The organism is Arthrobacter sp. 49Tsu3.1M3 (genome assembly GCF_900168135.1).
GTDB lineage: Bacteria > Actinomycetota > Actinomycetes > Actinomycetales > Micrococcaceae > Arthrobacter.
The window spans coordinates 1-114641 of record NZ_FUZD01000009.1 but is presented as its reverse complement, the minus strand read 5'-3'; the positions used below and the strand labels follow the sequence as shown (position 1 = coordinate 114641).

Below are 114641 nucleotides of genomic sequence, written 5' to 3'. Positions count from 1 at the left end.
GGCCAGGGTGGTGCCCAGCAGGGCGCCGGTGGACGCGGCGGTGTAGTTGCCCAGGCCGGTGCCCTGCGTCAGCTGCAGGGCCCTGCCGGTGGAGTCCACCTCGGCGCCGATGCCCGTTGCCGTGATGGGCAGCGAGAACGCAGGCGCGGCCTGCGCGGTGCTGCCAGTAGTGCCCGTGCTGCCGGTAGTGCCGGTGGCGCCGGTACCAGCTTGGTTACGGTTGCCGAGGGTGCCGGCGTCGACGGCGGCCGTGAGGCTCGTGGTGACGGAGGTGGCCGACTGCCCGCCCGGTCCGCCTTGGCCAGTCCGCCCTGACGCGGCCTCGGCGGCAATGTCAGCGGCGTTGCGCAGGCGCAGCGCCTTGGTGCCGACCACACTGCTGACGTTGGGGACGGCCGCCGCCGTGGCCGCCTGGGCGGAGGTCAGCGGCTCGCCTCCGCCCTCGAACCCCTGGCCGCCGGCGGGGTTCACGGTCAGGACCGTGCCCACCGAGGCGTTCAGCTCGGCAACCTTGCCGGTGACAGCCTGGTTGGCCACGAGCATGGCCAGGGCAAGCCCAATGGCTACGGCCAGCACCGCCACCACAGCGGCGGTCCTGACCTTGTTTCGAAAGGCGTTGCCTACACTCCGGGCAAGAACGCTCACGGTGCTCCTAATTTTTCTTGGGTATCTCTGGGGGACCTCTTGCCGGACCCGATGCCCGGCGCTGGTCCCACAGTGGTACGGGCCGCTGTGCGAACCTCCCCGCAAAGCTATGTCTCCGCTGTGAAGCGCCTCGCCCCAGGCAAAGTCATTCGCAAGGTCCCAGCCGGCGCACCCCAGCCAAGATCACCGCCAGCGCATCACGGCCAACGCAAAAGCCCCGGCCCTCCCTTGCGGGAGAGCCGGGGCTCTATGCTCTGGCGCGGCCGGTGAACCGGGCGCTTAGAAGGGAACTACTGCTTGGTGATCGGGCCGAGGACCGGATCGTTCTCGTACGCCGTGTGGACGTTGTCCTTGGTGACGATGACCGGTTCCAGCAGGTAGGCGGGAACAACCTTGACCGTGTTGTTGTAGGACTTGTCGTCGTTGATCTCAGGCGTCTTGCCTGCCTGAATGTCGTTGACCATGACGATCGAGTGCTCAACGAGCGCGCGGGTGTCCTTGTTGATGGTGGAGTACTGCTCGCCCGCCATGATGGACTTGACCGACTCAACCTCGGAGTCCTGACCGGTGACAATCGGAAGCGGCTTGCCGGCAGCCTTGACGGAGGTCAGGATCGCGCGGGCCAGAGTGTCGTTCGGGGACAGTACGCCATCAAGCGGGGCGGTGCCGTAGGTTCCGGCGAGCAGGGTGTCCATGCGCTTCTGGGCGTTCTCTGCCTTCCAGCCCTGGGTCACAGCCTGCTCGAAGCTCGTCTGGCCGGAGAGGACCTTGAGGGTGCCGTCGTCGATCTTCGGCTTCAGGACGCTCATGGCGCCGTCGAAGAAGACCTTCGCGTTGGCGTCATCAGGGGAACCTGCGAAGAGCTCGATGTTGTACGGGCCTTCCGGCTTCTTGCCCTTCATGCCGTCCAGCAGCGCCTTGCCCTGGAGTTCACCGACCTTGAAGTTGTCGTAGGCCACGTAGTAGTCCACGTTCGGGGTGTTCAGCAGCAGACGGTCGTACGCGATGATCGTTGCGCCGGCGTCCTTGGCCTGCTGGAGCTGGGTGCCCAGCTGTGCACCGTCGATGGCGCCGACGATGATGACCTTGTCGCCCTTGGTAATCATGGCGCTGATCTGGTTCTGCTGCTCCGAGACGCCGCCGTTGGCGAACTGCACGTCCGGCTTGTAGCCGGCCTTGGTGAGGCCGTCGTTGAACAGCTGCTCGGCCAGGACCCAGTTTTCGGAGGTCTTCTGGGGGAGTGCGACGCCGATCGCGGAGCCCTTCGGGAATGCTTCGCCTCCAGTGGAGGAACCGCTGGTGGTTCCGGTGTCGGAACGGCCGCAGGCTGTCAGCGCCAGTGCCGCAATAGCAGCGATTGCTGCTGCCTTTCCTGCTTTACCAATCATTCGCATTGCTTGGTTCACTTTCTTTTGGTGGTGTGCGGAGAATCGTGGGGTTGGGAACCGTGGGAGGGGGTCAGATCCCCCTCGAGATGACCTCTTTGGTCTGGGTGGTCTCGTCGGCCTTGATCTCGCTGCTGCGGCCGAAGTTCTTCATCAGCATGCCGACGATCGATTTCTTGCCCTGGGTCTTGTTGTAGACGTCGAAGGCGACGGCGATCAGGAGAACGAGGCCCTTGATGATCTGGGTGAGGTCGGCGCCGACGCCAAGCAGCTGCAGGCCGTTGTTCAGGACGGCCATGACCAGACCGCCGATGATCGAGCCGATCACGGTGCCCACGCCGCCGGTGACGGCGGCGCCGCCGATGAAGACGGCCGCGATGGCGTCCAGTTCCCAGCCGACGCCGTCGAACGGTCCCGAAGCGGTGGAGCGGCCGACGAAGATCATGCCGGCGAGGCCGGCCAGGAAGGACATGTTCATCATGACCAGGAAGTTGACCTTCTTGGACTGGACCCCGGAGAGCTCCGCAGCGTGGCGGTTGCCGCCGACTGCGTAGATGTGGCGGCCGATGACGGTCTTGGAGGAGATGAAGCCGTAGACGATGATGAGGACGGCGAGGATCAGGCCCGGAACCGGGAAGGACGTGCCCGGCCGGCCGGTGGCGAAGAGGTACGTCGCGTAGAGGATGGCGCCGCAGACCAGCACCAGTTTCAGGACCATGACCCAGGTTTCAGGGACCTCGGCGCCGAGCTTCTTGGCGTTGCGGCGGGACCGGATCTCGCTGAAGATCACGAACGCGACGGCGAGCAGGCCGATCAGCATGGTGGGGTTGTTGTAGCCGGTCTTCGGGCCGAGCTCGGCCAGGTAGCCGGAGCCGATGTACTGGAAATCCGCCGGAACCGGGATGGTGTTCGACTTGCCGACGAACTGGTTGGCGCCGCGGAAGATCAGCATGCCGGACAGCGTCACGATGAACGCGGGAATGCCGACGTAGGCCACCCAGAATCCCTGCCAGGCCCCGATCAGGACGCCGAGCCCGAGCCCCATCAGGACGCCGATGTACCAAGGCAGGCCCCAGTCGCGGATGAAGAGTGACACGCAGACACCCACGAAGGCCGCGACGGAACCGACCGAGAGGTCGATGTGCCCGGCGATGATGACCAGCACCATGCCGATGGCGAGGATCAGGATGTAGGAGTTGCCGTTGAAGAGGTTGATGACGTTGCCCGATGTGAGCGTGCGGCCCTCCGTGAAAATCTCGAAGAACACGATCAGCGCAACCAGGGCGAAGATCATGCCGAATTGGCGGGTGTTGCCGCCAAAGAGCTTCTTGAGCGCGTTCATTGTTTCAGTCCTTGTTTCCGGAGTGTTCGGATTGTTCTGGTTTGTCCCAAAGGGTCAAGCGGTCTTGCGGGCGGACGTCATGAGTTTCATGAGGCTTTCCTGGCTGGCTTCGTCCTTGTTCAGGACGCCGGTGATGGCGCCTTCGAAAATCGTGTAGATCCGGTCCGAGAGGCCCAGCAGCTCGGGCAGCTCCGAGGAAATGACGATCACGGCCTTGCCCTCGTTGGCCAGCTTCTGGATGATGCCGTAGATCTCGTACTTGGCCCCGACATCGATCCCGCGGGTGGGCTCGTCCAGGATCAGCACGTCCGGGTCGGTGAACATCCATTTCGCCAGCACGACCTTCTGCTGGTTGCCGCCGGAGAGCTTTGCGACGCCTTCCTCCACGGAGGGCGTCTTGGTCCGCAGCGACTTCCGGTATTCCTCCGCGACGGCGTATTCCTTGTTGGCGTCCACCACGAAGTTCTTGCTGATCTTGCGCAGGTTTGCCGAGACCGTGGTGGCCTTGATGTCGTCCAGCAGGTTCAGGCCCAGGGACTTGCGGTCCTCGGTGACGTAGCCGAGCCCGGCGTCGATCGCCTGGCGGACGTTCTTGAGCTGCAGTTCCTTGCCGTCTTTGTAGACATGGCCCGAGATGAAGCGGCCGTACGAGCGCCCGAACACGGACCGGGCCAGTTCGGTGCGTCCGGCGCCCATCAGGCCCGCGAACCCGACGATCTCGCCGCGGCGGACGAAGAAGCTGGAGTTCTTGCAGACCAGGCGGTCCTGGATCTGCGGGTGCCCGACGTTCCAGTTCTTCACCTCGAAGAGGACATCGCCGATCTTCGGATCGTGGTCCGGGAACCGGGATTCCAGGGTCCGGCCCACCATGCCCTTGATGATGCGGTCCTCGTCGACGCCGTCGGCCTTGACGTTCAGGGTCTCGATCGACTTGCCGTCGCGGATGATCGTGATCTCATCGGCGATCTGTTCGATCTCGTTGAGCTTGTGCGAAATGATGATCGAGGTGATTCCGCGGCCCTTGAGGCCCAGCATAAGGTCCAGCAGGTGCTGGGAGTCGGACTCGTTCAGCGCCGCCGTGGGCTCGTCCAGGATCAGGAGCTTGACCGACTTGTTCAGGGCCTTGGCGATCTCGACCAGCTGCTGCTTGCCGACGCCGATCTCCTTGATGGGGGTCTCCGGGTCCTCGCGCAGCCCCACCCGTGCCAGCAGTTCGGTGGACCGGGTCCGGGCCTCGGCCCAGTCGATCACGCCGCGCTTGGTGGGCTCGTTGCCGAGGAAGATGTTCTCCATGATCGACAGCTCGGGGATGAGCGCGAGTTCCTGGTGGATGATCACGATGCCGGCGTGCTCGCTGGCCCGGATGTCCTTGAACTCCTGGACTTCGTTCTGGTAAACGATGTCCCCGGTGTACGTGCCGTAGGGGTATACGCCCGAGAGCACCTTCATCAGGGTCGATTTCCCGGCGCCGTTCTCACCGCAGATGGCGTGGATCTCGCCGGCCTTCACCCGCAGGCTCACATCGGCCAAAGCTTTAACGCCGGGGAATTCCTTGGTGATGGAGCGCATCTCGAGGATTAGCGGATCACTGTGCGTGTTGAGGGACGTCATCTGCCCTTACGCCTCCAATGCATGACTTCGTTGTCCGCCCCTGCAAACCGCAGGGCCGTCTGATGGAAAAGTAAACTGGATCACAGCCCTTGTCGTCAAGTCTTTAACGCAACAGGCACATAACGAAATGGTTAGTTTCGCCGGATCCCGGCGTGCTGGAAGACCAAAGCCGTGGCCCCGAGGGCCTCCGCCCGGTCGCCCAGGGAGGACATCGTGAGGGTGGTCGTCTCGCCAATGACCGGCACCGCGTGGCGGATCAGGCCACGCCGGATCGGGTCCAGCAGCAGCTGGCCAAGGCCCGCCAGCGGGCCGCCGACCACAATGACCTCGGGGTTGATCAGGTTCGCCACGTTGCCCAGCGCGCGCCCGACGGCGAGCCCGGCGTCGTCCACGACACGGAGCGTGGCGGAGTCCTTCTCCAGGGCCTTGCGAACGATGTCCCCGGGCGAGAGCGGCCGGTCCTCGCCGCGGCTCAGGAGCTCGATCATGGTGGTCGTGGAGGCGATGGTTTCCAGGCAGCCGCGGTTCCCGCAGCGGCAGATCAGCCCGTGCTCGTGGATGGTGGCATGGCCGATCTCACCGGTGATGCCGACGTTGCCGTAGTACGGGACGCCGTTGAGGATCAGCCCCGCGCCGATGCCCGAGCCTATCTTGAGGAACATCAGGTTGCTGATGCCGCTGTGCGGCCCCCAGGTGACCTCCGAGAGGGCGCCCAGGTTGGCGTCGTTGTCCACGAAGACGGGGAGTTCCAGCGCTTCCTCGAGGCGTCTGAGGATGTTGATGCCCACCCATTCGGGCAGGATCGCGCCTTGCGCCACGGTGCCGGTGCGGCGGTCGATCGGGCCGGGAATTCCGACGCCGGCACCCACCAGGGCGCTGCGTTCCACACCACTGTCCGTGAGCAGCCGGTCCAGCACGCCGACGGCGGCCTGGATGCCTTCCTCGGCGTGGTGGCCCAGGGGCAGCAGGACCGACTCTTCGGCGATCACGTGGTAACTCAGCGAGGCCAGCACGACGCGCAGGTGGCGCCGGCCGAAGTCGATCCCGACGGCGACGGCCCCGTTGCTGTTGAGCCGGACGTTCAGGGCGCGCCGCCCGGAACTGGTGATCGGTTCAGTCGAGGCGAGCCCGGCGTCCTGCATGATCTTGACGATGTTCGAGACCGTGGCTGTCGAAAGGCCGGTCTGGCGGGCCAGTTCCGCCTGGGTGGAAGGGCCCGCGAGGAGGCATTCGATGATCCGCTGCTGGTTCAAATGCCGGAGGGCGGACTGCGATCCGGGGTTCTTGGTTCGGCTCCTCGTTGAGCGCGTTGGTGAGGGCATGCTATGAAGCGTGACGCATTCGCGCCTTGTAGTCAAGAAGTTAACGCAACGATAACGGCCGCGCCGGTGGAATGCCGGGGGAAGGGCGGTCAGCACCCGCCGCCTACGCCGCAAGGACGTTCTGCCCCGCCGGCCTGCTGACCGGGTGGAATTGCACCACCCCCAGCGTTCCGGGCCGCGGCTACTCTGGGTCGGGAGAGGCCGACGCGACCCGCGGAGGCGCCGGAAACGTGAGGTGGTAATGGTGCTGCTGGCCCTGATGCAGGCGAACTCCGCCGTGCTGGACATCGAGGCGAACTGCGCCGCGGTGGAGGTTGCGGCGCGCAATGCGGCCGCCGCGGGCGCGCAGCTGCTGGTGACCCCGGAACTCTTCCCCGTGGGCTACGCGCCGCGGCGGCTGAAGGAGGCGTTCGATCCCGGCAGGTTGCCCGGGCTCCGGGAAGTCCTGGCCGGCATCGCGCGGCGCAACACCATCGCCCTGGTCTACAGCCTGCCCAGGGTGACGCCGGCCGGCGGGTGGCACATTTCCGCCACCCTGGTCGACGAGGCGGGCGACGAACTGCTCAGTTACGACAAGGTGCACCTGTTCGGCCCGGACGAGCGGGCGGCGTTTACGCCCGCCGCGGCCGCCCCCGGCGTCGTGGATTTCCACGGGCACAAAACGGCGCTGGCCATCTGCTACGACATCGAGTTTCCCGAGTCGGCGCGGGCGGCCGCCTTGCGCGGAGCGGACCTGCTGCTGGTGCCGACGGCACTCGCCGGCGGATTCGACGTCGTGCCGCAGGTGCTGATCCGGGCCCGCGCTCTGGAGAACCAGCTGACGGTCGCCTACGCCAATCACACCGGCTCGGAGGATGACTGCGACTTCCGCGGCGGCAGCATCGTCGCCGGCCCGGACGGGTCGGTCCTGGCCGCGGGCGGGGAGGGCCCCGAACTGTTGTTTGCCGAGCTGGGTGAGCCCGGACGCGCCGCGGCAGACGGCAGCGGGGACGCCGTGGACTACCTGCGCGACCGCCGCCCGGAGATCTACCGCTCCTGGGGAGTCTGACCGGCGGCGGGAGTCTGACCGGCGGCGTTCGCCTGTTCTGCGCTGGCCGGTGGGCCGGGCATCTCGGGGCCGTCCTGGTACTGCAGGGCAATCCAGAGTTCCGCGCGCGCCTGGGCCTGGTTGAGGTCAAGGCCCAGCAGCTCAGCGATGATCCCGATCTGCCGGCGGACGCTGTTTCGATGCAGTCCCGTGGCTTTTGCAGTGGCGTCCCAGCTTCCGTTTTCGCCCAGCCAGGCCCGCAGGATGCCGAGCAGGCTGTCGCGGCGTTCCGGTTCGAGGGCGAGCAGGGGCGCCAGCAGACGGCCCGCCAGCAAGGTGCCGGCGGCCGGTCCCAGCAGGCCGGCCACCGACCAGGTCACGTCGTCCGCCCGGACGCTCCGGCGGCTCGTGAGAACGCGGTTGCGCAATGAAGCGGCGTGCCGGTAAGCCTCCGGCAGGTTCGCGAAATCGGTGCCGCTGCCGATCACCAGGCGCCAGCCGAGCCGCTCCACTTCGGCGAGCACGGCGTCGTCGACCTTCAACCTGGTGATGGCGGCAAAGCCGTATTCGGTGAGCTCCACCAGTTTGGTGTCGAACAGCCGCCGCCACTCCAGCAGGGCCCGCACCGAAGCCTCGCCCGGGCGGCCCGCAGTCTTGGGGTTGTCCGGGGCGGCGTCAATCCGGACACCCTGCACGACCCGCAGCTGGCCGGACCGGGTGGAGGAGATGCTTTGGGCCAGCAGGTCCTTGAGCCCGTTGACATGCCGTGCGGATCCTGAGGCCACGCTCTCCGGGTGCAGCAGCAGCGCCGTGGCCAGCTGGCTCGGGGCCAGGGAGCCGCTGATGCGCTGGCGGACCAGCAGTTCCAGCAGCCCGACGGCGGTGGAGACAACGCTGTTCTGGGCCGGGGTCAGCGGGGCGTCCGTGCCGAGGATGAGCGCGCCGAGGTTGGCGTCCCGGGTGCTGCGCAGCGGATACCCGAAGACGAGGGACGAGCCCGCGGCGTCGAACGAGTCCATCTCCACCCGCGGGCCGCTGCCGGCGAGCAGCCTGGCCAGCAGCGGCTGCAGGTCGGCGGAGTCAACTCCCGGCACGGTGCCGGCCGCGGCGCCGGCGGCCCGCGGGCCGGGGGAGGGGCCTGAGCCGCGGGCGCGCACCCGCCCGTCGGCGCCGACCAGCACGGCCCACACCGGGACGCGCTGGACCAGGGCCGCGAGGAGTTCGTGCTCGGGGCGCGCGGACAAGACTGCGCGCATGAGCTGCCTGCTGGTGTCGGCCAGCTGGCGGAAGGTCGCGGCGTTGTCCGACTCGAGGAGCCGGGAGAATTCCAGTCCGAGCGCGGCGAACGGGAGGCTCTCCGGGATGGCGACCAGGGTCAGGTTGTGCTGCCGGCAGGCCCGCACCACGGCCTCGGGCACGGCGTCGAAATACGGTTCCAGGCCAAAGCCCAGGGCGCCCACGCGGGCCTGGACCAGGCGCTGCACATAGGCGTCCACCGCCTCCTCGCTGCCGCCCTCGCCCACGAACGGCAGGCCGGCCGTGAGCAGGAACTCGCCGTCCAGCAGGTAGGGGGTGGGGTCTTCCAGTTCGCTGGGCTCCACCCAGCGCAGGCGCTCCTGCCCGTTGCCGCCGTCGTGCACGACGCCCAAGGCCGGCAACTGGCCCAGGAACTGCGCCAGCGTGACGAAGCCGAGCCGCTCCGGGTCCTCAGCAGTCACGGCCGCGGCCCCCGTGCCGGCCGCCCGAACAACGGCGTCCGAGTGCATTAAGTCTCATGAGTGAAGACTACAGGTCATTTTGCACAACCTTGAGAGGTGGCTCACACGCCTAGGGTGGGTTCGGGAAACCGACCACTACTGAAGATAAGGACGTCAACGATGACTGTGCCAACTCTGATCGGCGAACGCCCGCCGGCGGAAGCCGGCCGTCCCGGGCTCACCGCCCAGCTCCTGCGCCGCAAGCCGATCGGACAGCTGGTCCGCGAGGCCGAGACCGGACACGGCGGCACGCGGCTGGTCCGCAGCTTCGGTGTCCTGCAGCTGACCATGATCAGCGTCGGCGCCACCCTGGGCACCGGCATCCTGGTCATCCTGGGCCAGTCTGTGCCGCTCGCCGGCCCGGCCATCTGGATCTCCTTCGCCATCGCCGGCTTCGCCGCCCTGCTCTCTGCCGTGTCCTATGCGGAGATGGCCGGCCTGGTCCCGGCCGCCGGCTCCAGCTACTCCTACACCTATGCCACCATGGGCGAGGGCATGGCCTGGATCTGCGGCTGGTGCCTGGTGCTCGAATACGCTGTCTCCGTGGCCGCCGTCGCGGTCGGCGCGGGCCAGTATGTGAACGAGGCCCTGGCGGTCTTCGGCCTGGAACTCCCGGACGCCGTCACGCAGCCGCCGGGAGCCGGCGGCGTGCTGAACATGCCCGCAATCGTGATTGTGGGCCTGGCCACGGTGCTCTTGGTCCGCGGCGCCAAGGAGAGCGCCTGGATCAACACGGCGATCGTCCTGGTCAAAGTCGGCATCCTGCTGTTCTTCTGCGCCGTGGCCTTCACCGCTTTCAACGGCGGGCACTTCGCGCCCCTCATGCCGATGGGCGCCGCCGGCGTCTCCGCCGCAGCCTCCCGGGTCTTTTTCTCCTACATCGGCTTCGACGCCGCCTCCACGGCCGGCGAGGAGGCCCGCAACCCCAAGCGCGACCTCCCGCGGGCCATCCTGCTCTCCATGCTGATCGTCACCAGCATCTATGTGCTCGTGGCCGTCGCCGCCATCGGCGCGCGCCCCTGGGGCTGGTTCGACGGCACCGAGGCGGCCCTCGTGAAGATCCTTGAGGAAATCACCGGCCAGCCATGGGTTGGCGTGGTGTTCGCCGTCGGCGCCGTGCTCGCCATCGCCAGCATCGTGCTGACCGTCCTGTACGGGCAGACCCGGATCCTGCTCTCGATGTCGCGCGACGGCCTGGTGCCCAAGGTCTTCGGCCGGATTTCGGCCCGGACCGGCACGCCGGCCGCCGGAACCCTGATCGTCGGCACCGCCGTCGCACTGACCGCCGGCCTGGTGCCGCTCGGTGCCCTCGCGGACGCGACCAGCATTGGCACCCTGTTCGCCTTCGCCCTGGTCAACGTGGCAGTCCTCTACCTGCGGCGGACCCGGCCCGAACTCACGCGCAGCTTCCGCGTCCCGCTCTTTCCGCTGACACCGATTCTCGGCGCCCTCATGTGCGCCTACCTGATGGCCAACCTTGGCGCCGAGACCTGGGCGGTGTTCGGTGCCTGGATGCTCGTTGGCTGTGCCGCCTACTTCGGCTACGGCCGGAAGAACTCCAGGGTGGCTGCCCTGAGCCACGAGGAATACCTGGATCTATCAAGCCGCCACCCCGACAACACCACCACACACCAGGAACTTAAGGCAGAGATCTCATGACCATCGCCACCGAACTTCCGGCCCCTCGGCCCGCTGCTGAACCGGGCGCGGCGCCCATCACCATGCTGAATCCGGACTTCCCGTTCAGCTACGACCACTACCTGGCCCACCCGGAGGGCCTGGGATCGGTGCCGCCCGAGCTTTACGGGACCGAGGTCGCCGTCGTCGGCGCCGGACTCTCAGGACTGGTGACCGCATATGAGCTCATGAAGCTGGGCCTGCGGCCCGTGGTCTACGAGGCCGACAGGATCGGCGGGCGGCTGCGGACCGCCAGTTTCCCGTCCGCGCCGGGGATCGTGGCGGACCTCGGCGGAATGCGGTTCCCGGAATCCGGCAAAGCCTTCTACCACTACGTGGACCTGCTCGGGCTGGACACCCGGGAGTTTCCCAATCCGCTGGCGCCGGCGACCTCCAGCACGGTGATCGAGCTCGCGGGCCAGAAATACTATGCCGAGACAGCGGCCGACCTGCCGCCCTTCTTCCGGGAGGTGGCGGATGCGTGGAAGGCTGCTGTGAACGACGGCGCCGCGTTCGCCGAGATGCAGGACGCCATCCGCGCCCGGGACACAGCCCGGATCAAGGAACTCTGGAATGCGCTCCTCCCGCAGCTGGACGAGCAGACGTTCTACGGCTTCATCGCCGGCAGCGACTCCTTCAAGGAAGCCGGATTCGCCCACCGCGAGGCCTTCGGGCAGGTGGGATTCGGCACCGGCGGCTGGGACACCGACTTCCCCAACTCGATCCTCGAAATCCTTCGCGTGGTCTACACCGACGCCGATGACCGGCACCGGCTCATCGACGGCGGCGCGCAGCGGCTCCCCGAGGCACTGTGGGAGCACACGCCGTCGGGCATGGCCCACTGGCCGGACGGCACCTCGCTGGCCTCGCTGCACTTAGGCGCCCCGCGCGGCGCCGTGGACCGCATCGCCCGCGACGGCAGCGGCGACTTCCGGATCCGGGAACGCTGGGGACGCGAATCCGCCTACCCGGCCGTGGTGACCACCTGCCAGTCGTGGCTGCTCTCGACCCGGATCCACACGGACGAGGCCCTGTTCCCCGCCGAACTGTGGACGGCGATCGAACGCTCGCACTACATGCAGTCCTCCAAGACCTTCGTCATGGTGGACCGGCCGTTCTGGAAGGACATCGACCCGGCCACCGGCCGTGAGGTCCTGTCCATGACGCTGACCGACCGGCTGAACCGTGCCACCTACCTGCTGGACAACGGCCCGGACCAGCCGGCCGTGATCCTGCTGTCCTACACCTGGAACGACGACGCGCTGAAGTGGCTCTCGCTCACCGCGGAGGAACGGGCGGAGCTCATGTTGCACTCGCTGCAGCAGATCTACCCCGGGGTGGACATCGCCAGCCATATCGTGGGCCAGCCGATCACCGTCTCCTGGGAGGCGGACCCCAACTTCATGGGCGCCTTCAAGGCCAATCTGCCGGGGCACTACCGCTACCAGCAGCGGCTCTTCACGCACTTCAAGCAGGACGGGCTGCCGGCCGAACAGCGCGGGATCTTCCTCGCCGGCGACGACGTCTCCTTCACCGCCGGCTGGGCCGAGGGGGCCGTCACCACCGGGCTCAACGCCGTCTGGGGCGTGGTCAACCACCTCGGCGGTTCCACCCCCGCCGGGAATCCCGGACCGGGCGAGCTGCTCTCCGAGCTCGGGCCGATCGCCCTGGACTGAGCGGCGCCGGCCCCGGCGCAGTATTCCTCAGGCGCTGTGAAGTTCGCGGTGCGCGCGTGCCAGTTCCTGGTAGTGGGCGGCGTTGTGCTGGACACCGGCGAACTCCTCGTCGCTGAGCTCGCGCCGGACCTTGGCTGGAACGCCGGCCACCAGCGAGCGGGGCGGGATGACGGTGCCCTCCAGCACCACGGCGCCGGCGGCGATGAGGGACCCGGCGCCGATCACGGCCCCGTTGAGGATGGTGGCGCTCATGCCGATCAGGCAGTCGTCCTCAACGGTGCAGCCGTGGACCACGGCGCTGTGGCCGACGCTGACCCGCGCCCCGACGGTGCAGGGGAAGCCGGGGTCGGCGTGCAGCACCACGTTGTCCTGCAGGTTGGTGCCGGCGCCGACGGTGATGGCGGCGGTATCGGCGCGGACGCTGACACCGTAGAAGGCGCTCGAGTTCTCGGCCAGGGTGGCGTTGCCGATCACGGACGCCGTGGGCGCGACGAAGGCGGAGTCATGGACGGCCGGAGTGGTACCGGCGAATGCGTAGAGGGGAGCCATGCCTCCAGCCTAGGACACGCCGCCGCCCCGTTGAGCGAGCAGTTGTGGTCGCTATGGGTGCGCGGTTTAACCACCACAAGGGACAGCTCAACGGGCAGGAAGGGTCAGGCGGGGGAGCGGAGCACCGTGAAGCCCGCCCCGCCCCGGCCGCCCTCGCGGCGCGGGTCGGGTGCTGGGAGTACGACGGCGATCGGCGCGCCCGGTTCCGCCACCCGCCCGAGTTCGCGGACGACGTCGTCCCACTGTTCCGGGGGCAGGCCAGCCAGGGCGTCCACCGCCCACACCGAGTCAAACGCTCCGTCGGCGAACGGCAGGGAAACCGGCCCCGCCACGGAGGCTTCCAGCCCGTGGGATCGGGCGACGTGGATGTTCTCCTCGGACTCGTCGACACCGGTGAAATGGATGCCGGACTGGACAAAGTGCAGCCCGTCGGCGCCCGGACCGCAATCCAGGCCCAGCACGCCGTGCCGGCCCTCGTTCTTCAACAGCGCCACAAATGATTCGAGCCGGTCCCTGCGGGAGGATTCCATAGCTCCAGTTAATGACCGCTTCTAGTTAAAGACAACCGTCCGGTTGCCGTCGAGCAGGACGCGGTGCTCGGCATGCCACTGCACGGCCTGGGCGAGGGTGCGGCCCTCCACGTCGCGGCCCATCTGGACGAACTGCTCCGCGGTGCGCCGGTGGTCCACGCGGATGACTTCCTGCTCGATGATGGGCCCTTCGTCCAGGGCCGCCGTGACGTAGTGCGCCGTGGCGCCGATGAGCTTCACGCCGCGGGCATGCGCCTGGTGGTAGGGCTTGGCACCCTTGAACGAGGGCAGGAACGAGTGGTGGATGTTGATGGCCTTGCCCGTCAGCTCGGTGCAGAGCTCGTCCGAGATGATCTGCATGTACCGGGCCAGGACGGTGAGCTCGATGTCGTGTTCCTTCATCAGGACCCGGAGGGCGTCCTCGGCCTGGACCTTGGTGTCCGGGGTGACCGGGATGTGGTGGAACGGGATGCCGTAGAACTCCGCCAAACCCTCGAGGTCGCGGTGGTTGGACACGATCGCCGGAATGTCGATCGGCAGGGTTCCGGAGCGCTGCAGGAACAGCAGGTCATTCAGGCAGTGGGCGGACGTGCTGGCCATCAGCAGGGTGCGGACCTTCCGGCCGGCCGGGTTGAGGCTCCACTGCATCCCGAAGGCCTGCGCCACAGGTTCCAGCGCCGCCTGCAGCTCCGCCTGGGACGCCGCCGTCGTCGCCTCCACCCGCATGAAGAAGGTGCCCGTGCCCTGGCTGCCGTACTGCTGGGAATCTGTAATATTGCAGCCCGCCACCAGGAGGGCGCCGGCGACGGCGTGCACGATGCCCGGCCGGTCAGGGCAGGAAAGAGTCAGGATGTAGGAGGCAGTCAGGTTCTCATCAGTCACGAGGAACAGCCTACCTGCGCTTCAAGGGCAGTTTTGAAAGGGTTTTGGTAGTGTTAACCCGTCGCAACTGGCGTTGGATGGCTAACCATCAGGGAGCGGCACTCACGAAGACCACGGATCGTACGCCTGGGCCGAGGGTCATGTCTTACCGGTCGGCAGCTCAACGCTGCCGCACCGTTGCTGGTGCCCGCACGGGGTGCCGGCCGCCGCTGTCGCGGCCCGCTGTCAAGGGGCCCGTAATCAAGGGGCGGTGCAACGGGCCAGCCGGTAGCCTGACCAATAGCCGTACCCGTTGCCAACCAGGAGTTCCTCGTGACTACTACCACCGCCACCTCAGCCGCCGTGAGCAACCAGCCGCTGGCCGAACTCGACCCTGAAATCGCCGCCGTCCTGGCCCAGGAACTTGGCCGCCAGCGCGGCACCCTGGAAATGATCGCTTCCGAGAACTTCGCCCCGCGCGCCGTGATGGAAGCCCAGGGCTCCGTCCTGACTAACAAGTACGCCGAGGGCTACCCGGGACGCCGCTACTACGGCGGGTGTGAATACGTCGACGTCGCCGAGCAGCTCGCGATCGACCGCGTCAAGGACCTCTTCGGCGCCGAATACGCCAACGTGCAGCCGCACTCCGGCGCGCAGGCCAACGCCGCCGCGCTCGCCGCCATGATCACCCCCGGCGACAAGATCCTGGGCCTGTCCCTGGCCCACGGCGGGCACCTCACCCACGGCATGAAGCTGAACTTCTCCGGAAAGCTCTACAACGTCGCCGCCTACCAGGTCGAGGAAGATGACTTCCGCATCGACATGGACAAGCTGCGCGAACAGGCCATCGCCGAAAAGCCCCAGGTCATCATCGCCGGCTGGTCCGCCTACCCGCGGCACCTCGATTTCGCGGCCTTCCGTTCGATCGCCGACGAGGTCGGCGCCCTGCTCTGGACCGACATGGCACACTTCGCCGGCCTCGTCGCCGCCGGACTGCACCCGAGCCCGGTCCCGCACTCCGACGTCGTGACCTCCACCGTGCACAAGACGCTGTCCGGTCCCCGCTCCGGCGTGATCCTGGCCAAGCAGGAGTGGGCCAAGAAGCTCAACTCCGCCGTGTTCCCCGGCCAGCAGGGCGGCCCGCTCATGCACGTGATCGCCGCGAAGGCCGTGGCCTTCAAGATCGCCGGCACCGAGGAATTCAAGGAACGCCAGGAACGCGTGCTCGAAGGCGCCAAGATCATCGCCGAACGTCTCGGCCAGGCCGACGTCGCCGGCGCGGGCGTCTCGGTCCTGACCGGCGGCACCGACGTGCACCTGGTCCTGGTGGACCTGCGTGACTGCGAGCTCAACGGGCAGGAAGCCGAGGACCGCCTCGCCGCGATCGACATCACCGTCAACCGCAACGCCGTGCCGTTCGACCCCCGCCCGCCGATGGTTACCTCCGGCCTGCGCATCGGCACACCGGCCCTGGCCACCCGCGGCTTCGGCGCCGAGGAATTCACCGAGGTGGCGGACATCATCGCCACGGCGCTGAAGTCCGGAGCTGCCACGGAGATCGAACCCCTGCAGGCCCGCGTGGACAAGCTCGCCGCCGATTTCCCGCTGTACCCGCAGCACGAGCAGTGGTAGGCCATGACTACTTCGCACACCGCAAAAACGGCTGAAACTGCACGGATCCTTGACGGCAAGGCTACCGCCGCCGCCATCAAGGCCGAGCTCACCGAGCGCGTGGCCGTGCTCAAGGCCCAGGGCATCACGCCCGGGCTGGGCACCATCCTGGTGGGCTCCGATCCCGGCAGCACCTGGTACGTCGGCGGCAAACACAAGGACTGCGCCGAGGTGGGCATTACCTCCATCCGCCGCGACCTGCCGGAAGAGACCAGCCAGGACGAACTCCTGGCCGTGGTCCGCGAGCTCAACGAGAACCCGGAATGCACCGGCTACATCGTCCAGCTGCCCCTGCCCAAACACATCGACCAGGACGTCATCCTGGAGGCCATGGATCCCGAGAAGGACGCCGACGGCCTGCACCCGATGAACCTGGGCCGGCTCGTGGCCAACGTCAGCGGACCCATGAAATCCCCGCTGCCGTGCACGCCCAAGGGCTGCGTGGAGCTGCTGACCCGGCACGGGATCGACCTGAACGGCAAGCGCGTCCTCGTGGTGGGCCGCGGCGTCACCATCGGCCGCCCCGTGGGTCTGCTGCTGACCCGCAAGGACGTCAATGCCACGGTCATCCTGGCCCACACCGGAACGGTGGACCTGCCGGTAGAACTGCGGCAGGCCGACGTCGTGATTGCCGCCGCCGGGCAGCCGCACATGATCAAGGCCGCGGACCTCAAGCCCGGGGCGATCGTGCTCGACGTCGGTGTCAGCCGGGTCGATGACGGCAGCGGCAAGGCAGTGGTCACCGGAGACGTGGACCCCGCCGCGGCCGATGTCGCCGCCTGGCTCTCGCCGAACCCCGGGGGAGTGGGGCCCATGACCCGCGCCATGCTGCTCGCCAACGTGGTGGAAACCGCGGAACGCCAATGGGCAGAGAAAAACCGCTGAGCAGAGGACACCGCCCGGGGCCCGCCTAAGGCTCCCGCGGTGGTTGGGCCGGCTTTCGGCGGGCCCAACCACCGCAGGATTCCGCGCGTTGTACCGCCTGCCGGCATAACGGAACGGATACGTCAGGAGTTTTTACGAAAAGACTCTTTCATAGTTTGCGGGGATCCACTACCGTAGTGCGGGTGTCCGAACTTGCCTCTAAAGAATCACGCGCGAGCAGCCCCTCCGACGCCGCTCTCCAGTACGTCATCACCGCCGAGAACCTGACCAAACGTTACGGCGACGTCACCGCCGTCGACGGCATCTCCTTCCGCGTTCCCGCAGGGGAAGCGTTCGGCCTGCTGGGCCCCAACGGCGCCGGCAAGTCCACCACGATGAAGATGATCGGCGGGGTCTCGCAGCGCACCTCCGGCAGCCTGAACATCATGGGCCTGGACCCCGAACAGCACGGGCCGGAGGTACGCGCCCACCTGGGCGTTGTGCCGCAGCAGGACAACCTGGACGAGGAACTGAAAGTCCGGGACAACCTGCTGGTCTACGGCCGCTATTTCGGCCTGCCCATGAGCTACCTCAAGCCCAAAGCCGACGAACTGCTGGAATTCGCCCAGCTCACCGACAAGGCCAACTCCAAGGTCGATGCCCTCTCCGGCGGCATGAAGCGGCGCCTGACAATCGCCCGCTCGCTCATCAATGAACCCCGGATCCTGCTGCTCGACGAACCAACGACGGGCCTTGACCCTCAGGCCCGGCATATCCTCTGGGACCGGCTGTTCCGGCTCAAGGAACAGGGCGTCACCCTGATCCTCACCACGCACTATATGGACGAAGCCGAGCAGCTGTGCGACCGGCTGATCGTGGTGGACAAGGGCAGGATCATGGCCGAGGGATCGCCGGCCAGCCTGATCCGCGAATACTCCACCCGGGAGGTCCTGGAACTGCGCTTTGGCTCGGAGCGCAACGCGAGCGTCGGCGCGGAGCTCGGCGGCATCGGCGAACGCGTGGAAACCCTGCCGGACCGGGTGCTCATCTACGCCCACGACGGCGAGGCCGCCCTGGAGCAGGTCACCGCCCGCGGCCTGCGTCCGGTCACCTCCCTGGTCCGCCGCTCCTCACTCGAAGACGTCTTCCTGCGCCTGACCGGCAGGAGCCTCGTTGACTAAGAAGGAACAGTTGACTAAGCCAGTTCAGGCAGCGGGCACGGCGGCGGGCGCCGCAGCGGCGGGGATGGCCCTGCGCGCGCACTCGCCGGAAGTCTCGGCCGCCCGTGCCCGCCGCTGGGGCGCGTTCTACTACGCCGAGCAGGTCCTGCGGGTCATGAAGGGCTACGGCTGGACCATCGTGATGTACGGCGTGGGACAGCCGGTGGCCTACCTGTTCGCGATGGGCGTTGGCCTGGCCACCCTGGTCGAGTCCAACGGCGCCGGCGTCTTCGGCGGGGTCAGCTACCTGACGTTCATCGCGCCGGCCCTGCTGATCTCGGCCGCCGTCATGACGGCCGCCAACGAGTTCACTTTCCCCGTGATGGACGGCTTCAAGTGGCGGCGCGTCTACTACGGCCCGCACGCCTCGCCGCTGACTCCCGAGCAGATCGCCGGCGGCCAGATCATCGCCGTGACGGTGCGCTTCCTGCTGCAGTCGGCCATTTACTTCGCCGTCGTCGCGCTCTTCGGCGCCGCGCCCGGCGCCTGGGGCTGGGTTTCGATCCTGATTGCCACGCTCGCCGGGCTGTCCTTCGGCCTGCCGCTCATGGCCTACGCGGCCACCATCCAGCACGACAAGGGCCAGTTCGCCATGGTCATGCGGTTCATCGTCATGCCCTTGTTCCTGTTCTCCGGCACGTTCTTCCCACTGGACACGCTCCCGCTCGCGGTCCGCTGGATTGGCTGGATCTCACCGATCTGGCACGGAACCGAGCTTGGCCGCGTGGTCAGCTACGGGTACGAGGAAGAGCCGTGGCTCACTGTCGTCCACGTCCTCTTCCTGCTGGGCCTGGCGGCTGCCGGCTGGATCCTGACCAAACGCCAGTTCGCCAAAAGGATGGCATCATGAGCGTCCTGACCGGAAGTTTCAACACGGGGGACCACAGCGTCACCGAAGCCGCGCGCCGCCGCCGCTTCGGGCCCATCTACTCCCGCAATGTCCGCGCCGTCGTCGCCCGCGGGCTCATGGCCACCAAGAGCAGCAACTGGATGGTCATGGTCTCCGGGTTCTTCGAACCCGTGCTGTACCTGATCTCCATGGGAGTGGGCCTGGGCGCCATTGTCGGGTCTGTCCAGGGCCCGGGCGGACAGGAAATCAGCTACGCCGCGTACATCGCGCCGGCGCTGCTGGCCGTGTCCGCCATGAACGGCGCCGTCTACGACTCCACGTGGAACGTCTTCTTCAAGATGAACTTCGCCAAGCTGTACCAGGGCATGCTCTACACCTCGCTGGGGCCGCTGGATGTCGCCATGGGCGAAATCTTCCTCGCCCTGCTGCGCGGGGCCATGTACGCCACCGGCTTCACAGCCGTCATGGGCCTGATGGGCCTCATCACCACGCCGTGGGCCATCCTGATGATCCCGGCCTCGGTGCTGATCGCCTTCGGCTTCGCGAGCTTCGGCATGGGGATCACGAGCTACATGAAGACATTCCAGCAAATGGACTGGATCAACTTCGTCATGCTTCCGATGTTCCTCTTCAGTGCCACGTTCTACCCGCTCAGCGTCTACCCGCAGTCCATCCAGTGGCTGATCCAGGCCATGCCGTTGTGGCACGGTGTGGAACTGCTGCGCCAGATCAGCGTGGGGGTCTTCACACCGGCCACCGCCGTGCACATCGGCTACTACCTCGTCATGATCGCCCTCGGCGTCCTGCTCACCACGAGCCGGCTGCGCAAACTGTTCCTCAAGTAGCCGTCCTTCCAAAAAGGAGAACCCATGATCGGAAAATGGCAGGCCCTCGTCATCGACTGCGAGGACCCTGACAAGCTCGCCAGCTTCTACCAGGAGCTGCTGGGTATGATCCGGGTGCAGGAGGACGAGGAATGGATTTCGATCGGCGATGCCGCCGACCGTCCCGCCGTCGCCTTCCAGCGGGTGGAACGGCTGGTCCGCCCGCAATGGCCCGACGCCGAGCACCCGCAGCAGATGCACGTGGACGTGCTCGTCGGGGACCTCGACGCCGCCGAAGCCGAGGTGCTCCGGCTCGGCGCCACCAGCCTCGACGCCGGTACGGAAACCTTCCGGGTCTACACGGACCCCAGCGGCCACCCGTTCTGCCTGGTCCTGACTTAAGTGCCAGTCCTCACCTAAAGTCTGGTCCTGACCTAAACGCCCGTCCGGACCTGGTCCTGACCCACCCCGGGCGCCGGGGCGGCGTTCGCCCGGGGTGGAAGCGCAACGGGCGGCCGGCCCCGTTTGCGATAATGGGCTCATGCAATCTCTGGGTAGCTCCTCGTCCACGTCCAACGACACCACGGCCCGCGGCCGGTTCTCCATGTTCCGCATCAGCGGGCCGGGGCTGCTGGTCTTCATCATCGCGTTCGTGGTGGCCGTGATTTTCGCGGCCAACCAGAACGACGTCGTGGGCTGGATCGTGGCGATCATCGCCGGCTTCTGGCTGGCGCTGGCCTCCTTCGTGGTGTTCAGCATCCAGAAGGCCGCCAAGAAGGCCGGGGCCAGGCTGAACGAGGCCCAGAACGCGTTCAATGCCGCAGCCGGGCGTCCGCCGGCGGCGGGCAGCGCTGACCACGGCGGTACCCGTGTGGTGAGCGAAAGCCGCGCAGCGGACAGCGTCCGCGACATGAAGCTGGACCATTCCTTCAAGATTGTCCAGGTCCAGGTCCGGGTGGTCGAGCAGGAGCGGGCCAAGGGCGAGGCTGCGGACCTCGACACGATCAGCCGTGCCCTGGAGACCATCGAGATCACCGCCACCAACGCGCGGGACATGATCAAATCCTCCGGCGGCGATGACGCTCCCGTCAGCGGAACCATCATCGACTAGAGTGGATCGGGTGAGCTCGGCATTGAAGAAGGACCACCTTCGCATCGCGTCAGTCAACGTCAACGGCCTTCGTGCCGCCTACAAGAAGGGCATGGCGGAATGGCTTGAGCCGCGCGAGGTGGACATCCTGTGCCTCCAGGAGGTCCGCGCGCCGGACGCGATCGTCGAGGAACTGCTCGGCGAGGGCTGGTACATTCTCCACGCAGAGGCCGAGGCCAAGGGGCGGGCCGGCGTTGCCATTGCATCCCGGGAAGAGCCCCTGGCCACCCGGGTGGGGATCGGCGATGACTTCTTCGCCACGGCCGGACGCTGGGTCGAAGCGGACTACATCGTGCGGGACGCGGACGGGCAGGCCTCACAGCTGACCGTCGCGAGCGCCTACGTGCACTCGGGCGAGGCCGGCACTCCCAAGCAGGACGACAAATTCCGGTTCCTCGACGTCATGGTCCAGCGGCTGCCCGAACTCGCCAAACACAGTGACCACGCGCTGGTGGTGGGCGACCTCAACGTCGGCCACACGGAGCTGGACATCAGGAACTGGAAGGGCAACGTCAAACGTGCCGGCTTCCTGCCGGAAGAGCGGGCCTATTTCGACCGCTTCTTCGGCGAGGAAATCGGCTGGAAGGATGTTCACAGGGGCCTGGCGGGTAACGTCGACGGCCCCTACACTTGGTGGTCGCAACGGGGCCAGGCCTTCGACAACGACACCGGCTGGCGCATCGATTACCACATGGCCACGCCCGCTCTCGCTGCTGCCGCAGTGTCAGCCGTTGTCGACCGGGCAGCGTCCTGGGACACACGCTTCTCCGACCACGCCCCGCTGGTAGTGGACTACCGGCTCTAGTCTTAAGGCTTCCACGAATGACCACCACTTCAACTGCGACCACAGTGACCCAGGCCGGCGTCGCCCCCGACGCTCAGGCCGCCACCGCGAAGGACGCCCCTGCGGCCACCGCGGCACGGCACCGCATCCTTTCCGGCATGCAGCCCTCCGCCGACTCCCTGCACCTGGGCAACTACCTCGGCGCCCTCGTGAACTGGGTCCGGATGCAGGACGAGTACGACGCCGTCTTCTTCATCCCGGACCTGCACGCGATCACCGTTCCGCAGGATCCGGCCGAGCTGGCGCACCGCACCCGGGTCACGGCCGCGCAGTACATTGCCGGCGGCGTCGACGTCGACAAGTGCACGCTCTTCGTCCAGTCCCAGGTGCCCGAGCACGCCCAGCTGGCGTGGGTCCTGAACTGCATCACGGGCTTCGGCGAGGCGTCCCGGATGACCCAGTTCAAGGACAAGGCGCACAAACAGGGTTCAGACCACGCCAGCGTCGGGCTGTTCACCTACCCCATCCTGCAGGCAGCGGACATCCTGCTGTACCAGCCGCACGGTGTCCCCGTCGGCGAGGACCAGCGCCAGCACGTGGAGCTCAGCCGTGACCTGGCCCAGCGGTTCAACTCCCGCTTCGGCGACACATTCACGGTGCCGCAGCCCTTCATCCAGAAGGAATCCGCGAAGATCTACGATCTGCAGCACCCCACCGCCAAGATGTCCAAGTCTGCGGAGTCGCCGGCAGGGCTGATCAACCTTCTGGACGAGCCCAAGGTCACGGCCAAGCGGATCAAGTCCGCCGTGACGGACACGGAGACCGAAATCCGGTTCGACCGGGAGGCGAAGCCGGGCGTGTCCAATCTGCTGACCATCTACTCCTCGATCACCGGGCAAAGCGTCGACGCCCTCGTCACCGCCTATGAGGGAAAGATGTACGGCCACCTGAAGGCTGACCTCGCCGAGGTGGTCACGGAGCACCTGACCCCGATCCGGAACCGGGCCAAGGAACTGCTGGACGATCCCGCGGAGCTGGACCGGCTGCTGGGCCTCGGAGCGGACAAGGCCCGGGAAATTGCCTCGCTCACCCTGCGCGACGTCTACGCCAAGGTGGGTTTCCTGCCCTACGCCGGCGCCCAGGGAGTCCGCTAGGTCAATGTCCTCCGTCAGCAAAGTCACCGCGAAAGCCGCCACGTCGAACGGACAGCGCAGCGAAGGCATCAGCATCGGTGTGATCCTGAGGTTCCCGGCGGACATCGCTGAGGAGCTCCAGCGCTGGCGGGCATCCTTCGGGGATCCCATGGCCACCGTCGTCCCGGCCCACATCACGCTGATCACCACCACCATGACGAAGGACTGGGCCGCGACCCAGCGCCATGTCCGGGACGTGGCACGGCGGCAGGAACCCTTCACCGTGACCATCGCAGGGACCGGGTCTTTCCGGCCGGTGTCCCCGGTCGTCTTCCTGAACGTAGAGGACGGCTTCGGGGACTGCGTGAACCTGCACCGCCAGCTGCAGTCCGGCCCGCTGGAGCGGGAACTGCCGTTCGCCTACCACCCGCACGTTACCGTGGCCCACGATGTCGCCCCGGAAAGCCTCGACGAGGCCGAAACGGTCCTGAAGGATTACAGGGCCACGTTTCCGGTCGCTAGCATGGGACTTTACGAGCACGATGACAACGGCATCTGGCAGCTACGGGAAGAGCTTGATTTTGGGACCAAACCTGACCACGACAGAGGCCCGGACGGCACCGCAGGCGCCCGATAAGCCGCCGCTCCCCACCGATCTGGCCGGGCTGAAACTGGAAGTCATCCGCAAGAGGGTCGAATGGGGCAGGCTCCGGCGCTCCGGCGGCGGGACGGTCGCGTCCCTGATGGCGATGATGAACTGGCTCCTGGCCCGGCTGAACATGCTGTTGCCCCTGCGCGCCTACTCGCACTACCTCCGTCAGCGTGGCCCGCTGTTGAGTGCCGGCATCGGCTTCCGGATGTTTTTCTCCATCACGGGCCTGTTGGCCACAGGCTTGTCCTTGGCCGGCCTCGTGCTCAGCGACCATCCGGCCCTGCTGGACCAGGTCATCAGGAGCGTGGCCGCCGCCGCGCCCGGCCTGTTGCAGGTCGACGGCAGCGAGGGGCTGGTTGACCCCTATGAGCTGCTCAACCCCACCAGCCTGGGTTGGGCCGCCGGGATCGCCGCTGTGGTGACGGTGTTCACGGCCCTGGGCTGGATCAGCGGCATCCGTGACGGTACCCGGAGCATGATGCAGCTCGGCCCCCTGGTGATGAATCCGGTCCTGCAGATCCTCAAGGACGTCGGCACGCTGCTGCTGATGGGGCTGGCCCTGGTAGTCAGCTCCGCGGCCTCGCTGATCTTCGGCACGGCCGCCGGATGGGTTACCGAACAGCTGGGCCTCGAACCGATAGTTGCCGGGCCCCTGACGACCTCCGTCACGATCCTTGTGCCGCTGCTGCTCGGCTGGGGCACCGCCCTGATCATGTACCGGGTGGCTGCGGGGCTGAAGCCGGCCCGGCGCTCCCTGCTGGAAGGGGCCACCCTCGCCGCGGTGGGCACCACCATCCTGCAGATCTTCAGCACCCAGCTGCTGGCCAGCGCGGGCAAGAACCCCATCCTGGCGCCCTTCGCCATCATCATTGGCCTGCTGATCTGGTTCAACCTCGTCAGCCAGGTCTACGTGATCTGCGCCGCGTGGGTGGCGATCCGGGAGGAGGACCTCAAGGCCGGGCCCGCAGCCGCGACCACCGGCTGGGGAGCCCGGCGCGTCCAGCCGGGTAAAATGCCGGTCGAGCAGCGGGTTCGCCGCCGGCCGCTGGCCGCCGCGTTCAGGCGTCGAGGTACTGGTCGGCCCACGCCGAAATAATCTTCGCCGCACGGGCCGCCTGGCCTTTGCCGGTCAGGAGATGGTCGCTGCCCTCCAGCGAGACAAAGCTGCGCGGGTGGCGTGCCGTCTGGAAGATGGTGCTGGCGTTTTCGATCCCGACCGTGTTATCGGTGGGGGAGTGCAGCACCATGAGGGGCTTGTGCAGCTGCCGGATGCAGTCCGTCAGGTCCGCGTTTTCGAGGTCCTCGACGAAGTGCCGGCGGATCTCCACCCGCTTGCCGCCGAGGTCCACCTCGGCGCTTCCCTCGCTCAGGATACGGTCCAGGGCCGCGTCAAAGACGTGGGCCACGTGCTTGGGGGAGAAGGGGGCACCCACGGTGGCCACGGCCCTCAGCTCCGGGATCTGCCGTGCGGCGGACAGGACGGCCGCGCCGCCAAACGAGTGGCCCACCAGCAGGGAAACCCGCCGGTCCGAGTCCCGCATGAACTCGGCAGCCTTGACGGTGTCGGCCACCTTGTGGCTGAAGGACCCCTCCGACCACATCCCCGCGGACTCGCCGAGCCCCACGTTGTCGAACCGCAGCATGCCCACGCCGTTGTCCGCCAGGGCTTTGCACATCCGCGACGCCGAGGGGCTGTCCTTGCCCAGGGTGAAGCCATGCGAGAACACGCCCCAGCCCTTGACCGGGCCCTCCGGCAGGTCCAGCACGCCGGAGAGCCGCTCGCCGGTGGAACCCAGGAACGAGACTTTTTCTGAGTGGGACAAAGTGTCCCCTTTCGTATGAGGGCGAATCTTTGAGGGCGGAAACGACGGCGGCGCCCCCACCTAAAAGGTGAGAGGCGCCGTCGTCGATAACTACTGAAAGTGAAGCCGGTTATGCGGGCCGGTCGAACCGGTCCTTAGACCTTGCGGGACAGGATGGCCTGCTTGACCTCAGCGATTGCCTGCGTGACCTGGATGCCGCGGGGGCATGCTTCGGTGCAGTTGAAGGTGGTGCGGCAGCGCCACACACCTTCCTTGTCGTTGAGGATCTCCAGGCGCATGTCGCCGGCGTCATCGCGGGAATCGAAGATGAAGCGGTGCGCGTTGACGATCGCCGCCGGACCGAAGTACTGCCCGTCGGTCCAGAACACCGGGCAGGACGAGGTGCACGCGGCGCACAGGATGCACTTGGTGGTGTCATCGAACCGCTCACGGTCCTCGGCGGACTGCAGGCGTTCCTTGGTGGGCTCGTGGCCACGGTTGATCAGGAAGGGCATGACTTCGCGGAAGGACTGGAAGAACGGCTCCATGTCCACTATCAGGTCCTTCTCCACCGGCAGGCCCTTGATGGGCTCGACCGTGATGGGCTTGGACGTGTCCAGGTCCTTCAGCAGGGTCTTGCAGGCGAGGCGGTTGCGGCCGTTGATGCGCATGGCATCGGAGCCGCAGACGCCGTGGGCGCAGGAACGGCGGAAGGAGACGCTGCCGTCCATCTCCCACTTGATCTTGTGCAGGGCGTCCAGGACACGGTCGGTGCCGTACATGGTGACCTTGAAGTCATCCCACGTGGCGTCCTCGGAGACCTCGGGGTTGTAGCGGCGCACGCGCAGGGTGACGTCGAAGGACGGGATTTCCCCGCCCCCGCCGACGCCGGCGGGCAGTTCGATCTTGGATGCTGGCTCAGCGAGTTCAGCGCTCATCTTAGTACTTCCTCACCATCGGCTCGTAGCGCGTAAAGACCACCGGTTTGGTGGCAAGCCGGATGCCGGCAATCGACTCGGCGGAACCGTCCGCCGGGGCGTGGTCATCCTTGTACGCCATGGAGTGCTTCATGAATTTTTCGTCGTCGCGCTCGGGGAAGTCCTCGCGGAAGTGGCCGCCGCGGGATTCCTCGCGGTGCAGGGCCGCCACGGTCATGACCTTGGCGAGCTCGAGCAGGAAGCCCAGCTCCACGGCCTCGAGCAGGTCCAGGTTGAAGCGCTTGCCCTTGTCCTGGACGCTGATGCGCTGGTACCGCTCCTCGAAGGAGGCAATGTCCTTCAGGACCTGGTTCAGCGTCTCGGCGGTGCGGAACACCTGCATGTTGGCGTCCATCGTGTCCTGCAGTTCCTTGCGGATCGCAGCGACCTTCTCGGTGCCGTCAGAGGTGCGGACGTGGTCCAGCAGGTTCAGCGTGTAGGCCTCCGGGTCAACGGGGAGCTCCACGAAGTCGGCGGTCTTGGCGTACTCGGCGGCGGCGATGCCGGCGCGCTTGCCGAACACGTTGATGTCCAGCAGCGAGTTGGTGCCCAGGCGGTTGGAGCCGTGGACGGAGACGCAAGCGACCTCGCCGGCGGCGTACAGGCCCGGGACCACCGTGTCGTTGTCCTGGAGGACCTCGGCGCTGATGTTCGTGGGGATGCCGCCCATGGCGTAGTGCGCCGTCGGGAACACCGGAACCGGCTCCGTGTACGGCTCGACACCCAGGTAGGTGCGGGCGAACTCGGTGATGTCCGGCAGCTTGGCATCGATGTGCGCAGGCTCAAGGTGCGTCAGGTCCAGGAGGACGTAGTCCTTGTTCGGGCCGCAGCCGCGTCCCTCACGGACTTCGTTGGCCATGGAGCGGGCCACGATGTCGCGCGGGGCGAGGTCCTTGATGGTGGGCGCGTAGCGCTCCATGAAGCGTTCACCCTCGGAGTTGCGCAGGATCGCGCCTTCGCCGCGGGCGGCCTCGGAGAGCAGGATGCCCAGGCCCGCCAGGCCTGTCGGGTGGAACTGGAAGAATTCCATGTCCTCCAGGGGGATGCCCCGGCGGAACGCGATGCCCATGCCGTCACCGGTCAGGGTGTGGGCGTTGGAGGTGGTCTTGAAGACCTTGCCGGCGCCGCCGGAGGCGAACACCACGGACTTGGCCTGGAAGACGTGCAGCTCGCCGGAGGCGAGGTCGTAGGACACGACGCCGGCGACGCGCTTCTGCTTGTACGGCGTGCCGTCCTCGCGGACAGCGTCCTCTTCGACGGTCAGCAGGTCCAGGACGTAGTACTCGTTGTAGAACTCGACGTTGTGCTTGACGCAGTTCTGGTACAGGGTCTGCAGGATCATGTGGCCGGTGCGGTCGGCGGCGTAGCAGGCGCGGCGGACCGGTGCCTTGCCGTGGTCGCGGGTGTGGCCACCGAAACGGCGCTGGTCAATGCGGCCCTCGGGCGTGCGGTTGAACGGCAGGCCCATCTTTTCCAGGTCCAGGACGGCGTCGATCGCTTCCTTCGCCATGACCTCGGCGGCGTCCTGGTCAACCAGGTAGTCGCCGCCCTTGATCGTGTCGAAGGTGTGCCACTCCCAGTTGTCTTCCTCGACGTTGGCCAGGGCTGCGCACATGCCGCCCTGCGCCGCGCCGGTGTGCGACCGCGTGGGGTAGAGCTTGGTCAGTACTGCTGTTCGGGCGCGCTGACCTGATTCGATCGCCGCGCGCATCCCGGCGCCACCGGCACCGACGATCACGACGTCGTACTTATGGACCTGCATACCAGACGCTCTTTCTCTCAAAATTCGCTATAAACCACCGGCAGGCCGCGCCTGCCCGGTGAAGTCTCGTGCAATCTGCGCCTGCCCTCGGCAGGCAAGATCAGTTGCCGTGACGGACCGCGGATTCCTGCCCGGACGGGCTGCGGTCCGCGGCGGTTCCGCCGCTACGGCTGGGGCCCTATGGTGCGGGGCAGAAACCGCCGGGAAGCTGGACGCCGTTGGCCACGGGGCACGGATTGAACGTGAAGATGACCAGGGTGCCCAGGATGATGATGACCGTGGTGGCCGCGTAGAGCACAATCTTCAGCCAAAGGCGCGTTGCGTCCCTCTCGGCGTAGTCATTGATGATCGTGCGGACGCCGTTGGTGCCGTGCAGCATGGCGAGCCACAGCATGGCCAGGTCCCAGAACTGCCAGAACGGGTCGGCCCACTTGCCGGCCACAAAGCCGAAGTCGATCGCGTGGATGCCCTCGCCGACCAGCAGGTTCACGGTCAGGTGGCCGAAGATCAGCACCACCAGCACGACGCCGGAGAGGCGCATGAAGAGCCAGGCGAGCATCTCGAAGTTGCCCTTGGAACCGCCAGTGCGGCGGTACTTGGGCTGGATCTTGCCGCTGCTGGGTTTTCCGCTACCGGGTTTTCCGCTGCGTGGGCTTTGAATTGTTGCAGTCATGGCTTAGTGACCTCCAAGGGCGAGGGACAGGTGGCGGATGGAGAAGCCGACCATGACGACGACCCAGAGGCCCAGGACCGTCCAGAGCATCTGACGCTGGTACTTGGCACCCTTCTTCCAGAAGTCGACGGCGATGATCCGCAGGCCGTTGAAGGCGTGGAACACGATCGCCGCGACAAGGCCCGTTTCACCCAGGGCCATGAGGGGGTTCTTGTAGGCGCCAATCACTGCGGTGTAGGCCTCGGGGGACACACGCACCAATGAGGTGTCCAGCACGTGGACCAACAAGAAGAAGAAAATCACTACACCGGTAATGCGGTGTCCAACCCAGGACCACATGCCTTCACGGCCGCGGTACAAGGTGCCAGCTGGTTTTGTCGGCACTGAATAAACCTCCCTGCAACACAGCGGCGCTGGCATGGGATCCACGCGGGGGGAACGCCTGCTGCGAGAGCACTCGTAAGCTCAAGCCTAAATCTAGGCTTCGCTCACAGCTTATTCAATTTGGGAACTCCTTGTTGACAGGCCCCGGCGCGGTTTTGCGTCCATTTTGAGACGAACGCCACATTTGGCCGTGGTCACAGGCGCCGGCAGGGCCTGATTCGGGCCCAATCCGGACCGAATTGGCCGCCGTCAGCTAAAGTAGCCGTGATGACTACAGACAAAGTGACAAGCCAGGATTCACCGCTGGACCGTTTTATTGCGGTCATTCCGGCGGGCGGGGTGGGGACCCGCCTCTGGCCCCTGTCACGGGCAGCAGCCCCGAAATTCCTTCACGACCTCACCGGTTCGGGCAGTACTCTGCTGCGCGCGACCTATGACCGCCTCCAGCCCGTCGCCGGCAAGCACGTGCTGGTGGTGACCGGCTCCGCCCACAGGGCAGCCGTCTGCCGCCAGCTGCCTGAGGTCCTGGAATCCGACCTCGTCCTGGAGAGCGAACCCAAGGACTCCGGTGCTGCGATCGGCCTCGCCGCGGCCATCCTCCACGAGCGGGACCCGGATATCATCATGGGCTCCTTCGCCGCGGACCAGGTCATCAGCCCGGACGACCTCTTCCAGGACGCCGTCCGTGAGGCCGTCTACACCGCGGCGGCGGGGAAGATCGTCACCATCGGCATCAAGCCGACCCACCCTTCCACCGGATTCGGGTACATCCGTTCCGGCGCGAACCTCCACATCCCGGACGCGCCCAGTGCGCAGTCCGTGGTGGAGTTCGTGGAGAAGCCCAGCGAGGAAGTGGCCCAGGAGTACGTCGACAGCGGCGAATATGTCTGGAACGCGGGCATGTTTGTGGCCCCGGTCTCGCTGATGCTCAAGCACCTCGAAGCCAACCAGCCCGAGCTCTTCGCCGGACTCCAGGAGATCGCCAAGGCCTGGGACACTCCGGAGCGCGACGCCGTCACGGCCCGGGTCTGGCCCACGCTGCCCAAGATCGCTATCGACTACGCCGTCGCCGAGCCAGCCGCCGCCGCCGGCGATGTCGCCGTGGTGCCCGGAACGTTCCTCTGGGACGACGTCGGGGACTTCGCCTCCGTGGGCCGGCTCAACAGCGCCAAGGAAGTCGACGAGGTCACGGTCCTGGGCGAGGGCGCACGCGTCTTCACCGAGAACGCGAGCGGCGTGGTGGTCTCCGATACCAAGCGTGTGATCGCCCTGATCGGCATCAAGGACGTCGTGATCGTTGACACCCCGGACGCCCTGCTGGTCACCACGAAGGAGCACTCGCAGCGGGTCAAGCAAGCCGTGGATGCCATCAAGGCCAAGGGCGACACCGACGTCCTGTAGCCGGAGGGAGCGGATCACGGCCTTGCAATGTTCAGCAATCCGTAACGCGCCGTACCCGATGCCGCTATTCTTTGGCCGCTCGATAGAGTTATTCCGTGCGCAACTATTCGACTGAAGCTGAGCCCACGACTCTCGTGGGGCCGTGGCTGGAGCCACTCCTGCCGGAGCTGATCGCTTTCCGCCGCGACCTCCATGCGCATCCGGAACTTTCGTTCAAGGAGTTCCGCACCACCGACAAGCTGGCGAAGCGGCTCGAGGAAGCCGGGCTCAAGCCGCGCCGCCTCGAGGGCACAGGCCTGACGGTCGACGTCGGGCAGGGTCCCATCGCCACCGCCCTGCGCGGGGACATCGACGCCCTGCCCATCATCGAGGAAACGGGCCTTGAGTTCGCCTCAAAGAACCACGGCGTGACCCACGCCTGCGGCCACGACGTCCACACTGCCACCATGCTCGGGATCGCGCTGGTCCTGCAGCGCATGCACGAGGCCTCCCCGCTGCGCGGGACCGTCCGGATCATCTTCCAGCCAGCCGAGGAAACCATGCCCGGCGGCGCCACCTCGTGCATCGAACAGGGCGTCCTGGAGGGCGTGCCGCGCATCCTGGCGCTGCACTGCGACCCCCGGATCGAGATCGGCAAGATCGGCACCCGGATCGGGGCGATCACCTCCGCCTCGGACACCATCAAGATTGAACTCTCCGGCCGCGGCGGCCACACCTCGCGCCCGCACCTGACCGAGGAGCTGGTCTTCGCCCTGGCGCAGATTGCGGTCAACGTTCCCGCCGTGCTCTCGCGCCGCGTCGATGTCCGCAGCGGCGTGTCCGTGGTCTGGGGGCAGATCTCCGCGGGCTCGGCCCCGAACGCCATCCCGGGCAGCGGCTACATGGCCGGCACCATGCGCTGCCTGGACCGCGACGCCTGGCACGACGCCGGCGCGCTGCTCGACGACATCATCCGGCAGGTCGCCGAGCCGTACGGCGTCGATGTCCACCTGGAACACACCCGCGGCGTGCCGCCGGTGGTCAACTCCGAGCACGAGACCGCGCTGATCGAGGCCGCGGCCCGCGCCGAAATCGGCGAGGGCGCCGTGGTCCTGACCCCGCAGTCCATGGGCGGGGAAGACTTTGCCTGGTTCCTGGCCGACACCCCCGGCGCCATGATGCGCCTCGGCACCAAGACGCCCGGCGGAGAAGAGTACGACCTCCACCGCGGTGACTACATCGTCGATGAGCGGGCGCTGGGCCTGGGCATCCAGGTGCTCACGGCGGCGGCCCTGCGCACCATCCGCGACCTGTAAGCCGTTCCGCCCGCGCCCCTGCGGGCCGCCTCGCTTCACCCGGCCCGCCCTGCCGCGCCGCTGTGCCGCGCCCAGTTTCCCCACCTTTGCCGGCACGACGCCGGGACACGCCGTCGGTGCAGGCCGACACACCGCCGGCACCCGTCAAACATGGGGAAACTCGGCGGCTGCGGCTGGGAATGGTGCCGCGGCGGCCCCGGTTGCGGTTCCCACTTCCGTTTCCGCAAATTCAATTGTGCACAACTGAATTGCACGCAATTGAATTGTGCAGTACGGTGGAGTCATGACCACGTCAGAAGAGTCCCGCCAGGCCGGCCCGGAAGCGCTGCGCCTGAACCGGCAGGTGTGTTTTGCGATGTACTCTGCCTCACGCGCCGCCACGGCCGCCTACCGGCCCATGCTCGAGGAGCTCGGCCTGACCTACCCGCAGTACCTCGCCATGCTGGTGCTGTGGGAAGCGGAGCCGCGCAGCGTGAGTGAACTGGGGGAGGAGCTGGGCCTGGACTCCGGCACGCTCTCGCCGCTGCTCAAACGGCTCGAAGCGCTCGGCTTCGTCCAGCGCCGCCGCTCCGCCGAGGACGAGCGCCGCGTGGAGATCTTCCTGACCGACGCCGGCGCCGCCCTGAGCGCCAAGGCCAGCGGCATCCCGCAGCGCCTGGCGGATGCCGCCGGACTCACCGCCGCGGAACTGGACCAGCTCCGCGACACCCTGGGCCGGCTGACAAACGCGCTCCACGCCTCCCATTAGGCCCTCGCACCAAGCCTTCCACTGGACCCTCCGGGTCAACCTGCCCCAGGCCATCCCGGGAGGCCCCTTTGCCGGGTCCGTCCACCGGGCCCATTCCTGCCCAACTTTTCCCAGACTTCCCCTCCGACAGAACGGAAACACCATGAAGACCCTCTACACAGCAGAGGCCCTGGCCTCCGGCGAAGGCCGCGACGGCACCGCCATCAGCAAGGATGGCAAGCTGAGCGTCACCCTTGCCAGCCCGGTCGAGCTCGGCGGTGACGGCGCGGGCACCAATCCTGAACAGCTCTTTGCCGCCGGCTACGCCGCGTGCTTCCACTCCGCCCTGCGCCTGTTGGGACGCAAGGAGCGCGCCGACCTGACGGACTCCGCCGTCGCCGCCAAGATCCACTTCGGCGCCCTCGAGGACGGTGCCGGCTACGGCCTGGCCGCCGAACTTGAGATCGCGCTGCCCGCCGTGGACCGGGACACGGCCGAGGCCCTCGTGGCCAAGGCCCACCAGATCTGCCCGTACTCCAACGCCACCCGGGGCAACATCACTGTCGACATCACCATCCTGGAGGTAGCCGCATGAGCAACAACACCGAAACTCTCACCCTTCCCGCCACTACCCGCGAGATCCAGCTGGCGTCCCGCCCCCACGGCCGCCCCGTCCCGGCGAACTTCCGCCTCGCCGAGTCGGCGCTCCCCGAACTGCAGGACGGCCAGGTCCTGGTCCGCAACCTCTTCATCTCGGTGGACCCGTACATGCGCGGACGCATGAACGACGTCAAGTCCTACTCGGCACCGTTTGCACTGGATGCCGCACTCGACGGCGGCGCCGTCGGCGTAGTCATCGCGTCCCGGGCCGAAGGCCGCGCCGTGGGCGACACGGTGGTGCACGGACTGGGCTGGCGCGAGTACGCCGTCGTCGATGCCGCGGCCACCACAGTGGCGCGCACCGATCTGGCCCCCGCGTCAGCATTCCTCGGCGCCCTCGGCATGACCGGGCTGACCGCCTACGCGGGACTGCTGAAGGTTGCGGAATTCAAGCCCGGCGACGCCGTGTTCGTCTCGGGCGCCGCCGGCGCGGTCGGCTCGCTCGTCGGGCAGATCGCCAAGGCCATGGGCGCGTCCCGGGTGATCGGCAGCGCCGGCTCGCCGGAAAAGGTGGCACGCCTGCTCGAACTCGGCTTCGATGCCGCGTTCAACTACCACGACGGTCCCGTGGCGGAACAGCTCGCCGCGGCCGCGGGTGAGCGCGGGATCGACGTCTACTTCGACAACGTCGGCGGCGAGCACCTCGAGGCCGCGCTGTCCGCACTCACGGTCGGTGGCCGGGTGGCCATGTGCGGGGCCATCGCCCAGTACAACGCGACCGAGCCCACGCCGGCACCGCGGAACCTCATGCTGGCGATCGGCAAGCAGCTGACGCTCAAGGGCTTCCTCGTTGGCGGCTACTGGCAGCACATGGCCGAGTTCGTCGAGGCCATGTCCGGCTGGCTGGCCGACGGAACGGTCCGCTACGACGAGACAGTGGTGGACGGGCTGGAGAACGCCCCGCAGGCCTTCATGGACCTGCTCGACGGCGCCAACACCGGCAAGATGCTCGTCCGGCTGTAGCCGGACACCCGGCACTCGCCGTGCGCCACGACGCCTCCGGCGCCGGTTCCTGCGGGGACCGGCGCCGGAGGCGTACGTGGCCGCGGCGGGCACCTGCTACCTCTAGGTAACAAGTTCTCAACAATCTGGGCATTCGCCGGGACGTGTGTTATCGGGACGTGGCGCAGGCCACTACAGTAGCTTCCATAAGTGCGCCTCGGCGCAGTGCTGCGAAATCCATCAGTGACAACAGAGATCAGCGGAACACCGCAGACAGACACTCATTGAACTTCCGTCGTAGCGCCTACTCTTTCTTCCTGGAGGAAAATTGAAGAACTCTCTGCGTGCCACCTTTAAGCGCGGATCAATGGCCGGCGTCGCCACCGCGGGCGCGGCTGCACTCCTGCTGACGGGCTGCGGAGCTGCCCCGGAGGCCAGCACCGCCACCAACACCGCCAGCAACTACACGGGCTGCATCGTGTCCGACTCGGGTGGATTCGACGACCAGTCGTTCAACCAGTCATCCTACGAGGGCTTGAAGAAGGCCGAGAAGGATCTCGGCATCAAGACGAACCAGGCCGAGTCCAAGACCAACAACGACTTCGAGCCCAACCTGCGCGCCATGGTCTCCGCCGGCTGCAACCTGACCATCACGGTCGGCTTCCTGCTCGGCGACGCCACCAAGTCCCAGGCCACCGCGAACCCGGACAAGCACTTCGCCATCATCGACTTCGGCTATGAGACCCCCGTCGCCAACGTCAAGCCGATCATCTACGACACCGCCCAGGCAGCATTCCTGGCCGGCTACCTCGCAGCAGGCACCACCAAGACCGGGACGGTCGCCACATTCGGCGGCATCAAGATCCCCACGGTCACCATCTTCATGGACGGTTTCGCCGACGGCGTGAAGTACTACAACGAGAAGAAGGGCAAGGACGTCAAGCTTCTCGGCTGGGACAAGGCCAAGCAGGACGGCTCCTTCACCGGTGACTTCGAAAAGCAGGACAAGGGCAAGCAGTTCACCCAGAACTTCCTGGACCAGGGCGCGGACATCGTCATGCCCGTCGCCGGTCCGGTCGGCAAGGGCGCCGGCGCGGCCCTGCAGGAAGCCAAGGCGGCAGGCAAGGACGTCAAGCTCATCTGGGTTGACTCCGACGGCTACCTCACCGCACCGGATTACAAGGACATCATGCTCTCCTCCGTCATGAAGCAGATGGGCGAGGCCGTCGAGACGGTCGTCAAGCAGGACAAGGACGGCCAGTTCACCAACAAGCCGTACGTTGGCACCCTCGCGAACGACGGCGTCCAGCTTGCCCCGTTCCACGACATGGATTCCCAGGTTCCGGCCGAACTGAAGTCCGAGCTGGACCAGATCAAGAAGGACATCGCCGACGGCAAGCTGAAGGTTGAATCTGCAGCCAGCCCGAAAGCCTAACTTCCTCCGCTAAGCGCCACGGCCCGTCCGGTCACCACCGCACGGGCTGTGGCGCTTTTCGTTGCGGCCCTTAGTGCCTCAGACCCCAGGCACTAAGCTGGTGCTGCAGCGCCCCTACGCGTCCGGACCAAGCCTTCCGGACACCTCGAGATTGGTCAGAGTTTTGAAACTTGAACTCAAGGGCATTACCAAACGCTTCGGCTCCCTGGTAGCGAACGATCACATCGATGTGGTCGTTGAACCCGGGCAGATCCACTGTCTGCTCGGTGAGAACGGCGCTGGCAAGTCCACGCTGATGAACGTCCTCTACGGACTGTACGAGCCCACCGAGGGCGAAATCCTCATCGACGATAAACCGGTCACGTTCCGTGGCCCCGGCGACGCCATGGCGGCCGGCATCGGCATGGTGCACCAGCACTTCATGCTGGTCCCCGTCTTCACGGTCGCCGAGAACGTCGCCCTGGGAGCGGAGACCACCAAGAGCGGCGGATTCCTGGACCTCGATGACACCCGCCGGAAAATCCGGGAGATCTCGGACCGGTACGGCTTCGACGTCGACCCCGACGCGCTGATCGAAGACCTCCCCGTGGGGGTGCAGCAGCGCGTGGAGATCATCAAGGCACTGGTCCGCGACGCCAAGGTCCTCATCCTCGATGAGCCCACGGCCGTGCTGACCCCGCAGGACACCGATGAGCTGCTGGACATCATGCGCCAGCTCAAGAGCCACGGCACCTCGATCGTCTTCATTTCCCACAAGCTGCGTGAGGTGAAGGCCGTTTCGGACACCATCACCGTCATCCGGCGCGGCAAGGTGGTGGGCTCGGCCGATCCCGGCGCCTCGACCACCGAGCTGGCCTCCATGATGGTGGGCCGGGCCGTGAGCCTGACCCTGGACAAGGCTCCCGCGAATCCGCAGGAGACCACCTTCGAGGTCAAGGACCTCACCGTCATCGCCCCCAACGGCCAGCACGTGGTGGACGGGATCAGCTTCGGAATTGCCCGCGGCGAGATCCTCGCCGTCGCCGGCGTCCAGGGCAACGGCCAGACCGAGCTGACCGAGGCCATCCTCGGCCTGCACGAGCGGGTCCACGGCTCGATCACCCTCGACGGCGAAGAACTCGTGGGCCGCAGCGTCAAGGAGGTCCTCAACGCCGGCGTCGGGTTCGTCCCGGAGGACCGTTCCCTCGACGGCCTGATCGGCACGTTCTCCATCGCCGAGAACCTGATCCTGGACCGCTACGACCAGGCGCCGTTCGCCAAGGGCATCAGCATGAGCCCGGCCAAGGTCCTGGAGAACGCCAAGACCCGGATCGCGGAATTCGACGTCCGCACCCCGTCCGGCTCGCTGGCAGCAGGCACCCTGTCCGGCGGCAACCAGCAGAAGGTCGTCATGGCCCGGGAGCTCTCCCGGCCGCTGCGGCTCTTCATCGCCTCCCAGCCCACCCGCGGCGTGGACGTGGGCTCCATCGAGTTCCTGCACAAGCGGATCGTCGCGGAGCGGGACCACGGCACGCCCGTCATGATCGTCTCCACCGAACTGGACGAGGTGATTGAACTCGCCGACCGGATCGCCGTGCTGTACAAGGGCCGGCTGGTCGGGATCGTCCCGGCCGGCACCGGGCGGGACGTCCTGGGCCTGATGATGGCCGGGGTTTCCCCGGACGAGGCCCAGACCGACGCCGCAGGCAGGCACGCGGCCCGATCCCTTTCCGAAAACCCGGCCGCGAACGCAGCAGAAATCCCGGCCGGCATCCCGGCCGACAACCCCGCATCGAAGCCGGCCATGAACCCGGCCCCCGCCGCCCCGTCCGTGCAGGAGCCCGGCTCCGGCGCCGTAGGAGACCCCCATGAGTGAGAACACCGAGCCGCGGTCCGCGGCCGCACCGGACCCGGACCGGCTTCCGGCATCGCAGGCCACCGACGTGGAGCCTGAACCGCTCGAGGACGATGCAGACTTCGTCACCTCGCTGGACACCGCGGGCGGCGCCCACCAGCCGTCGGCCGTTCCGGTCTCGACCCAGAGCGGAGCCCTTCCGGGTGCCCCGGAAGAGGAGTCGCTGCTGCGCAAGATCTTCACCGGCAACGGCATCGTGACCATCCTGGCGGTGCTGCTCGCACTGATCCTCGGCGGCCTGCTTATCGCCATGACGGACAAGGTTGTCGGCACCACTGCGGGCTATCTCTTTGCCCGGCCCAGTGACTTCCTCACCGCCGTCTGGTCCGCCGCCACCGATTCGTACGTCGCCCTCTTCCAGGGCGCGGTCTTCAACCCGCGCGGGAACGGCGTGGCCGGACAGTTCGCCCCCCTCATGGAGACGCTGACCATCGCCACCCCGCTGATCACCGCCGGCCTCGGCGTCGCCCTGGCCTTCCGCGCGGGCCTGTTCAACATCGGCGCGCAGGGCCAGATCATCATGGCCGGCATCCTCGCCTCGTGGGTCGGCTTCGCGCTGCACCTGCCGCTTGGGCTGCACCTGCTGCTGGTCCTGGTGGCCGGCGTCATCGGCGGCGCCGTTTGGGGTGGCATCGTCGGCGTGCTCAAGGCCCGGACCGGCGCGCACGAGGTCATCGTGACCATCATGTTCAACTACATCGCTCTCTATTTCCTGCGCTACCTGCTCGACACGGACCTGTTCCAGCGTCCGGGGGCGGACACACCGATATCGCCCATCGTGGACCCCAGCGCCGCGTACCCGCTGATCTTCGGCAGCCAGTACCGGCTGCACCTGGGATTCCTGCTGGCCATTGCGGCCACCGTGTTTGTTTCGTGGCTGCTGAACCGCTCCACGCTCGGTTTCGAATTCCGTGCCGTCGGGGCCAACCCCAAGGCAGCCCTGACCGCCGGCATCAACGTCTCCCGGGCCACCATCCTGGTGATGACCATTGCCGGTGGCCTGGCCGGCCTGGCCGGCGTGGCACAGGTGGCGGGCACCGAAAAGGTCCTGACCGACGGTGTCGCGGCAACCTACGGCTTTGACGCGATCACGGTCGCGCTGCTGGGACGGTCCTCGCCGTGGGGCACGTTCGCCGCCGGCCTGCTGTTCGGAGCTTTCCGCGCAGGCGCCGTCCAGATGCAGATCCAGACCGGAACCCCGATCGACATCGTGCTCGTGGTCCAGTCACTGATCGTGCTGTTCATCGCGGCGCCGCCGCTGGTCCGTGCGATCTTCGGACTCAACCCGCGCAAGAAGAAGGCCGCGACCGCCGGCAAAACCAAGCAGGCCGCAACCACCGGAGGTGCCGCATGAGCACAACAGCAACCTCGCCCGTTGAAGGAAAACCCCAGCCGGAGAAGAACCACAGGCCGGCGCAGTCCGCCAAGCCCGTGACCTGGAAGCTGCCGGTCACGCTTGCGGTGCTGGCCACCATCGCCTTCATCTTCTTCGGACTGCTGGGCCCGCAAGGAACCGCTAAGTTCGGCGTTTCCTCCGGAGGCGACTTCTTCCAGCTCCCCGCGATCGAAGTACCCGCGTTCCTGTCCGGCATGGTGCTCTCCCTGATCCTGGTGGTCCTTGCGGGCTACGCCCTGGTCCTGAAGGCGCGGGCGAACCGGCGGCCCCCGCGCTGGCTGCCGGCCGTGTTCACGGTTGTGTTCGTGGTTGCCTTCCTGATCTGGGTGGTCGGCGGCGCCCGGACCCCCAGCATTTCGCTGGCCGGCCTCATCGCAGGATCCGTGACCCTCGCCGTGCCCATCGTCTTCGGCTCATTGTCCGGTGTGCTGTGCGAACGGGCCGGCGTGGTCAACATCGCCATCGAAGGCCAGCTCCTGGGCGGGGCTTTCACGGCCGCCCTCGTCGCCAGCCTGACCCACAACCCCTACGCGGGCCTGGTCGCGGCGGCCGTGGCCGGCGCCCTTGTCTCGATAGTGCTGGCGCTGTTCGCCATCAAGTACGTGGTCAACCAGATCATCGTCGGCGTCGTGCTCAACGTCCTGGTCTCCGGGCTCACCGGCTTCCTGTTCAGCACCGTGATGCAGTCCGATCCGGAGAAGTACAACTCGCCCGGCCGGCTGCCCATCATCGACATCCCGGTCCTGTCCAGCATCCCGGTGATCGGGCCCATCCTGTTCAAGCAGTCCGTGGTGGGCTACCTGATGTACGTGGCCGTCATCGTGATCTGGGTCGCCCTGTTCAAGACGAAATGGGGCCTGCGCGTCCGTGCCGTGGGCGAGCACCCGCAGGCCGCCGACACCCTGGGCATCAAGGTCAACGCGACCCGCTTCTGGAACGTCACGCTCGGCGGCGCCGTCGCCGGGATCGGCGGATCGTTCTTCACCCTCGTTGCGATCGACAGCTTCACCAAGGAAATCTCCGGCGGACGCGGCTTCATCGCCCTCGCCGCCATGATCCTGGGCCGCTGGAACCCGATCGGGGCGTTCTTCGCCGCGCTGCTGTTCGGCTTCGCCGACAACCTGCAGAGCATCGTGACGATCATCGGCACCCCGGTGCCGAGCCAGTTCATGGCCATGCTGCCGTACGTGGTGACCGTGTTTGCCGTGGCAGGGCTCGTGGGCCGCTCCCGGCCGCCGGCCGCTGACGGCATCCCGTACATCAAGGGCTGAGCATGGACAGCACCAACGTCGACTGGGCTGCACTCGAAGCCGCGGCAGTGTCCGCCATGAAGAACGCCTATGCGCCGTATTCGAAGTTTCCGGTGGGGGCCGCGGCCCTCACCGGAGACGGGCGGATCGTCAGCGGCTGCAATGTCGAAAACGCCAGCTACGGGCTGACCCTGTGCGCCGAGTGCGCCCTGGTGGGCAACCTGCAGATGACCGGCGGGGGACGGCTCCGCGCCTTCTACTGCGTCGACGCCGGCGGGAATGTCCTCATGCCGTGCGGGCGCTGCCGACAGCTGCTCTACGAATTCCGGGCTCCGGACATGGAGCTCATGACCACGCAGGGAATCAAGACCATGGACCAGGTCCTTCCCGATGCCTTTGGCCCCCAACACCTGGAGGAACCCCGGTGACACAAGCGACACAGAACCCCAACAACAGTGAAGCGTTCGACGCCGTCGACATTATCCGCATCAAGCGGGACAAGGGTGTGCTCAGCCCGGCCCAGATCGACTGGACAATCGACGCGTACACCCGCGGCGCCATCGCCGACGAACAGATGGCCGCCCTGAACATGGCCATCCTGCTCAACGGCATGGACCGGGCCGAGATCTCCCGCTGGACGGCGGCCATGATCGCCTCCGGCGAGCGGATGGACTTCTCCAGCCTGCGGCGGCCCGACGGCGGCGTGAAGGCTACCTCGGACAAGCACTCCACCGGCGGGGTCGGGGACAAGATCACCCTGCCGCTGGCGCCCCTGGTGGCGGTGTTCGGCGTGGCCGTGCCGCAGCTCTCGGGCCGCGGCCTCGGCCACACCGGCGGCACCCTGGACAAGCTCGAGGCCATCCCGGGCTGGCGCGCGGCCCTGAGCAACGAGGAAATGATGGCCCAGCTCCAGGACGTCGGCGCGGTCATTTGCGCGGCCGGCGCCGGGCTGGCCCCGGCGGACAAGAAGCTCTACGCGCTCCGCGATGTCACCGGGACCGTGGAGGCCATCCCGCTGATCGCCTCCTCGATCATGAGCAAGAAGATCGCCGAAGGCACCGGCTCGCTGGTGCTCGACGTCAAGGTGGGCAGCGGCGCGTTCATGAAGGACGAGGCCCGCGCCCGCGAACTGGCCGAAACCATGGTGGCCCTGGGCAAGGACGCCGGCGTCAACACGGTGGCCCTGCTCACCAACATGAACACGCCGCTGGGCCTGACCGCGGGCAACGCGATCGAGGTCGAGGAATCCGTGGAGGTCCTCGCCGGCGGAGGCCCGGACGACGTCGTCGAACTCACCGTCCGGCTCGCGGAGGAAATGCTGGCGTGCGCCGGCATCCGCGACGCCGATCCCCGGGCAGCACTCCGGGACGGCCGGGCCATGGACGTCTGGAACCGGATGATCGAGGCCCAGGGCGGAGACCCGCGCGCCAAGCTCCCGGTCGCCAAGGAATCCGAGGTCATTTACGCCCCGGCCGACGGCGTCCTGGTGGAGCTCGACGCGATGGCCGTCGGCGTCGCTGCCTGGCGGCTCGGTGCCGGACGCGCCCGCAAGGAGGACCAGGTCCAGGCCGGCGCCGGGGTGCGGATGCACGCCAAGCCCGGTGCCACAGTCAAGGCGGGCGAACCGCTCATGACCCTCCTCACGGACACCCCGGAGAAGTTCGAGCGTGCCAAGGAAGCGCTCGAACACGCCGCCGTGATCGCCCCCGAGGGCTCCCGGCCCGCCCAGAAGCTCATCATCGACCGCATCGCCTAACCCCGTTGCCCTATCACTTGGGGTCCCCGAACCCCGGGGGATAACAGCCGATAACAGCCGTACGTGATAGGGCAACGGCGGCCGGAGCCGGCGGTACACTGACTCCACAGCAGTACCCGTCAAGCGCAGGCCCGGCTCCGGCCGAGCCTGCGCTTGGATCGATCTGGCCCCGCCGCGCGTTAGGAAGCTGTGCAGGCAATCAACGACTTCATCCTCGCCGCCGCAGGGCAACCCTGGGTCCTGGTCCTGGTTTTTGCCTGCTGCATGATCGACGGCTTTTTCCCCCCGATTCCGAGTGAATCGGTGGTGGTGGGCCTGGCTGCAGTCGCCGCTACGGCGGGCGTCCCCAACCCTCTGCTCTTGATCGCTACGGCTGCCGCAGGGGCTCTTGTGGGCGACAACATGGCCTATCTGATCGGCCGCGGGACCGGAACCCGGCGCTGGGCGTGGCAGCGCGGCCCGCGCATGCAGGCGGCCTTCCGCTGGGCCGGCCGGGAACTGCGGAAACGGCCTGCCTCACTGATCCTTGTGGCCCGCTTCGTCCCGATCGGGCGGGTGGCCGTTAACCTGACCGCCGGCGCCACGCACTACCCGTGGCGCAGATTCTTCAGCCTGACGGTGCTCTCGGCGCTGCTGTGGGCCAGCTACTCGGTGGGGATCGGACTGACTGTTGGTCCGTGGTTTGAGAAAAACCACGTGCTGGGCGCGGCCATTGCCATCGTCTGCGCGGTCGTCCTGGGCGTCGTCCTGGACCGCGTGATCAGCAGGGTGCGCGGCCGCGCACCGGAGGAACCAACGCATTCCGTGCCGCCCGTCGAGTCCTAGGCGGATTGGCCCCGCACATGGGACACTTAGGAGCGATTTGGGTCACGTTTGTTGGCCGCAGGTCGTGCAAAGTTTCGTCCATGGTTCTACCCACTGTCATCGCGAGTACGTTACGGCTTAGTTGTCCGTTCCCAGTCATCAAGGAGCACCACCTGCATGGAGTTCATTAACGAGGCCGTGCTCCATGCCGCTGGCCAGTGGTGGATCTACCCCCTCCTGCTGGTTTTCTTCTTCGTGGACGGCTTCGCGATGGTGGTCCCCAGCGAAACCCTGATCGTTGCCCTGGCGGCGTACTCCGTGCACAGCGGCCAACCCAATCTGTGGATCCTGGGCCTCACGGCGCTCGTGGGAGCGATGGCCGGCGACAACATGGCCTACATGCTCGGCCGCAAGATTGGCCTCGAGCGGTTCCGCTGGATGCGCAAGCCAAAGGTCCAGAAAGTCTTCGGCTGGGCACACTACGAACTCGAGAAGCGCGGCGCCGTCCTGATCTTCACCGCCCGGTACATTCCGTGGGGCCGCGTCGCCGTCAACTACGTGGCAGGCACGACGGCGTTTCCGCACCGCCGGTTCTTCTTCCTGGACGGCTTCGCCTGCCTGACGTGGGTCGCCTACTCAATCGGCATCGGCGTCCTGGCCAGTTCCTTCCCGTGGCTGCACCACAACCCGCTGCTCAGCGCGGGCATCGCGGTGGTATTCGCCATTGTCCTCGGTGTCCTCATCGACCATCTCCTGCGCTGGTGGCACAAGCGCCTGGGCCGCCACGACGCCGGTCCGGTACCGTCCGAGACTGAATATGCCGCCGAACCAGCCTCCGGGGAACGCGCTCCGGAGCTGCACGGCACGATGCTGGCCGGTCCGTCCGCTGAGTCCGGAGCACCCGGAAAGTAGCTTCCGGCGCCCGCCGACCCTATGGTTGGAACGTGACTGAGACTATTCCTGACGCTGCCCCTGACCTCGACTTCGACCTGAAGGGCCTTCCCAAGGTTTCCCTTCACGACCACCTGGACGGCGGACTCCGCCCGGCCACCATCATTGAACTTGCTGAGGCCGTCGGCCACACGCTGCCGTCCACGGACCCCGTTGCGCTGGGGGAGTGGTTCCGCGAATCCGCCGATTCCGGCTCCCTGGTCCGCTACCTGGAGACTTTCGACCACACCATCGCCGTGATGCAGACCAAGGAGGGCCTGTTCCGCGTCGCGAAGGAATTCGTCGAAGACCTGGCCGACGACGGCGTCGTGTACGGCGAAGTGCGCTGGGCGCCCGAACAGCACCTGCAGAAGGGCCTGAGCCTGGACGACGTGGTCGAAGCCGTGCAGGCTGGCCTCGAAGCCGGCGTGGACGCCGTGGCAGAGACCGGCCGCGATATCCAGGTGGGCCAGCTCATCACTGCCATGCGCCACGCCGACCGTGGCCAGGAGATCGCCGAGCTGGCAGTCCGCCACCGCAACAACGGCGCCGTCGGCTTCGACATCGCCGGCGCTGAGGACGGCTTCCTGCCGTCCCGCTTCAAGGACGCCTTCACCTACCTGGCCCAGCACAACTTCCCGGCCACTGTCCACGCCGGCGAAGCCGCCGGCCTGGAAAGCATCCAGTCGGCCCTCGTAGACGGCCGGGCCCTGCGCCTGGGCCACGGCGTCCGCATCGCCGAGGACGTCACGATCGAATTCGAAGAGGACGAAGACGTCGACGCCGCGGGCGACGAAGTCAACGACACCATCGGTATGGTGACCCTGGGCGAGCTCGCCAGCTGGGTGCGCGACCGTGGCATCGCCCTGGAGATCTGCCCCTCCTCCAACCTGCAGACCGGCGCCATTGCCGGCTTCGGTGAGGGCATCGAAAGCCACCCGCTGGACATGCTCTACCAGCTCGGCTTCAACGTCACTATCAACACCGACAACCGGCTCATGAGCGGCGTGACGCTGACCGACGAGTTCGAACTCCTGGTTGAGACGTTCGACTACGACCTCGATGACCTGCTGGAGCTGACGCTGAACGCGGCCGAGGCCGCCTTCCTGCCGCTCGAGGAGAAGGAAGCCCTGGTCGAATACATCAACGAGGCCTACGCCGATCTTGGCTAACGAGGACACATCACCCGTCCAGGGGCTCGCTGGGCCCACAGCGGCAGGGGTCCCCGGCCGAGCTTGCGAGGTCGGGGAGCTGCTGGGGATAATCGCGGCCCTGCGCGAGCATTGCCCCTGGATGGGTGCCCTCACCCACGAGTCCCTCGTGGAGTACCTCCTGGAGGAGGCCTATGAGGTGGCCGAGACCATCGAGACCGGCGCCGGCGACGCCGAACTGCAGTCGGAACTCGGGGACGTCCTGTTGCAGGTGGTCCTGCACGCCCGGCTCGCCGAGGAACGCGGCGCCTTTGACCTGGGCGACGTCGCCCGCGGCCTGAGCGCCAAGATGATCCGGCGCAACCCGCACGTGTTCCGGCCCGACGGCTCGCTGCAGGATTCCTTCCCGGCAACGGTGGAGGAGATCGTCCTGAAATGGGATGCCGTCAAGAAGGCCGAGAGGCCCGAACGCGGCCACGTCTTCGACGGTGTTCCCGCCGCGCTGCCGGCCCTCGCGCGGGCCCAAAAGATCCTGGACCGCGCCGAACGCGCGGGCATGGCAGCGGCCGCCGGCCCAACCGCCGTCGACCTCCCGGCCGCCGAGGAGGAACTCGGCGACCTGCTGTTCGGGATCGTGGCGGCTGCCCGGGCCGGCGGGCTCGACGCCGAGCGCGCCCTCCGCGGCGCCCTCCGCCGGTTCCAGGACAGCACCGGCCCCGGGCCGTCGGAGCAGTAGCGCCGGCAGACTAGAGTCGGCAAGATAGCGGCGGCACACCAGCGACGCCATCATGACGTCCGGGGATTGGATAGGTTTCCGTAACTTATCCCGCTCTCGACTACGCTAGTAGCGACGACGACGTCGGCTTTTTCCGCTTGATGTACAGCCAGAGTCCAAGCAGTCAGATTCCCTGCAGATCGCTTCACCCAAAGGAGCATATCCATGGCGCTTATCGATGCCATCCACGCCCGCGAAATCCTCGATTCCCGTGGCAACCCGACCGTAGAAGTTGAAGTCCTGCTCTCGGACGGCCAGATCGGCCGCGCAGCAGTTCCCTCCGGCGCTTCCACCGGCGAGCACGAGGCCGTTGAACTCCGCGACGGCGACAAGGGCCGCTACCTCGGCAAGGGCGTCCAGAAGGCCGTCGACGCGGTCATCGACCAGATCGCCCCAGCCCTGACCGGCTTCGACGCGACCGACCAGCGCAGCATCGACCAGGCCATGATCGACCTGGACGGCACCCCCAACAAGGGCAAGCTCGGCGCCAACGCCATCCTGGGCGTGTCCCTGGCCGTGGCCAACGCCGCCGCCGCCTCCGCTGACCTGCCGCTGTACAAGTACCTGGGCGGGCCCAACGCGCACGTCCTGCCCGTGCCGCTGATGAACATCCTCAACGGCGGCTCGCACGCCGACTCCGACGTGGACATCCAGGAATTCATGATCGTCCCGATCGGCGCCGAGACCTTCTCCGAAGGCCTGCGCTGGGGCGTCGAGGTCTACCACAACCTCAAGTCCGTCCTGCAGGCCAAGGGCCTGTCCACCGGCCTGGGTGACGAGGGCGGCTTCGCGCCGAACCTGCCGTCCAACCGTGCCGCCCTGGACCTGATCCAGGAAGCCATCAAGAACGCCGGCTACACCCCGGGCAAGGACATCGCCCTGGCCCTGGACGTCGCCTCCTCCGAGTTCTTCAAGGACGGCGCGTACCAGTTCGAAGGCAAGGCACTGTCAGCCACCGAGATGAGCGCCTACTACGCCGAACTCGTGGCCGACTACCCGCTGGTGTCCATCGAGGACCCGCTGGATGAGAACGACTGGGAAGGCTGGAAGACCCTCACGGACACCATCGGCGACAAGGTCCAGCTCGTAGGCGATGACCTCTTCGTCACGAACCCGGCCATCCTGCAGCGCGGCATCGACACCAAGACCGCGAACTCGCTGCTCGTCAAGGTCAACCAGATTGGTTCCCTGACCGAGACCCTGGACGCCGTTTCTCTGGCCCAGCGTGCCGGCTACACCACCATCACCTCACACCGCTCCGGCGAAACCGAGGACACCACCATTGCTGACATCTCCGTTGCCACCAACGCGGGACAGATCAAGACCGGTGCCCCGGCACGCTCCGAGCGCGTGGCCAAGTACAACCAGCTGCTGCGCATCGAAGAGGAACTCGACGACGCCGCACGGTACGCCGGCCGCAGCGCCTTCCCGCGTTTCAAGGGCTAGTTAGCCGCGAAAAACGCTAACCGGTGGCTATGGTTGAAAGACCATGGCCACCGGTTTTGTTTTTGGTCCGCTTTTGAAGGAGTGACATGGCTACCCGACGCCCCAATGTTCCCCGGGCTACGCCTGCCGCCAAGGCTGCGGCTGCCAAGGCTGCGGCCACGGGTCTGGGCGCAGCAGCCGACGGCGGCGAGGTCATCCAGGCGGACTTTGGCGGCGCCCGCAGCGGCGCGGCGGCGCCGGCCGGCGCTGCGCCTGCCGCGCCACGGGCGTCGGCCCCCACGGGCAGGCCGGCCCCGGGCAGCTCCGGCGCCGCATCTCCGGCCAAACCCCGTCCCGCAACAGCCCCGGCGGGAGCACCGGCAAAGCCCGAAACCCGCCCGGCGGCCGGGAAGGCCGGCGGCAAGACAGACGCCAATGCCGGCGGCAAGAACCCGGGCCGGACCGCCGCAGGGGGTCCGGCCGAGTCCCTGGACCCCGTACCCGCCAAGGCGTTCTCCGGCCGGCTGCTTGCCCTGGGTGTCGTCATGATTGCCATCACCATCCTGCTGGCCCCCACGGTCAAGATCTTCCTGGACAAACGCGCCGAAATCGCCGCGCTGCAGGCCGACATCGCGGCCAAGCAGACGAAGCAGGAGGACCTCAAACGCCAAGTGTCGCGGTGGCAGGATCCCAACTATGTGAAACAGCAGGCCCGCGACCGCATTAACATGGTTATGCCCGGAGAGACGGGCTACTGGGTATTCGGCAGCGATCTTCCTGCCGCGCAGTCCGGTAGCGCGGCGGGTGCAGCATCAGCACAAGACCCGGCCAACCTGCCCTGGGTGGACGCCCTCTGGGAGTCCATCAGGCGATCGGCAACAGACTAGAAGCGGCGCCCGCCGCCGGGATTGTCCCGCGGACAATCTAAGAACAGGGCAGGAAGGTGCCACTCCCGTGGACGAGAACCGAGTGGACCAGAACCGAGCAGCCGGAAACAACGACGGGGCCAAGACGCCGGCGCCACGGCACAGGGCCGACGCACCGGAGGGCTCCCGCCAGCCGTCACCGCATGACCTTGAAGTCCTCAGCCGCCAGCTGGGCCGGCCCGTGCGGGACGTCGTCGAAATCCCGGCCCGCTGCGTCTGCGGAAACCCGCTCGTCGCCGCCACGTCGCCGCGGCTCAGCAACGGGACGCCGTTCCCCACCACGTTTTACCTCACCCACCCGGTCATCACGTCGGCGGTGTCGCGGCTGGAGGCCGCCGGGCTGATGAACGAAATGAACGACCGGCTCGCTGCCGACGCCGGCCTCGCGGCCCGGTACCGGTCCGCCCACGAGGCATATCTGGCCTCCCGTGCCGAGATCGGCGCGCGCTCCGGCATCGGGGCCGTACCCGAAATCGACGGCGTCTCCGCCGGCGGAATGCCGACCCGTGTCAAATGCCTGCACGTCCTCGTGGGGCATTCGCTGGCGGCCGGCCCGGGCGTGAACCCGCTGGGCGATGAATCGATCGCGGCCATCGCCGAGTGGTGGACTGTGGAGCGCTGCTACTGCGACGGCGCCTGGGACACCGGCGGGGAGGCCCCGTCCCGGGACCTCAGCCGCCATGGCCCCCAAGGCCTGCCGGAGATCGTGGGCCGGCCCGCGCCGGTCCGCAAGTCCCGCGTCGACGCCGCTAACACGGACGCCACCGCCGGCTCTACTGACACGGCCGCCGCGGTCGCCGCCGCTGACACGGCCGGTACCACTGGCACGGGGGAGTCCAAGTGACTCGGGTCGCGGCCGTAGACTGCGGCACCAACTCGATCCGCCTGCTGATCGCAGATGTGAGCGCAGGCAACGCAACAGGGCCGGCCACCCCGCGGCTGACCGATATCGTGCGGGAAATGCGCGTGGTCCGGCTTGGCCAGGGCGTGGACTCCACGGGCGAACTGGCCCAGGAAGCGCTTGAGCGCACCTTCGCCGCGACCCGGGACTACGCTGGCCTCATCCGCGAGCACGGCGCCGAAAAGGTACGCTTCGTGGCCACGTCCGCCACCCGCGATGCCCGCAACCGCCAGGTTTTCGTCGACGGCATCCGCGACATCCTCGGCGTCGAACCCGAGGTGATCACCGGCGACGAGGAAGCCGCGCTGTCCTTCGCCGGCGCCAGCAGTGTGCTGCCCTCCCGCGGGCAGGACCCCGTGCTGGTGGTGGACCTCGGCGGCGGAAGCACGGAGTTCGTGCTGGGCAACGCCGACGGCGTCATCGCGGCCCGCTCGGTCGACGTCGGCTGCGTCCGGATGACCGAACGGCACCTGCGCAGCGATCCGCCCACCGCGGATCAGATCGCAGCCGCGGAGGCCGACGTCGACGCCGCCATCAACGGGGCGGCACAAACCGTTCCGCTGGAACGCACCACCGCCGTCGTCGGCGTGGCCGGCTCCGTCACCACGATCACGGCGCACGCGCTGCGCCTGCCGGAGTACTCGCCGGCGGCGATCCATGGCACCGAACTGGACCTGGACGCGGTCCGGAAAGCCTGCACCGAGCTGCTCGAAATGACCCGGGAAGAGCGGGCCGCGCTGCCCTACATGCACCCCGGGCGGGTGGACGTGATCGGCGCCGGCGGCCTGGTCTGGCGGCGGGTCCTGCAGCGCCTGGCCGAGGTCACCGGCGGGCGCATCACCACAGCCGTGAGCAGCGAACACGATATTCTTGACGGAATTGCCCTCAGCATCCGATGATCCCGCCCCAGAAGTTTTGCCCAGCAGTTGTGCCCCTGCGCGCGCCCGTGCCGCTGGTGCATCCGCCGATAGGACCTGAATGACCAGAGCAACAGGCCGCCGGACCGCCTCCGCGTTGATGGCCTTGGCCCTCGCCGGCGGGGCATCCACGGCGGCGCTGACCTTGGCCGCGCCCGCCCACGCCGACTCGTGGCGGGACAAGGAATACTGGCTCGCCGAGTCCGGCATCACCAAAGCCTGGGACGTTTCCAAGGGAGCCGGCGTCAAGGTCGCAGTGATTGACAGCGGCGTGGACGGCCGGCATCCGGATTTGGGCGGCGTGCTCGCCGGCGGCGCGGACATTTCCGGCGCCGGCAAGGCCAACGGCCAGGAGAGTATCGGCGCCAAACCCGAACACGGCACCCTCGTGGCCACCATGCTCGCAGGGCGGGGGCACCAGGCGCCCGAAGCGACTGCCAAACCGACTGCCAGCGCCTCTGGCTCAGCCGCTGGCCCGGCCGGCAGCCCCGCTGTTGGTCCGGAAGGCGTTGTCGGCGTCGCCCCGGAAGCGCAGCTGCTGTCCGTCTCCACCTGGCTCGGTTCCGCCAACCCGGGCGGCAAGAGCGACCAAGACCAGATCCCGGAGGCAGTGCGCTGGGCCGTGGACAACGGCGCCCGCGTCATCAACATCTCGCTCGGCAGCACGTCGCCGGAATGGCCGCAGAGCTGGGACGCGGCATTCCTCTACGCCGAACAGAAGGACGTCGTGATCGTCGCCGCCGCGGGCAACCGGGTGGGCGGCAACGTCCAGGTCGGCGCCCCGGCCACGATCCCCGGCGTCCTGACGGTTGCAGGCCTGGACCGCACGGGCGCGGCCAGCATCGACTCCTCCTCCCAAGGCATCAGCATCGGCGTCGCAGCTCCCGCCGAGGACCTGGTTGGAGGCCTGCCCGGCGGCGGCTACGCCGACTGGGCGGGCACCTCCGGAGCCACGCCCATCGTTTCCGGCGTCGCGGCCCTGATTCGCTCCAAATGGCCCGAGATGTCCGCGAGCCAGGTCATCAACCGGATCGTCACCACGGCCAAGGACGCCGGGGCGCCAGGGAAGGATCCGCTCTACGGGTTCGGCGTGCTGAACGCCGAGGCCGCACTCAAGGCCGATGTCCCGGAAACCACAGTCAATCCGCTGGGGTCCATTTCGGACTGGATCCGGGTCCACCGGCGCGGAAACCTCGCCACCACTGCCCCTGCCGCGGAGCCCGCGCCCCACAGCGCTGCGCCCACCCTGCCCGAAGCCACCGTGCCCGTCGCGGAGAAGCCGTCCCAGCTGGACAGTGCCGTGCCGGCTGCGGTGGTCCTCGGCTTCGGAGCCCTGCTCGTGGGAATTGTTGTGGCCGCCGCTTTCCAGCTGCGGGCCGCCATGCGCACGCCGCCGAAGGACGGGCCGGACGGGCCGGACGGGCCGGGAGGGACCGGCAGGGCCGAACCCGAGACCGTCAATCCGGTGGACTCCGGCAAGCCGTCATAGTTAGTGAAGGTTTTCACAAACTACTGTATTCTTAAGTTATGGCATCCTCCCTTCAGCTCCAGGACCGTCCCCGGGTACTCGTCGTCGGCGGCGGGTACGTCGGCCTGTATGTAGCCCTCAAACTTCAGAAAAAGATCGCGAATGCAGGTGGCATCGTCACCCTCGTGGATCCGCTGCCCTACATGACCTACCAGCCCTTCCTGCCGGAAGTTGCGGGCGGCAACATCGAGGCGCGCCACGCAGTCGTCTCGCACCGCCAGCACCTGAAGCAGACGGAACTCATCCAGGGCCGCGTCACCTCGATCGACCACGCCAACCGCACGGCAGTGGTCGCACCTTCCGACGGTGGCGACACCTTCGAGATTCCCTACTTCGACGTCGTGCTTGCCGCCGGCGCCATCACCCGCACGTTCCCGATCAAGGGCCTCGCGGACAAGGGCATCGGCCTGAAGACCATCGAAGAGGCCGTCGCCCTGCGCAACAAGGTTCTCGAGCGGATCGAGACCGGCTCCCTCATGACGGACCCCGTCGAGCGCGCCCGTGCCCTGACGTTCGTGGTCGTCGGCGGCGGCTTCGCCGGCATCGAGTGCATCACCGAAATGGAAGACCTGGCCCGCGCCGCGGTCAAGAACAACCCGCGCATCAAGCAGGAGGAAGTCCGCTTCGTCCTGGTCGAGGCGATGGGCCGCATCATGCCCGAGGTCACGGCATCGCAGGCCGAATGGGTCGTGGAGCACCTCCGCAGCCGCGGCATCGAGGTCCTGCTGAACACCTCCCTCGACAACGCCGAGGGTTCCCTGAAGCTCATCAACCTCCCGGACAAGACCCCGGCCCAGGAATTTGAGACCGACACCCTGGTCTGGACTGCCGGTGTGCAGGCCAACCCGATGGTCCGCTCCACCGACTTCCCGCTCGAGCCGCGCGGCCGCGTCCGCGTCCTGGCCGACCTGCGCATCGCAGGCGACGAGGGCATCATTGAGAACGCCTGGGCTGCCGGCGACGTCGCTGCCGTGCCCGACCTCACGGGCAGCGGGCTGCCGGACGGCACCTGCGTGCCGAACGCCCAGCACGCGCTGCGCCAGGCCAAGCGCCTCGCCAAGAACCTGTGGGCCTCCCGCTGGGACAAGCCGCTCAAGGATTACAAGCACAAGAACCTGGGCGCCGTCGCCGGCTTCGGCGAGTGGAAGGGCGTGGCGAACATCAACCTGCTTGGCCGCATCGGCCTCAAGGGCCCGCTGGCCTGGCTGGCACACCGTGGCTACCACGGCATGGCAATCCCCACCGTGGAGCGCAAGATCCGAGTGATCTCCGGCTGGATCTGGGCCTTCTTCCTGGGCCGCGACACCACGCAGCTGATGGACCTGGACAACCCCCGCGGCGCCTTCGTGGCCGCAGCGACGCCGGCCCCGAAGCCTGCCGCTGCTCCCGTTGCCGGCACGCCTGCGGATGCTGCCAAGAGCGACACCGCGAAGAACGGCACTGCCAAGAACGACACCAAGGAAGCTGTTCCGGCCGACTCCAAGTAGCCTGATCCGAGCCTTCGACGGCGGCCGTTCCCCTCAGGGGGAGCGGCCGCCGTTTTCGTGGCGGGCAGCCGCCCCGGGACGCCGGGCGCGGACAGGAGCGCGGGGCCCGCGCCTAGACTGGCTCCATGACAGCTGAAAAGGACCTGCACGCCCTCCTGGCCACTATGCATCCCGAACTGCGCGAGGGCGAATATGTCTATGCCCTGTGGCCGCACGGCAGGCCCCTGGCCGGCGCCATTGCGGCCGCCGTCCGCGAGGCGGAAGGGCTGACCGTCGTGCTGCCGCGGAACGAAGCGGACAGCCTGGGGCTCTCCTACGACTTCGTCGCGGCCTGGATCACGCTCCAAGTGCACTCTTCGCTCGAAGCGATCGGCCTCACGGCAGCCGTCAGCGCGGCACTGACTGAGGCGAAGATCAGCTGCAACGTCCTTGCCGGCTTCCACCATGACCATCTGCTGGTGCCCGTGGCGGACACCGAACGGGCGCTGGAGGTACTGCACGAGCTCATCGCGGCCAACGGGGTGCACAAACCGGCCCCGGAACTCGTGCTGCGCAGCGAGGAACCGGTGGACCGTCCCGCCATCCTCGCCCTCACCGCCGCCGCGTTTGCCATCTCGCCTGCCACCGGGGAACACATCGACGGCGAACCCGAGGAGGTGAAGCTGCTGGCGCGGTTGTTCGAGTGCCAGGAATACCTGCCGGCGTTCAGCATCGTTGCGGAACTCGACGGCGAAATCGTGGGGCACGTGATCAGCACCCGCGGGTGGGTGGACGGGCTCGAGCTGCTCGGCCTCGGGCCGATCGGGGTGGTGCCGCGGCTGCAGCGCCACGGCATCGGCACCGCGCTCATGAACGAGACCGTGGCGCGGGCCAACACTGCGGGGGAGCGGGGGATAGCCCTGCTGGGCAGCCCCGAGTATTACTCCCGCTTCGGCTTTGTTCCGTCCACCTCGCTCGGGGTGGCGCCGCCGGAGGCAGGCTGGGCCGCGCACTTCCAGTTGCTGCCGCTCGCCGTCTGGCCCGGCGGCGTGAGCGGCACCTTCCGTTACGCGGAGCCTCTCGCGGGCTGATCCGCCCGACGACGGGATACCATTGACCGGGCGCCCCAGTAGCCCAATTGGCAGAGGCAGCGGACTTAAAATCCGCGTGTTGTGGGTTCGAGTCCCACCTGGGGCACTGTGCTGCGCGCCCCGGCAGCCGGGACGCACGGCCCCCGCGCCCCCTGGCCCCTCATGCTGCCCGACCCCTCAACGTTCCCCGGCCCCGGCAACCGATCCGGGCCGTAGCCCCCGACAAAACAGCCGCCGCAACCGTCCAGATTTCCTCTATGCAACGAGTGTTATAAGGATGTGACCGTAGTCACTTATTTTCACGTCGAAATTGCACTAGCTTGAAGTGGAATCAGGAACACCTGATCTTTCGCGTCAAAGGCCGTTCGCACCTTTAGATCGAGGAGCTTGTACATGACTTCACTCCCCCGGGTTGCGCCCCGCGTCGCTAAGCTCACAGTGCTTAGCCTCGGCGTCGCCCTTCTGGCTACGGCTTGTGGCGGTTCACCCGCCCCGAGTTCGTCGGGATCCAGCTCAGCCGCGGCCGCGGGAATCGCGTGCCCGGCACCCAGCGCCACCGGTGGCGGTACCAGCGCCGCCGGCGAAGCGGGCACTGTCCCCGCTTCGGCCACCACCACCCCCACACCCCTGAAGATCGGCTCGCTCCTGCCGACGACGGGCTCGCTGGCCTTCCTCGGCCCGCCCGAAATTGCAGGCGTCAACCTCGGCATCAAGGAGGTCAACGATGCAGGCGGCGTCCTGGGCAAGCCGGTAGAGGTCATCCACCGCGACTCCGGTGACACCAAGACCGACATCGCGACCCAGTCCACCACGGCACTGCTCGGACAGGGCGTAAGCGCAATCGTCGGCGCAGCCTCCTCGGGTGTCTCCAAGACCGTGATCAACCAGATCACCGGCGCTGGCGTCGTCCAGTTCTCCCCGGCCAACACCTCCCCGGACTTCACGGCGTGGGATGACAAGGGCCTCTACTGGCGCACCGCCCCCTCGGACGTGCTCCAGGGCAAGGTCCTCGGCAACTACATGGCCACCTGTGGCGCCCAGACGGTCGGCATGATCGTCCTGAACGACGCCTACGGAACCGGCCTTGCAAAGAACGTCCAGTCCGCTTTCGAGGCGGCCGGCGGCAAGGTTGTTGCCCAGGAGCTCTTCAATGAAGGCGATTCCCAGTTCAGCAGCCAGGTTGACAAGGTTCTCGCCGCCAAGCCGGATGCCATTGCCCTGATCACCTTCGACCAGGCCAAGAGCATCGTTCCGCTGATGACGGGCAAGGGCGTCAAGCCGACCCAGATCTTCATGGTGGACGGCAACATGTCCGATTACAGCAAGGACTTCCAGGCAGGAACCCTGAAGGGTGCCCAGGGCACCATCCCGGGTACCTTCGCTAAGGAGGACTTCAAGAAGAAGCTCCTGGGGATCGACCCGGCGCTGAAGGACTACAGCTACTCCGGCGAGTCCTACGACGCAGTGAACCTGATCGCGCTGGCGGCTGAGGAAGCCAAGAGCACCAAGGGCACTGATATCGCGGCGCACCTGAAGGACGTTTCTGAGGGTGGCGAGAAGTGCAACACCTTCCCGTCCTGCGTCACCCTGCTCCGCAACGGTAAGGATATCGACTACGACGGCCAGTCCGGCCCCGTAACGTTCTCCGACGCCGGCGACCCGACGGAAGCCTACATCGGCATCTACGAGTACCAGGATGACAACACCTACAAGCCGGTCAAGGAAGAATTCGGCAAGCTGTAAGCCGCTTCCCCTCGACTAACAAAAGACCCCCGTCCCGACGGGGGTCTTTTGCGTGCGGGGGATCGCCACGCACAGCTGACTTTTGGCCCGGCATTGGATATCTCGACGCCGGGATTCCGGCCTAGCCCGCTGGGTGCCCGCCCATAACTACGCACAGTGGGACGCCGTCGTCGTCTGCCGCGGAGCGGTCGGTGAGACGAACGCTGAGGGCGACGGAGGCAGGCGCCGAGCGAGTGGCTGCGGTAGCGACCGGTGGCGCGGTCGGAGGCCCTGGGCCCTAACAGGCCCCGCCGGGCACGCAGAAGGGCCGCCACCGGCTGGTGACGGCCCCTGCGGGGGAGATACTGCCCGGAGCGCTATTCGACAGTGTCTGCGAGCGTCCCCAGGTAGAGCTGGATGACCTTGGGATCCTTCATGAGTTCCCGGCCCGTCCCCGTGTACGCGTCCTTGCCCTGGTCCAGCACGTAGCCGCGGTCGCAGATCTGCAGGCAGCGGCGGGCATTCTGTTCCACCATGATGACCGAGACGCCGGCCCGGTTGATCTCGTGGACCCGGAGAAAGGTCTCATCCTGCTTGACAGGGGAGAGGCCAGCCGAGGGCTCATCAAGAAGCAGCACGGCCGGGTCCATCATCAGGGCGCGTCCCATGGCGACCATCTGGCGTTCGCCGCCGGAGAGCGAGCCGGCCCGCTGGGCGCGCCGCTTGCCGAGTTCCGGGAACAGTTCGGTGACGAAGTCGAACCGCTGGGCGTAGTCCTTGGGCCGCTGGAACATGCCCATCTGCAGGTTTTCCTCGATGGTCAGGGCAGCAAACACGTTGTTGTTCTGCGGAACAAAGCCGACGCCCTTGCTGACCAGCTTGTTGGCCTTGAGCCCGGTGATGTCCTGCCCGCGGACCACGACCGAGCCGGAGTGGACCTTGACCAGGCCGAACATGGCCTTCAGCAGTGTGGACTTGCCGGCGCCGTTGGGGCCGATAATGCCGATCAGCTCGCCCTTGCGGGCCTCGATACTGCAGCCGTTGAGGATATTGACGCCGGGGATGTAACCAGCCACCAGATCGGTGACCTTCACGACCGAGTCGCCATCGAAGGCGGGCTGGGCGGCCGGGGCCGCGCTGGTGGCGCTCATTCTGTGTCCTTCTCTGTGCTGTTCGGCTCTTCGGCGCGGTTCGGCTCTCCCGCGCTGCGGCGGCCGCGGGTCCCGTTCGGCGCCGGTTCCCCGGGTTCCCCGGGTTCCCCCGGTTCCGGCGCTTCCGCGGCGAGGACGTCGGCGGAGATGATGCCGGCGTTTTCGGTGCCGACAATCGATTCCTCGTCGGCGACGAGCTCCGCGGCCAGTTCCTTGATGCCTTCCGCGTCGCCAAGATCGACGTCGTGGTGGGCGCCGAGGTAGGCGTCGATCACGGCGGGGTTCTTCATGACCTCGGCGGGAGGGCCTTCGGCCACGATTTTGCCCTCGGCCATCACGACCACCCAGTCGGCGATGTGGCGGACCATGTTCATGTCGTGCTCGACGAACAGGACCGTCATGCCTTCGGCCTTGAGGTTCTTGATGTGGTCCAGCAAAGACTGCGTCAGTGCCGGGTTGACGCCGGCCATCGGCTCATCGAGCATGACCAGCTTGGGCCGCACCATGAGGGAGCGTGCCATTTCCAGCAGCTTCCGCTGCCCGCCGGAGAGCGACGCGGCGTAGTCGTCCCTCTTGGCGTCCAGCTTGAACTTCTCCAGAAGCACGGTGGCTTGCTGGGTGATCGTCTTTTCCTGGCCGCCCCAGATGCCCTTGAACAGGGCCTTGGACAGGCGTTCGCCGGACTGGTTGGAGGCGCCGAGGCGCATGTTCTCCATGACGGTGAGCTTGCCCATCACCTTGGTGAGCTGGAACGTGCGCACCATTCCCATCCGGGCGACCTTGTAGGAGGAGACGCCGGCTATGTTGTTGCCCTCGAACTGCCAGGTACCCGAGTTCGGGGTATCGAATCCCGTCAGCAGGTTGAACAAGGTGGTCTTGCCGGCGCCATTGGGGCCGATCAGGGCGGTGATCTTGTGCCGCGGGATCTCGAGGTACTGGACGTCGACGGCGTTGATGCCGCCGAAGCTGCGGGTGACGTTCTCCGCCACCACGATCGGATCACGCTTCTTGCAACCAGGCGCGATCTCGCCGGCGGCGATCGGACGCGTGTCCGTCATGTAGTCGATTTCTTCCGACGTGCGGGGTTCGTCCCGTGACTCTTCGCTTGGAATGCTCATGCGAATGCCAGCTCCTTCTTATTGCCGAGAACGCCCTGGGGCCTGAAGATCATCAGCAGCATGAGCGCCACGCCGACCAGGATGTAACGCAGCTGCCCGGCCTGGACCGTATTCAGCCACGTGATGGTGCCGGACTCGATCAGGCCATAGAGGATGCCCTGGGTGAGCGAGAGCACCACCCAGAAGATCATGGCGCCGACCACCGGACCGAGCACAGTGCCGAGCCCGCCGAGCAGCAGGCAGGTGTAGAGGAAGAACGTCAGTTCCGTTCCATAGTTGGCCGGCTGCACCGCGCCGCGGGGAATCGTGAAGATCATGCCTGCCAGGGCACCGAGCGCGCCACCGATGATCAGGGACTGCATCTTGTAGGCGTACACGTTCTTGCCGAGCGAGCGGACCGCGTTCTCGTCCTCGCGGATGCCCTTGAGCACACGGCCCCAGGGGCTTCGCATCAGCAGCCAGACCAGGAGGCAGAAGATGGCCACGACGGCCCAGGCCACCACCCGGATGAAGAAGTCACGGTTGTTCATGCCGACGTAGGTCCCCGGGGGGAAGGGGTTCATGGCATAGAAATCGCCTTCGAAGGCGGCCAGGCCGTTAGCCGAGCCGGTGACGGCGGTCAGCTGGTTGGTCGTGACGATGTACCGCACGATTTCGGCCGCCGCGATGGTCACGATGGCCAGGTAGTCCGCCCGCAGCCGCAGCGTCGGGATGCCGAGCAGCAGGGCGAAGATGGCGGAGGCGACGACGGCGACGAGCAGTCCGACAAAGAACGGCACATGGAACGTCAGGGTGGAGATGGCGAAGCCGTAGGCTCCCACCGCCATGAAGCCGGCCTGGCCGAAGTTGAGCAGGCCGGTATAGCCGAAGTGGACCGCGAGGCCGAGGGTGGCAAGGGCGTAGGCAGCTGTCGTCGGGCTGAAGAGCTCGCCGGCGGCGCTGGAAAATATGAATCCGAAATCCATGGCTGTCTCCTAACCCACGCGCTCTTTGCGGCCCAGAATGCCCTGAGGGCGGAACAAGAGGACAACAATCATGATGAACAACGCTCCCACGTACTTGAGGTCGGCTGCGAGGCCGAACACGGTGGTCAGCTCAACGAAGATGCCGACGATGATGGAACCGACCAGGGCGCCCCAGACTGTGCCGAGGCCGCCGAGGGTGACGGCGGCGAAGATGAGCAGCAGGATTTGGGAGCCCATGTCGAAGGTGACGCCGGGACGGTAGTAGGCCCAGAGGATGCCGCCGAGGGCGGCGAGCATGCCGCCGACCACCCAGACGATGCGGATGACGGAGTCGACGTCGATGCCGGAAGCCGCGGCCAGCGCCGGGTTGTCGGCCACCGCACGGGTGGCCTTGCCGAGGCGGGTCTTGAGCAGGACGACGCCGAGGACGGCGATCACGACGGCACTGACGAGGAGGGACCAGAGGTTGTTGGGGGAGATGGAGATCGGGCCGATCAGGATCTCGACACTCTGGGCGAACGGCAGCTGCTGGGTGGCGCCGCCGAAGTAGAACTGGATGATGTAGCGAACTGACAGGGCCAGGCCGATGCTGACGATCATCATCGGCACAAGCCCGGTTCCGCGGCGCCGCAGCGGCTTCCACAGGCCCGCGTCCTGGATGTAGCCGAACAATCCGCCGCCAATGACGGCCAGGATGATGGACAGCCAGAACGGCAGGTGCATGGCGTTCAGCATGAACACCAGCACCGCGCCCAGCGTGACCATTTCACCGTGGGCGAAGTTGGTCAGGCCGGTGGTGCCAAAGATCAGGGACAGGCCCACCGCCGCGAGGGCGAGCAGCAAACCAAAGCTCAGGCCCGCCACCAGCCGGTTGAGGAGGTTTTGCATGAAGTTCTGCTGCTCCACCACAATGCCCTTGCCAAAAGCAAAGATCACCGAGAGGTTAGAGGTCTGGCTGAAGGTGACCTTGCGGGGGTTCTCCTGGCCCTCGGCCAGCTTGATGCCCTGCGGAAGCGTGGACTCGTCGAGTTTGACCTCGTAGGTCCCCTGGGTGGGGACACCAATGGTCCACGCGCCGTTGGCTCCCGATTTGGTGGTTCCCGTGAAATCGCCGCTCGTGGCGGTGACGGTTACCCCGGGGATCGGTGCGCGGTCGTCGCCGCGCAGGAAGCCGCTGATGGTGTTCGTGAACTGGGTGGCCGACGGGGATGGTGTCGGCGACGGGCTCGTAGCGCTGGACGCCGGGGCCACGATGAGCAGTAGCGCAGCCATGGCGGCGAATACTGCCCCCACAGACCTCAGTAGTCTGCCGCGCCGTCTCTGCGACAGGCCGCTCGTTGTGCTTCTCAAATTGAAAACCTCCACATGGGGGTGCTGTGGGTTGCGCCTTTGCAACCGTTGCGAACGGTCAGGGGACGAGCGTCTGGCAATACGATCAAGTGTTGTGATGTCCGTCACCCTGTGTGGCCTATGCTACAGCCCGGGCGAGCCAAACAATGCCGCTGCGAGCAGGGAGAACGTCGCGATCGGGTAACAACCGTGTAGCGCCGCCGACACCTTGCTGTAGCCCATCTAAAGAAAACTTTTGTTGATTCCGAGTATGCCTAAACAGTGGCCGACCCGGTCCCCGATTCGCCGGGCCGCCCGGGGCTGTCGCGGGCGGCCGCGCATGTCCGCTCCGGCCCGCGGAACCGCCACCCCCAAGCTTTTTCCAAGCCCGCCGGCGTTATGGTGCGAAGAGCGCCAGAACCGGAGTCCGTTCGTTCCGGACTCCGGCCGGCGCCGATAGCAGGGGCCGATCGTGGAGGGCCGACTGATGAACCGGGTGGTCAAGCTGTGTCTCGCGGGTTCGCTTGTATTGGCGATCCTGGGCCTCCCGGCGCTCAGTCTGGGCCCCGAAACCGCCGGGGCGCAGGCCTGCGTTCCCTCCACGGAGGCACTCAGGGACCCGTATCCGGGGATCCAGGCGGCGGCGTCCAGCTTTGAGGCAGGCACCCTGGACGGCTTCGGCATTTCCGCGGCCGGGACCGGGAACGCCTCGGTGTCCACCGGGCTCTCGCACTCCGGGAACTGTGCCGCCCTCCTGCACACCAACGCGGTGCCGGGCTCCATCGCCAGGCTGACGGTGGGCCTGACCCCCGGGACCACGGAGGCATATGCGGACGGCTGGTTCAACATCGCCGCCGAAGGAGTGGCGGGAAACAATGTTCCCTACTTCCGGTTCTTTGCCGGCGGAGTCCGGGTCCTGGATGTTTTCCGGCAGAACGTCTCCCATGAGCTCGTGCTCCGTACCTCGTCACCGGCAGGGTTCGCCTACACCACCTTGCGGCGGGACGTCCCGACGGACTCCTGGCACCGGCTCGTCATGCACGTGGTCCCCAACGGCCCCGGGACCAACGTCCAAATCTGGTGGGACGGGCGTTCGGTCTACGCCGGCACTGTCAGCATTTCCGCGACGACGCTCGACACGCTCCAGCTTGGCTCCGAACACGATCAGCAGATGGCCGACATCTATATCGACGACGTCATTGTCAACAGCGGCACCGGAACGCCGGTGCCCGTTCCCGGCCCGCTCCCGGAGCCGAAGGGGGACCCGTCGCAGCGGTACGACGATTTCCACGGTGACGGACAGTCCGGCCTGCTGGCGGCCGGCACGCTCACGAGCCGCACTCTCGCGAGCCGCACTCTCGCGAGCCGCACTCTCGCGAGCCGCGCTGTCGCGAGCCGCACTGGGAGGCCGGCGTCCGCGGACATCCCGGCCTGAAAACCCGCTGACCTAGATCACGGTTCGGTTGCGGCGGTCCGCGGGGGGAACTATCCCTCCCTGTCAGCCGTGGGAATTGGTAGCGTGACTATATAAACTCCCAGTTCGTCTAGTCCGCATCGCACCGGAACATCACCCACCCCCTTATTTTGGAGGACACCCGCAATGGCACATGGCGGAAACCCGATCTTCAGCGGAAAGAATTTCCGCGAAGCCACCCAGGCACCGCCTGCCCCGCAGGCCCCGTACGGTCAGAACCCGTACGGCCAGAACCCATACGGCCAGACCGCCTACGGCCAGGCCCCGGGCCAGGGCGGGTGGAATGGGGCCCAGCAGGGCATGACCCAGGAACAGCTCCAGGACCTGTACAACCGCCCGGCGGCCGGGCCGGCCGACATCGGCCGGATGACGTACGACGACGTCATCGTCAAGACGGCCGGGTGCCTCGGCATCCTGGTAGTCGGCGCCGCAGTGGCGCTCGCCGTCCCGCAGGGCACCGGATCCATGCTGATGATCCTCGGAGCCCTCGGCGGCTTCGCGCTCGCGATGGTCAACACCTTCAAGAAGCAGCCCTCACCCGGACTGATCCTGGCCTACGCCCTGCTCGAAGGATTCTTCCTCGGCGGCCTGACCCGCATCCTTGACAACCTGTTCCCGGGTGTCGGCATCCAGGCCGTCGTCGGGACACTGTCCGTCTTCGCCGTGACGCTGGTGCTGTTCAAGAGCGGCAAAGTCCGGGCGACGCCCAAGCTCATGCGGTTCTTCATGATCGCCCTGATCGGCTATGCGGTGTTCGCGCTGGTCAACATGTTCATGATGATGACCGGGGCCGTGACCACGCCGTTTGGCCTCAGCACCAGCATGGAGATCATGGGCATCCCGCTCGGCGTCTTCATCGGCATCCTTGCGATCGGCCTGGCCGCCTTCTCCCTGATCATGGACTTCACGTCCATCGAGGCGGCCATCAACGCCGGCGCCCCGCAGCGATTCTCCTGGACCGCGGCCTTCGGCCTCACGGTCACGCTGGTCTGGCTCTACGTCGAGATCATCCGACTGCTGGCCATCCTGCGCGGCGACGACTGACCGGCGTCGTTCCTGAACGACCCTGATTTCCCGAGAGGAGCCCCGCCCAACGGCGGGGCTCCTCTCGTATGCGGCCCGCAAGCCGTCAGCTGAGCCGCTCGAACACAACCGCCATGCCCTGGCCGCCGCCGACGCACAGCGTGGCCAGGCCGAGGGAGGCATCGCGGGCCCGGAGCCCGTTGAGCAGCGTGGTGGTCATGCGGGCGCCGGTCATCCCGAAGGGGTGGCCGAGCGCGATGGCGCCGCCGTGGACATTGAGCATTTCCGGATCGATGCCGAGCTCCCGGGCGCTGGCCACCACCTGGACGGCGAAGGCCTCGTTGAGCTCCACGAGGTCGATGTCCCCGATGGTCAGCCCGGCGATCGCGAGCGCGCGGCGGGTCGCTTCCACCGGGCCCATGCCCATCAACTCCGGGGACAGTGCGCTGACACCGGTGGAGACGATCCGGGCAAGCGGCTCGAGGCCCAATTCGCGGGCGCGCGCGTCACTCATGACCACGACGGCGGCGGCCCCGTCATTGAGCGGGCACGCGTTACCGGCCGTCACGGTGCCGCTGCTGCGGAAGACGGGCTGCAGGGCGCCGACGGCCTCCGCGCTTACACCGGGACGCGGCGAATCGTCGCGTTCGACCACCGAGCCGTCGGCGCGGGTGTACGGCGTGATTTCGCGGGCGTAGAACCCGGAGGCGATGGCCGCCTCGGCCCGGTTCTGGCTGAGCACTGCCCAGGCGTCCTGCTCCTGACGGGTGATGCCGTAGCTTGTGGCGACATTCTCCGCCGTCTGGCCCATGGCGATGTACACGTCCGGCATCCGGCCGCCCAGCCGCGGGTCGGTCCACGGCGTGTTGGCGGCCGCGCGGGCCTCGGTGCGCTTCCGGGCCGCCTCGAAGCGCGGATTGTGCGTGCTGGCGTCGGTCTCACCGGCACCTGCCCACTCCCGGTAGCGCGACACCGCCTCCACCCCGGCGGCCACGAACGCCTGGCCTTCGCCGGCTTTGATGGCGTGGAAGGCCATCCGGAGCGTCTGCAGGCTGGAGGCACAAAAGCGGTTGATGGTGGCGGCCGGAACGTTGTCCAGCCCGGCCAGGATGCTGACCACACGGGCCATGTTGGAGCCGGCCTCGCCGCTTGGCTCGGCGCACCCCAGATAGATGTCGTCCAGGCCGCGGCCGGGCCCGGCGGCGGCGTCGAACACGGGAATCCCGGCGAGGGCAGCTGTGATCATGGCCGCGGCGAGATCGTCGGGCCGTTCGTCTTTCAGGGACCCTTTGAACGCGCGGCCGATCGGGCTCCGGGCGGTAGAAACGATGACAGCTTCTGGCATGCGCCCAGACTACGCCCCGCCTAGGCCAGGCGCATGGCTCCGGCCGCGGGGCTGACGCTGAAGATCTCCGGCGCGTCATATCCGGCCCGGACGAAGGCACGTTCGACGGCGGAGCGCACCTGCTGCGCCGATCCCGCCGGCGTCAGGGCGATCGCGGAGCCGCCGAAGCCGCCGCCGGTCATACGGGCGCCGATCGCGCCGGCCGACCGCGCCGTGTCCACGGCAAGGTCCAGCTCCGCGCAGGAGATCTCGAAGTCATCGCGCATCGAGGCATGGGACGCGTCCAGCAGGGGGCCGATGGCCGCCGGACCCCGGGTGTCCAGCAGCTCCACCGTCTGCAGCACGCGCTGGTTCTCGGTGACCACATGCCGGAGCCGGCGGAAGGTCTCCTGGTCCAGAAGCCCGCTGGCCTCCTCGAGGTCCTCGAGCCCGACGTCGCGCAGCGCCCGCACGCCAAGGACCTCGGCGGCGAGTTCGCACGATTCCCGGCGGGCCGCATACCCGCCGTCGGCGTGGGAATGGGAAACCCTAGTGTCGATAACCAGCAGCACCAGTCCGGCGGCGTCGGCGTCGAACGGCACCAGCCGGACACTCTGGTCCCGGCAGTCGAGGAAGACGGCGTGGCCGGCCGTGGCCCGGAGCGAGGCGGACTGGTCCATGATGCCGGTGGGTGCGCCGACGAAGTCGTTCTCCGCCCGCTGGGTGGCCAGGACCATGTCCTGCACGGAGAGGCCGGCGTCCATGAGCCCGTTCAGCGCCGAAATCACGGCGCATTCGATGGCGTGGGAGGACGACAGGCCCGCCCCTCGCGGAACCTCGGAATCCAGGAGCAGGTCCACGCCGGGAACCTGGAGGCCCCGTTGCTGCAGGGCCCAGATGACCCCGAGCGGGTATTTTGTCCAGCCCCTGGCGCTGGCGCGGGCCAGCGAGCCGGTCTCCGCCGTGGTCAGCCCCTGGTTGCCGAACGTGGAGAGCATCCGCACGGTGGAATCCGGCCTGACCCGGACGGCAACCCGCGCCGCCCGGTCGATGGCGAACGGCAGGACGAAGCCCTCGTTGTAATCGGTGTGCTCGCCGATGAGGTTGACCCGTCCCGGTGCCTGCCACACGCCGTCGGGCCGGCCGCCGAAGACCGTCTCAAACCGGGCGGCGAGCCCGCTGCCGTCAAGGGGTGGATTCATGGCCTGGCTCCTGCGCCGCTGGAAGTCATGGGTCCAAGGTATACGGGTTCGCGGGGTTGTTTGTGTGGTGCGGGCTGTACGGTGGTCACCATGGATCTCTCAGCGACACCCCCGGCATCCGGCGCTGTACCCGACGCCAATGACACGATGCGCCGGTACGCGTCCGGCCGCCAGTACGAGCTCCGGCGCGGCGACGCCCTGGCAGTCGTCACCGAACTCGCCGCCGGCCTGCGGCTCTACAGCCGCGGGGACACCGCCCTGACGGAAACCTACGGGGACGCCGACATTGCCCACGGCGCCACCGGAATCACGCTGGCACCGTGGGCCAACCGGGTGGAGGACGGCGTCTGGCACCTCAACGGCAAGAAGCTGCAGCTGGACATCACCGAGGTCTCCCGCAACAACGCCAGCCACGGTCTGCTGCGGAACTCCTCCTACGACCTCGTGGACGAGGACGAGTTCTCCGTAACCCTGGAGGCCGCGGTTTTTCCGCAGCACGGCTACCCGTTTCTTCTGCGGCACCGGGTCCGCTATGAACTGGCCGAGGACCTGGGGCTGGTGGTGCGCCAAACCCTGATCAACGACTCCCAGGACCGCGCGCCCTTCGTACTTGGCGCGCACCCGTACCTGCGGCTGGGCGACGTGCCCAGCGAGGACCTCACCGTGAGCGTGGACGCCCGGACCAGGCTGGTCGCCGACGACCGCCTCATCCCGCGCAGCAGTGAACCGGTCAGCGGCGACTTCGATCTGCGCGGCGGGCGTCCGGTAGGGACCCTGGACCTCGACTCGGCCTACACGGACCTGGAGTTCGACGGCGGCGTCGCCCGGCACACGCTGCGCTCACCCGACGGGCGGACGGTGAGCCTGTGGCAGGACGCGAGCTGCGGGTACGTCCATGTCTTCGTGACGACGGAATTTCCGGGCCGGTCGAAAGCGGTCGCGATCGAGCCGATGACCGGGCCCGCCAACGCATTCAACAGCGGCGAGGGCCTGCGCTGGCTTGCGCCGGGGGAGCAGTTCTCCATGACCTGGGGCATCTCCGCCTCGCTGACGGCCACCGCACCCTGACCCCACAGGCCGACCCGGCGGGCTGACCCCGCCGGCGCCCGGGCCGTCGCCCCGGTGCAGGTTGCCGGTTGCCGGTTTCCTATTGAACGTCGCCTACGGAATCATGGGGCTATGACGCCAGCTGAGGACGCCGCACCCGCCACAAGCCCCTCCTATTCCGCGGCCGGGACCGGCGCACGCGCCGGCGCCCGGGTACGGACCGACCGGGAGATCGACCAGGACATTCCCTACGGCGTGCGGATCGCCGCCGCCTGGGCGTGGCGCGGCGGCCTGATCCTGCTCGTGATCGGGCTGCTGGTCTGGCTGCTCAGCCACGTCAGCTTCCTCATCATCCCCATCATGGTGGCCGCCCTCCTCTCGGGGCTCCTCAGCCCCGCAGTGCGCTGGATGGCCAACCGGCGCGTGCCCAAGGGGCTCGCCGTCGCCATCACGGTGCTCGGCTTCATCGGACTCATCGTCGGTGCCCTGACCCTGGTCGGGCGCCAGCTCATGCAGGGCTTCGGCGAGCTGTGGTCCCAGGCGCTCACGGGCGTACAGCAGGTACAGACCTGGCTGTCGGACGGCCCGCTGCACCTGACGGCCGCCCAGATCGACAAGTACATCGAGGACGCCACCGCTGCCTTGCAAAACAACAGCAGCAGCATCCTCAGCGGGGCCCTGACGTTCGGGAGCACCGCCGGGCACTTCGCCGCCGGCCTTGTCCTGGCGCTGTTCATCCTGATCTTCTTCCTGCTCGAAGGCGACAGAATCTGGGCCTTCCTCGTCAGGCTCATGCCCCGGAAGGCGCGCCGGGCCACGGACGGCGCGGGCCGCCGCGGCTGGACATCCATGGTCAGCTACGCACGCATCCAAATGTTCGTCGCCTTCGTGGACGCCGTGGGCATCGGCGTCGGCGCCGCCATCATCGGAGTGCCGCTCGCGCTGCCGCTGGGCGTGCTGGTCTTCCTCGGTTCGTTCATCCCGGTGGTCGGCGCGCTGTTCACCGGCGCGATCGCCGTGCTGCTGGCGCTGGTCGCCAACGGGCCCGTCAACGCCCTCATCATGCTGGCGATCGTGCTCGGCGTCCAGCAGCTCGAAAGCCACATCCTGCAGCCCCTCGTCATGGGCAAGGCCGTCTCCCTCCACCCCGTCGCCGTGATCCTGTCCGTCGCGGCCGGCTCCTACCTCGCCGGGATCCCCGGCGCATTGTTCTCCGTTCCGATCCTTGCCGTAGCAAACTCGTCGATTCGCTACATTGCCGGCAGAACGTGGGAACATGATGAAGTGTTGGCAACCGCGGGAGCCGGGGGCGGTCCTGCCCCCGAACCCGGCGCAGACACCACCTTCACAGACGTCCACCTGCCGGGCGCAAACCCCGGCGGCGAGGGCGCCGCACCCAACAGCGGTGCTCCGGGCAGCGATGCCGGACGGGGCACCGACGCCTGATCCAAAGAAGGAGAACAGTTCGTGAAGACCCTTGAGAGCCTGCCCGTCACGCTGGACGATGTCCTGGAGGCGCAGAAGCTGCTCGACGGGATTATTACGCGGACGCCCGTTGAATCATCGCGGGCCCTCGGCAGCACGGTAGGCGGCGAGGTCTTCCTCAAGTGCGAAAACCTGCAGCGCGCCGGCTCCTTCAAGGTCCGCGGCGCCTACGTGCGGATGGCCAAGCTCTCCGACGCCGAAAAGAAGCGCGGCGTCGTGGCGGCCTCCGCCGGAAACCACGCCCAGGGCGTGGCCGTCGCAGCCAAGAGCCTGGGCATCAAGGCCCGGATCTACATGCCGCTCGGCGTCGCATTGCCCAAGCTCGCCGCCACCCGCAGCCACGGCGCCGAAGTGGTGCTGCACGGCCACAACGTGGACGAGGCGCTCGCGGAAGCCAAGCGCTACGCCGATGAAAGCGGCGCCGTCTTTGTCCACCCCTTCGATGACGTCGACGTCGTCGCCGGCCAGGGAACGGTCGGGCTGGAGATCCTCGAACAGGTCCCCGACGTCGACACCATCCTGATGGGTGTCGGCGGCGGCGGACTCCTCGCGGGCGTTGCCGTCGCGGTGAAGGCACGCGCCAAAGAACTCGGCCGCGAGATCCGCATCATCGGCGTCCAGGCTGAAAACGCCGCCGCCTATCCACCCTCGCTCGCCGCCGACGCCCTCGTCCCGCTCAAGAAGGTCTCCACCATGGCCGACGGCATCGCCGTGGGCCGGCCGGGCCAGCTGCCGTTCAGCATCATCCGCGAGCTCGTCGACGACGTCGTCACCGTCAGCGAAGACGCCCTGGCCCGGGCGCTGATCTTCCTGCTGGAGCGCGCCAAGATGGTGGTGGAACCTGCCGGGGCCGTCGGCGTCGCGGCGCTCATGGAAGGCAAGATCGAAAATCCCGGAACCGTTGCGGTGGTTCTCTCGGGCGGCAACATCGACCCCATGCTGATGCTCAAGGTCATCCAGCGCGGCCTCTCCGCCGCCGGCCGGTACATGACCGTGCGGATGATGCTGGACGACCGTCCGGGCTCGCTGGCCACGATCGCCCGCATCATCGCCGAGAACGACGCCAACGTCACGGGCCTGGACCACACCCGGGTGGGCGGCTCCATCAGCATGGGCGACGTCTCCATTACCGTCAACCTGGAAACCAAGGGCCACGAGCACTGCAGCCAGGTCCTGGCGGCGCTGCGCGCCGAGGGTTTCCAGCCGATCGTGGTGCACTAGGGGCCATGGTGACGGACGCGTTTGGGGGCAGGGAACCGCGGGAGGGGGAGAGTACCGCGGTGCGGGCCCGCCGGGGACTGCTGGTGGTCGGCTCCTTCGTGGTGCTGCTCTACCTGATCGAGATCCTCAACACCGCCCTGTTCCACTCCCTGAACCGCACTTTCGGGCTGCGGCCGCGCAGCCTGGACGGGATCCTGGACATCCTGACCTTTCCGTTGCTGCACTCCAGCCTGGCCCACCTGATGTCCAACACGCTCCCGTTGATCATCTTCGGGTTCCTCGTGTTCCTCTCCGGGCACCGGGTGTTCATCACCGCACTGGCCGCCAGCTGGCTGGCCTCCGGGCTCGTGGTGTGGCTCATCGGCGGCGCCAGCGTCACCGTGGGCGCCTCCGGGCTGGTGTTCGGGCTCTTCGCGTTCCTCCTGGTCCGCGGCTTCATCAACCGGAACTGGTGGCAGATCGCCCTGTCCGTGGTGCTGTTCATGGCCTACGGCGGCATCCTGTTCGGAATCCTGCCCACCGTGGCCAGCTTCGTCTCGTGGCAGGCCCACCTGGGCGGGGCAATCGGCGGCATCACAGCCGCGCTGCTGCTGAGCACCAGGCGCCCCGGAGCGCTGCCCGCGGGACGACGCTGACAGGCGGAAAACGCGACGCCGGCCTCCCCGCGAAGGGAAGGCCGGCGTCGTTGTTCTGTCGCTGCCGTTCTGCGAACGGATTCCGTCACGGAACGGAACGTATTGCGGGGCTCAGCCGGCGTACGGCTTGGCGGACATGATCTCCACCGTGATGTCCTTGCCGTTCGGGGCGGTGTAGCTGAGCTTGTCGCCCTCCTTGTGGCCGACGATGGCCGCGCCGAGGGGGGACTTCTCGCTGAAGACATCCAGGTCCGAGTCGCCGGCAATTTCACGGGAGCCGAGCAGGAAGGTCTCCTCGTCGCCGGCAATCCTGGCCACGACGATCATGCCGGGCTCCACGATGCCGTCGTCGGCCGGGGCCTCCCCGACGTGGGCGTCCCGCAGGAGGGCCGTGAGCTGGCGGATGCGGGCCTCGATCTTGCCCTGCTCCTCCTTGGCAGCGTGGTAGCCGCCGTTCTCCTTGAGGTCGCCCTCCTGGCGCGCCGCTTCGATCTTCTGGACGATTTCTGCCCGGCCGGGGCCGGAAAGGTTGTCCAGCTCTGCCTTCAGGCGGTCAAAAGCTTCCTGGGTAAGCCAAGCCGCAGTTGCGCTGTTGGTGGTAGACACGGACTTCTCCTTTGGGTGGTCATACAAGCAAAGACCCCGCCACGGTGGCCACTTTTATGACGCAGTAACCAGCTCAGCGGGGGAAAGGTATTGATCCATTGTAGTCAATCCTGTGGATAAACCAAAGAGGACTGCGGCGTGGATCACACGGTGTCCCAGGCGGTGTGACAGGCGGCCCGGGACGGCTTCACTCTGTGCCCAGCCCGGCACTTGCCGCGGCCAGTGGTCCGGTTAGTGTCCGGCGTCGGGAATCCAGCAGCTGTCCACGACGGCGGAGACCGCCTGGGATTCCGTGCGCAACTGGGTGCGGTGGGCTGTGGTGCGTCCGCCGTCCGTGCCGGCATCGGCCGCGTTCGGCCCGATGTCCACAACCTTCCAGCCGACAATCGCGAACTTCGAGTCCATGGCCTTCACAGCACACTTCGCCTCCGCTGCCGGGTCCTTCGTGACCTGGAAGTCGATTTCCGTGACCGTGGCGTCGGTGGTGCTGTAGCCGACATCCTTGAAGCTGACACCGCCGATGGCCGCCGACGTCGACACCCAGGCCAGAAAGGCAATGCCCACGGCGAGGGCGGCGATCAGGATGTTGCGCTTGACCTTGCGGGACAGCGCGCGCTTTTGGCCGCCGTAACGATTGGATAGGCTGTTAGGTGCCGGCGCGGCAGGCTGGTCCTCGGAAGTCACCAGTCCAGTTTAGTGTGGATCGGACCGGGATATATCCGGCTGGCCGCACAGACCAAACCGCACGCCAACAGACGCACCCCAACAGAGCAGAACAGCAGAAAGAGGAGCCGTCCCACGATGACAGCATCCCCCAGCCCGTCAGCACCGCTTCGTCTGCTGGCGGTCCATGCTCATCCCGACGACGAATCCAGCAAGGGTGCCGCCACAATGGCGATGTATGCCGCCGCCGGCGTGGACGTCCTGGTGGCCACGTGCACCGACGGCTCCCGCGGCGACATCCAGAACCCCGCGATGGAAGGCCAACCGCACCCCAAACGCGACATGGCCGGGGCGCGCCGGCTGGAGATGGATGCCGCCGCCAACGTCCTCGGCATCCGTCAGCGCTGGCTCGGCTTCGTCGATTCCGGTCTGCCGGAGGGCGACCCCCTGCCGGCCCTGCCGCCCGGGTGCTTCGCCCTGCAGCCGCTGGAGCGGGCGGCCGCGCCGCTGGTTCGGCTGGTCCGGGACTTCAAGCCCCACGTGATCCTCAGCTATGACGAGAACGGCGGCTACCCGCACCCGGACCACATCATGGCGCACCGCGTGGCCGTCGAGGCCTTCGCGGCGGCCGGCGATCCTGCCCGGTATCCGGACGCCGGGGAACCCTGGGAGCCCAGCAAGCTCTACTACGACCGCGCCTTCAGCCCGGACCGTTTCCGGGCCCTCCACTCCGCGCTGGAGGAGGCCGGCCTGCAGTCCCCGTATGCCGAGCGGCTCGCCGCGTGGCTGGAAGCGGACGCCGAGGGGCATACCCCGCCGCCGCCGACGCACCCCACCACCACCCAGGTCGAGTGCGGCGATTTCTTCGAAGCCCGCGACGACGCACTCCGCTCGCACCGGACCCAGGTGGACCCGGAAGGATTCTTCTTCGCGGTCTCCTCGGCCATGCAGCGCAAGGTCTGGCCGTGGGAGGACTACTCCCTGATCGAATCCCGGATCCCCGTAGATCTGCCCGAAACGGACCTCTTCGCCGGGCTAAGATAGAGACGAAAGGGCTCTTCTATCCAGTGTAGAAAAGATGCTGTAGACCAAGCACTGTAGAAAAGTCACCGCAGAAAAGACACCAGTTCCACAGAAGGTTCCTCACCGTGCATTCCTTGCTCATCGCCCTCGCAACAGCCCCGGCGCCGACCCCTACGCCGTCGCTGCGCCCGGGCCTGTCCGAGGACCAGGTCACCCCGGGTCTGCTGGGCTTCCTGCTGACAGCCTTCATCGTGGTGTTGACCGCGCTGCTGATCGTGGACATGGTGCGGCGCATCCGCCGGGTCCGCTACCGTGCCCAGGTGGAGGCCGAGCGTGAGGCCGCCGGGGACGCCGGGAGCGCGGACGCCGGATTCCCTGCCGAGGGCACCGCCTTCCCCGCCGACGGCGGGGCTTCCCGGTCCGACGGCGCGGTTACCCGGCCGGAAGTCAACGGCGATGCGGGACCCGGAACCCGCTGACCGCGGATTCCCCAACCCGCCGTCCGGGGCCTCGAATGCCCTGGCGGCGGAACCCTCTGCGTACCTGCGCCAGCATGCCGGCAACCCCGTGCACTGGCAGCCGTTCGGTGACGCGGCCTTCGCCACCGCAGCCGCCCGGGACGTGCCGGTGTTCCTCTCGATCGGCTACGCGGCCTGCCACTGGTGCCACGTCATGGCCCACGAATCCTTCGAAGACCAGGACACCGCCGACTACCTGAACGCCCACTTTGTCTCCATCAAAGTGGACCGCGAAGAGCGCCCTGACGTCGATGCCGTCTACATGACAGCTACGCAGGCGATCAGCGGCGAAGGCGGGTGGCCGATGTCCGTCTTCCTCCTGCCCGATGGCCGGGCCTTCCATGCCGGCACGTACTACCCGCCCCGGCCCATGCCGGGCCGGCCGTCCTTCCGGCAGGTCCTTGAAGCCGTGAACGAGGCCTGGACGGACCGCCGCGGCGGCGTCGAGGCCAACGCTGCCACCCTGGCGCGCGGCATCGCGGCGTCCCAGCCGGCAGCCGTCCTGCACCTGGACGGCCCGCCCGAGGCCCTGGACGCGGCGCTCCTTGGCGAAGCCGTCGCCGCCCTGTCCGGCGCCGAGGACCGGGCCCACGGCGGCTTCGGCGGCGCGCCGAAGTTCCCGCCCGCGGCCGTGCTCGAATTCCTGATCCGTCACGCCGCCATGCCGCCGGCCGCCACCCCGGACACCCCGGGCCTGGACACCACGGGCCAGGACTCCGCGGGCCTGGACACCGCCGCCGCAGCCCGGGACATGGCCGGGCGGTGCCTGGCGGCAATGTCCCGCTCGGCGTTGTTCGACCAGCTCGACGGCGGCTTCGCCCGCTATTCGGTGACGGGGGACTGGTCTGTTCCGCATTTCGAGAAAATGCTCTACGACAACGCCCAGTTGCTGCGCGGCTATGTCCATTGGGTCCGGCTGGGCGGCACGCCGGAGTACCCGGCGGCCGAAGCCGCCGGGATTGCCGGACTCACCGCCGACTGGCTCCTGGCCCGCCTCGGGCTGGCACCGGCGACGGGCCCGGACACCGGGGTCGTGGCCCTGGCGTCGTCGCTGGACGCCGACACGGTCGTCGACGGCGTGCACGCCGAGGGGGCCAGCTACCTGTGGACTCCCGGCGGCCTGGAGTCGCTCCTGGGCCCGGCCGACGGCGCCGCCGTGGCGGCCCTCATGAACGTCCGACTGCCCGGAAGCGTGAGCGCCGACGGTTCGCCGCTGCATCCGGGCCGGGAGATGTCCGGCGGAGATGCCGCGCTGTGGCAGCGGGTGCGCCCGCAGCTGGCGCAGGCGCGCAGGAACCGGCCCCAGCCCGGCCGGGATGACAAAGTGGTGGCGGCCTGGAACGGACTCGCCGTCGCCGCCCTCGCCGAGGCCGGCGCCGTCCTGGCACGCCCGGAGCTTGTGGCCGCGGCGGAGCGGATGGCGGACTATCTTGAGCGCGTGCACTGGCGGCCCGCGGCGGATGGCCCCGGCAGGCTCATGCGCGTCTCCCATGACGGAGTGGCGCGCGGAATCGGCGGTCTGCTGGAGGACTACGCCATGTGCGCCGAGGGGCTGTTCGCGCTCTATGCGGTTACCGGGCACACCCGCTGGTATGGGCTGGCCGAAGCCATTCTGGACGCCGCCTGCGAGCGGTTCGCGGCCGACGGCGGCCTGAGGGACGCTGCGGGGGAGTCCGCGCAGGTCACGGCCGCCCAGGGCGGCCGTGACGGCCTGGAACCGTTCGACGGCGCCACCCCCAGCGGCGCCGCCGCGCTGGCCGGTGCCCTGCTGACCCACTCGGCCCTCTCCGGCTCGTCCGAACACCGCACCCTGGCGGCCAGCATCCTCGCCGTGCTGCTTCCTCCGCTTGCGGTCCAGGCACCCCGCGCCGCCGGCTGGCTGCTCGCCACCGCCCAGGCCGCCGTCGCCGGTCCCATCGAGGCCGCCGTCGCTGGACCGGACACCCCGGAACGGGCTGTGCTGCACCGGGAACTGTTGCTCTCGGCCAGCCCCGGGCTGGTGGTCGCGGTCCAGGACGACGGCGCCGCCCGGCCAGTACCACTGCTGCAGGGCCGCGGCGCGGGCCCGGACGGCGCCCCGCAGGTGTTCCTGTGCCGCGGCATGGTCTGCGGCCTCCCCGCGTCGTCCGTCGAAGGAGTGCGCGGGCAGCTGGCTAGGATGTCCCCATGACGGGTCAGGACGGCCTTGAGCTGGTGGTTTTCGATTGCGACGGTGTGCTGGTGGATTCAGAGGTGATCGCCATTCGGGTGGACCAGCGCGTGCTGGCCGATCTCGGCTGGGAGCTGGAGCTCGATGACATCGTGGAGCGGTTCGTCGGAAAATCCGAGGCGCACTTTGTGGCCGAAGTGGAACAGCAGCTCGGGATCCGGCTGGCCGACGGTTGGGACCGCGACTACGGTCGCTGGTACCAGGAGGCGTTTGAACGTGATCTCGAGGCCGTTGACGGCATCGAGGACGCCCTGGACCGGCTGTCCTTGCCGCACTGTGTCGCCTCCAGCGGCAGCCACGAAAAGATGCGCCGGACCCTGGGCAAGACCGGGCTGCTGCGCCGCTTCCAGGGCCGCATCTACAGCGCCACGGAAGTGGCCAACGGCAAACCCGCGCCGGACCTGTTCCTCCACGCCGCGGCGAGCCTGGGCGCCGCTCCCCGGCGGTGCGCCGTCGTCGAGGACAGCGCCTACGGCGTCCAGGCCGCCCGGGCGGCGGGAATGCACGTCTTCGCGTATGCCGGCGGTGTCACCCCGGCTTCCCGACTGGCCGGTCCCGGAACCACCGTCTTTTCAGACATGCGGCTGCTGCCCGAGCTCATTGCGGCAGGGTATCCCGGCTGAGCCGGGGGCAACCCTGACGCCGGAATTCCCCACTATTGAAGCCGGCGCCCGGCGTGTCGGGCCGAACTGCCGGCGAGTCCCGGCGCCGCAGTTTCCAAGGTGGGGAGAATCAGCGCAGCCGGCGTCAGCCCAGAACCGCGATGGCGATGGCGATGTAGTGCGCGGCGAAGGCAAAGACCGTCAGCGCATGGAACAGTTCATGGAAGCCGAAGTGTTCGTAGCTGAAGTTCGGCTTCTTCAGCGCATAGAAGACGGCTCCGGTGATGTACAGGACCCCGCCGACGCAGATCAGCACCGCCGAGGCCGCATTGGCGGCGAAAAAGTCCGGCAGGTAGAACAGCGAGCCGCAGCCCAGGGCGATATAGATCGGCACGTAGAGCCACCGCGGGGCATTGGTCCACAGCAGGCGGAACAGCACGCCGAGGATGGCCCCGGACCAGATCACCCAGAGCAGCACTTCGGCTTGCTGCCGGTCCAGCAAGGCCCAGGCGAGCGGCGTGTAGCTTCCGGCGATCACCAGCATGATGTTCGTGTGGTCCAGCCGCTTCAGGACGATCTTCACGCGCGGTGACCAGTTTCCGCGGTGATAGACGGCACTGACGCCGAACAGCAGGACCCCGGTGACGGCATAGACGGCACAGGCGACCTTCAGGTCCGGCGGCGCCAGGATCACCAGCACCAGTCCGGCGGCCAGCGCCAGCGGGGCGGTGACGGTGTGGATCCAGCCCCGCCATTTGGGCTTGATCATCAGCAGTTCAGCCAGGCGCACCGCGGCGTCGTCCACCGGGGTTGCCCGCTTCGCCGGAGGCTCCGGCCGGGGCTCCGGACTGTTGCTTTCCATGCCGTAATAATAACCTACGCCGTAGTAAGTTACCGGTCAGTAACAAGCCATCCGGGGCTGTCCTGTAGCGGAGCTGCACCCGGCACGGCCCTCCGGCGGGTAGCCTAGGATGTGCACTGAACACGTACCTCAAGGAAGCCAGGTGAATCTCCGGATGGAAATGCCCGGGTTCCTCTACGGCTTTTACGAGCGCAAGCTCCAGCGCTCCCTCGACCCCGAGCGGATCCCGCGCCACGTCGGCGTCATGGTCGACGGCAACCGGCGCTGGGCCCGCCAGTTCAACGCCCCCACGAGCCAGGGCCATCAGGCCGGCGCGGACAAGATCCACGAATTCCTCGGCTGGTGCCAGGAGCTGGGCATCAAGGTGGTCACCTTGTACATGCTCTCGACGGACAACATGAACCGCTCCGGCGAGGAACTCGACCTCCTGATGGGCATCATCGCCAACACCCTGGACCGGCTGGACGAGGACGCCAACATCTCGGTGCACGCCATGGGCGCCCCCGAACTGCTGCCGGACTACCTCGCCGAGCGGCTGAACAACCTGACGGCGCGCACGCCCGCGCAGGAGAGGCTGCACGTCAATGTCGCCGTCGGCTACGGCGGACGGCGGGAAATCGTCGACGCCGTCCGGGAACTGCTGCACGACGCCGTCGCCCGGGGAGCGGACATCGGACAACTGGCCGATGAACTCACCGTGGATGACATTTCGCGTTTCCTCTACACCCGGGGCCAGCCGGATCCGGACCTGGTGATCAGGACCTCCGGGGAGCAGCGGCTGTCCGGATTCCTCATGTGGCAGAGCGCGTACAGTGAGTTCTACTTCTGCGAGGCCTTGTGGCCGGCGTTCCGCAAGGTGGACTTCCTGCGTGCCCTGCGCGACTACGCCGGAAGGCAGCGCCGCTTCGGCGCCTGAGCGGTTCACGCGGAGTTCACAAGACGGCAACAAGAATCGCCGAAAAATTATCGGACAAACCGGCCACCGGAGACGTACGTTAATCCCATCGGCAGGCAATTCGCCGGCCGATCGGGGAGGCCAGTACATGGAGCGGATTTTCGCACCGGGTGTATGGGAGGCCGCGTCCGGCCTCCAGGCCGAGCCGCCTCACCAATAACAATTCCGGGCATTGCCCGGGGCTGGAGTCGATGTGGCTATTTCTGAGCAACTGCCCGACGTCATTTCCGATCAGGGACAGAAAGCTACCTCTCGCGCCAAGCGAGCCACCTCAAAGACCGGTGCAGCGGATTCCGCGGCGGCCGGTCTTGCTGTTTCCGGGGAAGGAACAGGGAGCCGGGGCACGGCCCGCAGTTTCGTGATCGATACCTCCGTCCTGCTCTCCGATCCGCGGGCCCTCCTGCGCTTCGCCGAGCACGAGGTCATCCTGCCGATCGTTGTCATCACCGAGCTTGAAGGAAAGCGCCACGACCCGGAGTTGGGTTACTTTGCGCGCAAGGCCCTCCGGCTGCTCGATGACCTGCGGCTCGAGCACGGCGGCCTGGACCGTCCCATCCCGCTGGGCCCCGACGGCGGCACGCTCATGGTGGAGCTGAACCATATCTCCGCCGAGGTGCTGCCCGCCGGGTTCCGCGGGGTGGACAACGACAGCCGCATCCTCGCGGTGGCCAAGAACATGGCCAACGAGGGCCGCGACGTGACGGTGGTATCCAAGGACCTGCCGATGCGCGTCAAGGCCTCGGCCATGGGGCTGCTGGCCGACGAGTACCGCAATGAACTGGTCAAGGACTCCGGCTGGACCGGCGTCGCCGAGCTCGACGCGGGCGAGGACGAGGTTGCCACCCTGTACGGGCACGAGCCGGTATTCATCCCGGCGGCGGCCGAGATGCCGACCAACACTGGGCTGGTCCTGCTGTCCAGCCGCGGCTCGGCCCTCGGACGGGTGGGGGCGGACAAACAAGTCCGGCTCGTGAAGGGCGACCGCGACGTCTTCGGACTCCACGGCCGCTCGGCCGAGCAACGGTTGGCGATCGACCTCCTGATGGACCCGTCGGTCGGCATCGTGTCCCTCGGCGGCCGGGCCGGCACCGGCAAGTCCGCACTGGCCCTGTGCGCCGGTCTCGAAGCCGTCCTGGAGCGCCGTGAGCACCGCAAGGTGATCGTCTTCCGGCCCCTGTATGCGGTGGGCGGCCAGGAACTCGGCTACCTGCCCGGGTCCGAAGCCGAAAAGATGAACCCGTGGGCACAGGCGGTCTTTGACACCCTGGGCGCGCTGGTCAGCCAGGAAGTGGTGGAGGAAGTGATGGACCGGGGCATGCTTGAGGTCATGCCGCTGACGCACATCCGCGGACGATCCCTGCACGACGCGTTCGTGATCGTCGACGAGGCGCAGTCCCTGGAGAAGAACGTGCTGCTGACAGTGATGAGCCGGATCGGCCAGAACTCCAAGATCGTCCTGACCCACGACGTCGCCCAGCGCGACAACCTGCGGGTCGGACGGCACGACGGCGTGGCGGCCGTCGTTGAGACCCTGAAGGGACACCCGCTGTTCGGCCACGTCACCCTCACCCGCTCGGAGCGCTCGCCGATCGCAGCCCTCGTGACGGAGCTGCTGGAGGGGGCGGAGATCTAGCCAATCACCCTGCTTGGGGCCGTGGTCCGGTTCGCCGGACCGCGGCCCTTCGCCATGGTCGGGTAAGCGTGGTTGGGTTCGGCGGGGTTGGGGGCCGTGGTTGGGTTCGCCGGGCAGCGGCGTCCCGCCGTCGCTTAGACACCTCCCGTCGCTACGCTGCGGTCGCTGGGCGACCTTCGCTTCGCTTTGGTCGGCGATGCGCTCCTTGCGGGACACCGCGGCCCCGCGATAGTGAGCCGCTCACCAGCCGGGACACGGACTTTTCGCAAGGTGAGACGCGCGCCGTCGGGGCCGGCCTTTCGCAAAGGAGCGCATCGCGGCGCATCGGAGCCCGGAGGTCGCCCAGCGACCGCAGCGGGTCCCATGCGTCGTGTCTAAGCGACGGCGAAGGGCCGAGTCCCGGCGAACCCAACCACGGGGACCCAGCGACGGCGAGATGTCTAAGCGACAGCGGGGCGCCGCTGCCCCGAACCCAACCACGGCAACCCAACCACGGCACCCCAGCCACCGCGGACCGCCGCTGCCCCGCTTGGGCGTTGCTACGGGTGGATGCCCAGGTACTTCGCAAAGGCTTCGTGGCCCTCTACTTCCAGCTGCCAGTCGGGGCGTTTGAAGGTGGCGGGGGTGAGGCGGACGTTTTGGACCTCCTGGGCCTTGCCGCCCCAGGCGGCGCGGGTGACGCCGTTGAGCTCGTAGCCCAGGGAGCGTGAGACGCCCAGGGACTGCTGGTTCCAGGCGGCGGCCTCGGATTCCGCCACTTCGGCGCCGAGCCAGTCGAAGGCATAGAGGGCGACGGCGGCACGCATTTCCTTGCCGAGGCCGTGGCCCTGGACGCTCTGGCGGAGCCATGAGCCCGTGGTGACTGTCTTCAGCGTGGTGAAGTCCTTGGCCGCGATGTCCTGGCAGCCGACGAATTCGTCCTCGTGCCAGATGCCGAGCAGGAGCGTCCAGTCCTGTGGGCTCATGCCGCCGCGGCACCGCCAGTACCACTGCGCCATGTTGGTTCCGAGCTCGCTGGGCGGGGCTTCGGTCCAGGGATTGCTGAACGGGTTCTGGCCCTGGGGGTGCACGCCGCTCAGGGCGGCTGAGACCGCGGCCGGAATGTCCGCGTCGCGGATGGGGCGCAGCTGCAGGCGCGGCGTGGTCACGCGCAAGCCGAAAGGGGGCCAGTAGTCGGCGGGTTCAGTCATCGAAGGAAGCCTAGCGCTGCCGGCGGGCGGATGCGAGTCACGGCCCGGCTACTCCGCGGGGACATCCCAGCTGATGTGGCGACGGACGTCCGTGAGGTTCATCGATTCGGCCAGGAACAGGTCATCGAGCATGTATTCGTCGACGCCCAGGATGCGGAGCCAGTGCCCGTAACCGTCCTGCTCTGAGCCGGACCCGGGCGCGTCCAGCCAGCGGCTCGCAACGCAGACGCCGGTGCCGGCGTCAATCCTCAGCAGCGTGCGTCCCGGACGGCATAGCGGGGCTCCGGGATCGGCGGGACGGTAGGAGAGGTTCGGGCTGACCGTCGATTCCAGGGCAGGCCGGCCCTCGTGGTCTACCTCCGTGATGGGGCCAAGCTCCACGGCGTTGGAGTTGGGGAACTCCAGCGGGACGGGGGCGTTCCCCGCCAGCTCCACCGGGTCCAGGACGGCGGCGAACCTGCCGTTGCCGAACGACGGCTCGCCATAAGCTGCCTCCGGGCGGCGGCGCACCAGCCCGTCGTCGTCGTACACCGGCGTAACCAGGTGCGGGGGCAGGAGCCAGGTCTTCCTCGTTGAGCTGATGTAGAAGCCGCCGCGGGAATCATTGATGCCGGTGGTGCTGCCGATCACGAGGCCGTCGGCCGTCTCCAGCCGCAGGGCGCCGGGCCGGCGCAGCCACCCCCTGACGAGGTCGCCGGGGGAGGGGGCGGCCGGGGAACCCGCGGAAAGCGTGAGCGGCCGGTCCAGGTACTCGAACCTCAGCGACTGCCACTTCCAGGGCGATGACCGGCACAGGTTCCGGAAGGCCGCGGCCTTCTCCGCCGGGCCGCGGGGGGCGTCCGGCCCGCGCCGGTTCGTGCTGTCCCATGCGGCCATATCCACAGTTTACGCGCGGGGACCGCCGGGCCGGACGAATATCAAGTAGCATCCGAGAGTGATCGAACGACTCGGCACCCTGGGCGCCGCCAACCCGCTGGCATTCTGGCTTGCCCTGGCTGCGTGCGCGTATTTCTTCGTGATGGCCGTTCGGCTCACGGTCATCGACGTCCGGCACCACCTGCTCCCGGACAGGATCGTCTTTCCCTCCTATGCGATCGCCGGTGTCCTTCTGCTGGGCGCGGCGGCCAGCCAGTTGATTCCCGGCGGGCAGGATGTGGCCGGCGCGGCCGACGCCGGGGCGTTCGGCATTCCGGGGCTCCGTGTCCTGGCCGGCGGGGCAGCCCTCTGGCTCTTCTACTTTCTCCTGCACGCGGTGTATCCGCCGGGAATGGGATTCGGCGACGTGAAGCTCGCGGGCGTCCTGGGAATGTACCTGGGATTCCTGGGCTGGGGGCACGTCATGGCGGGGACCTTTGCGGCGTTCGTCCTCGGCGGGCTGTGGAGTCTCGGATTGCTCGCCGCGCGGCGCGGGACGCTGCAGTCGGCCATTCCGTTCGGGCCCTTCATGCTGGCCGGCACGGCCGCCGCCATGCTGCTGCCGACGGCCGGATAGGCTGACGGCACGGCCATCCCGGTCTCCCGGCGCTGACCGGGCCGGCACGCAGCAGGGGCGCCGCACCCCCAAAGGTTGCGGCGCCCCTGTTGGCACGCTCCGGCTGCTGCCGGGCCGTTTCCGGACCGTCAGCCGCGCAGGCGGGTGAGCTCGTCGGCGTGGCGGGCTGCCGCCCGTTCCGCCTCGAGCCGCTCGGCTTCCTCGCCGCCGACTGCTTCGCCGCGGGCCACCATGCCGGCGGTGTCCGACAGGGGGATCTGCTTGAGGGTCAGGGCCAGGATCAGGGCGATGACCAGGAACGGCAGCAGGTACCAGAAGACGGGGGCGAGCGAGTCCGCGTAGGCGTTGACAATCGCGTCCTTGAGCTGTGCCGGGAGCTGGCTGAGGACCTGGGGGTCCATCGTCCGGGTGGATTTCGACGCCTGCTCAGCGGACGCCCCGGCACCGGTAAAGGCATTGGTCAGGGACTCGGAGAGCCGGGTGGTGAAGATGGAGCCGAACACCGCGACGCCCAGGGAGGCGCCCACCTCGCGGAAGTAGTTGTTGGTGCTCGTGGCCGTGCCGATCTGGTCCGCCGGCACGGAGTTCTGGACCACCAGGACAATCACCTGCATGATCGAGCCCAGGCCGGCGCCGAAGACGAACAGCTGCACGCAGATGACCCAGATGGGCGTGGCGGCCGTGAGCGTGGTCAACCACAGCATTGCCGCGATGGTCAGGGTGGCCCCGAGGATCGGGAACATCTTGTACTTGCCGGTCTTGGAAATGCGGATACCGGAGAAGATGGCCATGCCCATGAGTCCCACCATCATGGGCAGCATCAGCAGGCCGGATTCGGCGGCGGAGGTCCCGGAGGACATCTGCAGGAAGGTCGGGACGAAGGCGATCGCCGCGAACATGCCCAGCCCGAGGGTGAAGCCGATGGCGGTGGAGTTCACGAAGATGCGGTTCTTGAACAGGCTCAACGGAATGATGGGATCCTCGGCCCGGCGCTCCACCAGGATGAAGGCCGTGGCAGCGAGCACCAGCCCGGCGCCGAACGCCCACGTCAGCGGGGAATCCCAGCCTTCGTCCTTCTTGCCGCCGAAGTCGGTGAAGAAAATCAGGCACGTGGTGGCCGCGGAGAGCAGCAGCACGCCCAGGATGTCGATCCGCTTCTCGGCCTTCTTGTTCGGCAGCGTCAGGGTGAACCAGGCGATGGTGAACGCGGCGATGCCGATCGGGATGTTGATGTAGAAGGCCCACTCCCAGGTCAGGTGGTCCACGAAGAAACCGCCCAGCAGCGGTCCGGCGACGGCGGAAAGGCCGAAGATTGCGCCCAGCGGGCCCATGTACTTGCCGCGCTCCTTGGCCGGAACGATGTCGGCGATGATGGCCTGGGACAGGATCATCAGGCCGCCGCCGCCGAGGCCCTGGATGGCGCGGAAGACCACGAAGCCCCAGAAGTCCGTGGCGAGGGCGCACCCGACGGAGGCGAGGGTGAAGAGCCCGATGGCGATGAGGAACAGGTTCCGGCGGCCCAGGATGTCACCGAACTTGCCATAGATGGGCATGACGATGGTGGTGGCGAGCAGGTAGGCCGTGGTGATCCAGGCCTGGTGTTCCACGCCGCCGAGCTTGCCGACGATCGTGGGCATGGCGGTGGAAACGATGGTCTGGTCAAGGCTGGAGAGCAGCATGCCTGCGATGAGGGCGGAGAAGATGATCCAGATGCGTTTCTGGGTCAGCAGCAGCGGTTCGGCTGCTGGCTTGGTGCTGACGGCGGCGCTCATTGCGCTCCTTCGGAAGGGTTGGGCTGGACGGTGTTTGACTCGACTCCGTCGGGGTCGGCTGTGTTTGGTTCGGCTGTGTCGAACTGGGACATGGTGAACGGCAGGGAGAAGAGCGTGCGGGCTGCTGAAATGTTTTCCAGCAGCAGGTCCTTGTAGCGGCGGGCGTTGCCCTCGGAGAAGTAGTCGGCGCTGGTTTTCCGGGCGACGTTTCCCAGGAGGACCACGGCCATGCGGACTACGGGATGATCGGCAGGTACGCCTTCCCTGGCCGCGAGCAGCCTGGCGAAGTCGGCCTCGCGTTCCTCGGTGGCGCCGATGATCTTCAGCATCAGTTGGGGTTCCTTCTTGATCACCCCGATCAGCTGGCGGGTCTCTTCCTCGGAGCCGCTCATCCGGTCCGACAGATCGAGGGACAGGTGCACGAGGTCGGCGAGGAGTGAGGCCGAGATTTCCCCGGCGGGCGACCCCGCGCCGCCCGCAATGAACCGGGCCACCACCTCTTCCGGGAAGTCGTCGTCGACGTGGCCCAGGATCGCATCTTCCTTGGCGGGGAAGTAGTTGAAGAAGGTCCGGCGGGAGATGCCGGCGCGCTCGCAGACTTCCTCCACGGTGTAGCCGCTGAGGCCGCGTTCGGCGGTCAGGGAACGCGCGACGGCGGTGATCGCCGCCCGCGTTGCGGCCCGCTTGCGCTCGCGGAGACCCCCCGAAGTAGTTGCACTGTTTCCCATAGAGTGTATTTTTGCACTTAATTATAAATAGTGCAAAAAATGATGTGGGCTGCTGCTGGCAATAATGTCGCTGCCCGGCCGTAGCCTGCTCCTGTCCAGCCATACTGCTGGCATCAGGTGGCCCGCGACGAGGCAGAAGCCGTCGGGGGCCGGAAATGGGGAAGCATGACAGATTCAGCCCTGACGCACGTGTACGTCCTCCTGGACCGTTCCGGGTCGATGAGCGCCATCGCCGATGACACTGTGGGCGGGTTTGCGGCGTTCATCCGCGAACAGCGGGCAGTCGCGGGCCGGTGCCGGCTGTCGCTGGCGCAGTTCGATGACACCTACGAGCGCGTGTACGCCTCGGTGGACATCCAGGACGTGCCGGCCCTGGACCTGCAGCCGCGGGGCAGCACCGCCCTGCACGACGCCATGGTCCGGCTGATCGGCGAAGCGGGTGCGGAACTGGCGGCCCTTCCGGAGGACCAGCGCCCCGGCACCGTGCTGGTCGCCGTGCTGACGGACGGGCACGAGAACTCCTCGCGCGAGGCCACGGGCGAGCTGGTCAAGGCCCTGGTCCAGCGGCAGCAGAGCCAGTGGGGCTGGCAGTTCACGTATTTGGGCGCCAACCAGGACGCCGTATTGACCGCCGGCGGCCTCGGCATCCGCGCCGAAGACGCCCTGACCTATGCCGCCGGGAACGTCGATGCTGCCTTCTCCGTCCAGTCCGCCAAGACGCGGCGGTTGCGGGAGGCACGGACCGGCGGTGCCAGCATGGCGGATGCCGCGGCGGCAGCGGCCTACACGGCGCAGGAGCGGGAGGCCGCCGGCGGGAAACCGCCCAGGATCTAATTCCTGACCTGCGGGGCAGACATGCCGACGGCCGGCACCCTTCCAGGAAGGATGCCGGCCGTCGGCGGAAGTTCTCTTCCGGGCGGCGTCGCCCGGAGCCGTTAGGCCTTGTGCGGCGGGCGCGTCATGGACATGACGTCCAGGGCGGTGTCCAGCTGCTCTTCGGTCAGTTCGCCGCGCTCGAGGAAGCCCATGGAGACGACGGTCTCACGGATGGTCAGGCCCTCGGCCACGGCCTTTTTGGCGATTTTGGCGGCGTTCTCGTAGCCGATGAACTTGTTCAGCGGGGTGACGATCGACGGCGAGGCCTCGGCGAGGAAGCGGGCGCGTTCGACGTTGGCGGTGATGCCGTCGATCATCTTGTCGGCCATGACGCGGCTGGTGTTGGCCAGCAGGCGCACGGATTCAAGGAGGTTGGCGGCCATGACCGGGATGCCGACGTTGAGTTCGAAGGCGCCGTTGGTCCCGGACCACGCGATGGCGGTGTCATTGCCGATCACCTGGGCGCAGACCATGATGGAGGCTTCGCAGATGACGGGGTTGACCTTGCCCGGCATGATCGACGAGCCCGGCTGCAGGTCCGGGATGGCGATTTCGCCGAGGCCGGTGTTGGGGCCCGATCCCATCCAGCGCAGGTCGTTGTTGATCTTCATGAAGGAAATCGCGATGTTGCGCAGCTGGCTGGACGCTTCGATGAGGCCGTCGCGGTTGGCCTGGGCCTCGAAGTGGTCGCGGGCCTCGGTCAGGGGCAATCCGGTGTCGGCCGCCAGCAGTTCGATCACGCGTTCCGGGAATCCGGCCGGCGTGTTGATGCCGGTGCCCACGGCGGTGCCGCCAAGCGGGACCTCGGCGACGCGGGGGAGGGCGGCGTTGATGCGCTCGATGCCGTAGCGGACCTGTGCGGCGTAGCCGCCGAACTCCTGGCCCAGCGTGACGGGGGTGGCGTCCATGAGGTGCGTGCGGCCGGACTTCACGACGTCCTTGAATTCGGTGGCCTTGCGCTCCAGCGACTCTGCCAGGTAGCCGAGGGCCGGGATCAGATCGTTGATCAGGGCAGACGTGGCGGCGACGTGGACGGACGTGGGGAAGACGTCATTGGAGGACTGCGAGGCGTTGACGTGGTCGTTCGGGTGGACAACCTTGTCGCTTCCGGCAGACGTGAGGGCACGCGTGGCGAGCTCGGCGATGACCTCGTTGGTGTTCATGTTCGAGGACGTGCCGGAGCCGGTCTGGAAGACGTCAATCGGGAAGTCGCCGTCGTACTTGCCGGCCGCAACCTGGTCGGCTGCGTCGGCAATCGCCTGGGCGAGCTCGCCGTCGAGCACCCCCAGTTCTGCGTTTGCCTGGGCGGCGGCCTTCTTCACCCGTGCGAGGGCTTCGATGTGGGCGCGCTCCAAGGTCTTGCCGGAGATCGGGAAGTTCTCGACTGCCCGCTGCGTCTGTGCGCGGTACAGGGCGTTCACGGGAACGCGGACTTCGCCCATCGTGTCGTGTTCAATGCGGAACTCTTCGGTGTTCAACTCATCTGTGGAAGTCATGGGGCTAGCTTATTGGGAGTGGGGGTCCCACCGAAAACCGTGAACTGCTTCCTGACGTGGCAGCCGCGGCAGCCGCGTCAGGAACCCGGACCTGGAGAGTTGAGCCTAGAGCTCGCCGATTCCGGACACCAGGCCTGCTTTGCCGTCGGCCAGGCTGTAGGCGAGGCCGATCACGGCGGCGCGGCCGCTTTCCACTGCGTCCGAAATCACACGGGAGCTGTCCACGAGGCGCTGCGAGGTCTGCTTGACGTTCTCGACCACCATGTCGTTGATGTCGTCCTGATTGTTGCGGAGCGAGGTCAGCACGGACGGGGTGATGCGTTCAACCAGGCTGCGCATGAATCCGACCGGCATCTGGCCGGTCTCCACGGCGGCCTTGGTGGCGGTCACGGCGCCGCAGCGGTCGTGTCCGAGGACGACGATCAGCGGCACGCCGAGGACGCTGACGCTGTATTCCAGGGAGCCGAGGACGGCGTCGTCAATGACCTGGCCGGCGGTCCGGACAACGAACGCGTCCCCCAGCCCCAGGTCGAAGATGATTTCGGCGGCGAGCCGGGAGTCGGAGCAACCGAAGATTACGGCGAACGGGTGCTGGTTCTCGACAAGCGACGAGCGCCGCGACGCGTCCTGGTTGGGGTGTGAGGAGGCTCCGGCGACGAAGCGTTCGTTACCTTCGCGGAGACGCCGCCAGGCAAGGGCAGGGGTGAGATAGGTGGCCACGCCCCCGACTTTACTTTGTTGTGGCCGCCGATGCGGAAACTGTTGCGCCGGGGGTAGGTGCCGGCGTCGTGGACCCTGCTCCGGTGGGCGGATTACTTTCGAGCGACTTCACCACGGCCGTGGCCAGGGTGGAGAACTCTTCCAGCGTCGCGGATCCGGAGAGGATGACGGTGGTGCCGCGTTCGGTCAGGACCAAGGATTTCTCGCCCTTGCCGGTGTCGCGCAGTTCCCAGTCCCGGCCGCCGGCGTTGCGGGTGCCGGTCACGGGAGCGTTCTTGGTCTGCTGCAGGAGCCAGGTCGGGTTGGCCGTGCGGGTCTGCACGAGGGCGATGAAGGATTCCTTGGGCGTCAGGTAGCCGACTTCCCAGGCGGGGACGCCGCTGCCGGCGCCGGACTCCCAGCGGGCGTAGTTGGCGCGGAATGTGTCGCCGGTATCGGCCGCCACGGGTGTGAATCCCGCCACACCCGCCGCGTTCTGCGCGGTGGCGCTGACGTTGACGTTGGGCCGGTAGCCGTCGGTCTTCGGCGACGGGTTCATGAGGACGATCGGCAGGAACGCGGCGATGCTCACCACCAGGGCGATGATCATGCCCATCACGGAGGCGTTGGCGCGTTTGGCCGCCGCGGCGGCGATGACGGGCTTCACGAACGGCTGGCCGGATGGGGCCGGGCCTGCCGCGGGGGAGCTGCCAGCCGGCGAACCGGGGGCGGCGGGGGAAGCGTCCTGCAATTCACTCACCCCTCTATAGTCGCGCATGTCCGGGCCGATCTCACATTCGCGGCGCATCGGCTGCCCGGAGGTGAAGTGCGTCACGCGCCGGACATCCCATGACCTTGCGGGTCCGCCCCGACTATGATCAGTATCAGACGAATCACCGCGACGGATCGATCCTGGCCGTACGGGTTCAACGACCGCCACTCGAAGAAGAGGTTCACGTGACACCAGCGCCCATGTCCCAGAAGTACTCCACGCTTTCCCCCTCGCTCGCCGTCGGGATCGATGAGCCTGACCGCAACCTCGCGCTGGAACTTGTCCGCGTCACGGAAGCCGCGGCCATCGCCGGCGGCCACTGGGTGGGTTTCGGCGACAAGAACAAGGCCGACGGCGCCGCCGTGGACGCCATGCGCTCCTTCCTGCAGACCGTGCACTTCAACGGCGTCGTTGTCATCGGTGAGGGCGAGAAGGACGAAGCCCCGATGCTGTTCAACGGCGAGCACGTCGGTGACGGCACCGGCCCCGAGTGCGACGTCGCCGTCGACCCCATCGACGGAACCCGGCTGACCGCCCTTGGCATCAACAATGCCCTGGCGGTCCTGGCCGTGGCCGAACGCGGCTCCATGTTCGATCCTTCCGCCGTGTTCTACATGGAAAAGCTCGTCACCGGCCCGGAAGCGGCCGACATGGTGGACCTGCGCCTGCCGGTCAAGCAGAACCTGCACCTGATCGCCAAGGCCAAGGGCGTCAAGGTCAACCAGCTCAACGTCATGATCCTGGACCGCGACCGGCACCGCCCCCTCGTGGAGGAAATCCGCGAAGCCGGCGCCCGCACGAAGTTCATCATGGACGGCGACGTCGCGGGGGCAATCGCCGCTGCGCGTGCCGGCACCGGAGTCGACGCCCTCATGGGCATCGGGGGCACCCCGGAAGGCATCGTCGCGGCCTGCGCCATCAAGTCCCTCGGCGGCGTCATCCAGGGCCGCCTGTGGCCCACGAGCGACGAGGAGAAGCAGAAGGCGATCGACGCCGGCCACGATCTGGAGCGCGTGCTCTCGACCAATGACCTCGTCTCCAGCGACAACTGCTACTTCGCGGCCACCGGCATCACCGACGGCGACCTCCTCAAGGGCGTCCGCTACTCCAAGGACAAGGTCCTCACCCAGTCCATCGTGATGCGGTCCAAGTCCGGCACGATCCGCTTTGTCGACGGCGAACACCAGGCCAGCAAGTGGGAAGGCTACGCCCGCAGGAGCTAGCACCTGAGCGGCACCACTGAACTGCACGTTAGAGCACAGCGAATCCCGGGCCCGCCTCCGCGGCCCGGGATTCGTCGTCTTAAACCCGGTGCATGATGACGTGCCTGTTGCGGCGGGGCGGCCTGTGCCCGTGGGATTAGATAGGGTGGAGCCATGACGTGGCTCGTAACTGGCGGTGCAGGATATATCGGTTCTCATGTGGTTTCCGCTTTACGCGGTGCCCGGATCCAGCCGGTGGTGATTGATTCCCTCTCCAGTGGGCACCGTGAGTTCGTGCCGGCCGATGTGCCGTTCGTCCATGGCAGCATCCTCGACGCCGACCTCGTGGCCCGTACGCTGCGGGAGCACGCGGTGACCGGGGTGATCCATTTGGCCGGTTTCAAGTACGCCGGGGTTTCCGTCCAGGAGCCGCTGCTGACCTATGAACAGAACGTCACAGGCACCGCGCAGCTGCTCAAGGCCATGGAGCTCACCGGCGTCGACAAACTGGTGTTCTCCTCGTCCGCGGCCACCTACGGCACGCCCACCGGCGACATCGTCACCGAAGCGACGCCCACCAACCCGGAATCGCCCTACGGCGAGAGCAAACTCATTGGCGAGTGGCTGATCCGTGACCAGGGCCGGGCCCGGGGCCTGAACCACACCTCGCTGCGGTACTTCAACGTCGTCGGCTCAGGGGCGCCCGAGCTTTACGACACCAGCCCCCACAACCTTTTCCCGATCGTGCTGCGGGCGCTCACCGCCGGTAAGACGCCGCGCATCAACGGCATCGACTACAACACCCCGGACGGCACCTGCGTACGCGACTACGTGCACGTGGCGGACCTGGCCACCTCGCATGTGGCCGCCGCCCAGGCGCTCGAGGCGGGCAAGCCGCTGGAGCGGGTGTACAACCTCGGATCCGGGGACGGGCTGTCCGTGCGCCAGATCATGACGGCGATGGCCGACGTCACGGGAATCGACTTCGAACCTGAAATCGGTCCGCGGCGGGCGGGGGATCCGGACCGGATCGTGGCCGACGGCACGCTCGCTGCCCGCGATCTCGACTGGAAGATGCGGCACTCCGTGGAGCAGATGGTGGCCAGCGCCTACGACGCCCAGCGGCACGCCATTACGGCCAACTAACGCCGCCACCAACCGGCCACCGGGACACGGCGGCCCGGGCGGCCGGCTGGCCTTTAGCGGTTGGCGAGGGCCCGGGACCGGGCGCGCAGCTGCTTCGCGAGCTGGGCGCCCTTGCGGGCCAGCTGATAGCTGCCGTAGCGCACCTTCCGGACCGGCAGGTCCCACGTTCCGGGATACGCGATCCCGCGGCCGCCGAACGACTTCTTGAACGCCGTGAACCCGGCCCATTTATGGTCGGGCTGGTCCTCGGGCGCCACGCCCCAGAGATCCACGTGCTTGAGGCCCTTCGTCTGGGCGTCCGCGATCAGGGTGACGAGCAGGGGGATGCCCGCGCTGAGCTTGCGGTGGGTGTCGTCCAGGGCGGCGTGGGCGTAGGTCCGGGTGTCGGCCGAATCGTAGGCCAGGGCTGCGGCGATGGGCTGGCCGTCGAGCTCCGCGATGAACAGCGTCGCCGCGCCGGCCGGCATCAGTGACCGTGCCACCTGGCTCAGGTATTCGTCACTTTGCGGCTTGAAGCCGTTGCGGGCGGCCGTCATATGCAAGAAGTCCAGGAGGATGGCGATCTCGGCAGGGTCCTGGCTGGAGCGGAAGGTCACGCCTTTTTTGTGGATGTTGCGGAACAGGTTCCGGTTGGCCGGTTTCATGTCCGCCAGGACGTCTTTGAAGTCCCGGTCGAGGTCCACAATCCAGCTGAGCTCAGGCTGCTGGCTGGCCGGCGCCGGCTGCAGGCCCCGGCTGCGGAGTACCGAGTCGGCCTCGGCGGCGGTGAACCCTGCGGTGACCGGCTCAACCCGGACAAACACGGCCCCGCTGCTCCGGGCGAGGTCCGTCAGGGCCGCCAGTGCGGCGTCGAACGCTGCCAGTGACTCGGCGACCGGGCCGTACGGGGAGTACAGCAGTTTGCCGGCCGGATTGGATTCCTCGACGGCGAGGAAGCGCCACCCGGGTCCGGACTGTTCGTGGACGGTGCGTCCCAGCGAACGCTGGAACTGTGCCCACTGTGGGCTCTGCAGGAAATAATCCATGGTGTCAGGCTTCCAATGCGGTGGTGACGGCAAATGCCAGGGCGGGGCCGGTGGCGCCGGAGACGGCGTGGACGTTGACCGGTGCCTCGGCGGCGGGCAGGAAGGCACTGGCACCCCGTTCGAGCCGCAGCTCGCCCTTGGGGGAGTCGAGGCGGACAGAGCCGTGAGTGACAATGACGACGCCGGCACCGGACTGCGCCAGCGGGACGGGCTCCGCGCCGGGCGCCAGTTCAATCCGCTGCAGCTGGAATTCCCGGAACGGAGGCCGGAAGAGTTCCTGGCCCAGCATGGTGGTCTCGGCGGCGAGCATGGGCACGGCGACGGCCTCGAACGCCACGGTCTTCAGCAGTTCCGGCACGTCCACGAATTTCGGCGTGAGGCCGCCGCGGAGCACGTTGTCCGAGGACGCCATGACCTCGATGCCGAGGCCGTGCAGGTAGGCGTGGACATTGCCGGCCGGGAGGTAGACGGCCTCACCGGGGGCGAGGGAGATCCGGTTCAGCAGCAGGGAAATCAGCACGCCGGGATCTCCCGGGTACCGGCCGTTCAGGCTCACCGCGGTGGACAGTTCCGCCTCGTGCCCGGCCATCGGGGCACCGGAGGCGAGGGCCGCAACGATCGTCGCCGTCGCCTCGGCGATGTCCCCGCCGCCGGTGATGAGGCGTTCGAAGGCGGAGCGCAGGGCCGCGGGTTCGTCCGGCTGCGCGAGGTCCTCGAGCAGCAGCGGGACCAGCGGCGGCAGCTCCAGCCCGGCGAGCTCGAAGCACGCCGCCAGATGCTGGAAGACCGCACGGGATTCCGCGGCCGGCCGGAAGCCGCAGAGGGCCTCGAAGGGAGTCAGCGCGAAGATCATTTCGGGCTTGTGGTTATCGTCCTTGTAGTTGCGCTCTGTCGCGGCCGGGTCGACGCCGGCGGCTTCCTCGCGTGCGAAGCCCTCCCGGGCCTGGGCGAGCGTCGGGTGCACCTGCAGGGACAGGGGCGTTTCGGCCGCGAGGACCTTGAGCAGGAACGGCAGGCGCGGACCGAATTCGGCCACGCTCGCGCTGCCCAGGTAATGCTCCGGATCCTCGGCGATCAGCGCGTCCAGCGGCAGCCGCCCGCCGTCGTGCGTTGCAGGTGCGTGCCGGCCTGCACCGCCGGGCGCCGGCGTCAGCGCGACGGACGGGGAGTCCGGGTGGGCGCCGATCCAGAGCTCCGCTTCGGGACCGCCGGACGCCGGCCTGCCCAGCAGCCCGGCGATGGCCGTCGGGGAGCCCCAGGCGTAGGGCCGGAGGACGTTCTCAAGTTCGTACATGGCCTGGTCCCTGTCTGATCAATGAAAATGTCTCGTCAAAGAAATGTGGTCGCACTGCTGCTCTCAAGGCTGCTGCCGGGCTTAGAGCGGCGCGCACTGTCCGTTGGTGGCGACGAGGTCGCGGATGGACTGTTCGTCCCCGTTGCGCTTGAACTGGTTCAGCATCTCTTCGGTGATCGGTTCGCCGTCCGGCGTGGTGGTCACCGGGGTGAAGTCCGACGGCGCGGGCGGGGGATCGGTGGCCGGGGCGGGGCCGGCGGCGGAGAGCGGCCCGGCGGCCGTTCCGGGCTGCAGGACCGCATCGTCAACGGCGTTGTCATCAGCGGCGGCGCCGGCGGACGGGCTGGCCAGCAGTTTCGCCACGCGCGCGTGGATGACGTTGAAGTCCGGGGACGTGGAGAAGGCGGCGTCGAAGTCCGGCGGACCGATGGTCAGGCGGCTGACGTCCTGGCCCTTGGCCTTCATGGCCAGGTCCACGAAACTGCCGAGCTGGCCGGAGGAGATGTTCGACTCGACCACCTTCGTGCCGGCCTTGGCGATGTCCTCAAACTTGGCCAGCAGCGTTGCCGGGTCGAGCTGCTTCAGCATCGCCTGCTGCACGCACTGCTGGCGCTGGATGCGGGCGTAGTCGTCCACGAATTCCCGGGACCGGCCATACCAAAGGGCGTGGAAACCGTCGAGTGTCTGGTCTCCCGCCGGAATCCAGCCGTCCGGCATGCCGTGGATGCCGTTGGCTTCGTCCACCATCGGCCCGCTGATGGGGACCCAGCCGCCGGCCTTGATCCGGATGCCGCCCATGGCGTCGATGAGCTTGGAAAAACCGTCCATGTCCACGAGCACGTAGGCCTGGACCTTGATGCCCAGCGTTCCGGACACCGCTTCGAGGGTGGCCTGCGCCCCCGGGTCCGCCACCCCGGGATAGAGGTCCTGGTGCTGGTTGGTGACCTCGGTGTTGATCGCGTTGATCAGGCATTCGTCGCCGCAGTTGTACCCTTCCGGGTAAACCTGGCGCATCGGCGATTCCGCGCTGAACTGGGCGTTCTGGAGGTTGCGGGGCACCGAGATGATCGCCGTGCTGCCGGTCTTGGCGTCGACGCTGATCACCGAGAGGCTGTCCGGCCGGCGGCCCGTGCGGTCCGCTCCGGCGTCGCCGCCCATCATCAGGAAGTTGTACCGGCCATCGGACGGCTCAAGGGTGGGGCCGGAGCCGGAGAAGATGCTGCCGATGGCATTGCGGCTGACGTTGAGCAGATAGGCCGCGTAGCCCAGGGATCCGCTGCTGAGGATCATGGCCAGCACGAGTGCCAGCACCACCGCGAGACGGATCCTGGGCGCGAGCATCCCGGGCCGGATCAGCCGCAAGGTGTTCAGGAACAAGGCGGCCCAGCCGATAGCCAGGCAGCCGAGGCCGAGCACCAGCACGAGCGAGGGCAGCGTACCGGTGAGGAAGTTGATCAGCGTTGAGCGGGACACGAGCAGGAGCAGCACGGCCAGCAGGGCCAACGCCCAGACTGTGAAGGTCACGCGCAGCGCAGCCCGGCCAAGCCGGCGGTTGCCCGCGACGGTTTGGGCGCTGCCGGGAACCAGCAGCGTCATGAGAATCAGGACGAACGCCCGCTTGGTGAGCACCGGGGACGGGGCGCCAGAGGGGTGCCGGACCGGGTCGCCCAGTGCCCGCCCGGACTGCTCAGGGCGGTGTGTGGGGGCGTAGCTGTTGCTCATGCCGGGATTCCTGATGGCTGCCTTAATTGCTGCTGCGCGGGGTGACGTTTCCGGCGGCGAACACTTCGCTGACCTTGTTCCGCAGGTTCGCGCCCTTCCGGGTTGCGACGTCGTTCAGCTCCTGGGCGAACTCCAGGAGGTCCGCCCGGAGCCGGATGGCCAGTTCGTCCGTGCCCGAGGCCAGCATGCGCACGGCCAGGAGGCCGGCGTTGCGCGCGCCGCCGATCGAGACGGTGGCGACAGGAACGCCTGCCGGCATCTGCACGATGGACAGCAGGGAATCCATGCCGTCCAGGGTCTTCAACGGCACGGGGACGCCGATCACCGGCAGGGGAGTGACCGAGGCCAGCATGCCGGGAAGATGCGCGGCGCCGCCGGCGCCGGCAATGATCAGGCGAAGACCGCGCTCGTGGGCCGTCTGGCCGTAGCGGATCATCTCCGTGGGCATCCGGTGGGCCGAGACGACGTCGGCCTCGAACGGGATTCCAAACTCGGCGAGGGCTTCGGCGGCGGCTTCCATGACCGGCCAGTCCGAATCCGAGCCCATCACGAGGCCCACGAGCGGGGTGTCCGCGCGGGTGCCGGCGAGGGGGGTTCCCGCTTTGTTGGCTTTGGGACTGGCTGCGGTGCTCATGCGGTCTCCTCGGAGGTTGCCGGCATTGCGCCGGCGTGGGCCCGGCCGTTCCGGATGATGTCGGCCACAGTGGTGGCCCGCTGCCGTACGGAGTCGACGTCGGCGGCTGAGGTCCCGACCAGGTTGACGTGGCCGATCTTCCGCCCGGGCCGGACGGCCTTGCCGTAGCAGTGCACCTTCGCGGCCGGCTCGCTCGCGAGGGCGGCGGGGAAGGCGGAATAGAGGTCCTGGTTGGCGCCGCCGAGGAAGTTCTTCATCACCACGACGGGCCCCAGCAGGTCAGTGGCGCCCAGCGGCAGGTTCAGGATGGCCCGCAGGTGCTGCTCGAACTGGCTGGTCACCGAGCCGTCCTGGGTCCAGTGCCCGGTGTTGTGCGGGCGCATGGCGAGTTCGTTGATCAGGAAGCCTGCGCCCACGCCCGGGGTCTCGAAGAGTTCGACGGCCATGACACCGGTCACGCCGAGTTCGCCGGCGATCCGGACCGCGGCGTTTTCCGCGGCTGCGGCAACATCGACGGAGATGTCCAGGGCCGGGGCAATGACTTCATCGCACACCCCGTCCACCTGGATGGTGTGCACCACCGGCCAGGCCCGTGTTTCACCGTCCGGCGTCCTCGCGACCATGGCCGAGAGCTCGCGGCTGAATTCCACCTTGGCTTCGGCCAGCAGGGGTGACATGGCCTCGAACCAGTCGGCGGATTCCGCCGCGTCCCCGGCCGAGGACACAATGCGCACGCCCTTGCCGTCGTAGCCGCCGCGGGGCATTTTCAAAACCACCGGCCAGCCGGTCTGCTCGCCGAAGGCGACGAGGTCCGCGACATTGGCGACGGAGGCCCACGTGGGGTTCGGAAGCTCGAGCCGGTCGATCGCGGCGCGCATCACCAGCTTGTCCTGGGCGTTGACCAGGGCATCCGGGCCGGGATGGACGTTCACGCCGGCACCGATCAAGGACCGCAGGTGCTCCGTGGGAACGTGTTCGTGGTCGAAGGTCAGGACGTCCAGGCCGCGGGAGAACTCGAGCAGATGCTCCAGGTCCTTGTAGTCGCCGACCGGGGCGTTAGCCACGGCAGAGACTGCGGAGACGTCCTCGCCTTCGGCGAGAACACGGAGCTCAAAGCCTAGGGCGGTCGCGGCAGGGGCCATCATGCGGGCAAGCTGGCCGCCGCCAACAACACCGATTACAGGAAAAGTCACAAGTCCCAGCCTACCGAAAACCTCACGGGAACCGGCTTTTGGGGATTGGCAAGCGCGGGAACGGCGCCGGGACGGGGGTTTCGCACCTGCCCGCCCGGCGCCCGGCGCCGGGTGCGCGGGGAGCCGTCCGGGCGGCCGCCGCGGGCGGACTCCCGGGAAACGGCGCTAAAATGGGCGTTTGGCCCAATGGCCGACAGTTCCAGAAGGCCACGGAGGGTCATGATTACTACACTTAACGAGCGCATGCGCGGGCTGGCCTCGCTGTTCTGGCGCGAAGTGGCCAAGTTCGGTGCCGTCGGCGGCATCGCGTTCGTCATCGACAACGGACTGACGTTTTACCTGATGCACGGTCCCATGACCGACAGTGAGGCCAAGGCCCGCTTCTTCGGGGCCAGCGTGGCGACGGTCTTTTCCTGGGTCGCGAACCGTTTTTGGACGTTCCGGCACCGCCGGCAGGCCAACGTGCTGCGCGAGTTCGTGATGTTCCTCATCATCAACGGGATCGGCATCGGCATCTCCACCGGCCTGACCGCCGTCGCGAAGTACGGCATGGGGGTCACCGACAAGAACATGCTCTTCCTGGCCGGGGTGGTCGGCATCCTGGTTGCGACCGTGGTCCGGTTCTTTGCCTACCGCTTCCTGGTGTTCAACCAGGAACTCGACGCAGAGCCGGAGTTCTCGCACGACCACGAGATCATCGAACGGCACCCGCACTCCCAGCCCGTTGCCACGACGGCCGTCCGGGAACCCGTCAACGATCCGGAACTGCCCGGCCCGCCGTCCTAAGGAACCGCCGGCCTGGACGTCAGTACCAGGGAATGAGTGCCGGGGGGATCAGTGCCGGGAATTCAGCGCCTGGTAATCAGTCCCCGCTGATGCGCTCGGCGTCCCGCAGTTTGCCGGTCACCTCTACCTCGGGGTGCACCAGGACCACGGAACCGTCGGCCTTCCAGGTCCCCAATGACTGCGCAAGGACGGTTTCGAGGCCGTTGGCCGCCGGAACGAGCAGCCGCAGTCCGGGGTCCTGGGCCGCGGCAAAACCGTCCAGGAGCGCCCCGTGCGCATGGACTGCGCCGGCGGAGGTGCGGACCGCGAGGCGGTCCGCCTCCGGGTCCACGTGGGGCATGAAAATGTCGCCGTGGGAGCGGACCTCGGCGGCATAATCGAGGACGCCGCTGGGCAGTTCACCCGTCCACCGCATGGCCAGCGCCGGCAGCGACACGGCCAGGACGGCGTCGAACCCGCCCGCGGCGGCGCCCGGACCCGGGTCCGCGGTGGCCAGCAGGTCGGCCTCCGCGTCGTCGAAGACCACTTCCATGCCAAGCTGCCAGGCCGCTAGGGCCAGGATCACCGACTTCCAGTGCGCGGGCAGGTCCAGGCGCAGCCGCATGCCCGGTTCGCCGTCGAGTTCGTCCTGCAGCAGGTTGGAAGTCTTCGCGACCCAGTTGTCCAGCACGCGGCCAGAGAGTTCAACCCGTTCCGAATCGGGGCCGTACCAGGTCAGCCGGGGCGCCGTGGCCTGGCCGGACCGCAGCGCTGTCATCAGGTCGATTGCCGGAATGCTCATGCCCTCATCTTGCCACGGCGGATGTCACGGCCAATCCGTCCCCGGCTCCGTGACGTCCGTCACCCCGGCGGCCCCCGCGTTCGGCGGGGTCCGCGCCCGGCGCGGGAAAATTTCCCGAAAATTCAATGAAAACCCCCAAAAGTGGTCAGTACCCTGATTATTCCGCGGGTTCTCGCGGGAGAGGCGAAAAAATTCCGGGCGTGGCGTGCCTCTACTTTGTGTATCAAGTTGATTATTATCTCCGCCGTGGCTTGACTCCCGGATACTTACACGCGTGTAATTAGTTATCTAAAGCCACTGCACAAAAACCGGCACTCAACCGAGTGTCCAAGGGGGTCTTGCAGTGGCTGCAAATCAGGAGGGGGACGCCATGGGGCTAGCAGAGCGTATCCATGAAGATGCCGTAGTTGCCGGCCAGGCCACGGCGAAATACCGGTCACGCGGCGTGCCGACTGACTGGTACGTAGATCCGGCGGATCCGGACGCGGCTGACCGCTATAACGAACACACCAAGGATTCCCTGCAGGAGGCCGCCACGGCCTTCCTCGCAGCGCACGACGAGCTCCTCGCCGGCCCGGATCATGACACCGATCCCCTCGACCCGCCGATGGAGCTCCATTCGCCCGGTACCGCCGGGCAGCCAGTCTGGATCGGCCTGCCGTCCCGGCAGGAATTCGACGACGAGGGCGAACTCGGCTGGCAGACCGATGCCCTGTGCGCCCAGACTGATCCCGAAGCCTTCTTCCCCGAAAAGGGCGGCTCCACCCGCGACGCCAAGAAAGTCTGCGGCGCCTGCAACGTGCGTTCCCAGTGCCTCGAATACGCCTTGTCCAACGACGAGCGCTTCGGGATCTGGGGAGGCCTCTCCGAGCGCGAGCGGCGCCGGCTTAGGAAGCGAGCAGTCTAATTCTTCAAGAAGTACGAGTCACCGCCGTCGTGGTCTCCCACGACGGCGGTGATTTTCTCCCCAGGACCCTTGCGGCGCTGGCGGCCCAAACACGGCCCGCCGACGCCGTGATCGGTGTCGACACCGGCTCCAGCGACCACTCCGCCGCCCTCCTTGAACAGGAACTGGGCAAGGCCAATGTCACCGTCTTCGACCAGCCCAGGTCCGGCATGGGTGCAGCCGTCATGGCCGGGCTCAAGGCCCTCGCGCCGTCGCCTGCGGAGGGCTCCGCCGCCACCGCGCCGGGCACCGACTGGATCTGGCTGCTGCACGACGACGCCGCACCGGCACCCGAGGCCCTGGCCGAACTCCTCCGTGCGGTCGAGCGGGCGCCGTCGGTCACGGTGGCAGGCTGCAAGCAGCTGGACTGGCATGCCGAGCGGCGGCTGATCGACGTCGGGCTCTCCACGAGCCGCTGGGCCGAGCGGCTGACGCTGATCGACGCCGACGAGCTCGACCAGGGCCAGTACGACGGCCGCAGCGATACCTTTGCGGTCAATTCCGCCGGCATGCTGGTCCGCCGCGACATCTGGGAGGAGCTCCGGGGCTTCGATCCGGCCCTGCCCGGAAGCGGCGACGACGTCGACTTCTGCTGGCGCAACCGCCTCGCCGGGCACCGCGTGGTGGTGGTTCCCAGCGCCCGGATGTTCCATGTCTCGCACCGTCCCCATGCCCTTGGCAACGCGACGGCCGCACGCAAGGCGCAGGTGCACCTGCGGCTCAAGCACGCGGCCGGCTGGAAAGTCCCGCTGCACGCGGCCGGCGCGCTCCTGGGCAGCCTCTTCAAACTCGTCCTGAGCATTGCGGTTAAGGACCCGGGGCACGGGTTCTCCCAACTGCTGGCGACCTTTGCCGCGCTGGGCCGCCCGGCGGCGGTGGTCCGCGGACGCCGCAATGCCGCGCGCACCCGCCGGATCCGGCGTTCCGTCATGAAGGGACTGCAGACGCCGCGCCGTGAGGTCTGGGCGCACCGGCGCTCCCTGATTGAGGCGCTCGGCGCCGACGACTTCGGCAGCGAATTCACAGGGGCCGGTCCGCTGGCCGAGCAGCCCACCGGCAACACCGACGATTTCGCCGCCATCGCCACCCCGGACCGCGGGTGGGTGGGCAGCGGTGCGGTGCTGGCCATACTCCTGACCCTGGCGGTCTCCCTGACAGGGTTGCTCAACCTGTTCCGGGCCCCGGCTGTCTCGGGCGGCGCGTTGATCCCCGTCTCACTGCGCCTCTCCGAAATCTGGAACCATGCCTCCACCTGGTGGATCAGCCTGGGCGCGGGCCTTCCGGGCCACGGCGACCCCTTCGGCTACCTGCTGTGGGTGCTCGGCGTGCTCGGTGCCGGCGACGCCAACGGCGGGGTCGGCTGGTTGCTGATCCTCGCCATGCCGCTGTCCGCGCTGGGCGCGTGGTTCGCTGCCGGCGCCCTGACGGCCCGCCGGAGGCTGCGCCTGGCGGCCGCCCTGCTGTGGGCCGCGGCGCCGGCACTCCAGGTGTCCCTGAACCAGGGCCGGCTCGGCGCCTTGATCGCGCACGTCATGATCCCGGTGGTCGTCCTGGCGCTGCTCCGGGCGACTGGCACGGCCGCGGGCCGCGGCATCCACGCCGTCTCGGCCCCGGGGCAGGGACGGCTCATCCCCACGCCGGCCGCCCGTCCGGGAGTCAACGGGACGCCGTCGTGGACGGCTGCGGCCGCCGCGGGCCTCGCCCTGGCCGTGGTCACTGCCGCGGCGCCCTCGCTGCTGCTGCCGTCCATGGCCGTCGTGGCCCTCTGCGGTGTGTTGTTGGGCCGTCGCGGCCGCACGGTGTGGTGGGCGCTCCTGCCCAGCCTGGCGTTGTTCCTGCCCTTCGTTTTCTCGGTCCTGGACCGGCCGCGGGCGCTCCTGGCCGATCCGGGCCTGCCGCTCGGTTTCGACGCCGCCCCGCTGTGGCAACAGGCCCTGGGCCAGCCGCTGAACTTCGACGCCGGCGCCGGACTCACCGGGCTCAGCGCCTTCGCCGGGTCCGCCGCCGGTTCCGCCGGGCCGGCCGGGCCGCCGTGGGCACTGCTGCTGGCGTTGCTGTTCGGGCTGCCGGTGCTGCTGCTGGCCCTGGCCGCACTCTTCATGCCGCGCCGGCTTGTGCCGGCCGGACGCACCCGGACGGCACGGGGCCTATGGGCCGTGGCCGTCCTGATGCTGGCCGGCGGCTGGCTCGCCGGGCATGTTGCGTCCGGCGCCAGCGCCGAGGTCCTGGTCACGCCGTTCCCCGGCCCCGCCGTTTCGGCGGCCGCGTTCGCGTTCCTGGGCGCTGCCCTGATCGGAGCCGAAGGTCTCCTGGACGCCGCCGACCGGACCGCCGGCACCGGGCTGGGACGGAAGGTCCTGATCCGCGGCACAGCCGCGGCATCCCTGGTCCTGCTGCTGGCCGCGCCCCTGGCCGGGTTCACCGTGTGGACCGCACAAAACCTGCTGCAGCCCACGTCGCAGACACCACCACAGGCGCCGGCACAGGCCGCGAACGCAGGACCTTCCGGTCTCGGGACCCCGAGGCTCGTCCAGCCTGCCCAGGCCCGCACTCTGCCCGCCACGGCGGTTGACCGCGGCGAGGGCCCGGAACAGTCCAGGACGCTCCTGATTGCCAGCAACGAGGACGGAAGCTTCGACGCAACACTCATGCGCGGAGCCGGGACCACCCTGGACGCACTCTCAACGATCGCCGCCGCCCGCGGCATCATGGGAGCGCCCGGCCAAGAGACGGTGCGCGACGACGACGCCGTCGCCGGATCGCTCCGGAACGTCGTGGCCACCATCGTCGCCGGCGAAGGCGTGGATCCGCGGCAGGACCTCGAGCGGCTCGGCGTCGGCTTTGTCGTGCTCCGGGTTGCCGATTCAGCCTCCGAATTGACGGCCAGCCGCATGGACGCAGTCCCCGGACTTGTCGCCGTCGGCCAGACGGGCACGGGCTGGCTCTGGCGGGTCAGCCCGCTGGACCGTCCCGGCATCACGGACTCCGACGTCGCGCACCGGGTCCGCGTGGTGGACGGCAGCGGCGCCGCCATCGGACTGCTCCCTTCCGAAGAAGTTTCGGCGGCCGGCACGGTTCCGGCCGGCCCCGAGGGCCGCCTGGTGGTGCTCGCCGAGCGGGCCGATCCCGGCTGGAGTGCCTGGCTTGACGGGCGCCGCCTGACCTCAACGACGTCGGGATGGTCTCAGGCCTTCACGCTGCCGGCCCAGGGCGGCCAGTTGAGCATCCGTTACGAAGCGCCGTGGGCTGTCCTGATCGGAATTGCGCAGGCCGTGATGATCGGGCTGACCGTCCTCCTCGCCGTGCCCATGCCTGCCCGCCGGTCCAACACCGGCCTGTCCAGGGACGAAGCCTCCCTGCGTAAGGAACATCAGCATGTCTAAGGGCGACAACGAAAAAGAAACCGAAACAAATGCCGAGACGGGTCCGTCGCCGCGGAAGCGGCGCCTGCCGCGGGCCGGAGTGATCGGCGGCATCCTCTCCGCGGCCGCCCTCGTTGCCGCGGGCGGCGGCCTGGTATCGGCGGCGTCGCTGACGCCCCAGAACCCCGCCAGCAGGCAGCTCGAGGCTCCCGTCGCCGCGGTTCCGGCCGGCAGCAGCGTCGGGGTCTGCCCGGGCCCGGCCCGGCTGCTTGAGGGCACCCCCGTGGGCACCGACCCCCAGTTCAGTCCGGAATCCGCCACCGCCAAGACAGCCGTCAGCGCCGCCGTGCTCGGCTCAAGCGCCGGCATTATCCCCGGCAGCCGGCTCGCCCCGCTTAAAGGTGCCCCGCTCGCCGAAATCGCGCCGGCCGCCGCGCCCACAGCTTCCGCGCCCGCAGCTTCCGCGGCGGCGGCCCGCACGCCCGTGCTGGTCGCCGGCGTCGTGCCCCAGCGCGAAGTGGACAACATCAGCGTCCTCAGCGCCGATGCCCAAAACAACCACCAGGCAGCTGCCGGCGCCGTCCTGAGCTACACGGCCGAGGACGGGGACCTCCAGGGTTCCGCGGCCGCCGCGTGCCAGCAGCCCGGCAACGATCTCTGGCTGGTCGGCGCCAACACGGCGCTCGGCCGGTCGGCAGTCCTGAACCTGACCAACGCCTCCAGCACGCCGGCGACGGTGAGCCTGGACCTCTTTGGCTCTGAGGGCCCGATCCAGGCTCCCGGAAGCCGCGGGCTGCTGGTGGCCCCCGGCAGCACCCGCTCCATCATCCTGGCCGGGCTCGCGCCGGGACAGGAACGGCTCGGCGTGCGGGTCCGCAGCACCGGCGGCCCGGTGGCTGCCGTGATCCAGCAAAGCGTGCTCCGCGGCCTCACGCCCGGCGGCGTCGACTTCATCACCCCCGGCACCGCCCCGTCCGTCAGCCAGGTGGCCGCCGGTCTCGACATCCAGGATCCCGCGGCGCTGGCCGCGCTCAAGGCAAAGCCCGGCTTCGCCGACGCGGGACCGGCCCTGGAGGTCGCCGTGCCGGGGGCCACCGACGCCGTGGTCGAGATCAAGCTGTATGGTCCCGACGGCCAAAAGGCGCTGCCCGGCGGCGGCGTGGTGACCGCGAAGGCCGGCGCGGTCACTGAAGTTTCCCTGGCCGGGGTCCCGGCCGGGACCTACACCGTGGCGGCGAGCTCGGATGTCTCGTTCGCGGCCACTGCCCGGCTCACGCGGGGACTGCAGTCCGGGGACGCGGCGGACATCGCGTTTTCCGCCGCCTCGGCCCGGCTGGGCAGCCAGCATATCGTCGCGGTTCCGCGCACGGGCGACCGGCAACTCGTTCTCGGTGCCCCCGCCGGCCGGGCGACAGTGACCTACACGCCGATCACGGCGGACGGCAAGATCCGGACCGCGGGCACCGCCGATATTGCCGGCGGAACCACCGTGTCCATCAAGATCCCCGCTGACGTGGGCGGCTCGCCGCTCGTGGGCTATGTGGTCTCCGCCGCCGGGGATCCGGCGTACGGGGCACTTCTTCTGGCGCAGGACGGCCGGCAGGACATTTCCGCGGTGGCGCTGGCGCCGGAAGCGGCAGGACAACGGCAGGTCCCCGTCACGCTGGGCTACTAGGCCCGAGGGACAGGGCGGCGCTGGGCTACTGGGCCCGGGGAGGTCGGCGCAGGCCCGGGCTAGTACCGGCGGCGATAGACAGGGTCGAGGGACTCCGGGGGTACGCCGAGCATCTCTGCCGTGTATTCCACGACGACGTCGTGCACGAGGTCCTGGAGCTCGTCCCGGGTTCCGCACACCTGCTCCACGACCCGGCGGTACAGCGTGATGACCGGTCCGTCCTCGGCCGTCGCGGCCGTGAAAGCGCCCATCGGCGCGGGCGTGCGGTCCGCCACGAGCTGCTCCAGGCCCGGGGGGATCTCGTCAACGGCGAAGCGGACGCCGTCGAGCGGCTTGCCCCAGATGTCGTGCAGCCGCTGGGCCGAGTCCAGGACGAAGTCATCGAAGAGGTCGGAGCGGGTCCGGTAGCCGGGCAGGGTGGGGAGCATGAGCTCGCCGCGAAGGCCCCGGCCGTGCCGGTTCCTGCGGCGCTGCCGGAAGGTCTTTCCCTGGACGGCGGCAGGCGACCCGGCCAGAGACGCGCCGGCGGGGCCGGAACCGGCGCCTGTGCGTCCGGCGTCGGGGTCAGCCAACCGGACCGTGAAACCCGAATCGTGGTGCGATGACTGCATATCTTGACTCTAAACCCGCGCACTGAAATACGCGATACAGCCCCGACGGCGATCCGCGGCGGTCCCGCCGCGGCGCCGCCGCGGCACAACCACAGACGTTTCAATGCGCAGCCCCCGCTCCGAGGGGGAGTAGTCTGTGATGTCGTGGGTGCAATTCGTATTTGTTCTAGGTCTGCCTGCCGCAATTCTGCGGTGGCCACTTTGACGTACGTCTACGCCGACTCCACTGCCGTCCTGGGCCCGCTGGCGACGTACGCCGAACCGCACTGCTACGACCTGTGCGAACAGCACGCCGACTCGCTGACCGTGCCGCGCGGCTGGGAAGTCATGCGGCTGGCGATGCCCGCAACCCCGGCCGGACCCGGCCCCGACGACCTCCTGGCCCTCGCCAACGCGGTCCGCGAGGCAGCCTCCCGCCCGGCAGCGGCAGAGACGGCGAAGGGGCAGCGCACGCTGCACCCGGCGCTGGAGGCACCGGCCCCGGCCGAGGGAGCCCGGCGCGGACATCTGCGCGTCCTGCGCGAACCTTCCTAAGGCGCCAACTGGCGGTAGGGTGGAAACTGCAAAAAGCCGTCAGCCACTTAGCCACCGGCGCCCTGTTGCGGCGCCCATCAGGGAGCGTTCACCATGCCCAAGCTCAGTTCCGAACTGTTGTCCGTCCTGCGATGCCCCGTCACCGGCTCCGGCCTGGTGCAGGAGGGCGACGAGCTCGTCACCGTCACGGCAGATGGCGCCGGGAACAAGCTGCGGTACAAAATCGAGGACGGCATCCCGCTGCTGCTGCCGCCGGAACTCCTGCCCGCCGCCGCGGCGGCCCCCGCTGATCAGCACGACGCGGGCCCGCGCCACGCCGCGGAATAGCGCGCCCCGCGCCACGCCGCGGAATAGCGGCCCCCAAGAACGCTGCCGGGCACCCATCGGGGTGGCCCGCGGCACCGAATGACTGCTTAGATCCTGCTCCAATCCAGAATCGCCCAGCTCCAGACACGCGATGCCACCGGCCACAACAAAGGACTCAGATGACTTTCGATTACAAGATTGCGGACATTTCCCTGGCCGAGGCGGGCCGCCACCAGATCCGCCTCGCCGAGCACGAGATGCCCGGACTCATGTCCCTGCGCGAGGAGTTCGGCGCCAGCCAGCCGCTCAAGGGCGCCCGGATCGCCGGATCCCTGCACATGACCGTCCAGACCGCGGTGCTAATCGAGACCCTTACCGCCCTCGGCGCCGAAGTCCGCTGGGCCTCCTGCAACATCTTCTCCACCCAGGACGAAGCCGCCGCCGCGGTGGTGGTCGGCAACGGCACCGTCGAGGACCCCCAGGGCGTCCCCGTGTTCGCCTGGAAGGGCGAGACGCTGGAGGAGTACTGGTGGACCGCCCAGCAGATCCTCACCTGGCCGGGCGCCGACGCCAACCCTGAGCTGGGCCCGAACATGATCCTCGACGACGGCGGCGACGCCACCATGCTGGTGCACAAGGGTGTCGAGTTCGAGGCCGCCGGCGCCGTCCCCGCCGCCGCCGAGGACGAGTCCGAAGAAGGCCGGGTGTTCCTTGACGTGCTGCGCGCATCCCTCGAGGCCGACCCGCAGAAGTGGACCCGCATCGGCGCCCTCCTGCTCGGCGTCACCGAGGAGACCACCACGGGCGTGCACCGCCTGTACCAGCTGGCGGAGCAGGGCAAGCTGCTCTTCCCGGCGATCAACGTCAACGACTCCGTCACCAAGAGCAAGTTCGACAACAAGTACGGCATCCGCCACTCCTTGCCGGACGGCATCAACCGCGCCACCGATGTCCTGATGGGCGGCAAGGTCGCCGTCGTCTGCGGCTACGGCGACGTCGGCAAGGGCGCTGCGGAAGCCTTCCGCGGCCAAGGGTCGCGCGTGATCGTCACGGAGATCGACCCGATCTGCGCGCTCCAGGCGGCCATGGACGGCTACCAGGTCGCCAAGCTGGAGTCCGTCCTCAGCGAAGGCCACATCTTCATCACCACCACAGGCAACAAGGACGTCATCGTGGCCAAGCACATGGCCGAGATGCGCGACAAGGCCATCGTGGGCAACATCGGGCACTTCGACAACGAGATCGATATGGCCGGGCTGGCGCGGGTCCCCGGCATCAAGAAGGTCGAGATCAAGCCCCAGGTCCACGAGTGGGTCTTCGAAGCTGACCCGGCCACGGGTAAGGGCAACCGCTCCATCATCGTCCTGTCCGAAGGCCGCCTGCTGAACCTCGGCAACGCCACCGGGCACCCCTCGTTCGTCATGAGCAACTCCTTCGCCAACCAGACGATCGCCCAGATTGAACTGTTCACGAAGGCCGGCCAGCCCGAGGGTGAGCGTGAATACGAGAACCAGGTGTATGTCCTGCCCAAGATCCTGGACGAAAAGGTCGCCCGCCTGCACCTGGGTGCCCTCGACGTGGAGCTGACCGAGCTGTCCAAGGAACAGGCCGAGTACCTGGACGTCGATGTGGCCGGACCGTACAAGCCCGGCCACTACCGCTACTAGGAACCCTCCCAACTGGCCCCTGACGAAGGTCCGGGGCCCTTTGTTGTGACCGTTTTGGGGGCACTTTTGTAACCGGATCGTGGTCGAATCGGGCCGGGGTTCCAAGGTAATTCGCTTATGCTGGCAGGATGACGTGTGGAAACGCCCGGGTCCTGTGATGGCCCTGAAAACCTGGAGTACCGGCCGAAAGATCGCCCTGCTGGGGGTGCTCTGTGCCCTGGCAGCCGGCGGCGGAGCCTTCGCCGCGGCGGCTCCGGGGCTGGCCCAGTCCGGGATTTCCTCCGAGGCCGGATCCCCGGCCCGGACGACGCCGGGACTCGCCGTCCCGGTGGTCGCCCCCGCAGAACTGGCCGTCACGCCCGCCGACGGCGCCAAGCAGGTCAACCCTGCGGCGCCGGTTTCCCTCAAGGTCACGAACGGCCGGATTGACCGCGTGGCCCTGACGAGTGATGGCGGCGACACCGTTGACGGCACCCTGGGCACGGACGGGTCCGCCTGGACGTCCTCCGGCAACCTGACGTTCAACACGCGGTATAACTTCACGTACTCCGTGGTGGACGACGCGGGACGCGAAACCCACAGCACCCGGGCGTTCACCACCGTTTCCACCGCCAACGAGGCCGACGCCGCCATTTACCCCTTGGACGGGATGAAGGTGGGTGTGGCCCAGCCCCTGCAGATCACCTTCAGCGAGCCGGTCCTGAACCGGGCCGCCGTCGAAAAGGCCATCAAGATCACCTCGACGTCCGGCCAGGTGGGTGATTTCCACTGGTTCAACAACAACACTGTCAGGTACCGGCCGGAGGCCTTCTGGGCCGCGAACAGCACCATCACCATGGACATGAAGCTGTTCGGCGTCGAGCTCGGCAACGGGCAGGTCGGCAACTTCAACAAGACGGTGACGGTCCACATCGGGGACAAGAAGGTGGCCGTTGCCGACGCCAAGGCCCATACGTTCTCGGTCAGCATCAACGACAAGCCGGCCGGACACTGGCCGGCGACCATGGGTGACACCCGGTTCCCGTCGGCACGGGGCTTCCTCGTGTTCATGGAGAAGCACCGTGTGGAGCACATGGATGCCTCCACGATTGGGCTCAAACCGGGGGATCCGGCCTACTACGGCCAGCTGGACGTCAACTACGCCACGCGCCTGACGCCCAGCGGGGAATTCATCCACCAGGCCACAGAGTCCGCGATGCCCTATATCGGCAAGACAAACCTCTCCCACGGCTGTATCGGCCTGGGCCCGGACGGCGCGAAGTGGGTGTTCGACAATATGACCACCGGCGACGTCGTCCAGGTGGTGAACACCGAGGGGGAGTACGCCAACTTCGATGACGGCTTCGGGGACTGGAACATCCCTTGGGCCCAATACGCCAACTGACGGGGTGGCACCTCGCTGAGCCCAATCCTCTGACGGTAGGCTCAGAGCCAGATAAGTTGCGCAGCCGGGCGCAGGCCGGGCAGCGCAGAAGCCTACGGAAGCGAAGCTCCACGTGACTGACAAGAGTCCCACCCCTCCCGACCGGCCGGATCCGCACCTGGATCCGTCGGACGACACCGACGAACCGGCGTTCGACTGGATGAAGCCGGCCGCCGCCGGCAAGCCAGGGCCAGCCGCAGCCGCCGGCACGGCGGCCGGCCCGTCAGGACCGGCAGGACCGGCCACAGCCGCCGGCAAGCCCACCGCGGGCACGGCAGCGCCGTCGGCAGCGCCTACCGCCAGCCAGCCGGAGAGCCGCGCCGACCGCAAGGCGGCCGAGGCCGCCGCCACCGGGCCGTCGAATACTTCCCCGTCGGATGATGAGGAGCGCGGGGCAGTAGCCGGTGCACGTCCGGACCCGGCCCCCGAGGACGAAGTCGAACGCCGCAACGCCGAACGCCGGACTGCAGAACGCGAGCAGGCGGCCAAGGCCAAGCCCGTCCTCCCGCGGGTGCTTCAGGTGCTGCTCGCCGTGTTCTACCCGGTCATCCTGCTGGTGCTCGCCGTCCGCGCCGTGACCAGCCCCCTGTTCCTTTGGGTGGAATACAACCGTCCGGGCTTCCCCGGTGACGGCTACGGCTTCAGCACCGATGACCGGATGACGTACGGTTCCTACGCGGTGGACTACCTCAGCAACTGGTCCGGCCCCCGCTACCTCGGCGACCTTGTGGACCAAAGCGGGGAGCGGTTGTTCAAGGACGGCGAAGTCAGCCACATGGCCGACGTCAAGGCCGTGATCCTGTCCACTTTCGGCGCCGGTACCCTGCTGATCCTGCTGGGCCTGGTGGCCGTGATCTACCTCAAGCGGCGCCATAACGGGGGAGTCCGCCGCGGGCTGTTCGCCGGCTCGATCGTCACCCTTGCGCTCATCATCGGCCTCGGGACCCTCGCGGTGCTCGGCTGGGAGCAGTTCTTCACCGATTTCCACCGTATTTTCTTCGCCAATGGGACCTGGACATTTACGCTTCAGGACACCCTGATCCGGCTCTTCCCGGGCCAGTTCTGGATGGACGCCGGGATCGTCATCGGAAGTCTCGTGCTGCTCGCTTCCTTGGTCACCCTCGTCCTGACCTGGCCGACGCGCCGGCGTCGGGGCCTGGGCAAGAAGGCCGCCGCCACGTCCAAGGGCGCCGATACTGATGCGGGCGCCGGCACTGGCGCCACCGCCGGGGATGCGCCCGCGGCGGACGGCACGGCCGGCAGCGACGCAGAGGGCGCGGCGCGCACCCGGCACACCGTCTGACGACGGGCCAGTCGCCCGGAGTCAGCCGTAGATGCGGTTGATGTGCTGTTCGTAGTCCCGCACGACGGCGGCCCGCTTGAGTTTGAGCGACGGAGTCAGGTGCCCTGATTCCACGGTGAAGTCGGCGTCCAGGATGACGAAGCTGCGGATGGACTCGGCCTTGGAGACCGTGAGGTTCGCGGCATCGACGGCTTCCTGGATCGCGGCCCGGACCCTCTGGTCCGCGGCGGCTTCGGCCGGCGCCATGACGGGCACTTTCCGGGCGGCGCACCAGTTGCGCAGTCCCTCCGGGTCCAGGTTCACCAGGGCCGAGACGAAGGGCCGGCCGTCGCCAACGACCACGGCCTGGCCGACCAGCTGGTGCTCCCGGATCTTCTCCTCGAGCGGGCCCGGGGCGACATTCTTGCCGCCGGCCGTGACCAGCAGGTCCTTCTTCCGGCCCGTGATGGTCAGGAATCCGTCCTCGTCGAGGGAGCCGAGGTCGCCGGTCCGGAAGAACCCGTCCACGAAGGCTTCAGCGTTGGCGGCCTCGTTGGCGTGGTAGCCCTTGAAGACGCCGATGCCCTTGACCAGGATCTCGCCGTCGTCGGCCACCCGGACCGTGGTGCCCGGCACCGGGATGCCGACGGTGCCCACCTTGGTCCGTGCCGGGGTGTTGGCTGTGCAGGGCGCCGTGGTTTCGGTCAGGCCGTAGCCCTCCAGGACGGGGATGCCCGCGCCGCGGAAAAAATGGGCGGCGTTGGAGCTCAGCGGGCTCGCGCCGGAGACTGTGTACTGCAGCTGGCCGCCGAAGGCCTGCCGGAGCCTGGGGTACAGGAGCCGGTCGAAGACTGCGTGCCGGGCGCGCAGCAGGAGTCCCGGGCCCGTGCCGTTGCCCCGGGAGGCGGCGTCGAGGGCCTTGGAGTAGTCGATCGCGGCCGCCGCTGCGGCGGTGAAGATCCGTTCCTTGCCGGCGGCCTCCGCTTTCTGCGCGGCTCCGGCGTAGACCTTTTCGAAGATCCGGGGGACCACCAGCAGAAAGGTGGGTTTGAAGCTGTCCAGGTCTTCCAGGAGCTCTTTGGCGCTGGCGGTGTGGCCGAGGGTGGATCCGGAGCTCAGGCAGACCACCTGCACCGCCCGGGCCAGGACGTGCGCCAGGGGCAGGAACATCAGCGTCCGGGAACGCGGCTGCATGAGGAGCTCGGGCAGGAACAGGACGATGTTTTTGGCCACCAGGGCAAAGTTGGCGTGGGTGATCTCGCAGCCCTTGGGCTTGCCGGTGGTGCCCGAGGTGTAGACCAGGGACGCGACGTCCGCCAGGGACGCAGCGGTCCGGTGGCGTTCCAGCTCGGCGTCGGTCACCCCGGTGCCGGCCGCGGCCATGCTCGCGAGGTTTGGTGCGGCGCCGTCGTGCTCCATCCGCACGACGGCCACAAGCCGGTCACCGAGGACGGTGGAGGCGTCCAGGACGCCCTGGACGAGGGCGGCCCTGGCGTGGTCCTCGACGAACACCCGCCGGGCCCCCGAATCATGGAGAATCCACTCGACCTGGGCCGCGGAGGACGTCTCGTAGATCGGGACGGTGACGCCACCGGCGAACCAGATGGCGAAGTCCACCACCGTCCACTCGTACCGGGTGGCGGACATGACCGCGACGGTCTCGCCCGGCGTGAGTCCGCCGGCGATCAGGCCCTTGGCCAGGGCAGTGACCTGTTCCAGGAAGTGTTGGACGGAGACGTCGGTCCAGCCGCCGGGGCCTTTGCGGGAGTAGAGGGCGTGCACGGGATCCTTGGCGTGCTGCTCCAGGAGCAGGTCGGTCACGTTGCTCTCCGGGTCCAGCTCCACGAGCAGTCCGGTGCTTGCTTCTCTCACAGCCGAGTCTCCATTTCCCGGTCCGCCCGGAGTTCGGCGGACATTCCCCTGCAATCCTGCCCTAGATCCAGGACGGCATCCACATCCGGATGCGCCAGTCCTGGTATGGGATCACCTCGGCCGTCCAGACCGGGTAGAAGAACGCGGACACCAGCACGGCCGCCACCACGAACAGCGCCACCAGGTAGAACCCGGACCGCCGGCGCCAGAGGGGGTCGGTGCGCTGGCCGAGCACCAGCCCCAGGCAATAGACGAGCGCCAGCACCAGGAACGGTTCAAAGGACACAGCGTAGAAGAAGAAGGTGGTGCGCTCCGGATACATGAACCAGGGGAGATACCCGGCGGCCACACCGGCCAGGACTGCGCCTGCGCGCCAGTCGCGGCGTCCCGCCCACCAGAACAGCAGGACACCCAGGCTCACGGCGGCGCTCCACCAGATCAGCGGGTTGCCGACGGAGAGGATGGCGGTGGTGCAGTTGGTCAGCTCGCAGCCCGGGGTGCCCTGCCCGGGGGATTCGTAGAAGAAGGACGTGGGCCGGCCCATGACCAGCCAGCTCCAGGCGCTGGCCTCGTAGGGGTGGTCGGCGCTGAGGCCCTGGTGGAACTTGTAGGCCTCCAGGTGGTAGTGCGCCAGGGACCGGACGGCGTTCGGCAGCCAGCCCCACTCGGCCGAGGGGTTGGCCTCGGCCCAGTGCCTGAAGTAGGCGTCCGTGGAACGGAACCATCCGGTCCATGTGGCGCCGTAGACCAGGGCGGCCACCGGAACGATGCTGAGGAAGGCCGGGACGCCGTCCTTGAGGATGCCGCCGCTGATCCAGGCATGCACGCCGGCTATGCGCCGTGCACTGAGGTCCCAGAAGACGGTCAGCAGGCCGAATCCGGCCAGAAAGAACAGGGCGGACCATTTCGTGCCGACCGCCAGGCCCAGGCAGACGCCCGCCGTGAGGCGCCACCACCGAATACCGAGCCAGGGCCCGGAGGTGAGCTGCAGCGCCGAGGGCCGGCCCGTGGCGGAGGCCGCGGCCTGCCGGCCGAGCCGGGCAGCGAGCCGCCTCCGGCCGTCGTCGCGGTCCATCAGGAGGGCCCCGAACGCGGCGAGGATCCAGAACATCAGGAAGATGTCCAGCAGCGAAGTCCGGGACATGACCAGGTGGTGGCCGTCCACGGCGAGCAGAATGCCGGCCACGGCACCCAAGGTGAGCGAGCGGAAGAGCTTTTGCGCGATCAGGGCCAGCAGGAGGATGGACAGTGTCCCCGTCAGGGCCGCACCGAACCGCCAGCCGAAGGGGTTGTCCGACCCGAACAGCCACATGCCCGCGGCGATCATCCACTTGCCGACCGGCGGGTGGACGACGTACTCCGGCGTGTTCAGCAGCACGCCGGGGTTGCCGGCGATGAAGGAGTCGTTCGCCCGGTCCGGCCAGCTGCGCTCGTACCCGCTGACCAGGAATGAGTATGCGTCTTTGACATAGTACGTTTCGTCAAAGACCAGGTTGCGCGGCGTGTCCAGCCGGACGAACCGCAGGACGCCGCCCAGCGCGGCCGTCAGGACGGGAATGAGCCAGTACCAGAGCCGGAGCGACGCCGGGTAGTCCCGCCAGCTCTGGAGGCCGCCTATGAGGCGTTCCCTGAGGGCCTCCGGGGTGTTGGCCTCGGCGGGCCGGCCGATCCAGCGGTGCCCTTCAAGGTTGCGGCCGGTGCTGAAGCGGCTCCGGTCCTTGCCGGCCGCCCGGCCGTTCGGACGGCTCTGGCCTGGAGCCGGCGATGCATCAGGGCCTGTCTCGGGCTGCCGCGTGGGGGTCTGGGTCACGTTGCCCATGCTACCTTTCGCAGCTGTGCTCGCAGGGCCCCGCCCCGGCGGCAGTAGGCTGGTCCTGTGGACCACGAACCCAGCCCTTCCCCCCTTTCTCCCCTCGAACCTCTCCTCGACGGCGATGCCGTCGGCGCCGTTCCCGCCCCTGATTCCGCGTCTGTTTCCGCCAGTGTTCTCGCCCCTGACGGCCCCGGCAGGATCGTCCTCGCCGCGACGCCGATCGGCAACACGGGCGATGCCTCGGCACGGCTCGTGGAGTTGCTCTCGACGGCGGACATCGTCGCCGCGGAGGACACCCGGAGGCTGCACCGCCTCGTGCAGAACCTCGGCGTCACCGTGGCGGGCCGGATCATCAGCTACCACGAGCACAATGAGGCGGCCAAGACGGCTGACCTGCTGGACCAGGTCCGGTCCGGCAAGACCCTGGTAATGGTGACCGACGCCGGCATGCCCTCCGTCTCTGATCCGGGGTTCCGGCTGGTTGAAGGCGCCGTGGCGGCCGGCCTCACCGTCACCGCGGCGCCGGGACCCTCCGCCGTGCTGACCGCCCTGGCCCTGTCGGGCCTGCCGACGGACCGCTTTTGCTTCGAGGGCTTCCTGCCGCGCAAGGCCGGTGAACGCTCCTCGCGGCTGGCCGATCTCGACGCCGAGCGGCGCACCATGGTGTTTTTCGAGGCGCCCCACCGGCTGGAACCCATGCTGAGGGCCCTGCGCGAAAGCTTCGGCGCGGACCGCCGGGCCGCCGTCTGCCGTGAACTCACCAAGACCTATGAAGAGGTCATCCGCGGCACCCTGCGCGAACTGCTTGAATGGGCCGAGTCCAACGAGGTGCGCGGCGAAATCGCCGTAGTAGTGGGCGGCGCCCCGGAACGCGAACCCGGCCGTCCCGAGGACCATGTGGCCGCCGTCAACGGGCTGATAGCCCAGGGCATCCGGCTGAAGGAGGCCGTCTCCGCGGTGGCCGATGACGCGAAGGTGAGCAAGCGCGAACTCTATGCCGCGGTCCTCGCCGCGCGCTGAGCCGTGCGTTGGGCAGGTGGTGGTTGCCCGGCGGGATTCGGCGCGCCGCCCGGCCTCGGGGGCCCGGCGGAACCGGACTCCACGCCCACGCAGAATGGTTGTGCAGCTGCACAGCATATTCTGGATCCGGTAGTGCGGGCATGCATAGACTTGCCAGTGAGCACGGCAGTACCGTGGCAGTAATCCAGACGCCCGTGCCTGCCTGTGGGAACGAGCGCCTGCAACGAAAACTCATTTGAAAACTTGTGCCCACACTAGTTCAAACCGAATTGCTGACGAGGGAGTCATTGTGACTGTAACTGCCCAGCCTATTGTTTCCGCGGACCGGGAGAGCGCCCTGCTGGCGTCCGTTCCGACGGGTCTGCTGATCAACGGCGAATGGCGTCCGGCCGTGTCCGGGAAGACCTTCGACGTCGAGGATCCCGCGACCGGGAAGGTCCTGCTCAGCATCGCCGACGCCGGTCCCGAGGACGGCAAGGCGGCCCTGGACGCGGCCGCGGCCGCGCAGGAATCCTGGGCCAAGGTCCCGGCCCGGGAACGCGGCGAGATCCTGCGCCGCGCCTTCGAGCTGGTGAGCGAACGGGCCGAGGACTTCGCGCTCCTGATGACCCTGGAGATGGGCAAGCCGCTGGCCGAGGCCCGTGGCGAGGTCACCTACGGCGCCGAGTTCCTGCGCTGGTTCTCGGAAGAGGCCGTCCGCGCGTTCGGCCGCTACTCGGTCTCCCCGGACGGCAAGTCCCGGCTGCTGGTGACCAAG

Annotated in this window: 103 protein-coding genes and 1 tRNA gene (1 of these 104 running past the window's edge); 65 read left to right on the top strand and 39 right to left on the bottom strand. The window is 67.9% G+C overall.

What is annotated here, in order from left to right; all coding sequences use genetic code 11:
- From B5X90_RS12020 to B5X90_RS12000, 5 genes are all read right to left on the bottom strand, one after another.
- Window positions 1–645, bottom strand: partial view of an ABC transporter permease gene (locus tag B5X90_RS12020; protein ID WP_079553286.1) — the 5' portion only. It extends 792 nt beyond the left edge of the window; only the first 645 of its 1437 coding nucleotides appear in the window; it begins with the start codon at window positions 643–645; its stop codon lies beyond the left edge, outside the window.
- Between the two features lie 290 nt (window positions 646–935).
- Window positions 936–2039: a substrate-binding domain-containing protein gene (locus tag B5X90_RS12015; protein WP_079553283.1), complete on the bottom strand. Its 1104-nt coding sequence runs from the start codon at window positions 2037–2039 to the stop codon at window positions 936–938.
- Window positions 2040–2103: 64 nt separating this feature from the next.
- On the bottom strand, window positions 2104–3372 hold the full coding sequence (gene mmsB / locus B5X90_RS12010) for a multiple monosaccharide ABC transporter permease (RefSeq protein WP_079553280.1): 1269 nt from the start codon (window positions 3370–3372) through the stop codon (window positions 2104–2106).
- 54 nt (window positions 3373–3426) lie between these two features.
- Complete coding sequence (gene mmsA / locus B5X90_RS12005) at window positions 3427–4983, bottom strand: multiple monosaccharide ABC transporter ATP-binding protein (RefSeq protein WP_079553278.1); 1557 nt, start codon at window positions 4981–4983, stop codon at window positions 3427–3429.
- 131 nt (window positions 4984–5114) lie between these two features.
- Window positions 5115–6305: an ROK family transcriptional regulator gene (locus B5X90_RS12000; protein ID WP_079553276.1), complete on the bottom strand. Its 1191-nt coding sequence runs from the start codon at window positions 6303–6305 to the stop codon at window positions 5115–5117.
- A 241-nt stretch (window positions 6306–6546) separates the two neighbouring features.
- Here B5X90_RS12000 and B5X90_RS11995 point away from each other — a divergent pair, with 241 nt between their 5' ends.
- A complete protein-coding gene (locus tag B5X90_RS11995; protein WP_079553274.1) occupies window positions 6547–7353 on the top strand; it encodes a nitrilase-related carbon-nitrogen hydrolase in 807 nt (268 codons plus the stop codon).
- Here B5X90_RS11995 and B5X90_RS11990 read toward each other — a convergent pair.
- Complete coding sequence (locus B5X90_RS11990; protein ID WP_256860189.1) at window positions 7332–9098, bottom strand: PucR family transcriptional regulator; 1767 nt, start codon at window positions 9096–9098, stop codon at window positions 7332–7334. The genes B5X90_RS11995 and B5X90_RS11990 overlap by 22 nt on opposite strands.
- 111 nt (window positions 9099–9209) lie before the next feature.
- On the opposite strand from B5X90_RS11990, the gene B5X90_RS11985 reads away from it, so the two are divergent.
- Both B5X90_RS11985 and B5X90_RS11980 read left to right on the top strand, forming a co-directional pair.
- A complete protein-coding gene (locus tag B5X90_RS11985) occupies window positions 9210–10748 on the top strand; it encodes an amino acid permease (protein ID WP_079553272.1) in 1539 nt (512 codons plus the stop codon).
- Window positions 10745–12442 (top strand): flavin monoamine oxidase family protein, encoded by a 1698-nt coding sequence (locus tag B5X90_RS11980; RefSeq protein ID WP_179129119.1) that lies wholly within the window; start codon window positions 10745–10747, stop codon window positions 12440–12442. Before B5X90_RS11985 ends, B5X90_RS11980 begins: the two co-directional genes overlap by 4 nt.
- Before the next feature lie 27 nt (window positions 12443–12469).
- Here the strand turns inward: B5X90_RS11980 and B5X90_RS11975 are convergent, their stop codons facing one another.
- From B5X90_RS11975 to purU, 3 genes are all read right to left on the bottom strand, one after another.
- The gene (locus B5X90_RS11975; RefSeq protein WP_079553270.1) at window positions 12470–12991 is read right to left on the bottom strand and encodes a gamma carbonic anhydrase family protein; all 522 of its coding nucleotides are present in this window, start codon (window positions 12989–12991) and stop codon (window positions 12470–12472) included.
- A 104-nt stretch (window positions 12992–13095) separates the two neighbouring features.
- Entirely contained in the window at window positions 13096–13521 is a 426-nt protein-coding gene (locus B5X90_RS11970) for a class I SAM-dependent methyltransferase (RefSeq protein WP_079553268.1), read from the bottom strand.
- Between the two features lie 21 nt (window positions 13522–13542).
- Window positions 13543–14403 (bottom strand): formyltetrahydrofolate deformylase, encoded by an 861-nt coding sequence (purU, locus tag B5X90_RS11965; protein ID WP_079553266.1) that lies wholly within the window; start codon window positions 14401–14403, stop codon window positions 13543–13545.
- Window positions 14404–14715: 312 nt separating this feature from the next.
- Between purU and glyA the strand changes: the two genes are divergently transcribed.
- The 11 genes from glyA (at window position 14716) to B5X90_RS11910 (ending at window position 24626) form a co-directional block, all read left to right on the top strand.
- Window positions 14716–16014: a serine hydroxymethyltransferase gene (gene glyA / locus B5X90_RS11960; protein WP_079553264.1), complete on the top strand. Its 1299-nt coding sequence runs from the start codon at window positions 14716–14718 to the stop codon at window positions 16012–16014.
- 3 nt (window positions 16015–16017) lie between these two features.
- Window positions 16018–16938 (top strand): bifunctional methylenetetrahydrofolate dehydrogenase/methenyltetrahydrofolate cyclohydrolase, encoded by a 921-nt coding sequence (locus tag B5X90_RS11955; protein ID WP_079553261.1) that lies wholly within the window; start codon window positions 16018–16020, stop codon window positions 16936–16938.
- A gap of 248 nt (window positions 16939–17186) precedes the next feature.
- Complete coding sequence (locus B5X90_RS11950; protein WP_028277330.1) at window positions 17187–18098, top strand: ABC transporter ATP-binding protein; 912 nt, start codon at window positions 17187–17189, stop codon at window positions 18096–18098.
- A gap of 64 nt (window positions 18099–18162) precedes the next feature.
- A complete protein-coding gene (locus B5X90_RS11945; protein WP_079553259.1) occupies window positions 18163–18987 on the top strand; it encodes an ABC transporter permease in 825 nt (274 codons plus the stop codon).
- Window positions 18984–19832, top strand: coding sequence for an ABC transporter permease (locus tag B5X90_RS11940; RefSeq protein WP_079553256.1), 849 nt, complete (start codon window positions 18984–18986; stop codon window positions 19830–19832). Before B5X90_RS11945 ends, B5X90_RS11940 begins: the two co-directional genes overlap by 4 nt.
- Window positions 19833–19856: 24 nt before the next feature.
- Entirely contained in the window at window positions 19857–20213 is a 357-nt protein-coding gene (locus B5X90_RS11935) for a VOC family protein (RefSeq protein ID WP_079553254.1), read from the top strand.
- A 139-nt stretch (window positions 20214–20352) separates the two neighbouring features.
- Window positions 20353–20922: a hypothetical protein gene (locus B5X90_RS11930; RefSeq protein ID WP_079553252.1), complete on the top strand. Its 570-nt coding sequence runs from the start codon at window positions 20353–20355 to the stop codon at window positions 20920–20922.
- A 10-nt stretch (window positions 20923–20932) separates the two neighbouring features.
- Window positions 20933–21766: an exodeoxyribonuclease III gene (locus B5X90_RS11925; protein ID WP_079553374.1), complete on the top strand. Its 834-nt coding sequence runs from the start codon at window positions 20933–20935 to the stop codon at window positions 21764–21766.
- Window positions 21767–21783: 17 nt separating this feature from the next.
- On the top strand, window positions 21784–22899 hold the full coding sequence (trpS, locus tag B5X90_RS11920; protein ID WP_079553250.1) for a tryptophan--tRNA ligase: 1116 nt from the start codon (window positions 21784–21786) through the stop codon (window positions 22897–22899).
- Between the two features lie 4 nt (window positions 22900–22903).
- Window positions 22904–23515, top strand: a complete 612-nt coding sequence (locus B5X90_RS11915) for a 2'-5' RNA ligase family protein (RefSeq protein ID WP_079553248.1) — start codon at window positions 22904–22906, stop codon at window positions 23513–23515.
- Window positions 23460–24626: a YihY/virulence factor BrkB family protein gene (locus B5X90_RS11910; protein ID WP_079553246.1), complete on the top strand. Its 1167-nt coding sequence runs from the start codon at window positions 23460–23462 to the stop codon at window positions 24624–24626. The genes B5X90_RS11915 and B5X90_RS11910 overlap by 56 nt, the downstream gene beginning before the upstream one ends.
- On the opposite strand, the gene B5X90_RS11905 is transcribed toward B5X90_RS11910, so the two are convergent.
- The 5 genes from B5X90_RS11905 to sdhC form a co-directional block, all read right to left on the bottom strand.
- A complete protein-coding gene (locus tag B5X90_RS11905; RefSeq protein WP_079553244.1) occupies window positions 24589–25353 on the bottom strand; it encodes an alpha/beta hydrolase family protein in 765 nt (254 codons plus the stop codon). The two genes, B5X90_RS11910 and B5X90_RS11905, sit on opposite strands and share 38 nt — an antisense overlap.
- Window positions 25354–25487: 134 nt before the next feature.
- Complete coding sequence (locus B5X90_RS11900) at window positions 25488–26270, bottom strand: succinate dehydrogenase iron-sulfur subunit (RefSeq protein WP_026537821.1); 783 nt, start codon at window positions 26268–26270, stop codon at window positions 25488–25490.
- Between the two features lies 1 nt (window position 26271).
- Window positions 26272–28071 carry a succinate dehydrogenase flavoprotein subunit gene (gene sdhA, locus B5X90_RS11895; RefSeq protein ID WP_079553242.1) on the bottom strand — a complete coding sequence of 600 codons (1800 nt, stop codon included), beginning with the start codon at window positions 28069–28071 and terminating at the stop codon, window positions 26272–26274.
- Between the two features lie 178 nt (window positions 28072–28249).
- Window positions 28250–28744 (bottom strand): succinate dehydrogenase hydrophobic membrane anchor subunit, encoded by a 495-nt coding sequence (locus tag B5X90_RS11890; protein ID WP_079553240.1) that lies wholly within the window; start codon window positions 28742–28744, stop codon window positions 28250–28252.
- Window positions 28745–28747: 3 nt separating this feature from the next.
- Window positions 28748–29128 (bottom strand): succinate dehydrogenase, cytochrome b556 subunit, encoded by a 381-nt coding sequence (gene sdhC / locus B5X90_RS11885; protein ID WP_079553238.1) that lies wholly within the window; start codon window positions 29126–29128, stop codon window positions 28748–28750.
- A 267-nt stretch (window positions 29129–29395) separates the two neighbouring features.
- Here sdhC and B5X90_RS11880 point away from each other — a divergent pair, with 267 nt between their 5' ends.
- From B5X90_RS11880 to B5X90_RS11765, 24 genes are all read left to right on the top strand, one after another.
- Window positions 29396–30529, top strand: coding sequence for a mannose-1-phosphate guanylyltransferase (locus B5X90_RS11880; RefSeq protein WP_079553236.1), 1134 nt, complete (start codon window positions 29396–29398; stop codon window positions 30527–30529).
- A gap of 95 nt (window positions 30530–30624) precedes the next feature.
- Window positions 30625–31824 carry an amidohydrolase gene (locus B5X90_RS11875; protein ID WP_079553234.1) on the top strand — a complete coding sequence of 400 codons (1200 nt, stop codon included), beginning with the start codon at window positions 30625–30627 and terminating at the stop codon, window positions 31822–31824.
- 283 nt (window positions 31825–32107) lie between these two features.
- The gene (locus B5X90_RS11870) at window positions 32108–32572 is read left to right on the top strand and encodes a MarR family winged helix-turn-helix transcriptional regulator (protein ID WP_079553232.1); all 465 of its coding nucleotides are present in this window, start codon (window positions 32108–32110) and stop codon (window positions 32570–32572) included.
- Window positions 32573–32714: 142 nt separating this feature from the next.
- Complete coding sequence (locus B5X90_RS11865; RefSeq protein ID WP_079553230.1) at window positions 32715–33146, top strand: organic hydroperoxide resistance protein; 432 nt, start codon at window positions 32715–32717, stop codon at window positions 33144–33146.
- On the top strand, window positions 33143–34174 hold the full coding sequence (locus tag B5X90_RS11860; protein WP_079553228.1) for an NADP-dependent oxidoreductase: 1032 nt from the start codon (window positions 33143–33145) through the stop codon (window positions 34172–34174). The genes B5X90_RS11865 and B5X90_RS11860 overlap by 4 nt, the downstream gene beginning before the upstream one ends.
- A gap of 346 nt (window positions 34175–34520) precedes the next feature.
- A complete protein-coding gene (locus tag B5X90_RS11855; RefSeq protein ID WP_079553226.1) occupies window positions 34521–35588 on the top strand; it encodes a BMP family lipoprotein in 1068 nt (355 codons plus the stop codon).
- Window positions 35589–35751: 163 nt separating this feature from the next.
- Window positions 35752–37443, top strand: a complete 1692-nt coding sequence (locus B5X90_RS11850; RefSeq protein ID WP_079553224.1) for an ABC transporter ATP-binding protein — start codon at window positions 35752–35754, stop codon at window positions 37441–37443.
- Window positions 37436–38836, top strand: a complete 1401-nt coding sequence (locus tag B5X90_RS11845; RefSeq protein WP_079553221.1) for an ABC transporter permease — start codon at window positions 37436–37438, stop codon at window positions 38834–38836. Before B5X90_RS11850 ends, B5X90_RS11845 begins: the two co-directional genes overlap by 8 nt.
- Complete coding sequence (locus B5X90_RS11840) at window positions 38833–40149, top strand: ABC transporter permease (RefSeq protein ID WP_079553219.1); 1317 nt, start codon at window positions 38833–38835, stop codon at window positions 40147–40149. The genes B5X90_RS11845 and B5X90_RS11840 overlap by 4 nt, the downstream gene beginning before the upstream one ends.
- A gap of 2 nt (window positions 40150–40151) precedes the next feature.
- Entirely contained in the window at window positions 40152–40556 is a 405-nt protein-coding gene (locus B5X90_RS11835; RefSeq protein ID WP_079553217.1) for a cytidine deaminase, read from the top strand.
- A complete protein-coding gene (locus B5X90_RS11830; RefSeq protein WP_079553215.1) occupies window positions 40553–41884 on the top strand; it encodes a thymidine phosphorylase in 1332 nt (443 codons plus the stop codon). The genes B5X90_RS11835 and B5X90_RS11830 overlap by 4 nt, the downstream gene beginning before the upstream one ends.
- 189 nt (window positions 41885–42073) lie before the next feature.
- Window positions 42074–42709 carry a DedA family protein gene (locus B5X90_RS11825; RefSeq protein ID WP_079553213.1) on the top strand — a complete coding sequence of 212 codons (636 nt, stop codon included), beginning with the start codon at window positions 42074–42076 and terminating at the stop codon, window positions 42707–42709.
- 156 nt (window positions 42710–42865) lie between these two features.
- Entirely contained in the window at window positions 42866–43600 is a 735-nt protein-coding gene (locus B5X90_RS11820; protein WP_079553211.1) for a DedA family protein, read from the top strand.
- A gap of 32 nt (window positions 43601–43632) precedes the next feature.
- The gene (locus tag B5X90_RS11815) at window positions 43633–44790 is read left to right on the top strand and encodes an adenosine deaminase (protein ID WP_079553209.1); all 1158 of its coding nucleotides are present in this window, start codon (window positions 43633–43635) and stop codon (window positions 44788–44790) included.
- A gap of 121 nt (window positions 44791–44911) precedes the next feature.
- Complete coding sequence (locus tag B5X90_RS11810; RefSeq protein ID WP_079553207.1) at window positions 44912–45505, top strand: MazG nucleotide pyrophosphohydrolase domain-containing protein; 594 nt, start codon at window positions 44912–44914, stop codon at window positions 45503–45505.
- 204 nt (window positions 45506–45709) lie between these two features.
- Entirely contained in the window at window positions 45710–46990 is a 1281-nt protein-coding gene (eno, locus tag B5X90_RS11805; protein ID WP_018774732.1) for a phosphopyruvate hydratase, read from the top strand.
- 86 nt (window positions 46991–47076) lie between these two features.
- Entirely contained in the window at window positions 47077–47856 is a 780-nt protein-coding gene (locus tag B5X90_RS11800; protein ID WP_079553204.1) for an FtsB family cell division protein, read from the top strand.
- Between the two features lie 67 nt (window positions 47857–47923).
- Entirely contained in the window at window positions 47924–48739 is an 816-nt protein-coding gene (locus B5X90_RS11795) for a DUF501 domain-containing protein (RefSeq protein WP_143264730.1), read from the top strand.
- Complete coding sequence (locus B5X90_RS11790) at window positions 48736–49695, top strand: Ppx/GppA phosphatase family protein (RefSeq protein WP_079553202.1); 960 nt, start codon at window positions 48736–48738, stop codon at window positions 49693–49695. The genes B5X90_RS11795 and B5X90_RS11790 overlap by 4 nt, the downstream gene beginning before the upstream one ends.
- Window positions 49696–49774: 79 nt before the next feature.
- On the top strand, window positions 49775–51202 hold the full coding sequence (locus tag B5X90_RS11785) for a S8 family serine peptidase (RefSeq protein WP_079553200.1): 1428 nt from the start codon (window positions 49775–49777) through the stop codon (window positions 51200–51202).
- Window positions 51203–51240: 38 nt separating this feature from the next.
- Complete coding sequence (locus B5X90_RS11780) at window positions 51241–52728, top strand: NAD(P)/FAD-dependent oxidoreductase (protein ID WP_079553198.1); 1488 nt, start codon at window positions 51241–51243, stop codon at window positions 52726–52728.
- A gap of 125 nt (window positions 52729–52853) precedes the next feature.
- Entirely contained in the window at window positions 52854–53798 is a 945-nt protein-coding gene (locus tag B5X90_RS11775) for an N-acetyltransferase (protein WP_079553196.1), read from the top strand.
- A 32-nt stretch (window positions 53799–53830) separates the two neighbouring features.
- A tRNA-Leu gene (locus tag B5X90_RS11770) sits at window positions 53831–53904 on the top strand.
- Between the two features lie 287 nt (window positions 53905–54191).
- A complete protein-coding gene (locus B5X90_RS11765) occupies window positions 54192–55541 on the top strand; it encodes an ABC transporter substrate-binding protein (protein ID WP_079553194.1) in 1350 nt (449 codons plus the stop codon).
- A 356-nt stretch (window positions 55542–55897) separates the two neighbouring features.
- Here the strand turns inward: B5X90_RS11765 and B5X90_RS11760 are convergent, their stop codons facing one another.
- From B5X90_RS11760 to B5X90_RS11745, 4 genes are read right to left on the bottom strand one after another with little or no spacing between them, the layout of a single operon-like run.
- Window positions 55898–56671, bottom strand: coding sequence for an ABC transporter ATP-binding protein (locus tag B5X90_RS11760; RefSeq protein WP_079553192.1), 774 nt, complete (start codon window positions 56669–56671; stop codon window positions 55898–55900).
- Window positions 56668–57789 carry an ABC transporter ATP-binding protein gene (locus tag B5X90_RS11755; protein WP_079553189.1) on the bottom strand — a complete coding sequence of 374 codons (1122 nt, stop codon included), beginning with the start codon at window positions 57787–57789 and terminating at the stop codon, window positions 56668–56670. Before B5X90_RS11755 ends, B5X90_RS11760 begins: the two co-directional genes overlap by 4 nt.
- Window positions 57786–58754, bottom strand: a complete 969-nt coding sequence (locus B5X90_RS11750; RefSeq protein ID WP_079553187.1) for a branched-chain amino acid ABC transporter permease — start codon at window positions 58752–58754, stop codon at window positions 57786–57788. Before B5X90_RS11750 ends, B5X90_RS11755 begins: the two co-directional genes overlap by 4 nt.
- Before the next feature lie 9 nt (window positions 58755–58763).
- Complete coding sequence (locus tag B5X90_RS11745) at window positions 58764–60026, bottom strand: branched-chain amino acid ABC transporter permease (RefSeq protein ID WP_256860188.1); 1263 nt, start codon at window positions 60024–60026, stop codon at window positions 58764–58766.
- Between the two features lie 529 nt (window positions 60027–60555).
- Between B5X90_RS11745 and B5X90_RS11740 the strand changes: the two genes are divergently transcribed.
- Window positions 60556–61518, top strand: coding sequence for a hypothetical protein (locus B5X90_RS11740; RefSeq protein ID WP_143264728.1), 963 nt, complete (start codon window positions 60556–60558; stop codon window positions 61516–61518).
- A 165-nt stretch (window positions 61519–61683) separates the two neighbouring features.
- Window positions 61684–62601 carry a Bax inhibitor-1/YccA family protein gene (locus B5X90_RS11735; protein WP_079553180.1) on the top strand — a complete coding sequence of 306 codons (918 nt, stop codon included), beginning with the start codon at window positions 61684–61686 and terminating at the stop codon, window positions 62599–62601.
- A gap of 85 nt (window positions 62602–62686) precedes the next feature.
- Here the strand turns inward: B5X90_RS11735 and B5X90_RS11730 are convergent, their stop codons facing one another.
- A complete protein-coding gene (locus tag B5X90_RS11730) occupies window positions 62687–63925 on the bottom strand; it encodes an acetyl-CoA C-acetyltransferase (RefSeq protein WP_079553178.1) in 1239 nt (412 codons plus the stop codon).
- A gap of 20 nt (window positions 63926–63945) precedes the next feature.
- Window positions 63946–65106: a galactokinase gene (gene galK, locus B5X90_RS11725; RefSeq protein WP_079553175.1), complete on the bottom strand. Its 1161-nt coding sequence runs from the start codon at window positions 65104–65106 to the stop codon at window positions 63946–63948.
- Between the two features lie 90 nt (window positions 65107–65196).
- On the opposite strand from galK, the gene B5X90_RS11720 reads away from it, so the two are divergent.
- From B5X90_RS11720 to B5X90_RS11705, 4 genes are all read left to right on the top strand, one after another.
- Window positions 65197–66174: an aldose 1-epimerase family protein gene (locus tag B5X90_RS11720; protein WP_079553173.1), complete on the top strand. Its 978-nt coding sequence runs from the start codon at window positions 65197–65199 to the stop codon at window positions 66172–66174.
- A 111-nt stretch (window positions 66175–66285) separates the two neighbouring features.
- Window positions 66286–67599 carry an AI-2E family transporter gene (locus tag B5X90_RS11715; protein WP_179129117.1) on the top strand — a complete coding sequence of 438 codons (1314 nt, stop codon included), beginning with the start codon at window positions 66286–66288 and terminating at the stop codon, window positions 67597–67599.
- A gap of 21 nt (window positions 67600–67620) precedes the next feature.
- Window positions 67621–68859, top strand: a complete 1239-nt coding sequence (gene ilvA, locus B5X90_RS11710; protein WP_079553170.1) for a threonine ammonia-lyase — start codon at window positions 67621–67623, stop codon at window positions 68857–68859.
- A gap of 5 nt (window positions 68860–68864) precedes the next feature.
- Window positions 68865–69494 carry a rhomboid family intramembrane serine protease gene (locus tag B5X90_RS11705; protein ID WP_079553168.1) on the top strand — a complete coding sequence of 210 codons (630 nt, stop codon included), beginning with the start codon at window positions 68865–68867 and terminating at the stop codon, window positions 69492–69494.
- A 111-nt stretch (window positions 69495–69605) separates the two neighbouring features.
- Here B5X90_RS11705 and greA read toward each other — a convergent pair whose 3' ends face one another.
- Both greA and B5X90_RS11695 read right to left on the bottom strand, forming a co-directional pair.
- On the bottom strand, window positions 69606–70100 hold the full coding sequence (greA, locus tag B5X90_RS11700; RefSeq protein ID WP_079553165.1) for a transcription elongation factor GreA: 495 nt from the start codon (window positions 70098–70100) through the stop codon (window positions 69606–69608).
- A 231-nt stretch (window positions 70101–70331) separates the two neighbouring features.
- Complete coding sequence (locus B5X90_RS11695; protein WP_079553163.1) at window positions 70332–70784, bottom strand: DUF4307 domain-containing protein; 453 nt, start codon at window positions 70782–70784, stop codon at window positions 70332–70334.
- A gap of 117 nt (window positions 70785–70901) precedes the next feature.
- On the opposite strand from B5X90_RS11695, the gene mca reads away from it, so the two are divergent.
- The 4 genes from mca (at window position 70902) to B5X90_RS11675 (ending at window position 75136) form a co-directional block, all read left to right on the top strand.
- Window positions 70902–71807, top strand: coding sequence for a mycothiol conjugate amidase Mca (mca, locus tag B5X90_RS11690; protein ID WP_079553160.1), 906 nt, complete (start codon window positions 70902–70904; stop codon window positions 71805–71807).
- 104 nt (window positions 71808–71911) lie between these two features.
- Window positions 71912–72265 carry a hypothetical protein gene (locus B5X90_RS11685; RefSeq protein WP_079553157.1) on the top strand — a complete coding sequence of 118 codons (354 nt, stop codon included), beginning with the start codon at window positions 71912–71914 and terminating at the stop codon, window positions 72263–72265.
- Window positions 72243–74474, top strand: coding sequence for a thioredoxin domain-containing protein (locus B5X90_RS11680; protein ID WP_079553155.1), 2232 nt, complete (start codon window positions 72243–72245; stop codon window positions 74472–74474). Before B5X90_RS11685 ends, B5X90_RS11680 begins: the two co-directional genes overlap by 23 nt.
- The gene (locus tag B5X90_RS11675) at window positions 74471–75136 is read left to right on the top strand and encodes an HAD family hydrolase (protein WP_079553153.1); all 666 of its coding nucleotides are present in this window, start codon (window positions 74471–74473) and stop codon (window positions 75134–75136) included. Before B5X90_RS11680 ends, B5X90_RS11675 begins: the two co-directional genes overlap by 4 nt.
- Before the next feature lie 124 nt (window positions 75137–75260).
- Here B5X90_RS11675 and B5X90_RS11670 read toward each other — a convergent pair whose 3' ends face one another.
- The gene (locus B5X90_RS11670) at window positions 75261–75977 is read right to left on the bottom strand and encodes a PAQR family membrane homeostasis protein TrhA (RefSeq protein WP_230009209.1); all 717 of its coding nucleotides are present in this window, start codon (window positions 75975–75977) and stop codon (window positions 75261–75263) included.
- A gap of 154 nt (window positions 75978–76131) precedes the next feature.
- Between B5X90_RS11670 and B5X90_RS11665 the strand changes: the two genes are divergently transcribed.
- Both B5X90_RS11665 and B5X90_RS11660 read left to right on the top strand, forming a co-directional pair.
- Complete coding sequence (locus tag B5X90_RS11665; RefSeq protein ID WP_043436292.1) at window positions 76132–76893, top strand: isoprenyl transferase; 762 nt, start codon at window positions 76132–76134, stop codon at window positions 76891–76893.
- 232 nt (window positions 76894–77125) lie between these two features.
- Window positions 77126–78565: a PhoH family protein gene (locus tag B5X90_RS11660; RefSeq protein WP_026266649.1), complete on the top strand. Its 1440-nt coding sequence runs from the start codon at window positions 77126–77128 to the stop codon at window positions 78563–78565.
- Between the two features lie 539 nt (window positions 78566–79104).
- Here the strand turns inward: B5X90_RS11660 and B5X90_RS11655 are convergent.
- Window positions 79105–79755: a GNAT family N-acetyltransferase gene (locus tag B5X90_RS11655; RefSeq protein WP_079553150.1), complete on the bottom strand. Its 651-nt coding sequence runs from the start codon at window positions 79753–79755 to the stop codon at window positions 79105–79107.
- A 48-nt stretch (window positions 79756–79803) separates the two neighbouring features.
- Window positions 79804–80631, bottom strand: a complete 828-nt coding sequence (locus B5X90_RS11650; RefSeq protein ID WP_079553147.1) for a hypothetical protein — start codon at window positions 80629–80631, stop codon at window positions 79804–79806.
- 58 nt (window positions 80632–80689) lie between these two features.
- Here B5X90_RS11650 and B5X90_RS11645 point away from each other — a divergent pair, with 58 nt between their 5' ends.
- A complete protein-coding gene (locus tag B5X90_RS11645; RefSeq protein WP_079553145.1) occupies window positions 80690–81247 on the top strand; it encodes a prepilin peptidase in 558 nt (185 codons plus the stop codon).
- Window positions 81248–81375: 128 nt separating this feature from the next.
- On the opposite strand, the gene B5X90_RS11640 is transcribed toward B5X90_RS11645, so the two are convergent.
- Complete coding sequence (locus B5X90_RS11640; RefSeq protein WP_079553142.1) at window positions 81376–83019, bottom strand: MDR family MFS transporter; 1644 nt, start codon at window positions 83017–83019, stop codon at window positions 81376–81378.
- Window positions 83016–83747, bottom strand: coding sequence for a TetR/AcrR family transcriptional regulator (locus B5X90_RS11635; protein ID WP_079553140.1), 732 nt, complete (start codon window positions 83745–83747; stop codon window positions 83016–83018). Before B5X90_RS11635 ends, B5X90_RS11640 begins: the two co-directional genes overlap by 4 nt.
- A gap of 165 nt (window positions 83748–83912) precedes the next feature.
- Between B5X90_RS11635 and B5X90_RS11630 the strand changes: the two genes are divergently transcribed.
- The gene (locus B5X90_RS11630; RefSeq protein ID WP_079553137.1) at window positions 83913–84581 is read left to right on the top strand and encodes a vWA domain-containing protein; all 669 of its coding nucleotides are present in this window, start codon (window positions 83913–83915) and stop codon (window positions 84579–84581) included.
- Between the two features lie 101 nt (window positions 84582–84682).
- Here B5X90_RS11630 and B5X90_RS11625 read toward each other — a convergent pair whose 3' ends face one another.
- The 3 genes from B5X90_RS11625 to B5X90_RS11615 all read right to left on the bottom strand — a co-directional run bounded on the left by B5X90_RS11625 (window position 84683) and on the right by B5X90_RS11615 (window position 87596).
- Window positions 84683–86119, bottom strand: a complete 1437-nt coding sequence (locus B5X90_RS11625; RefSeq protein ID WP_079553135.1) for a class II fumarate hydratase — start codon at window positions 86117–86119, stop codon at window positions 84683–84685.
- Between the two features lie 105 nt (window positions 86120–86224).
- Window positions 86225–86839, bottom strand: coding sequence for a carbonic anhydrase (locus B5X90_RS11620; RefSeq protein WP_079553133.1), 615 nt, complete (start codon window positions 86837–86839; stop codon window positions 86225–86227).
- Between the two features lie 10 nt (window positions 86840–86849).
- Window positions 86850–87596 (bottom strand): DUF4245 domain-containing protein, encoded by a 747-nt coding sequence (locus tag B5X90_RS11615; RefSeq protein WP_179129121.1) that lies wholly within the window; start codon window positions 87594–87596, stop codon window positions 86850–86852.
- Window positions 87597–87790: 194 nt separating this feature from the next.
- Between B5X90_RS11615 and glpX the strand changes: the two genes are divergently transcribed.
- Window positions 87791–88813: a class II fructose-bisphosphatase gene (gene glpX / locus B5X90_RS11610; protein ID WP_028277383.1), complete on the top strand. Its 1023-nt coding sequence runs from the start codon at window positions 87791–87793 to the stop codon at window positions 88811–88813.
- Window positions 88814–88966: 153 nt separating this feature from the next.
- On the top strand, window positions 88967–89938 hold the full coding sequence (galE, locus tag B5X90_RS11605) for a UDP-glucose 4-epimerase GalE (RefSeq protein ID WP_079553131.1): 972 nt from the start codon (window positions 88967–88969) through the stop codon (window positions 89936–89938).
- 53 nt (window positions 89939–89991) lie between these two features.
- Here the strand turns inward: galE and B5X90_RS11600 are convergent, their stop codons facing one another.
- The 5 genes from B5X90_RS11600 to B5X90_RS11580 all read right to left on the bottom strand — a co-directional run bounded on the left by B5X90_RS11600 (window position 89992) and on the right by B5X90_RS11580 (window position 95758).
- Window positions 89992–90963, bottom strand: coding sequence for a lipid II:glycine glycyltransferase FemX (locus tag B5X90_RS11600; protein ID WP_079553129.1), 972 nt, complete (start codon window positions 90961–90963; stop codon window positions 89992–89994).
- Between the two features lie 4 nt (window positions 90964–90967).
- On the bottom strand, window positions 90968–92257 hold the full coding sequence (gene manA, locus B5X90_RS11595; protein ID WP_079553127.1) for a mannose-6-phosphate isomerase, class I: 1290 nt from the start codon (window positions 92255–92257) through the stop codon (window positions 90968–90970).
- 81 nt (window positions 92258–92338) lie between these two features.
- On the bottom strand, window positions 92339–93979 hold the full coding sequence (locus B5X90_RS11590) for an LCP family protein (RefSeq protein WP_079553125.1): 1641 nt from the start codon (window positions 93977–93979) through the stop codon (window positions 92339–92341).
- Between the two features lie 22 nt (window positions 93980–94001).
- Window positions 94002–94526, bottom strand: a complete 525-nt coding sequence (purE, locus tag B5X90_RS11585; RefSeq protein WP_079553361.1) for a 5-(carboxyamino)imidazole ribonucleotide mutase — start codon at window positions 94524–94526, stop codon at window positions 94002–94004.
- Window positions 94527–94609: 83 nt separating this feature from the next.
- Window positions 94610–95758, bottom strand: a complete 1149-nt coding sequence (locus B5X90_RS11580) for a 5-(carboxyamino)imidazole ribonucleotide synthase (protein ID WP_256860198.1) — start codon at window positions 95756–95758, stop codon at window positions 94610–94612.
- A 267-nt stretch (window positions 95759–96025) separates the two neighbouring features.
- On the opposite strand from B5X90_RS11580, the gene B5X90_RS11575 reads away from it, so the two are divergent.
- The gene (locus tag B5X90_RS11575) at window positions 96026–96592 is read left to right on the top strand and encodes a GtrA family protein (protein WP_079553120.1); all 567 of its coding nucleotides are present in this window, start codon (window positions 96026–96028) and stop codon (window positions 96590–96592) included.
- A 76-nt stretch (window positions 96593–96668) separates the two neighbouring features.
- Here B5X90_RS11575 and B5X90_RS11570 read toward each other — a convergent pair whose 3' ends face one another.
- Window positions 96669–97373 carry a TIGR03089 family protein gene (locus B5X90_RS11570; protein WP_079553118.1) on the bottom strand — a complete coding sequence of 235 codons (705 nt, stop codon included), beginning with the start codon at window positions 97371–97373 and terminating at the stop codon, window positions 96669–96671.
- A 370-nt stretch (window positions 97374–97743) separates the two neighbouring features.
- On the opposite strand from B5X90_RS11570, the gene B5X90_RS11565 reads away from it, so the two are divergent.
- The 3 genes from B5X90_RS11565 to B5X90_RS11555 are packed head-to-tail and all read left to right on the top strand — an operon-like array spanning window position 97744 to window position 103356.
- On the top strand, window positions 97744–98280 hold the full coding sequence (locus tag B5X90_RS11565) for a WhiB family transcriptional regulator (RefSeq protein ID WP_079553116.1): 537 nt from the start codon (window positions 97744–97746) through the stop codon (window positions 98278–98280).
- Between the two features lie 29 nt (window positions 98281–98309).
- Window positions 98310–101702, top strand: coding sequence for a glycosyltransferase family 2 protein (locus B5X90_RS11560; protein ID WP_079553114.1), 3393 nt, complete (start codon window positions 98310–98312; stop codon window positions 101700–101702).
- The gene (locus B5X90_RS11555) at window positions 101695–103356 is read left to right on the top strand and encodes a DUF5719 family protein (protein WP_079553111.1); all 1662 of its coding nucleotides are present in this window, start codon (window positions 101695–101697) and stop codon (window positions 103354–103356) included. The genes B5X90_RS11560 and B5X90_RS11555 overlap by 8 nt, the downstream gene beginning before the upstream one ends.
- Window positions 103357–103415: 59 nt before the next feature.
- On the opposite strand, the gene B5X90_RS11550 is transcribed toward B5X90_RS11555, so the two are convergent.
- Complete coding sequence (locus B5X90_RS11550; RefSeq protein WP_079553109.1) at window positions 103416–103967, bottom strand: metallopeptidase family protein; 552 nt, start codon at window positions 103965–103967, stop codon at window positions 103416–103418.
- 144 nt (window positions 103968–104111) lie between these two features.
- Between B5X90_RS11550 and B5X90_RS11545 the strand changes: the two genes are divergently transcribed.
- The 5 genes from B5X90_RS11545 (at window position 104112) to B5X90_RS11525 (ending at window position 109200) form a co-directional block, all read left to right on the top strand.
- Window positions 104112–104501, top strand: coding sequence for a DUF3499 domain-containing protein (locus B5X90_RS11545; RefSeq protein ID WP_026537763.1), 390 nt, complete (start codon window positions 104112–104114; stop codon window positions 104499–104501).
- A 93-nt stretch (window positions 104502–104594) separates the two neighbouring features.
- Window positions 104595–104828 (top strand): hypothetical protein, encoded by a 234-nt coding sequence (locus B5X90_RS11540; protein WP_079553107.1) that lies wholly within the window; start codon window positions 104595–104597, stop codon window positions 104826–104828.
- Between the two features lie 158 nt (window positions 104829–104986).
- Window positions 104987–106474: an adenosylhomocysteinase gene (gene ahcY, locus B5X90_RS11535; protein ID WP_079553105.1), complete on the top strand. Its 1488-nt coding sequence runs from the start codon at window positions 104987–104989 to the stop codon at window positions 106472–106474.
- Window positions 106475–106631: 157 nt separating this feature from the next.
- On the top strand, window positions 106632–107858 hold the full coding sequence (locus B5X90_RS11530; RefSeq protein WP_079553102.1) for a L,D-transpeptidase: 1227 nt from the start codon (window positions 106632–106634) through the stop codon (window positions 107856–107858).
- A gap of 112 nt (window positions 107859–107970) precedes the next feature.
- Window positions 107971–109200: a TIGR01906 family membrane protein gene (locus tag B5X90_RS11525; RefSeq protein WP_079553099.1), complete on the top strand. Its 1230-nt coding sequence runs from the start codon at window positions 107971–107973 to the stop codon at window positions 109198–109200.
- A 21-nt stretch (window positions 109201–109221) separates the two neighbouring features.
- On the opposite strand, the gene B5X90_RS11520 is transcribed toward B5X90_RS11525, so the two are convergent.
- Window positions 109222–111051: an AMP-dependent synthetase/ligase gene (locus B5X90_RS11520; protein ID WP_079553097.1), complete on the bottom strand. Its 1830-nt coding sequence runs from the start codon at window positions 111049–111051 to the stop codon at window positions 109222–109224.
- A gap of 61 nt (window positions 111052–111112) precedes the next feature.
- Window positions 111113–112870, bottom strand: a complete 1758-nt coding sequence (locus B5X90_RS11515) for a dolichyl-phosphate-mannose--protein mannosyltransferase (RefSeq protein ID WP_079553094.1) — start codon at window positions 112868–112870, stop codon at window positions 111113–111115.
- A 192-nt stretch (window positions 112871–113062) separates the two neighbouring features.
- Between B5X90_RS11515 and rsmI the strand changes: the two genes are divergently transcribed.
- Both rsmI and B5X90_RS11505 read left to right on the top strand, forming a co-directional pair.
- Complete coding sequence (gene rsmI / locus B5X90_RS11510; protein WP_079553359.1) at window positions 113063–113884, top strand: 16S rRNA (cytidine(1402)-2'-O)-methyltransferase; 822 nt, start codon at window positions 113063–113065, stop codon at window positions 113882–113884.
- Window positions 113885–114173: 289 nt separating this feature from the next.
- On the top strand, window positions 114174–114641 hold a 468-nt coding region (locus B5X90_RS11505; RefSeq protein WP_143264726.1), incomplete at its 3' end, for an aldehyde dehydrogenase family protein.

Bases quoted from the DNA above. Each gene is read 5' to 3' on its own strand.
- B5X90_RS12015 (WP_079553283.1), bottom strand. From the start codon at position 2,039: ATGCGAATGATTGGTAAAGCAGGAAAGGCAGCAGCAATCGCTGCTATT.
- mmsB (WP_079553280.1), bottom strand. From the start codon at position 3,372: ATGAACGCGCTCAAGAAGCTCTTTGGCGGCAACACCCGCCAATTCGGC.
- mmsA (WP_079553278.1), bottom strand. From the start codon at position 4,983: ATGACGTCCCTCAACACGCACAGTGATCCGCTAATCCTCGAGATGCGC.
- B5X90_RS12000 (WP_079553276.1), bottom strand. From the start codon at position 6,305: ATGCCCTCACCAACGCGCTCAACGAGGAGCCGAACCAAGAACCCCGGA.
- B5X90_RS11995 (WP_079553274.1), top strand. From the start codon at position 6,547: ATGGTGCTGCTGGCCCTGATGCAGGCGAACTCCGCCGTGCTGGACATC.
- B5X90_RS11990 (WP_256860189.1), bottom strand. From the start codon at position 9,098: ATGCACTCGGACGCCGTTGTTCGGGCGGCCGGCACGGGGGCCGCGGCC.
- B5X90_RS11985 (WP_079553272.1), top strand. From the start codon at position 9,210: ATGACTGTGCCAACTCTGATCGGCGAACGCCCGCCGGCGGAAGCCGGC.
- B5X90_RS11980 (WP_179129119.1), top strand. From the start codon at position 10,745: ATGACCATCGCCACCGAACTTCCGGCCCCTCGGCCCGCTGCTGAACCG.
- B5X90_RS11975 (WP_079553270.1), bottom strand. From the start codon at position 12,991: ATGGCTCCCCTCTACGCATTCGCCGGTACCACTCCGGCCGTCCATGAC.
- B5X90_RS11970 (WP_079553268.1), bottom strand. From the start codon at position 13,521: ATGGAATCCTCCCGCAGGGACCGGCTCGAATCATTTGTGGCGCTGTTG.
- B5X90_RS11955 (WP_079553261.1), top strand. From the start codon at position 16,018: ATGACTACTTCGCACACCGCAAAAACGGCTGAAACTGCACGGATCCTT.
- B5X90_RS11945 (WP_079553259.1), top strand. From the start codon at position 18,163: ATGGCCCTGCGCGCGCACTCGCCGGAAGTCTCGGCCGCCCGTGCCCGC.
- B5X90_RS11940 (WP_079553256.1), top strand. From the start codon at position 18,984: ATGAGCGTCCTGACCGGAAGTTTCAACACGGGGGACCACAGCGTCACC.
- B5X90_RS11935 (WP_079553254.1), top strand. From the start codon at position 19,857: ATGATCGGAAAATGGCAGGCCCTCGTCATCGACTGCGAGGACCCTGAC.
- B5X90_RS11930 (WP_079553252.1), top strand. From the start codon at position 20,353: ATGCAATCTCTGGGTAGCTCCTCGTCCACGTCCAACGACACCACGGCC.
- trpS (WP_079553250.1), top strand. From the start codon at position 21,784: ATGACCACCACTTCAACTGCGACCACAGTGACCCAGGCCGGCGTCGCC.
- B5X90_RS11915 (WP_079553248.1), top strand. From the start codon at position 22,904: ATGTCCTCCGTCAGCAAAGTCACCGCGAAAGCCGCCACGTCGAACGGA.
- B5X90_RS11900 (WP_026537821.1), bottom strand. From the start codon at position 26,270: ATGAGCGCTGAACTCGCTGAGCCAGCATCCAAGATCGAACTGCCCGCC.
- sdhA (WP_079553242.1), bottom strand. From the start codon at position 28,071: ATGCAGGTCCATAAGTACGACGTCGTGATCGTCGGTGCCGGTGGCGCC.
- B5X90_RS11890 (WP_079553240.1), bottom strand. From the start codon at position 28,744: ATGACTGCAACAATTCAAAGCCCACGCAGCGGAAAACCCGGTAGCGGA.
- B5X90_RS11880 (WP_079553236.1), top strand. From the start codon at position 29,396: ATGACTACAGACAAAGTGACAAGCCAGGATTCACCGCTGGACCGTTTT.
- B5X90_RS11870 (WP_079553232.1), top strand. From the start codon at position 32,108: ATGACCACGTCAGAAGAGTCCCGCCAGGCCGGCCCGGAAGCGCTGCGC.
- B5X90_RS11865 (WP_079553230.1), top strand. From the start codon at position 32,715: ATGAAGACCCTCTACACAGCAGAGGCCCTGGCCTCCGGCGAAGGCCGC.
- B5X90_RS11860 (WP_079553228.1), top strand. From the start codon at position 33,143: ATGAGCAACAACACCGAAACTCTCACCCTTCCCGCCACTACCCGCGAG.
- B5X90_RS11855 (WP_079553226.1), top strand. From the start codon at position 34,521: ATGGCCGGCGTCGCCACCGCGGGCGCGGCTGCACTCCTGCTGACGGGC.
- B5X90_RS11845 (WP_079553221.1), top strand. From the start codon at position 37,436: ATGAGTGAGAACACCGAGCCGCGGTCCGCGGCCGCACCGGACCCGGAC.
- B5X90_RS11840 (WP_079553219.1), top strand. From the start codon at position 38,833: ATGAGCACAACAGCAACCTCGCCCGTTGAAGGAAAACCCCAGCCGGAG.
- B5X90_RS11835 (WP_079553217.1), top strand. From the start codon at position 40,152: ATGGACAGCACCAACGTCGACTGGGCTGCACTCGAAGCCGCGGCAGTG.
- B5X90_RS11820 (WP_079553211.1), top strand. From the start codon at position 42,866: ATGGAGTTCATTAACGAGGCCGTGCTCCATGCCGCTGGCCAGTGGTGG.
- B5X90_RS11810 (WP_079553207.1), top strand. From the start codon at position 44,912: ATGGGTGCCCTCACCCACGAGTCCCTCGTGGAGTACCTCCTGGAGGAG.
- eno (WP_018774732.1), top strand. From the start codon at position 45,710: ATGGCGCTTATCGATGCCATCCACGCCCGCGAAATCCTCGATTCCCGT.
- B5X90_RS11800 (WP_079553204.1), top strand. From the start codon at position 47,077: ATGGCTACCCGACGCCCCAATGTTCCCCGGGCTACGCCTGCCGCCAAG.
- B5X90_RS11785 (WP_079553200.1), top strand. From the start codon at position 49,775: ATGACCAGAGCAACAGGCCGCCGGACCGCCTCCGCGTTGATGGCCTTG.
- B5X90_RS11780 (WP_079553198.1), top strand. From the start codon at position 51,241: ATGGCATCCTCCCTTCAGCTCCAGGACCGTCCCCGGGTACTCGTCGTC.
- B5X90_RS11775 (WP_079553196.1), top strand. From the start codon at position 52,854: ATGACAGCTGAAAAGGACCTGCACGCCCTCCTGGCCACTATGCATCCC.
- B5X90_RS11765 (WP_079553194.1), top strand. From the start codon at position 54,192: ATGACTTCACTCCCCCGGGTTGCGCCCCGCGTCGCTAAGCTCACAGTG.
- B5X90_RS11760 (WP_079553192.1), bottom strand. From the start codon at position 56,671: ATGAGCGCCACCAGCGCGGCCCCGGCCGCCCAGCCCGCCTTCGATGGC.
- B5X90_RS11755 (WP_079553189.1), bottom strand. From the start codon at position 57,789: ATGAGCATTCCAAGCGAAGAGTCACGGGACGAACCCCGCACGTCGGAA.
- B5X90_RS11750 (WP_079553187.1), bottom strand. From the start codon at position 58,754: ATGGATTTCGGATTCATATTTTCCAGCGCCGCCGGCGAGCTCTTCAGC.
- B5X90_RS11745 (WP_256860188.1), bottom strand. From the start codon at position 60,026: ATGGCTGCGCTACTGCTCATCGTGGCCCCGGCGTCCAGCGCTACGAGC.
- B5X90_RS11735 (WP_079553180.1), top strand. From the start codon at position 61,684: ATGGCACATGGCGGAAACCCGATCTTCAGCGGAAAGAATTTCCGCGAA.
- B5X90_RS11730 (WP_079553178.1), bottom strand. From the start codon at position 63,925: ATGCCAGAAGCTGTCATCGTTTCTACCGCCCGGAGCCCGATCGGCCGC.
- galK (WP_079553175.1), bottom strand. From the start codon at position 65,106: ATGAATCCACCCCTTGACGGCAGCGGGCTCGCCGCCCGGTTTGAGACG.
- B5X90_RS11720 (WP_079553173.1), top strand. From the start codon at position 65,197: ATGGATCTCTCAGCGACACCCCCGGCATCCGGCGCTGTACCCGACGCC.
- B5X90_RS11715 (WP_179129117.1), top strand. From the start codon at position 66,286: ATGACGCCAGCTGAGGACGCCGCACCCGCCACAAGCCCCTCCTATTCC.
- B5X90_RS11705 (WP_079553168.1), top strand. From the start codon at position 68,865: ATGGTGACGGACGCGTTTGGGGGCAGGGAACCGCGGGAGGGGGAGAGT.
- mca (WP_079553160.1), top strand. From the start codon at position 70,902: ATGACAGCATCCCCCAGCCCGTCAGCACCGCTTCGTCTGCTGGCGGTC.
- B5X90_RS11680 (WP_079553155.1), top strand. From the start codon at position 72,243: ATGCGGGACCCGGAACCCGCTGACCGCGGATTCCCCAACCCGCCGTCC.
- B5X90_RS11675 (WP_079553153.1), top strand. From the start codon at position 74,471: ATGACGGGTCAGGACGGCCTTGAGCTGGTGGTTTTCGATTGCGACGGT.
- B5X90_RS11670 (WP_230009209.1), bottom strand. From the start codon at position 75,977: ATGGAAAGCAACAGTCCGGAGCCCCGGCCGGAGCCTCCGGCGAAGCGG.
- B5X90_RS11665 (WP_043436292.1), top strand. From the start codon at position 76,132: ATGGAAATGCCCGGGTTCCTCTACGGCTTTTACGAGCGCAAGCTCCAG.
- B5X90_RS11655 (WP_079553150.1), bottom strand. From the start codon at position 79,755: ATGACTGAACCCGCCGACTACTGGCCCCCTTTCGGCTTGCGCGTGACC.
- B5X90_RS11650 (WP_079553147.1), bottom strand. From the start codon at position 80,631: ATGGCCGCATGGGACAGCACGAACCGGCGCGGGCCGGACGCCCCCCGC.
- B5X90_RS11640 (WP_079553142.1), bottom strand. From the start codon at position 83,019: ATGAGCGCCGCCGTCAGCACCAAGCCAGCAGCCGAACCGCTGCTGCTG.
- B5X90_RS11635 (WP_079553140.1), bottom strand. From the start codon at position 83,747: ATGGGAAACAGTGCAACTACTTCGGGGGGTCTCCGCGAGCGCAAGCGG.
- B5X90_RS11630 (WP_079553137.1), top strand. From the start codon at position 83,913: ATGACAGATTCAGCCCTGACGCACGTGTACGTCCTCCTGGACCGTTCC.
- B5X90_RS11625 (WP_079553135.1), bottom strand. From the start codon at position 86,119: ATGACTTCCACAGATGAGTTGAACACCGAAGAGTTCCGCATTGAACAC.
- B5X90_RS11615 (WP_179129121.1), bottom strand. From the start codon at position 87,596: ATGCGCGACTATAGAGGGGTGAGTGAATTGCAGGACGCTTCCCCCGCC.
- glpX (WP_028277383.1), top strand. From the start codon at position 87,791: ATGTCCCAGAAGTACTCCACGCTTTCCCCCTCGCTCGCCGTCGGGATC.
- galE (WP_079553131.1), top strand. From the start codon at position 88,967: ATGACGTGGCTCGTAACTGGCGGTGCAGGATATATCGGTTCTCATGTG.
- B5X90_RS11600 (WP_079553129.1), bottom strand. From the start codon at position 90,963: ATGGATTATTTCCTGCAGAGCCCACAGTGGGCACAGTTCCAGCGTTCG.
- manA (WP_079553127.1), bottom strand. From the start codon at position 92,257: ATGTACGAACTTGAGAACGTCCTCCGGCCCTACGCCTGGGGCTCCCCG.
- B5X90_RS11590 (WP_079553125.1), bottom strand. From the start codon at position 93,979: ATGAGCAACAGCTACGCCCCCACACACCGCCCTGAGCAGTCCGGGCGG.
- purE (WP_079553361.1), bottom strand. From the start codon at position 94,526: ATGGGCTCGGATTCGGACTGGCCGGTCATGGAAGCCGCCGCCGAAGCC.
- B5X90_RS11580 (WP_256860198.1), bottom strand. From the start codon at position 95,758: ATGATGGCCCCTGCCGCGACCGCCCTAGGCTTTGAGCTCCGTGTTCTC.
- B5X90_RS11575 (WP_079553120.1), top strand. From the start codon at position 96,026: ATGATTACTACACTTAACGAGCGCATGCGCGGGCTGGCCTCGCTGTTC.
- B5X90_RS11570 (WP_079553118.1), bottom strand. From the start codon at position 97,373: ATGAGCATTCCGGCAATCGACCTGATGACAGCGCTGCGGTCCGGCCAG.
- B5X90_RS11565 (WP_079553116.1), top strand. From the start codon at position 97,744: ATGGGGCTAGCAGAGCGTATCCATGAAGATGCCGTAGTTGCCGGCCAG.
- B5X90_RS11555 (WP_079553111.1), top strand. From the start codon at position 101,695: ATGTCTAAGGGCGACAACGAAAAAGAAACCGAAACAAATGCCGAGACG.
- B5X90_RS11550 (WP_079553109.1), bottom strand. From the start codon at position 103,967: ATGCAGTCATCGCACCACGATTCGGGTTTCACGGTCCGGTTGGCTGAC.
- B5X90_RS11540 (WP_079553107.1), top strand. From the start codon at position 104,595: ATGCCCAAGCTCAGTTCCGAACTGTTGTCCGTCCTGCGATGCCCCGTC.
- ahcY (WP_079553105.1), top strand. From the start codon at position 104,987: ATGACTTTCGATTACAAGATTGCGGACATTTCCCTGGCCGAGGCGGGC.
- B5X90_RS11530 (WP_079553102.1), top strand. From the start codon at position 106,632: ATGGCCCTGAAAACCTGGAGTACCGGCCGAAAGATCGCCCTGCTGGGG.
- B5X90_RS11515 (WP_079553094.1), bottom strand. From the start codon at position 112,870: ATGGGCAACGTGACCCAGACCCCCACGCGGCAGCCCGAGACAGGCCCT.